At 69.5% G+C, this 115,343-nt stretch carries 91 protein-coding genes, 3 tRNA genes and 2 pseudogenes (2 of these 96 running past the window's edge); 48 read left to right on the forward strand and 48 right to left on the reverse strand.

Going from position 1 to position 115,343, the window contains the following annotated elements; translation table 11 throughout:
• Nucleotides 1-206: the start of an SDR family NAD(P)-dependent oxidoreductase gene (locus tag AC0QU1_RS07470; protein ID WP_483575587.1), read on the reverse strand. The gene continues 481 nt to the left of window position 1, outside the view; only the first 206 of its 687 coding nucleotides appear in the window; the start codon lies at nucleotides 204-206; the stop codon falls past the left edge of the window.
• A gap of 193 nt (nucleotides 207-399) precedes the next feature.
• On the opposite strand from AC0QU1_RS07470, the gene AC0QU1_RS07475 reads away from it, so the two are divergent.
• A complete protein-coding gene (locus AC0QU1_RS07475; RefSeq protein WP_483575589.1) occupies nucleotides 400-1,359 on the forward strand; it encodes a helix-turn-helix domain-containing protein in 960 nt (319 codons plus the stop codon).
• An 89-nt stretch (nucleotides 1,360-1,448) separates the two neighbouring features.
• Here AC0QU1_RS07475 and AC0QU1_RS07480 read toward each other — a convergent pair whose 3' ends face one another.
• The 6 genes from AC0QU1_RS07480 to AC0QU1_RS07505 all read right to left on the reverse strand — a co-directional run bounded on the left by AC0QU1_RS07480 (nucleotide 1,449) and on the right by AC0QU1_RS07505 (nucleotide 5,598).
• Nucleotides 1,449-2,339, reverse strand: a complete 891-nt coding sequence (locus AC0QU1_RS07480) for a VOC family protein (protein ID WP_483575591.1) — start codon at nucleotides 2,337-2,339, stop codon at nucleotides 1,449-1,451.
• A 320-nt stretch (nucleotides 2,340-2,659) separates the two neighbouring features.
• Complete coding sequence (locus AC0QU1_RS07485; protein WP_483575593.1) at nucleotides 2,660-3,028, reverse strand: helix-turn-helix domain-containing protein; 369 nt, start codon at nucleotides 3,026-3,028, stop codon at nucleotides 2,660-2,662.
• Entirely contained in the window at nucleotides 3,025-3,432 is a 408-nt protein-coding gene (locus AC0QU1_RS07490) for a hypothetical protein (protein ID WP_483575595.1), read from the reverse strand. Before AC0QU1_RS07490 ends, AC0QU1_RS07485 begins: the two co-directional genes overlap by 4 nt.
• Before the next feature lie 353 nt (nucleotides 3,433-3,785).
• Nucleotides 3,786-3,861, reverse strand: a tRNA-Asn gene (locus tag AC0QU1_RS07495).
• Between the two features lie 147 nt (nucleotides 3,862-4,008).
• Nucleotides 4,009-4,587 (reverse strand): DapH/DapD/GlmU-related protein, encoded by a 579-nt coding sequence (locus AC0QU1_RS07500; RefSeq protein ID WP_483575597.1) that lies wholly within the window; start codon nucleotides 4,585-4,587, stop codon nucleotides 4,009-4,011.
• 24 nt (nucleotides 4,588-4,611) lie between these two features.
• Entirely contained in the window at nucleotides 4,612-5,598 is a 987-nt protein-coding gene (locus tag AC0QU1_RS07505) for an aldo/keto reductase (protein ID WP_483575599.1), read from the reverse strand.
• Nucleotides 5,599-5,778: 180 nt separating this feature from the next.
• Here AC0QU1_RS07505 and AC0QU1_RS07510 point away from each other — a divergent pair, with 180 nt between their 5' ends.
• Entirely contained in the window at nucleotides 5,779-6,156 is a 378-nt protein-coding gene (locus AC0QU1_RS07510) for a DUF2255 family protein (RefSeq protein ID WP_483575601.1), read from the forward strand.
• Nucleotides 6,157-6,190: 34 nt separating this feature from the next.
• Here AC0QU1_RS07510 and AC0QU1_RS07515 read toward each other — a convergent pair whose 3' ends face one another.
• Nucleotides 6,191-6,760, reverse strand: coding sequence for a hypothetical protein (locus AC0QU1_RS07515; RefSeq protein ID WP_483575603.1), 570 nt, complete (start codon nucleotides 6,758-6,760; stop codon nucleotides 6,191-6,193).
• Nucleotides 6,761-6,842: 82 nt separating this feature from the next.
• Between AC0QU1_RS07515 and AC0QU1_RS07520 the strand changes: the two genes are divergently transcribed.
• Complete coding sequence (locus tag AC0QU1_RS07520) at nucleotides 6,843-7,967, forward strand: M15 family metallopeptidase (protein ID WP_483575605.1); 1,125 nt, start codon at nucleotides 6,843-6,845, stop codon at nucleotides 7,965-7,967.
• Between the two features lie 53 nt (nucleotides 7,968-8,020).
• Nucleotides 8,021-8,094: transfer RNA gene (locus AC0QU1_RS07525), tRNA-Ile, on the forward strand.
• Nucleotides 8,095-8,310: 216 nt separating this feature from the next.
• On the opposite strand, the gene AC0QU1_RS07530 is transcribed toward AC0QU1_RS07525, so the two are convergent.
• Nucleotides 8,311-10,986 (reverse strand): pectate lyase family protein, encoded by a 2,676-nt coding sequence (locus tag AC0QU1_RS07530; RefSeq protein ID WP_483575607.1) that lies wholly within the window; start codon nucleotides 10,984-10,986, stop codon nucleotides 8,311-8,313.
• Between the two features lie 229 nt (nucleotides 10,987-11,215).
• Between AC0QU1_RS07530 and AC0QU1_RS07535 the strand changes: the two are divergent.
• The 3 genes and pseudogenes from AC0QU1_RS07535 to AC0QU1_RS07545 form a co-directional block, all read left to right on the forward strand.
• A pseudogene (locus tag AC0QU1_RS07535) lies at nucleotides 11,216-11,950 on the forward strand (RtcB family protein); the annotation flags it as partial.
• A gap of 121 nt (nucleotides 11,951-12,071) precedes the next feature.
• The gene (locus AC0QU1_RS07540; RefSeq protein ID WP_483575609.1) at nucleotides 12,072-13,031 is read left to right on the forward strand and encodes a DUF5819 family protein; all 960 of its coding nucleotides are present in this window, start codon (nucleotides 12,072-12,074) and stop codon (nucleotides 13,029-13,031) included.
• Nucleotides 13,028-13,987 carry an HTTM domain-containing protein gene (locus AC0QU1_RS07545; protein WP_483575611.1) on the forward strand — a complete coding sequence of 320 codons (960 nt, stop codon included), beginning with the start codon at nucleotides 13,028-13,030 and terminating at the stop codon, nucleotides 13,985-13,987. The genes AC0QU1_RS07540 and AC0QU1_RS07545 overlap by 4 nt, the downstream gene beginning before the upstream one ends.
• A 20-nt stretch (nucleotides 13,988-14,007) precedes the next feature.
• On the opposite strand, the gene AC0QU1_RS07550 is transcribed toward AC0QU1_RS07545, so the two are convergent.
• The 7 genes from AC0QU1_RS07550 to AC0QU1_RS07580 form a co-directional block, all read right to left on the reverse strand.
• Nucleotides 14,008-14,505 (reverse strand): DUF3145 domain-containing protein, encoded by a 498-nt coding sequence (locus tag AC0QU1_RS07550; protein ID WP_470404019.1) that lies wholly within the window; start codon nucleotides 14,503-14,505, stop codon nucleotides 14,008-14,010.
• A gap of 277 nt (nucleotides 14,506-14,782) precedes the next feature.
• Entirely contained in the window at nucleotides 14,783-15,268 is a 486-nt protein-coding gene (gene def, locus AC0QU1_RS07555; protein ID WP_483575614.1) for a peptide deformylase, read from the reverse strand.
• A 73-nt stretch (nucleotides 15,269-15,341) separates the two neighbouring features.
• Nucleotides 15,342-16,586 (reverse strand): beta-ketoacyl-ACP synthase II, encoded by a 1,245-nt coding sequence (gene fabF / locus AC0QU1_RS07560; protein ID WP_483575616.1) that lies wholly within the window; start codon nucleotides 16,584-16,586, stop codon nucleotides 15,342-15,344.
• Nucleotides 16,587-16,716: 130 nt separating this feature from the next.
• Nucleotides 16,717-16,965, reverse strand: a complete 249-nt coding sequence (locus AC0QU1_RS07565) for an acyl carrier protein (RefSeq protein ID WP_020014121.1) — start codon at nucleotides 16,963-16,965, stop codon at nucleotides 16,717-16,719.
• 127 nt (nucleotides 16,966-17,092) lie between these two features.
• On the reverse strand, nucleotides 17,093-18,094 hold the full coding sequence (locus AC0QU1_RS07570) for a beta-ketoacyl-ACP synthase III (protein ID WP_483575618.1): 1,002 nt from the start codon (nucleotides 18,092-18,094) through the stop codon (nucleotides 17,093-17,095).
• Complete coding sequence (locus tag AC0QU1_RS07575; protein ID WP_483575619.1) at nucleotides 18,091-19,077, reverse strand: ACP S-malonyltransferase; 987 nt, start codon at nucleotides 19,075-19,077, stop codon at nucleotides 18,091-18,093. Before AC0QU1_RS07575 ends, AC0QU1_RS07570 begins: the two co-directional genes overlap by 4 nt.
• Before the next feature lie 119 nt (nucleotides 19,078-19,196).
• The gene (locus tag AC0QU1_RS07580; protein ID WP_483576647.1) at nucleotides 19,197-20,330 is read right to left on the reverse strand and encodes a PucR family transcriptional regulator; all 1,134 of its coding nucleotides are present in this window, start codon (nucleotides 20,328-20,330) and stop codon (nucleotides 19,197-19,199) included.
• 345 nt (nucleotides 20,331-20,675) lie between these two features.
• Between AC0QU1_RS07580 and AC0QU1_RS07585 the strand changes: the two genes are divergently transcribed.
• Nucleotides 20,676-21,263 carry a hypothetical protein gene (locus tag AC0QU1_RS07585; protein WP_483575620.1) on the forward strand — a complete coding sequence of 196 codons (588 nt, stop codon included), beginning with the start codon at nucleotides 20,676-20,678 and terminating at the stop codon, nucleotides 21,261-21,263.
• Nucleotides 21,264-21,288: 25 nt separating this feature from the next.
• On the opposite strand, the gene aceE is transcribed toward AC0QU1_RS07585, so the two are convergent.
• Nucleotides 21,289-24,039, reverse strand: coding sequence for a pyruvate dehydrogenase (acetyl-transferring), homodimeric type (aceE, locus tag AC0QU1_RS07590; protein ID WP_483575621.1), 2,751 nt, complete (start codon nucleotides 24,037-24,039; stop codon nucleotides 21,289-21,291).
• A gap of 435 nt (nucleotides 24,040-24,474) precedes the next feature.
• Here aceE and AC0QU1_RS07595 point away from each other — a divergent pair, with 435 nt between their 5' ends.
• The 4 genes from AC0QU1_RS07595 (at nucleotide 24,475) to AC0QU1_RS07610 (ending at nucleotide 25,996) form a co-directional block, all read left to right on the forward strand.
• Nucleotides 24,475-24,882 carry a DUF3052 domain-containing protein gene (locus AC0QU1_RS07595; RefSeq protein WP_483575622.1) on the forward strand — a complete coding sequence of 136 codons (408 nt, stop codon included), beginning with the start codon at nucleotides 24,475-24,477 and terminating at the stop codon, nucleotides 24,880-24,882.
• 4 nt (nucleotides 24,883-24,886) lie between these two features.
• Nucleotides 24,887-25,360, forward strand: coding sequence for a peroxiredoxin (locus tag AC0QU1_RS07600; RefSeq protein WP_483616428.1), 474 nt, complete (start codon nucleotides 24,887-24,889; stop codon nucleotides 25,358-25,360).
• A 116-nt stretch (nucleotides 25,361-25,476) separates the two neighbouring features.
• Nucleotides 25,477-25,550, forward strand: a tRNA-Val gene (locus AC0QU1_RS07605).
• A gap of 155 nt (nucleotides 25,551-25,705) precedes the next feature.
• Nucleotides 25,706-25,996 (forward strand): hypothetical protein, encoded by a 291-nt coding sequence (locus tag AC0QU1_RS07610; RefSeq protein ID WP_483576648.1) that lies wholly within the window; start codon nucleotides 25,706-25,708, stop codon nucleotides 25,994-25,996.
• Nucleotides 25,997-26,026: 30 nt separating this feature from the next.
• On the opposite strand, the gene AC0QU1_RS07615 is transcribed toward AC0QU1_RS07610, so the two are convergent.
• Nucleotides 26,027-27,046 carry a LacI family DNA-binding transcriptional regulator gene (locus AC0QU1_RS07615; RefSeq protein ID WP_483575624.1) on the reverse strand — a complete coding sequence of 340 codons (1,020 nt, stop codon included), beginning with the start codon at nucleotides 27,044-27,046 and terminating at the stop codon, nucleotides 26,027-26,029.
• A gap of 480 nt (nucleotides 27,047-27,526) precedes the next feature.
• Here AC0QU1_RS07615 and AC0QU1_RS07620 point away from each other — a divergent pair.
• Nucleotides 27,527-27,913, forward strand: a pseudogene (locus tag AC0QU1_RS07620) (ABC transporter substrate-binding protein); the annotation flags it as partial.
• Nucleotides 27,914-27,989: 76 nt separating this feature from the next.
• On the opposite strand, the gene AC0QU1_RS07625 reads toward AC0QU1_RS07620, so the two are convergent.
• The 4 genes from AC0QU1_RS07625 to AC0QU1_RS07640 all read right to left on the reverse strand — a co-directional run bounded on the left by AC0QU1_RS07625 (nucleotide 27,990) and on the right by AC0QU1_RS07640 (nucleotide 34,720).
• Nucleotides 27,990-29,432, reverse strand: a complete 1,443-nt coding sequence (locus AC0QU1_RS07625; protein ID WP_483575625.1) for a sulfatase family protein — start codon at nucleotides 29,430-29,432, stop codon at nucleotides 27,990-27,992.
• On the reverse strand, nucleotides 29,429-32,020 hold the full coding sequence (locus AC0QU1_RS07630; RefSeq protein WP_483575626.1) for a beta-glucosidase family protein: 2,592 nt from the start codon (nucleotides 32,018-32,020) through the stop codon (nucleotides 29,429-29,431). Before AC0QU1_RS07630 ends, AC0QU1_RS07625 begins: the two co-directional genes overlap by 4 nt.
• Before the next feature lie 47 nt (nucleotides 32,021-32,067).
• Complete coding sequence (locus tag AC0QU1_RS07635; RefSeq protein WP_483575628.1) at nucleotides 32,068-33,480, reverse strand: MFS transporter; 1,413 nt, start codon at nucleotides 33,478-33,480, stop codon at nucleotides 32,068-32,070.
• 97 nt (nucleotides 33,481-33,577) lie between these two features.
• Nucleotides 33,578-34,720, reverse strand: coding sequence for an ROK family transcriptional regulator (locus AC0QU1_RS07640; protein WP_483575630.1), 1,143 nt, complete (start codon nucleotides 34,718-34,720; stop codon nucleotides 33,578-33,580).
• Nucleotides 34,721-35,477: 757 nt separating this feature from the next.
• Between AC0QU1_RS07640 and AC0QU1_RS07645 the strand changes: the two genes are divergently transcribed.
• Nucleotides 35,478-37,166, forward strand: a complete 1,689-nt coding sequence (locus tag AC0QU1_RS07645; protein ID WP_483575632.1) for a glycoside hydrolase family 27 protein — start codon at nucleotides 35,478-35,480, stop codon at nucleotides 37,164-37,166.
• Between the two features lie 123 nt (nucleotides 37,167-37,289).
• On the opposite strand, the gene AC0QU1_RS07650 is transcribed toward AC0QU1_RS07645, so the two are convergent.
• The 7 genes from AC0QU1_RS07650 to AC0QU1_RS07680 all read right to left on the reverse strand — a co-directional run bounded on the left by AC0QU1_RS07650 (nucleotide 37,290) and on the right by AC0QU1_RS07680 (nucleotide 43,697).
• Nucleotides 37,290-38,159 carry a TIGR02452 family protein gene (locus tag AC0QU1_RS07650; protein WP_483575634.1) on the reverse strand — a complete coding sequence of 290 codons (870 nt, stop codon included), beginning with the start codon at nucleotides 38,157-38,159 and terminating at the stop codon, nucleotides 37,290-37,292.
• 48 nt (nucleotides 38,160-38,207) lie between these two features.
• Nucleotides 38,208-39,509: a plasmid pRiA4b ORF-3 family protein gene (locus AC0QU1_RS07655; protein ID WP_483616430.1), complete on the reverse strand. Its 1,302-nt coding sequence runs from the start codon at nucleotides 39,507-39,509 to the stop codon at nucleotides 38,208-38,210.
• Nucleotides 39,510-39,551: 42 nt separating this feature from the next.
• Nucleotides 39,552-40,208, reverse strand: coding sequence for a hypothetical protein (locus AC0QU1_RS07660; RefSeq protein ID WP_483575638.1), 657 nt, complete (start codon nucleotides 40,206-40,208; stop codon nucleotides 39,552-39,554).
• A 33-nt stretch (nucleotides 40,209-40,241) separates the two neighbouring features.
• Complete coding sequence (locus AC0QU1_RS07665) at nucleotides 40,242-40,601, reverse strand: hypothetical protein (RefSeq protein WP_483575640.1); 360 nt, start codon at nucleotides 40,599-40,601, stop codon at nucleotides 40,242-40,244.
• Between the two features lie 113 nt (nucleotides 40,602-40,714).
• Nucleotides 40,715-41,083 (reverse strand): hypothetical protein, encoded by a 369-nt coding sequence (locus tag AC0QU1_RS07670; protein WP_483575642.1) that lies wholly within the window; start codon nucleotides 41,081-41,083, stop codon nucleotides 40,715-40,717.
• 434 nt (nucleotides 41,084-41,517) lie between these two features.
• The gene (locus tag AC0QU1_RS07675) at nucleotides 41,518-42,396 is read right to left on the reverse strand and encodes an aminoglycoside phosphotransferase family protein (protein WP_483575644.1); all 879 of its coding nucleotides are present in this window, start codon (nucleotides 42,394-42,396) and stop codon (nucleotides 41,518-41,520) included.
• Complete coding sequence (locus AC0QU1_RS07680) at nucleotides 42,393-43,697, reverse strand: helix-turn-helix transcriptional regulator (protein ID WP_483616432.1); 1,305 nt, start codon at nucleotides 43,695-43,697, stop codon at nucleotides 42,393-42,395. Before AC0QU1_RS07680 ends, AC0QU1_RS07675 begins: the two co-directional genes overlap by 4 nt.
• Before the next feature lie 350 nt (nucleotides 43,698-44,047).
• Between AC0QU1_RS07680 and AC0QU1_RS07685 the strand changes: the two genes are divergently transcribed.
• The 8 genes from AC0QU1_RS07685 (at nucleotide 44,048) to AC0QU1_RS07720 (ending at nucleotide 54,583) form a co-directional block, all read left to right on the forward strand.
• Nucleotides 44,048-45,256 (forward strand): NUDIX hydrolase, encoded by a 1,209-nt coding sequence (locus AC0QU1_RS07685; RefSeq protein WP_483616434.1) that lies wholly within the window; start codon nucleotides 44,048-44,050, stop codon nucleotides 45,254-45,256.
• Nucleotides 45,257-45,327: 71 nt separating this feature from the next.
• Entirely contained in the window at nucleotides 45,328-46,539 is a 1,212-nt protein-coding gene (locus tag AC0QU1_RS07690) for a hypothetical protein (RefSeq protein WP_483575650.1), read from the forward strand.
• Nucleotides 46,540-46,544: 5 nt separating this feature from the next.
• Nucleotides 46,545-47,510 (forward strand): Gfo/Idh/MocA family protein, encoded by a 966-nt coding sequence (locus AC0QU1_RS07695; RefSeq protein ID WP_483575652.1) that lies wholly within the window; start codon nucleotides 46,545-46,547, stop codon nucleotides 47,508-47,510.
• A gap of 434 nt (nucleotides 47,511-47,944) precedes the next feature.
• Nucleotides 47,945-50,518: a valine--tRNA ligase gene (gene valS, locus AC0QU1_RS07700; protein WP_483575654.1), complete on the forward strand. Its 2,574-nt coding sequence runs from the start codon at nucleotides 47,945-47,947 to the stop codon at nucleotides 50,516-50,518.
• Between the two features lie 92 nt (nucleotides 50,519-50,610).
• Nucleotides 50,611-51,648, forward strand: coding sequence for a 3-phosphoserine/phosphohydroxythreonine transaminase (gene serC / locus AC0QU1_RS07705; RefSeq protein WP_483616436.1), 1,038 nt, complete (start codon nucleotides 50,611-50,613; stop codon nucleotides 51,646-51,648).
• A gap of 185 nt (nucleotides 51,649-51,833) precedes the next feature.
• Nucleotides 51,834-52,844, forward strand: coding sequence for a hypothetical protein (locus AC0QU1_RS07710; protein WP_483575656.1), 1,011 nt, complete (start codon nucleotides 51,834-51,836; stop codon nucleotides 52,842-52,844).
• A gap of 142 nt (nucleotides 52,845-52,986) precedes the next feature.
• A complete protein-coding gene (locus AC0QU1_RS07715; protein WP_483616539.1) occupies nucleotides 52,987-53,700 on the forward strand; it encodes a sulfotransferase in 714 nt (237 codons plus the stop codon).
• Between the two features lie 139 nt (nucleotides 53,701-53,839).
• Nucleotides 53,840-54,583, forward strand: coding sequence for a class I SAM-dependent methyltransferase (locus AC0QU1_RS07720; RefSeq protein WP_483575660.1), 744 nt, complete (start codon nucleotides 53,840-53,842; stop codon nucleotides 54,581-54,583).
• Between the two features lie 152 nt (nucleotides 54,584-54,735).
• Here AC0QU1_RS07720 and AC0QU1_RS07725 read toward each other — a convergent pair whose 3' ends face one another.
• Together AC0QU1_RS07725 and AC0QU1_RS07730 are read right to left on the reverse strand one after the other, a co-directional pair.
• Nucleotides 54,736-54,981 (reverse strand): hypothetical protein, encoded by a 246-nt coding sequence (locus AC0QU1_RS07725; protein WP_483575662.1) that lies wholly within the window; start codon nucleotides 54,979-54,981, stop codon nucleotides 54,736-54,738.
• A gap of 53 nt (nucleotides 54,982-55,034) precedes the next feature.
• Nucleotides 55,035-55,310: a hypothetical protein gene (locus AC0QU1_RS07730; protein WP_483575664.1), complete on the reverse strand. Its 276-nt coding sequence runs from the start codon at nucleotides 55,308-55,310 to the stop codon at nucleotides 55,035-55,037.
• Between the two features lie 290 nt (nucleotides 55,311-55,600).
• On the opposite strand from AC0QU1_RS07730, the gene AC0QU1_RS07735 reads away from it, so the two are divergent.
• Together AC0QU1_RS07735 and AC0QU1_RS07740 are read left to right on the forward strand one after the other, a co-directional pair.
• On the forward strand, nucleotides 55,601-56,887 hold the full coding sequence (locus AC0QU1_RS07735) for an NsdA family TPR-like regulatory protein (protein WP_483575666.1): 1,287 nt from the start codon (nucleotides 55,601-55,603) through the stop codon (nucleotides 56,885-56,887).
• Nucleotides 56,888-56,892: 5 nt separating this feature from the next.
• Nucleotides 56,893-57,819 (forward strand): phosphotransferase enzyme family protein, encoded by a 927-nt coding sequence (locus tag AC0QU1_RS07740; protein ID WP_483575668.1) that lies wholly within the window; start codon nucleotides 56,893-56,895, stop codon nucleotides 57,817-57,819.
• Between the two features lie 249 nt (nucleotides 57,820-58,068).
• On the opposite strand, the gene AC0QU1_RS07745 is transcribed toward AC0QU1_RS07740, so the two are convergent.
• Entirely contained in the window at nucleotides 58,069-58,437 is a 369-nt protein-coding gene (locus tag AC0QU1_RS07745) for a hypothetical protein (protein ID WP_483575670.1), read from the reverse strand.
• Nucleotides 58,438-58,548: 111 nt separating this feature from the next.
• On the opposite strand from AC0QU1_RS07745, the gene AC0QU1_RS07750 reads away from it, so the two are divergent.
• The 4 genes from AC0QU1_RS07750 (at nucleotide 58,549) to AC0QU1_RS07765 (ending at nucleotide 61,113) form a co-directional block, all read left to right on the forward strand.
• Nucleotides 58,549-58,776: an HAD hydrolase-like protein gene (locus AC0QU1_RS07750; RefSeq protein WP_483616541.1), complete on the forward strand. Its 228-nt coding sequence runs from the start codon at nucleotides 58,549-58,551 to the stop codon at nucleotides 58,774-58,776.
• Nucleotides 58,773-59,561 (forward strand): class I SAM-dependent methyltransferase, encoded by a 789-nt coding sequence (locus AC0QU1_RS07755; RefSeq protein ID WP_483575674.1) that lies wholly within the window; start codon nucleotides 58,773-58,775, stop codon nucleotides 59,559-59,561. The genes AC0QU1_RS07750 and AC0QU1_RS07755 overlap by 4 nt, the downstream gene beginning before the upstream one ends.
• Nucleotides 59,562-59,653: 92 nt before the next feature.
• Nucleotides 59,654-60,082, forward strand: a complete 429-nt coding sequence (locus tag AC0QU1_RS07760) for an NUDIX domain-containing protein (protein ID WP_483575676.1) — start codon at nucleotides 59,654-59,656, stop codon at nucleotides 60,080-60,082.
• A 287-nt stretch (nucleotides 60,083-60,369) separates the two neighbouring features.
• Nucleotides 60,370-61,113 (forward strand): class I SAM-dependent methyltransferase, encoded by a 744-nt coding sequence (locus AC0QU1_RS07765; protein ID WP_483575678.1) that lies wholly within the window; start codon nucleotides 60,370-60,372, stop codon nucleotides 61,111-61,113.
• A 147-nt stretch (nucleotides 61,114-61,260) separates the two neighbouring features.
• On the opposite strand, the gene AC0QU1_RS07770 is transcribed toward AC0QU1_RS07765, so the two are convergent.
• From AC0QU1_RS07770 to AC0QU1_RS07780, 3 genes are read right to left on the reverse strand one after another with little or no spacing between them, the layout of a single operon-like run.
• Complete coding sequence (locus AC0QU1_RS07770) at nucleotides 61,261-64,527, reverse strand: type I restriction endonuclease subunit R (protein WP_483575679.1); 3,267 nt, start codon at nucleotides 64,525-64,527, stop codon at nucleotides 61,261-61,263.
• A gap of 4 nt (nucleotides 64,528-64,531) precedes the next feature.
• The gene (locus tag AC0QU1_RS07775; RefSeq protein ID WP_483575680.1) at nucleotides 64,532-65,824 is read right to left on the reverse strand and encodes a restriction endonuclease subunit S; all 1,293 of its coding nucleotides are present in this window, start codon (nucleotides 65,822-65,824) and stop codon (nucleotides 64,532-64,534) included.
• A complete protein-coding gene (locus AC0QU1_RS07780) occupies nucleotides 65,821-67,836 on the reverse strand; it encodes a type I restriction-modification system subunit M (protein WP_483575681.1) in 2,016 nt (671 codons plus the stop codon). The genes AC0QU1_RS07775 and AC0QU1_RS07780 overlap by 4 nt, the downstream gene beginning before the upstream one ends.
• A gap of 450 nt (nucleotides 67,837-68,286) precedes the next feature.
• Between AC0QU1_RS07780 and AC0QU1_RS07785 the strand changes: the two genes are divergently transcribed.
• Together AC0QU1_RS07785 and AC0QU1_RS07790 are read left to right on the forward strand one after the other, a co-directional pair.
• Nucleotides 68,287-70,446, forward strand: a complete 2,160-nt coding sequence (locus AC0QU1_RS07785) for an AIPR family protein (RefSeq protein ID WP_483575682.1) — start codon at nucleotides 68,287-68,289, stop codon at nucleotides 70,444-70,446.
• 179 nt (nucleotides 70,447-70,625) lie between these two features.
• The gene (locus AC0QU1_RS07790; protein ID WP_483575684.1) at nucleotides 70,626-71,273 is read left to right on the forward strand and encodes a LysE family translocator; all 648 of its coding nucleotides are present in this window, start codon (nucleotides 70,626-70,628) and stop codon (nucleotides 71,271-71,273) included.
• 219 nt (nucleotides 71,274-71,492) lie between these two features.
• Here AC0QU1_RS07790 and AC0QU1_RS07795 read toward each other — a convergent pair whose 3' ends face one another.
• Both AC0QU1_RS07795 and AC0QU1_RS07800 read right to left on the reverse strand, forming a co-directional pair.
• Entirely contained in the window at nucleotides 71,493-71,801 is a 309-nt protein-coding gene (locus AC0QU1_RS07795) for a hypothetical protein (RefSeq protein WP_483575686.1), read from the reverse strand.
• A 136-nt stretch (nucleotides 71,802-71,937) separates the two neighbouring features.
• Nucleotides 71,938-72,852 (reverse strand): NADP-dependent oxidoreductase, encoded by a 915-nt coding sequence (locus tag AC0QU1_RS07800; protein ID WP_483576650.1) that lies wholly within the window; start codon nucleotides 72,850-72,852, stop codon nucleotides 71,938-71,940.
• A gap of 164 nt (nucleotides 72,853-73,016) precedes the next feature.
• On the opposite strand from AC0QU1_RS07800, the gene AC0QU1_RS07805 reads away from it, so the two are divergent.
• Both AC0QU1_RS07805 and AC0QU1_RS07810 read left to right on the forward strand, forming a co-directional pair.
• On the forward strand, nucleotides 73,017-74,258 hold the full coding sequence (locus AC0QU1_RS07805; RefSeq protein WP_483575688.1) for a winged helix DNA-binding domain-containing protein: 1,242 nt from the start codon (nucleotides 73,017-73,019) through the stop codon (nucleotides 74,256-74,258).
• The gene (locus AC0QU1_RS07810; protein ID WP_483575690.1) at nucleotides 74,258-74,893 is read left to right on the forward strand and encodes a uracil-DNA glycosylase family protein; all 636 of its coding nucleotides are present in this window, start codon (nucleotides 74,258-74,260) and stop codon (nucleotides 74,891-74,893) included. Before AC0QU1_RS07805 ends, AC0QU1_RS07810 begins: the two co-directional genes overlap by 1 nt.
• Here AC0QU1_RS07810 and AC0QU1_RS07815 read toward each other — a convergent pair.
• Both AC0QU1_RS07815 and AC0QU1_RS07820 read right to left on the reverse strand, forming a co-directional pair.
• Nucleotides 74,844-75,461: a glyoxalase gene (locus AC0QU1_RS07815; protein ID WP_483575691.1), complete on the reverse strand. Its 618-nt coding sequence runs from the start codon at nucleotides 75,459-75,461 to the stop codon at nucleotides 74,844-74,846. The genes AC0QU1_RS07810 and AC0QU1_RS07815 overlap by 50 nt on opposite strands.
• 73 nt (nucleotides 75,462-75,534) lie before the next feature.
• Complete coding sequence (locus tag AC0QU1_RS07820; protein WP_483575693.1) at nucleotides 75,535-76,155, reverse strand: TMEM175 family protein; 621 nt, start codon at nucleotides 76,153-76,155, stop codon at nucleotides 75,535-75,537.
• A 169-nt stretch (nucleotides 76,156-76,324) separates the two neighbouring features.
• Here AC0QU1_RS07820 and AC0QU1_RS07825 point away from each other — a divergent pair, with 169 nt between their 5' ends.
• Genes AC0QU1_RS07825 through AC0QU1_RS07840 form a run of 4 tightly spaced genes read left to right on the forward strand, consistent with a single transcriptional unit; the run spans nucleotide 76,325 to nucleotide 81,858 of the window.
• Entirely contained in the window at nucleotides 76,325-77,587 is a 1,263-nt protein-coding gene (locus AC0QU1_RS07825) for an ABC transporter substrate-binding protein (protein ID WP_483575695.1), read from the forward strand.
• 52 nt (nucleotides 77,588-77,639) lie between these two features.
• Nucleotides 77,640-78,572: a carbohydrate ABC transporter permease gene (locus AC0QU1_RS07830; RefSeq protein WP_483575697.1), complete on the forward strand. Its 933-nt coding sequence runs from the start codon at nucleotides 77,640-77,642 to the stop codon at nucleotides 78,570-78,572.
• A complete protein-coding gene (locus AC0QU1_RS07835; RefSeq protein WP_483575699.1) occupies nucleotides 78,569-79,420 on the forward strand; it encodes a carbohydrate ABC transporter permease in 852 nt (283 codons plus the stop codon). Before AC0QU1_RS07830 ends, AC0QU1_RS07835 begins: the two co-directional genes overlap by 4 nt.
• Before the next feature lie 35 nt (nucleotides 79,421-79,455).
• Nucleotides 79,456-81,858: a glycoside hydrolase family 31 protein gene (locus AC0QU1_RS07840; RefSeq protein WP_483575701.1), complete on the forward strand. Its 2,403-nt coding sequence runs from the start codon at nucleotides 79,456-79,458 to the stop codon at nucleotides 81,856-81,858.
• Between the two features lie 279 nt (nucleotides 81,859-82,137).
• Here the strand turns inward: AC0QU1_RS07840 and AC0QU1_RS07845 are convergent, their stop codons facing one another.
• The 5 genes from AC0QU1_RS07845 to AC0QU1_RS07865 form a co-directional block, all read right to left on the reverse strand.
• Entirely contained in the window at nucleotides 82,138-83,154 is a 1,017-nt protein-coding gene (locus tag AC0QU1_RS07845; RefSeq protein WP_483575703.1) for a LacI family DNA-binding transcriptional regulator, read from the reverse strand.
• Between the two features lie 465 nt (nucleotides 83,155-83,619).
• Complete coding sequence (locus AC0QU1_RS07850; RefSeq protein ID WP_483575705.1) at nucleotides 83,620-85,782, reverse strand: glycogen debranching N-terminal domain-containing protein; 2,163 nt, start codon at nucleotides 85,780-85,782, stop codon at nucleotides 83,620-83,622.
• Complete coding sequence (locus AC0QU1_RS07855; protein WP_483575707.1) at nucleotides 85,779-86,633, reverse strand: carbohydrate ABC transporter permease; 855 nt, start codon at nucleotides 86,631-86,633, stop codon at nucleotides 85,779-85,781. Before AC0QU1_RS07855 ends, AC0QU1_RS07850 begins: the two co-directional genes overlap by 4 nt.
• The gene (locus tag AC0QU1_RS07860) at nucleotides 86,630-87,691 is read right to left on the reverse strand and encodes a carbohydrate ABC transporter permease (RefSeq protein ID WP_483575709.1); all 1,062 of its coding nucleotides are present in this window, start codon (nucleotides 87,689-87,691) and stop codon (nucleotides 86,630-86,632) included. The genes AC0QU1_RS07855 and AC0QU1_RS07860 overlap by 4 nt, the downstream gene beginning before the upstream one ends.
• Before the next feature lie 54 nt (nucleotides 87,692-87,745).
• Nucleotides 87,746-89,005, reverse strand: a complete 1,260-nt coding sequence (locus AC0QU1_RS07865; RefSeq protein ID WP_483575711.1) for a sugar ABC transporter substrate-binding protein — start codon at nucleotides 89,003-89,005, stop codon at nucleotides 87,746-87,748.
• Between the two features lie 241 nt (nucleotides 89,006-89,246).
• On the opposite strand from AC0QU1_RS07865, the gene AC0QU1_RS07870 reads away from it, so the two are divergent.
• Nucleotides 89,247-90,254 carry a LacI family DNA-binding transcriptional regulator gene (locus AC0QU1_RS07870; RefSeq protein WP_483575713.1) on the forward strand — a complete coding sequence of 336 codons (1,008 nt, stop codon included), beginning with the start codon at nucleotides 89,247-89,249 and terminating at the stop codon, nucleotides 90,252-90,254.
• A 9-nt stretch (nucleotides 90,255-90,263) separates the two neighbouring features.
• Here the strand turns inward: AC0QU1_RS07870 and AC0QU1_RS07875 are convergent, their stop codons facing one another.
• Nucleotides 90,264-91,994: an L-aspartate oxidase gene (locus tag AC0QU1_RS07875; protein WP_483575715.1), complete on the reverse strand. Its 1,731-nt coding sequence runs from the start codon at nucleotides 91,992-91,994 to the stop codon at nucleotides 90,264-90,266.
• A 216-nt stretch (nucleotides 91,995-92,210) separates the two neighbouring features.
• Between AC0QU1_RS07875 and AC0QU1_RS07880 the strand changes: the two genes are divergently transcribed.
• On the forward strand, nucleotides 92,211-93,392 hold the full coding sequence (locus tag AC0QU1_RS07880) for a sensor histidine kinase (protein WP_483575717.1): 1,182 nt from the start codon (nucleotides 92,211-92,213) through the stop codon (nucleotides 93,390-93,392).
• Nucleotides 93,389-94,051, forward strand: a complete 663-nt coding sequence (locus AC0QU1_RS07885; protein ID WP_483575719.1) for a response regulator — start codon at nucleotides 93,389-93,391, stop codon at nucleotides 94,049-94,051. Before AC0QU1_RS07880 ends, AC0QU1_RS07885 begins: the two co-directional genes overlap by 4 nt.
• A 14-nt stretch (nucleotides 94,052-94,065) precedes the next feature.
• Here AC0QU1_RS07885 and AC0QU1_RS07890 read toward each other — a convergent pair whose 3' ends face one another.
• Both AC0QU1_RS07890 and AC0QU1_RS07895 read right to left on the reverse strand, forming a co-directional pair.
• Nucleotides 94,066-94,515 carry a DUF6223 family protein gene (locus AC0QU1_RS07890; RefSeq protein WP_483575721.1) on the reverse strand — a complete coding sequence of 150 codons (450 nt, stop codon included), beginning with the start codon at nucleotides 94,513-94,515 and terminating at the stop codon, nucleotides 94,066-94,068.
• Between the two features lie 197 nt (nucleotides 94,516-94,712).
• Nucleotides 94,713-95,363: a biliverdin-producing heme oxygenase gene (locus tag AC0QU1_RS07895; RefSeq protein WP_483575723.1), complete on the reverse strand. Its 651-nt coding sequence runs from the start codon at nucleotides 95,361-95,363 to the stop codon at nucleotides 94,713-94,715.
• A gap of 246 nt (nucleotides 95,364-95,609) precedes the next feature.
• On the opposite strand from AC0QU1_RS07895, the gene AC0QU1_RS07900 reads away from it, so the two are divergent.
• Nucleotides 95,610-96,488 carry an alpha/beta fold hydrolase gene (locus tag AC0QU1_RS07900; protein ID WP_483575725.1) on the forward strand — a complete coding sequence of 293 codons (879 nt, stop codon included), beginning with the start codon at nucleotides 95,610-95,612 and terminating at the stop codon, nucleotides 96,486-96,488.
• Nucleotides 96,489-96,825: 337 nt separating this feature from the next.
• Complete coding sequence (aspS, locus tag AC0QU1_RS07905; protein WP_483575727.1) at nucleotides 96,826-98,202, forward strand: aspartate--tRNA(Asn) ligase; 1,377 nt, start codon at nucleotides 96,826-96,828, stop codon at nucleotides 98,200-98,202.
• A gap of 56 nt (nucleotides 98,203-98,258) precedes the next feature.
• Here the strand turns inward: aspS and AC0QU1_RS07910 are convergent, their stop codons facing one another.
• Nucleotides 98,259-99,458, reverse strand: coding sequence for an IS110 family RNA-guided transposase (locus AC0QU1_RS07910; protein ID WP_483572058.1), 1,200 nt, complete (start codon nucleotides 99,456-99,458; stop codon nucleotides 98,259-98,261).
• 289 nt (nucleotides 99,459-99,747) lie between these two features.
• On the opposite strand from AC0QU1_RS07910, the gene AC0QU1_RS07915 reads away from it, so the two are divergent.
• The 7 genes from AC0QU1_RS07915 to AC0QU1_RS07945 form a co-directional block, all read left to right on the forward strand.
• Nucleotides 99,748-103,614 carry a DUF4132 domain-containing protein gene (locus tag AC0QU1_RS07915; protein ID WP_483575729.1) on the forward strand — a complete coding sequence of 1,289 codons (3,867 nt, stop codon included), beginning with the start codon at nucleotides 99,748-99,750 and terminating at the stop codon, nucleotides 103,612-103,614.
• 105 nt (nucleotides 103,615-103,719) lie between these two features.
• Entirely contained in the window at nucleotides 103,720-107,427 is a 3,708-nt protein-coding gene (locus AC0QU1_RS07920) for a DUF4132 domain-containing protein (RefSeq protein ID WP_483575731.1), read from the forward strand.
• Between the two features lie 283 nt (nucleotides 107,428-107,710).
• A complete protein-coding gene (locus AC0QU1_RS07925) occupies nucleotides 107,711-108,856 on the forward strand; it encodes an ATP-binding protein (protein ID WP_483575733.1) in 1,146 nt (381 codons plus the stop codon).
• The gene (locus tag AC0QU1_RS07930) at nucleotides 108,847-111,774 is read left to right on the forward strand and encodes a DUF5682 family protein (RefSeq protein WP_483575735.1); all 2,928 of its coding nucleotides are present in this window, start codon (nucleotides 108,847-108,849) and stop codon (nucleotides 111,772-111,774) included. Before AC0QU1_RS07925 ends, AC0QU1_RS07930 begins: the two co-directional genes overlap by 10 nt.
• Nucleotides 111,771-112,982 carry a VWA domain-containing protein gene (locus AC0QU1_RS07935; protein ID WP_483575736.1) on the forward strand — a complete coding sequence of 404 codons (1,212 nt, stop codon included), beginning with the start codon at nucleotides 111,771-111,773 and terminating at the stop codon, nucleotides 112,980-112,982. The genes AC0QU1_RS07930 and AC0QU1_RS07935 overlap by 4 nt, the downstream gene beginning before the upstream one ends.
• On the forward strand, nucleotides 112,979-115,015 hold the full coding sequence (locus tag AC0QU1_RS07940) for a hypothetical protein (RefSeq protein WP_483575738.1): 2,037 nt from the start codon (nucleotides 112,979-112,981) through the stop codon (nucleotides 115,013-115,015). Before AC0QU1_RS07935 ends, AC0QU1_RS07940 begins: the two co-directional genes overlap by 4 nt.
• Nucleotides 115,016-115,075: 60 nt before the next feature.
• Nucleotides 115,076-115,343, forward strand: partial view of a bifunctional 3'-5' exonuclease/DNA polymerase gene (locus AC0QU1_RS07945; RefSeq protein WP_483575740.1) — the 5' end (the start) only. It continues 1,610 nt past the right edge of the window; 268 of the gene's 1,878 nt are visible here — the first part of the coding sequence; its start codon is at nucleotides 115,076-115,078; its stop codon lies beyond the right edge, outside the window.

Raw genomic sequence — 115,343 nt, forward strand, 5'->3', positions numbered from 1 at the left:
GAGCCGATCGTCGCGAGCGCCCCGGTGACCGACACGTCGTCGGTCACGTCGAGCTGCACGAACCGTGCGCCGAGGGCCGCGGCGGCCTGCTCGCCTCGTCCGACGTCGCGCGCGCCGACGTAGACGGTGTGCCCCAGCTCCTGAAGCTGCTTCGCCGTCTCGAAGCCGATGCCCTTGTTGGCCCCGGTGATCAGTGTGACGGTCATGTGTCTCCCCTCGAAATATGCGGCCCGGGCGGACCGTTAGGCACGCTATGCACAGTGATTCGCCCGAGGCAGAGCCCCCTGGAGACCGGGGTGTGACAGGGCCCCCTCTGTGGGCCGTGCGGAGTCGGAGGGTCGTGCCGAATCGGAGGGTGGCCGCGCCCCTTCTGTCCGTGCCGAATCCCGAGGTGGCCTCGTGAGTGGGGCGACAAATGCCCTGGGCGCTTTCCTGCGTGCTCGGCGGGAATTGGTGACGCCCGAGCAGGCGGGCATCCCCGACGTCGGCGTGCGGCGGGTGCCCGGGCTGCGGCGCGAGGAGGTCGCGATGCTCGCCGGCATCAGCGCCGACTACTACCTGCGGCTGGAGCGGGGGCGCGACCGCAACCCGTCGGTGCAGGTGCTCGAGTCGATCGCCCGCGTGCTGCGCCTCGACGACGAGCACTTCGCCCACCTGCTGACGCTGGTCGCCGAGGTGCCCCGGCAGCGCAGGCCTCGGCCGCGCGAGGAGACCGTACCGGCGGGCGCGCTCAAGCTCCTGGACTCCCTCGTCCAGCCGGCCTTCATCGAGGGCCGGTACTTCGACATCCTGGCCTCGAACCGGCTCGCCCGCGCGCTCGACCCCGGCCTCGCCGTCGGCGGGAACCAGTTCCGGGACATGTTCCTGGACCCGGCCGCGCAGGCGCTGCACCCGGACTGGAAGGACGTCACGGAGTGCTTCGTCGCCAACCTGCGCCAGACGGTGGGCAACAACATCGACGACCCGCGCTTCATCGAGCTCACCGGCGAGCTCTCGCTGGCGAGCGCCCGGTTTCGCGAGCTCTGGGCCCGGCACGAGGTACGCGGGCAGAGCGGGTCGCTTCTCCGGTTCGACCACCCGCAGGTCGGCAAGCTGACTCTCAACCGGGAACGGCTGAGCATCGGCGGGGCCGATGGCCTGATGCTCGTCGTGTACCACCCGGACGCCGGGTCCAGCGACGCGGACAAGCTGGCGCTGCTGGCTTCGGCTGACCTGCCGGCGTCGGGTCAGGGTTCTGGGGCGGGGGTGCGTGGCTCGGGTGCGCCGGCGGGTGGTTCCGGTGCGGCTGTGCGTGGCTCGGGTGCGCCTGCACGCTCCGGCGTGTCCGCACGTGCGACAGACGGCGCTGCGGTCCGGTGAGCTGGTCGAAGCGCGGTGCCTCGCGGGTTGAACTCGTCGGAGGGCGACGCCTCACGGGTTGAACCCGTCGAGGCGCGACGCCCCGCCGGTCAGCTTTTCCCGGCCTTTGCCTCAGCCTCCAGGAACTCCTCGGGCGGGTCGAACTGCGCCAGCACGAGCTCGGCGCCGAACGGGTCGCGGATCGTCGCGTCCTTCGCCCACTCGCTGTCCTCGGTCGCCAGCACCGTCGCGCCCGCCCGCTCCGCCGTCGTCGCGGCCCCGTCCCGGTCGGCGACGGCGAAGGTCACCGACCAGCGCGCCGGTCCGGCGGCCTGCAGCACCCCGGCGACGACGTCGGCGAAGCCGGGCGGCACGAACTCCTGACGCTCGTGGATGCCAGGGTCCGTGGTGCGGGCCAGGTGGTCGCCGTACCCCGGCACGCGGGCCATCCCGGCCCCGAGGTCGTCGCTCCGTACCCAGCCGAGCAGCGGGCCGTAGAACTCCAGCGCGCGGTCGACGTCCGGCGTGAGCAGGTTGCTGAAGTTCCACGTGCCCGGCGCGTTGACGGCCTGGGCGCCGGGCCGCGAACCCGCCTGCCACAGCCGGCTGGGCGCGCCCTGCGGGTCGACGATCCGCGCCATCCGTCCTGCCGGCTGCCCCGGTGGTCCCACGGGCTCGGGCGGCGAGCTCACCACGCCGCCGAGCTCGGTGACCCGGCGCGCCGTCGTCACGATGTCGTCGACGGCGAGGTAGGTGTGCCACGCCACCTCGCCGTTGAAGCCCTCGTCCGGTGTGCCGATCGCCGCGACCGTCGTCGCCTCCGTGCCGTCCTGGGACGCGACGACGTAGCGTCCCGGCGCACCGGGCGGCAGCTTCTCGTTGAAGCTCCAGCCGAACAGGCCGCCGTAGAAGGCGAGCGCCGCGTCGACGTCGTGCGTCTCCAGGTCGACCCAGCTCGGCACGCCGTGCGGGTAGGTCCGGATGATGTGGGTGTCGGCCATGACGTCCTCCCGATCGGGTTCTGATACCCCGATGCTGCCGTGGACCACTGACATTCGCAGTCGGCCTGGGCACGCCCGCTGACCGCGCGTGGCTGGCGATGCCCGCCGTGGTCGGCAGTTTGCCCCGCAGAGTCGGCAGTTGGCATCGAGATCGCGACAGGCCTGAGCCGATCTCGATGCCAAGTCACGACTTCACGGGAGACTGCCGAACTCGCCGTGAACGCGTCGGGCCGGCGCCAGGTGACAGAGGCAGCGGGGCCTAAGTCCTAAGGATTGGGCCTTGTGGCTCCCGCGGCTGAACTTGGTGAGGGGGTGCGAGGTCAGGCTGCGGGTGTCTCGTTCTCGGCGGCGGTCGCCAGGTCGATCTCGATGCGCTTGCCGTGCATCGTGACCACGAGCGTCGGGTTCTCGGCGCCCGCCGCTCGTAGGTAGGACAGGAGTGTGCTGTAGAGCATGTCACCACGCTTCTCAGCGCGAGAGACCGCGCTCTGGCTCATACCCAGGCGCTGCGCGATCTCCTCCTGCGTGAAGTGAGCCGCCGAGCGGAGAGCCGCGAGATTCATCCGGTAGGCGCGATCCGTGTCGTCCATCTCGGCCCGGATCTCTGCGACGGCAGCGGCTCGCTCAGGGGTGGCGTTGATGATCTCGTCGAGCTCGTCGTTGAACGGGGTGTAGGCGTCGTCACTCATCGGTCATCCTCCTTCTGGAATGCGGGCCGGTTGCGCAGCCATTCGTCGATCGCTAGGTCGGCGCGGCTACCGACAGAGTCGTAGAAGACGTCGCCCATCTGGGCCTTGTCCGAGAAGAACAGCATCAAGACTGCCTCGCCTTCCGGGGTGAACCAGACGATCGTACGGACAGCAAACCCTTCCCGGAATGGGTGCGAGAGCCGCCAGACGGGAAACTCGCCCGACTGCACAACCCTCCGTACCGTCGGAGTCTCCTCGGCAGGCTCCCCGTCGAGGTCGCGCAGGACCGCGACCTGAGCTGCCACGAGCCGCAGTGTTGTCTCAGCACGTTCATCACCCGCAGCCGCCTTTGCCTTCAGCGCGTCGACCGCGATCCGGAACGGTCGCGCGGGGAAGATCTTCACTCGGCAATTATGCGCCAGATGCATATGCGTCGCAAGCATAGTGTCGCTGTGATCGGAACTCCGAGCGGTCGTACTCGAGGGATCGCTGGCGTCGATCCCTGGTAGGTGGAATGGGAGCCCATGCCAGTTGGGAGCGTGGTGGTCGTCGACCCGACGTACCCCGCTCAGCGGCACGCGATCAGTGTCTACAAGCTTGCGGGAGTCGAGCCTCCTGCCTTCTTCGGAGCGGGGGAGTTCTCGAACGCTGTTTGGGGCTTTTACGAGCCTACGGAGTCGATGCGGAACTTCCTGTTGACTCGCATCGGTTGAGCACGAAACAGCAAGGCCCGGAACCGTGGAGATTCCGGGCCTCATGGCTCCCGCGGTTGGACTTGAACCAACGACCGTCCGATTAACAGTCGGATGCTCTGCCAGCTGAGCTACGCGGGATCGCGCTCGCCCTTCCCGTGCACCGGGTGGGCGACCGGTGAAAACTCTAACAGGTTCCGGCGGGTAGTCCTGCCTCATATCCGACCAGCCCGGCAGCGGTGTCGATCACACCTCCGCGAGGCTCGTCCCCAGCCCGGGCATCCGGCCCTACCAGCGCCGTCGCACAGTGCCCTTCGGCCCCGCGACCAGGCTCGCCGCCGGCACGTCGTCGGCCACGACCGCGCCCGCCGCGACGACGGCGTCGCGGCCGATGCTGACACCGGGCAGGATCGTGGCGCCGGCGCCGATCCACACGTTCTCCGCCACGTCGATGGGCGCGCCGCTCAGCCATACCCGCCGCTCCTCGGGGTCCACCGGGTGGCCCATCGTGATGAACGTGACCTTCGGGCCGATCATCACGCCTCGGCCCAGCCGGATGCCTGCGTAGTCGAGGAACGTGCAGCCCTGGTTGACGAAGACCCGCTCCGCCAGGTCCAGGCGCAGGCCGTGGTCCGTGTAGAACGGCGGGTAGATGGTCACCCCGGCGGGGAGCGGGCCGCCCAGGATCTGCTCGAACAGCGCGGCCTTGCCGGCCTCGTCGTCGAACGGCAGGACGTTCAGGCGCGAGGTCAGCGCCGTGACCTCCATGACTCTCTTGTGCATGGCGGTGAACTCGGGCCCCAGCACGCGTTCACCCCTGGCCAGGAGCTCCGGATCGTGGATGGGCATGAAGCGGTCGTCGGTCACCGGACGATTGTTGCTCATCCGGGGTCAGCGTCCCACCATCCCCATGCCGGCCTCGTTGTACCGGTTGCCCTGGACGCCCACCCGCGCGGCCAGCCCGTTCAGGTCGGCGACGTCGTCGGCGGACAGGGCCACCCGCGCCGCGCCCACGTTCTCCTCGACGCGTTCGATGCGCCGGGTGCCGGGGATCGGCACGATCCACGGTCGCTGGGCGAGCAGCCAGGCGAGCGCGACCTGCCCCGGCGTCGCGCCCTGGGCCTCGGCGAGCGAGCGCACGTGGTCCACCAGCGCCTGGTTGGCGGTCCGGTTCGACGCCGCGAACCGGGGAATCGTGGTGCGGATGTCGTCGTCGCTGAACGACGTCGCCGCGTCGAGCGCACCCGTGAGGAAGCCCCGGCCCAGCGGGCTGAACGGGACGAACCCGATCCCGAGCTCCGCGAGGGTCGGCAGCACCTCCGGCTCGGGGTCGCGCGTCCACAGCGAGTACTCGCTCTGCACCGCCGTGACCGGGTGCACCGCGTGCGCCCGCCGGATCGTGGCCGGACCCGCCTCGGACAGCCCGAAGTGGCGCACCTTCCCGGCCCGCACCAGCTCGCCGACGGCGCCCGCGACGTCCTCGATCGGCACGTCGGGGTCCACGCGGTGCTGGTAGAACAGGTCGATCACGTCGGTGCGCAGGCGGCGCAGGGCGGCGTCGGCGACGTCGCGGATGTGCTCGGGCCGGCTGTCCAGGCCCACCGAGGTGCCGCCCTCGATGCGCCAGCCGAACTTCGTGGCGATCACCACCTGGTCGCGCAGCGGCTCGAGCGCCTCGCCGACCAGCTCCTCGTTGACGTACGGGCCGTAGACCTCGGCGGTGTCGAAGAACGTGACGCCGCGCTCCGCGGCGCCGCGCAGCACGGCGATCATCTCCTCGCGCGTGCCGGGGTTGGGACCGTAGCCCTGCGACATGCCCATGGCGCCGAGGCCGACGGCGGAGACCTCCAGGCCCTGGCCGAGCGTGCGGGTGTGCATCGTGACAGTCTCCTCGTGTCGGGTCAGGGGGTCGTGCTCCACGCTAGCCCCGGCGGCCTGGCACTGAGGGGTTCCGCCGGTACCCGTCACGACAGGGACTCCCGGACGCCGTCCGCGTGTTGCACCGTGAGGTGGCGGCCACGCCACCGACACCAAGAACGGCGCCCGGAAGGAGCACACATGAGCACCTGGACCGAGCAGGAGCTGGAGCAGGTCGACAGCACGGACGAGCTGCAGGTCTCGTCGTACCGGCGCGACGGCACGCTGCGCCCGTACGTGACGATCTGGACCGCCCGGCTGGGCGACGCCGTGTACGTCCGTTCGGCGTACGGCCCGCAGAACGGGTGGTTCCGCCGCGCCAAGACGTCGGGTACGGGCCGCGTCCGCGTGGGCGGTATCGAGCGGGACGTCCGCTTCGAAGTCCCGGAGGACGACGTCCACCCCGGCCTCGACGACGCCTACCGCGCCAAGTACGGCCGGTACAGCAAGCGCATCGTGGACACCGTGGTGGGTCCGAACCTCGTGACGTCGACGCTCCGCGCCGTCCCGCAGGACTGAGCCGCGGTCCCGCCGGACCGAGCCGGGCGCGAGGTCAGGCGGGCAGCCCCGCCGCGTTGCGGACCCGCGCCTCGGCGGCGTCGATCATGCCTGCCGTGTCCGGGTCGGCGAGGTCCACGCCCCGTCCGCCGATCACCTGGGAGAACAGCTCGCCGTCCGACCGGCGTCGGACCGCCACGCGGGCGGAACGCCCGCCCGGCAGCTTGACCGGCTCGGCCAGGACCACCGACCATTGCACCCGCTCGCGCAGCACCTGCGGCAGCACGGAGCTCCGGCCGTCGAGCGTCAGCGGCGTCGGCTCGTCGCCGTCGACCCAGTGCACCCGGATCACGTTGGACTCCGTGTCGTAGGTGGCGCGGTCGACGTCGGACCACTCGCGGTGCACGACGACGGAGGGCGCACCCCGCGACGCGTCGTCGCCCTGGCCGTTCGCGCCCTCGGGCGCGGAGACCAGCAAGAGCTCCGCGCGGGTGGCGAACGCCCACGCCTCACCCGCCGACGTGACCAGCGCGGCCTGCGCCAGCACGGAGTCGGTGCGGTGCGACCGCACCGTACGACGGATCGCCTTCTGCGGGCGCCGCCCGAACCACGATCGGATCCCCATGGGCTCCACCGTAGTGCCATGGGCCCAGTTCACCCGCCGACTGGTCAGCGGGCATGTCTTGGGTGCCGTAGGTTCTGGGTTCGTGACCTTGACGAGCGCCGTGCCTCCTGCCGATCCCTCGGACACGAAGGTCGGCGAGACGGCGAGGGACCGCCGCGAGGCGAAGGGCCGCCGTCGGCGCAACGTCCGGGTCTTCGTCGTCACCACGCTCGTGGTCACCCTCGCGCTCGCCGGTGGCGGCTTCGCCTGGTACGTCGTGTCGGACGCCGAGGAGCTCGCCGGGCAGACCGCCGCGGCCAGGAACCTGCTGGCGGAGTCGGACGGGCGGGTGGCCGAGGCGACGACCCGCAGCGAGCTGTCGGCGCAGATCCGGAAGGCCGACACCCTGCTGGCCGAGCCGCTCCTCACGCGCCTGGCCACCGGGACGGCGGACGTCCTGCGGTCCATGGGAGCTGCGTCGGACGCCGTCCGCGCCTCGATGGTGGAGCTGGCCCGCACCGACGTCACCACGGAGCGCCGAAGCCTCGCGACGGTCAAGAGCCGGGGCGAGAAGGTCTACGCGGCCACGGAGGGCAAAGGGGCCGACGACGCCGCCCGGGCCCGCCTGCGGTCCGCCCTGGACACGGCGACCACCATCGACGCCGTCGCGAACACCGCCCTCGGCAGCGCGGGCCTGGAGGGTCTGGAGAAGGCGGCGTTCGACCTGAGCACGAACCGCTCGGTGGTCACCGTGGCGACGCAGGCGCTGACCGCGGCGCAGGACGCCGTCACCTGCCCAGCGCCCGACCAGGTGTGGGAGCCCGACAGCGGCGTGGTGCCGAGCTCGGACCTTGCCCCCATCCCGTGGTCGCCCACGCACTTCGTGCGCGCCGACGTGCTGGACGGGCTGGTCGCGCTCGACGCCGCGTACCACAAGAAGTTCGGCGCGCACCTGACCATCAACTCCGCCTACCGCACGTACGACGAGCAGAAGGCGCTGTACGACCCGTCATCGCCGATCGCGGCCCCGCCCGGCTGCTCCAACCACGGTCTCGGGCTCGCGGTCGACCTCGGCGGCGGCGTGGAGACGTTCGGCACCGAGCAGTACAACTGGCTCAAGGCCAACGCCGAGCGCTTCGGCTGGGTGCACCCGGCGTTCGCCGAGCCGGACGGGCGCGTGCCGGAGCCGTGGCACTGGCAGTCGGTGCTCGCGCGCGAGAGCCTCTGACGCCGTCACACGGTCCGCAGGCAGTAAGATCCTTCAGCGGCTTGCTGCCGTGCGCCCCGTTAGCTCAGTTGGTCAGAGCAGGAGACTCATAATCTCTCGGTCACAGGTTCAAGTCCTGTACGGGGCACCGTTCTGAACTGGTCATTTGACTGGTTCTTGAAATCAGTGCGGCACGGAATGGCGCAGGAATGGCGCCGTGGGTCTCCAAGCGAGGCGCCATCGCCAGCACATCCGACGCTGAGCGGACTGACCATGCGGCAGAGCCGCCGCGAGCCGTCCTTGGAAAGCGCGCTCTGCACTCCCCAAGGACGCCCCGCGTCAACTGTCCGCTCCTTCAGACCGACTACAGGTTGACGGTGTTACCCCCGATGGTCACAACGAGGCGGCCGTCGCTCGCGAACGACCAGCCCAAGGACCCCGAGTACTGCCCGCACCGCGACCCGTTCGAGCCGGACCACCACTGGTTGCCGCCCGCGTCGTTGCCGATGACGCGGTCGTTCGACCCGCCGTCGCAGGACGTGTTGTCGCGGAACGTCGACGAGCCGCCGTCGAAGTTGAAGTTGCGCTCCGCGCTGCCGATGCTCAGGTTGTTCGAGATCGTCAGCGACCCGAGGTTCCGGTTGTAGCCGAACCCGTGCTTGCCGTTGTCGTAGGCGATGCTGCGCCGTACGACGTGGTTGACCGCGATGTCCTCGCCGCCGAGCTTGTAGCCGTTGCGGTCTCCGTTGCCGGCCTGCGAGCCGTCGGACAGAGTCCCGTTCTCGTAGGAGAGCGAGTCCTCGATCGTCACCGGTCCGATCGGGCCGGTGTCGCCCTTGGTGTACAGGTCCCAGCCGTCGTCGATGTTGTTGTGGGACACGGTGTACCGGAAGACGTTCCCGGTGCCGACGGTCAGCTTGGGCGCGAACCCGTCGGCGTCCTCGCCGTCGGAGTCGGCGTTGTCGTGCGACTCCGAGGAGACGACGAGGTTGTTGGACGGCCACTCGCTGCTCGGCGCCCCGGCGGTGTACCGGGAGAGCTGGAGCCCCGAGTCGCGGTTGAACCGGGTCACCACCCGCTCGATGACGTTGTTGTCCCCGCCGAGCAGGATCCCGTTGTCGCCGGCGTGCTCGACGACGATGCCGCGCAGGTGCCACCAGTCCCCGCCGATCGCGATGCCCCGGTTGGCGGAGTTCTCGCTCTGGGCCGAGAAGTTCAGCACCGGCCGCTCACCGGGGTAGGCGAACAGCTCGGTGCGGTTGCCCGAGAGACCGTTCCTGCCGGGCGCGATGCTGATCGTCTGCGAGTAGTTGTAGGTGCCACCGCGCAGGTAGATCGTGCCACCGGGGTTGATCCGGCTGATCGCGGACGTGAGGGTGGTCGGGTTCGCCTCGGTGCCCGCCGCGCCGTCGGTGCCACCGGGCGCCACGTACAGCGCGTCCGCGCTGGGCTGCTCGGCGGAACCGCCGTCGTCCGGTTCTTCCGTGGATCCGCCGCCCGACGACGCGGCGGCGTAGGTCTCGAACTCGGCCACCCGCGGCGTGCCGCTGGAGCTGGTGATCTCGAAGTTGATCTTGCTCAGCGAGGTGGCCGCGAAGCTGATGACGCCGGCTCCGCTGCCCGTGGCCAGCACGGCCCCGTTGTCGTTGTTCACCACCCGCCACGAACCGATGTTCCCGACGGCGCCGGAGGCCTCGCGGAGGTTGATCGAAGACACGGTCGTCGCGGAGCCCCACTTGACCGAGACCCGTCCCGTCGAGCCCGCCGGCGACCAGTAGGTGCTCGGGTTGCCGTCGAGCACGTTGCCGTAGCTCGTGCCGCTCGCCTTGCTCGAACCGTCGGCGCCGGCGCCGAGGCTCAGGTTGGTCCCGGTCGGCGGCTCCGTCGGGTCGGTCGGGTCCGTGGGGTCCGTGGGGTCGGTCGGGTCCGTCGGCGTGCAGCTCCCGTCCGACACCCGGTTGCCCTTGTTCGCCCCCGCCGTCTGGCTGACGACGGCCGGCACGCAGCTCGCCGCGTCCAGCGGGTAGGAGTACGGGATGCTGACCGAGGTGTTCGACATCGGGTTGGGTCCGGCGGGGTTGTTGTCCTCACCCGGGCTCGACCAGGTCACGTTGTCGAAGACGTTGCCGGCGACCTGCCAGTAGCCGGCCTGGTCGGTGTAGAACGTGCCGAGCACGTCCTTGGAGTCCTCGAAGTAGTTGTTGTCGACCTTCGCCCTGGCCCCGGCCCGCGAGTTGATGCCCGACTCGACCAGGCCCACGTAGTGGTTGTTGTACATGTGCGCGATGCCGCCGCGGAGCAGGGGCGTGCGGGAGTTGAGGTTCTGGTACAGATTGTGGTGGAACGTGACGAAGCCGTTGGACAGGTCGCTCTCGCTGGACCCGATGAGGCCGCCGCGCTCGGAGTTGCGCAGGGTGCTGTAGGACAGGGTCACGTACTTGGTGTCGTTCTTCAGGTCGAAGAGGCCGTCGTACCCCTCCGACTCGCCACCCGAGGCGAGCAGGCTGACGTGGTCGACCCACACGTTGCGGACGCCGCTCTCCATGCCGATCGCGTCGCCGCCGTTGGACGTCGGCGAGCCCGACTTCTTGACGTTCTGGACGGTCACGTTCTGGATGATGATGTTGCTGGACTCGCGGATGTGGATGCCGATCTGGTCGAAGACGGCACCGCTGCCGACACCCACGATCGTGACGTTGCTGATCTGCTTCAGCTCGATCACGTCGTCGGCCGTGCTGCAGCTTCCCCCGGACACCTGGCTGGTGTTGCCGTGGTTGATGGTCCCGGTCACCTCGATGATGATCGGGGTGCTGCTGCTCGCCCGGGTGCACAGGGCCGTGTGGATGGCGGTGCCCGTGCTCGCCCGCACCGTCTGCCCGCCCGCGCCGCCGGTGGTGCCGCCGTTCTGGGTGGCGTAGCCCGTGGCAGGGCCGGTGGCCGCCGCAGCGGAGGGCGCGGGCTGGGCGGTCACGCCGATCGTGACCGCGAGGGTCACCGCCGCCACCGCCGAGAGGATCTGTACTGCTCGTGGTCGTCTCATGTCGCTGCCTCACGTTCGTCGTTGAATGCGGGACATTGCTGTGCTGAGCCCAGCGAGTCGTTGCCGGGTCACCTGAGGCGCCCGCTCTGACGTCGGAGCGCGGCACCGGGTGAGATCCCCACTCGCGGGTAACCGGTTTCTCGGATCCTAGTAACCGGTTTCTCAGAAGGCAACCCACAGCGGGACGACGACGGATTTCCCCTGGCGCGCACCCGGCGTCGGCGCATAGCAGCTCGGCTCGCTGGGCGGTGGCAACCACTTCGTGGAGGTCTGCCTCGACCAGGACGACCAGGTCTGGCTCCAGCTCCACTCCGGCTCACGCAACATCGGCAAGGAGCTCGCCGAGCACCACGTCCGCATCGCCAAGGACCTGGAGCACAACCAGGGCCTCGTCGACCGCGAGCTCGCCGTGTTCCTCGCTGGCACGCCCCAGATGGACTCCTACCTCAACGACCTGTGGTGGGCGCAGGAGTACGCCGCCCGGTCGCGTGCGGTCATGATGGCCCTCGCCGTCCAGGCGGTCCGGGACGAGTTCGGAGACCGGGACATCACCTTCGACGAGGGCGTGAACGTGCACCACAACTACGTGGCGCGCGAGCAGATCGACGGCGCGGAGCTGATCGTCACCCGCGAGGGCGCGATCCGGGCGGGCTCCGGCGACCTGGGCCTCATCCCCGGTTCGATGGGGACGGGCTCGTACGTCGTCCGTGGCCTCGGTAACCCGGAGTCCTACTGGTCGGCGTCGCACGGCGCGGGCCGCCGGATGTCCCGGACCCGGGCCAAGAAGGAGTTCACGGTCGACGACCTCGCCGCCCAGACGGCGGGCGTCGAGTGCCGCAAGGACCAGGGGGTGCTCGACGAGATCCCCGGCGCCTACAAGGACCTCGACGCGGTGATCGCCGCCCAGTCCGACCTGGTCGAGGTCGTGGCCCGGCTCCGGACCGTGCTCTGCGTCAAGGGCTGAACTCCAGCGGCGGCCACCGCGACCCTTCCCGGGATCGTGGTGGCCGCCGTCGGCCTCCTGGGCTCCACAGCCCAGGCGGCGGGCTGGAATCGGACCCGGTGCCTCTGGCACCCTGTGCGCGGTGAGCAGCGCACCGGGTGAAAGATACGCCCGCCCCCTGGAGCGGCCGGACGGGGCACCGGCGGTCTCCTGGCGCGTCCGCGGCCTGGTCGTCGCGGTCTGGATGTTCCTGCTGGCGCACTTCGCGGCGACGTTCCTCTGGGCGGCTCCCGGCTACGTGGCGGGCCGGCCCGGCGACGCCGAGGCCGCCTCCGCCACGCCCGACAGCGCCGTGCACCGCGTGCTTGAGCCCTACATGACCTCGGCCTTCGCCCAGAGCTGGTCGATCTTCGCGCCCTCGCCCCTGCACGTCGAGTACACCCTGCGGGTCCGGGGGATCTACGCGGCATCCGGCTCCGGGACGATGCCTGGCCCCTGGATCGACACGACGGCGGTCGAGGTGCGCGCGCTGACCGGGCGCCTGCTGCCCGCGGCGATCGAGCGCCCGTCGCGCCGGCTGGCGGGGGACACACGCGCCGCGTACCTGGCGCTGCCCGACGCGGCCCGGGCGATCGTCCTGGCGCCTCCCGCGAGCGACGGCTCGGTCGCCGGCCTGCCCGTGGGCGACGGCGACCCGCCCGCGAACGACCAGGAGGACGCCGCCTCCGCCGTCTGGCAGCGCCTGCGTGCCGCGCTGCTCGACGCCGGGGCCGCGCCGGACGCCGTCGACCTGTACCTCGCCAAGGACCGGGCCCTTGCCGCTTACGCGACGCAGGTGCTGCGCGCGTCCGGGACTGCGCCGGGAGCTGCCGGGACTGCGCCGAAGGGAGCGGCGGCAGTCGGTCGCGGTCCCCTGTACGTCCAGGTGAGCATCGAGCGCCACGCCGTCACCCCGTACGGGACGACGGAGCGGCCCCAGCCGACGGAGCTGGTCCTCGGGGCCCGCCCGCCCGTGGTGCTCCCCGGCCAGGACGGCGCCGCGTTCCGCGCCACCTGGGACGCGCTGCGCGACGATGCCCCTCCCGCCGGGAGCGCCCCATGATCCGCCTGCTCGACGCCGGCGTCCGCTGGATGACCGCCTCCGCCCACGCGACCTACGGCGTAGCGCTGATGCGGATCGCGTTCGGCGTGGGCATCGGCGGGTACGTCGCGGTGAACTTCTCCGCGCGCCAGGCCCTCTGGGGCCCCGGAGCCCGCTGGACGCTGCCGCTCGGCGGGAGCGCGCTCGCGAGCGACCTGCTGGTCACGGCGGGCTGCGTCGCGCTCATCGCCGTGGCCGTGCTGGTCGCGGTGGGCTGGCGGGCCCGCTGGACGGTGCCGCTGCTGCTGATCGGCTGGAGCAGCCTGACGCTCGTCAACCCGCTGATCGCCGACCAGGGCGACAGCATCTCCCGGATCCTGCTGGTCTACCTCTGCTTCGCGGACACCTCGGCCCGCTGGTCGCTGGACGCTCGACGCCGGTCGCTGGATGCCCGACGCCGGGGGAGCGGGGCGGGCCTCGCGCCGTCGGAACCGTCCGGGCTCAGGTGGCGGCAGCTTCGCCACCTGGCCCACAACGCGGCGGTGCTGGCCATCGCCGCCCAGATCTGCCTGGCGTACGTCCTGTCGGGGCTGTTCAAGCTGCAGGGCGCCGAGTGGCGCGACGGGTCGGCCGTCTACTACCCGCTGATGCTGCCGCAGTTCCGGCCGTGGCCCCCGCTCGCCGATCTCGTCGCGGGCAGCGAGTGGCTCGTGACGACGGCGACGTGGGGCACCCTCGCGCTGCAGCTCGCCTTCCCGCTCCTGCTGCTGCAGCGCCACCTCCGGACGGTCGGTGTCGCGGGGGCGCTCGTCATGCACGCCGGGATCGGCGTGGTGATGGGCCTTCCGTTCTTCTCGCTCTTCATGATGGCCGGCGACTGCGTGTTCCTCCGCGACTCGACCATCGACCGCTGGACCACCCGCCTGTACCCAGCGATCGTGCCCAGAACCGACGGGAGTTCTGGGCACGATCGCTGAGCAGGAGGCCGGCCGCCGGGTCAGCCCACCTGGTGCAGCCAGCGGACCGGCGCGCCCAGGCCGGCGTAGCGGAACGGCTCGAGCTCGTCGTCCCAGGCGGCGCCCAGGGCGAGGTCGAGGGCGTCCCGCATGGCGCGCGGGTCGGCGAGCTCCAGGGCGGCGCGGACCCGGTCCTCCGGGACCACGACGTTGCCGTGCACGTCCGTCATGGCGTGGAAGATGCCGAGGTCCGGGGTGTGCGACCAGCGTGCGCCGTCGGCCCCGTTGCTCGCGTCCTCCGTGACCTCGTACCGCAGGTGCGACCAGCCGCGCAGGGCGGACGCCAGCTTGGCGCCCGTGCCCTGCGGACCCTGCCACGAGTACTCGGCGCGGTAGAGACCGCGGCCCGCTGGCTGCGCGGTCCAGTCCATGGAAACGCGCACGCCAAGGACGTTCCCCGCTGCCCACTCGATGTGGGGGCACAGGGCACGAGGCGCGGAATGCACAAAAAGCACACCCCGCGTGATGACACCGGCCATGTCTTCCTCCCTGGGTCGAGGTACGTCTTCCCCTACGTCCTCACCCGGGCGGTGACGCTGTGGTCGGTGGCACAGCGGTGCTTCGGACCACATACTGCCCGATTCGCCGACGACATGCGAGGCGAAACGGTGCGCAGGCGTCGAAAGATTCACTGCGTACGACGAGTTCGTTCGGCACATTCTCGCCTAAAAGGGCGTACTACCACTAGTGCCTCAAAGGAATTTCTGGAGATTCATCCCACATACACGGTATGTACGAAACTCGTCTCCAGCGCCCTCACAGACGCGCGCGCAGCTCCCGCATCGCCGCGCGGCGCGCCTCCTTCTGGAGACGGTCGAGGTAGACCATGCCGTCGAGGTGGTCGCACTCGTGCTGGAGGCAGCGGGCCATGATCCCGGTGCCCTCGACGGTGATGGGCTCGCCGTCCAGGTTGATGCCCTCGACCCGCGCGTAGTTCGCGCGCACGGTCGGGTACCAGAGGCCGGGCACGGACAGGCAGCCCTCGCCGCCGTCCTGCAGCTCCTCGCCCAGCTCGACGATGCGTGGGTTGATCACGTAGCCGATCTCGCCCTCGATGTTCCACGAGAAGGCCCGCAGGGAGACGCCGATCTGGTTCGCGGCCAGTCCGGCGCGCCCCTCGTCGTCCACCGTCTCGACCAGGTCGGCGACGAGGCCGCGCACGCGGTCGTCGATCGTCGCCACGGTGTCGCACGGGGTGCGCAGCACGGGGTCGGGAACTATCCGGATCTCACGCATTGCCATACAGACATTCTCCCATGTCAGAACCTGGGGCCGTTGGAACGACAGGCCCGGCCGCCGGCATGGGCGTGCGCGCCTAGCTGTTCTGGATCACCAGCGCGACGTTGTGCCCGCCGAAGCCGAACGAGTTGTTGATGGCGGCGATGTCGCCGCCCGGCAGCTTCGCCGGCTCGTCGCGCACCAGCGGCACCTGCAGCTCGGGGTCCGGGTTGTCCACGTTGATGGTGGGCGGGGCGAGCCGCTCGGCGACCGCCTTGACCGCGAACAGCGACTCGATGGCGCCGGCGCCGCCCAGCAGGTGGCCGGTCATCGACTTGGTCGCCGAGAGCTGCACGTGGTCGGCGTCGGACCCGAAGAGCGTCCGGATGGAGTTCGTCTCGGTGAGGTCGCCCACCTTGGTGGAGGTGGCGTGCGCGTTGACGTGCACGACGTCGGCGGGGGTCACGCCGGCGTCCTGGATGGCGAACCGCATGGCGGCCACCTGGCCGGTGCCCTCGGGGTCGGGGGAGGTGATGTGGTACGCGTCGGACGAGAGGCCGACGCCGGTGATCTTCGCGTAGACGCGCGCGCCGCGGGCGGCCGCGTGCTCGGCGCTCTCCAGCACGAGGATCGCGGAGCCCTCGCCGAGCACGAAGCCGTCGCGGTCGACGTCGTAGGGCCGCGAGGCGCGCTGCGGGTCGTCGTTGCGCAGCGACAGCGTGCGCGACGCAGCGAACGCGCCGAGCGGCATCGGGTGGATGGCGGCCTCGGTACCGCCGGCGACGACGACGTCGGCGCGGCCCGAGCGGATCATGTCGACGGCGTAGCCGACGGCCTCTGCGCCCGAGGCGCACGCGGACACGAGGGCGTGCGTGCCGGCCCGCGCGCCGAACTCCATGGACACGTATGCCGACGGCGAGTTCGGCATGAGCATCGGCACGGTCATGGGCAGCATGCGCCGGGCGCCGCGCTCCTTGAGCGTGTCCCAGCCGTCGAGGATGGTCTGGATGCCGCCGATGCCGGAGGACACCACGGCGCCGAGCCGGTCGCCGTCGACCTCCGGGCTGCCGGCGTCGGCCCAGGCCTCGCGCGCCGCGACGATCGCGTACTGCGCGGACGGGTCCATGCGCTTGGTCTCGGGGCGGGACAGCACCTCCGCCGGGTCCACCTTGATGGTGGCGGCGAAGGTGACGGGCAGCCCGTACTTCTCCGCCCAGTCGTTCTCGAGGGTGCGCGCCCCCGATTCGCCGGCGAGGGCGGCCTCCCACGTGGATGCCACGTCCCCGCCGAGGGGTGTGGTGGCGCCGAGGCCGGTGACGACGACTTCGCGTGCGGAGGTCATGATGATGCTCCCGGGGGTGGTGGGACGAAGGGGGCAGGGTACTAACTGTGCCGCGTGTGGGCGGCGTGTGCCCGACGGCGGCGCGGGCCCGTGGATCAGGAGGGCCGCGCGGCCGCCGTCGGGGGGCGGCTCAGTCCTGGGCGCCCTTGATGAAGCTCACGGCGTCGCCCACGGTGGCGAGGTTCTTGACCTCCTCGTCCGGGATACGCACCCCGAACTTGTCCTCCGCGTGCGTGACGATGGTCATCATCGACAGGGAGTCGATGTCGAGGTCGTCCGTGAAGGACTTCTCGAGCAGGACGTCGGCCGTGTCGAGGCCGGTCTCCTCGGCGACGATCTCGGCGAGGCCCTCCAGGATCTCCTGGTCCGTGTTGGCCATGGGGCTTCCTTATCTTTCGTGACGGTCACCGGCGCCGTCGGGCACCGGAGTCTTGCTGGTCAGATCTTGACGCATCCCGCGACCGGAATGCACAACGGGCCGCCCTGCGGCCCGGTCGCGCACCGGGCTACGGCAGCACCACGACCTGTGCGGCGTAGACGAGGCCCGCGCCGAACCCGATCTGCAGGGCGAGGTCGCCGGACTTCGCCTGCCCCTCGGACAGGAGCCGCTCGGCGGCCAGCGGGATCGACGCGGCGGACGTGTTGCCGGTCTCGGCGATGTCGCGCGCGACCACTACCGACTCGGGCAGGCCGAGCTGCTTGATCATCTGGTCGATGATGCGCATGTTGGCCTGGTGCGGGATGAAGACCTGGATGTCGCCGGCGGTCACGCCGGCCTCCGCCATGGCCTTCTCCGCGACGGGAGCCATCTGGAAGCTCGCCCACTTGAACACGGTGGGGCCGTCCTGGCGCAGCGTGGGCCAGCCGAGCGAGGCGTCCTCGCGCCACTCCTGCCAGCTGTGCGTCTGGCGGATGGCGGTGGCCTTCGAGCCGTCCGAGCCCCACACCGTTGGCCCGATGCCCGGCGTGTCCGACGGGCCGACGATCGCGGCGCCCGCGCCGTCGCCCAGCAGGAAGGAGATGGAGCGGTCGGTCGGGTCGATGATCTCGCTGAGCTTCTCCGCGCCGACGACCAGCACGTGCCGGGCCAGGCCCGAGCGGACCAGGGCGTCCGCCTGGCCGATGCCGTACGCGTAGCCCGCGCAGGCGGCCGACACGTCGTAGGCGGCGGCCGGCGTCGCGCCGATGCGCTCGGCCAGGATCGCGGCGCCCGACGGCGTCATGTGCATGTGGGTGATCGTCGAGAGGATGATCGCGTCGATGTCGGCGCCGGTCAGGCCCGCGGCGTCCAGCGCCTTGTGCGTGGCGGCCTCGGCCAGGTCGAGCACGTCCTTGTCCGCGCCGGCCCGACGGCGGGTGACGATGCCGGTGCGCTGGCGGATCCACTCGTCGGAGGAGTCGATGGGGCCCGCGATGTCGTCGTTCGTGACGACGAGCTCGCCGCGCTCCGCGCCGATCGCGAGGATCCGCGAGAACTGGGTGGGCTGGGCCTGCTGCAGGGTGGTCACTGGTCTGCTCCGGTCGCGCTCGTGCCGCTGGACAGGACGGTGCTGTGGGCCGCGATCAGCGCCCGGGCCGCGTCGAGGTCGGCGGGGGACTTCACCGCTACCGTCTCGACGCCCTTGAGGCCGCGCTTGGCCAGGCCGGTCAGGACGCCGCCCGGCGCCAGCTCCAGCAGGCCGGTCACGCCGCGCTCGGCGAGCTCGGTCATGATCAGGTCCCAGCGCACCGGGGCCGTGACCTGGCCCGCGATGTTCCGCAGCACGTCAGCCGCCGTGCCGTGGCCGCTGGCGCCGCCGGTGTAGGCGGTCCCGTCCAGGTCGGCGAGGAACGGCAGCGTCGGGTCGGCGGCCGTCCAGCCCAGGGCCACCGACCCGAACTCGGCGCGCGCCGTCTCCATGAACGGGGTGTGGAACGCGCCCGCCACCTGCAGCGGGATCACGCGGGCGCGGGCCGGCGGGTTCTCGGCCAGCTTGGCGAGCCCGTCCAGCGAGCCGGCCGCCACCGTCTGGCCGGCGCCGTTGACGTTGGCGGGCCACAGGCCCGCGGCCTCGATCGCGGCCAGCACGTCGTCCGGCTCGCCGCCCACCACGGCGCTCATGCCCGACGGCGCCGCGGCTGCCGCCGTGGCCATCGCCCGGGCGCGGTGCGCGACCAGGCCGGCCGCGCCGTCGTCGGACAGGGTGCCCGCCACCGCGGCGGCCGCCAGCTCGCCGACCGAGTGGCCGGCGGTGACGTCGACGACCTCCGGCGCCTCGCGCCCGTCCAGGACGGCGCGCAGCGCGAGCAGGGAGGTGGCGACGATCAGCGGCTGGGCCACGGCGGTGTCGCGGATGGTGTCGGCGTCCGACGTCGTGCCGTGCGCCACGAGGTCCAGGTTCGCGGCCTCGGAGGCTGCCGCGAGGCGTTGTTCGGTACCGGGCAGCTCGAGCCAGTCGCTGAGCATCCCGGGGGTCTGAGAGCCCTGTCCAGGGCAGACGACGGCGAGCACGCGTCCACTCTGCCAACCTCTGCGGCCGCCAGGACGTCGCGACCCGTACGAACCTGGTCGGGGGGCCTTGTGCGGAACCTACAAGGCGCCCGCCCGGGTGAAGAGTTAGGGCGGACGGCTCAGCCGCGGCCGAGCTGGCCCAGCGCCAGCGCCACCTGCAGCACGAACGACTCGCGGGCGTCGAGCGGGTCCCAGCCGGTGATCTCCGACACCTTGCGCAGGCGGTAGCGCACCGTGTTGGGGTGAACGTACAGATGACGCGCGGCGGCCTCCAGCGAGCGCCCAGTGCCGAGGTAGGCCGAGAGGGTCTCCAGCACGGCGCCGCCGGCGTCCTGCAGCGGGGTGAACGCCTGGGCGATCAGCGTGCCGCGGGCCGTGTAGTCGCCGGTCAGGACGCGTTCCGGCAGCAGGTCGTCGGCCATGACCGGCCGAGGGGCCTGCGGCCACGCAGGGGCCGCCGTCAGGCCGGCGAGCGCCGACCGGGCCGACCGGGCGGCGTCGGACAGGCTGGGCACCTGGGTGCCGATCACCACCGGGCCGCTGCCGAAGCGGGCCAGGAGCGAGGTGGCGGCGGCCACGAGGTCGCCCTCGCCGCCCAGCACGAGCACGAGGCGGTCGCCGTGGATCCCCACGAGGGCGTCGCCGGCGGCCCGGCGCGCGACGCGGCGGATCTCGGCGGTGCGGATCTCGTCGAGCTGTTCGGTCGCGTGCCCCACCACGACCAGCGCGTTGCCGCGGCCGCTCCAGCCCAGCGCCGAGATGCGCGAGCGCAGCGAGTCGTCGCCGTCGCCGCGCACGAGGGCGTCGACCACGAGGGCTTCGAGGCGGGCGTCCCACGCGCCGCGCCACTCCGCGGCGCGGGCGTAGACCTCGGCCGCGGAGAACGCGACCTCGCGGGAGTAGCGCAGCACGGCCTCGCGCAGGTCGCGCTCGCCGCCGGGCGCGGCGATGCGGTCGGAGTGCGTCTCGACGACGTCGACCACGACGCGCACGAGCTGCAGGGTGTGCTGCAGCGAGATGGAGCGGGTCAGCTCGGTGGGCGCGGCGGCGAAGATCTCGCTGACGCCGTGCGGCGGCCGGTCGGGGTCGGTGAACCACGAGGTGAACGCGTTGATGCCGGCCTGGGCGACGAGGCCGACGTACGAGCGGTCCTCCGCGGGGAGCTCGCGGTACCAGGCGAGGTCCTCGTCGAGCCGCCGCATCGCCGCGGCGGTGAGGAGGCCGCTGGCCTCGCGGACCCGCTGGAGGTTCATGGGAAAGCCGGCGCCCTCTGCTGGATCCGAGGCCGCCGGATCCGCGGCTGCCTGGTCGGAGGCTGCCGCGTCCGGGGCCGCCGGTCCGGCCGACAGGTCGGTCTGGGGGGTGCTGGCTCGAGCGGCCCGTCGTGGTGCTGGCACCCGGGCAGCATACGAGCCGGAGTTGTGGGGAGTCCACAAACGGACTTTCGAGACAGCATCAGCCCATCGCCGCTTGGCGGAAAACTGTAGGGTCGAGGCATGGCCCTGATGCAACGGCTCCGCCGCCTCATCCGTCGGCCCCTGTCTGCGTCCACGGTCGGTGTACGCCGTCCGTCGCCGTCGGCGCCCCGACGTGGGGACGTGGGACACGAAGACGCGCTACGCGCCCAGCTCACCGACGATCCCAACAACGAGGAGGCGTTCGCCGCCCTGGCGGAGATCGTCCGCCGCCGGGCCGCCGAAGACCCGACGCTGGAGGACCCCCTGCGGGACTCCGACGAGATCCCCGAGTCCAAGCAGCACGACGCCGACCTGGCGGTCTGGGCGCTCGCCGAGGAGCTGGCCGGACACCCGCGGGGCTGGTACCCGCTGATCGAGCTGGGCCGGCTGTCGCTGGCCGACGACCCGGAGGGCGCCGTCCGCCGGTTCGTCACGGCGGCCGAGCGGGACCCGGACGGCAACGCGCTGGCCGAGGGGCTCGCGATCCTGCGCGAGGCGGGGATGCCGGTGGAGGCGCTGGGACTGGGCGTCGGGCACTGGCGGGTGCGCGAGCACGCGCCGGTTGTGGGCAAGCATCTGGTGCTGGCCGCGCTGGAGGCCGACCGGGTGCTGGAGGCCCGGCAGCACCTGCGCGCCCTGGAGATGCACCCGGACGCGAGGGCGGTCCGGGAGCTGCGGGACGAGCTGGAGAAGGCGATCGAGGCGGCCGAGCAGGCCGGGCCGAGGTAGCAAGGCCACCCCGGCCCGGCCGGGCTCAGCTCTCGCCGCCCGCGTTGCCGGACGCGCCGGCGGTGACGTCGAGCAGGCGGTACTTCTCGATCGCCTTCGAGACGACGTCGGCGGGGACCTCACCGCGGCGGGCGAGCACCTGCAGGGTCCGGACCACCATCGACGGGCCGTCGATGAGGAAGTGCCGCCGCGCGGCGGCCCGGGTGTCGGAGAAGCCGAAGCCGTCGGCGCCGAGCACCGCGTAGTCGCCGGGGACCCACGCGCGGATCTGGTCGGGCACCAGGTGGTCGTAGTCGCTGGTGGCGACGAACGGGCCCTGCGCGCCCGACAGCTTCTCGGTGACGTACGGCGTGCGCACCGGCGCGGACGGGTCCACGAAGGCGTCGTGCTCCGCGGCGAGGGCGTCGCGGCGCAGCTCGTTCCAGCTCGTCACGGACCAGACGTCGGCCGACACGCCCCAGTCCTCGCGGAGGAGCTGCTGCGCCTCGAGCGCCCACGGCACGCCGACGCCGGAGGCCAGGAGCTGGGCCTTGGGGCCGTCGGCGTCCGACACCGAGATGCGGTGGATGCCGCGCTTGATGCCCTCGACGTCGACGTCGTCCGGCTCGACCGGCTGGACCATCGGCTCGTTGTACACCGTGAGGTAGTACATGACGTCCTGGTCGCGGCCGTCGGAGCCGTCGCCGTACATGCGCTCGATGCCGTCGCGCACGATGTGCCGGATCTCGTACCCGTAGGCTGGGTCGTACTGCACGATCGCGGTGTTGGTGCCGGCGATGAGCGGGCTGTGCCCGTCGGCGTGCTGCAGGCCCTCGCCCGTCAGCGTGGTGCGGCCCGCGGTCGCGCCGATGATGAAGCCGCGCGTCATCTGGTCGCCGGCCGCCCAGAACTGGTCGCCCGTGCGCTGGAAGCCGAACATCGAGTAGAAGATGTAGACCGGGATCATCGGTTCGCCGTGCGTGGCGTACGACGTGCCCACCGCCTGAAACGCGGCGGCCGAACCGGCCTCGTTGATGCCGGTGTGCATGATCTGGCCGGACTCGGACTCCTTGTAGCTCAGCATGAGCTCGCGGTCCACGGCGAGGTAGTTCTGGCCGAGCGTGTTGAAGATCTTGGCGCTCGGGAAGATCGAGTCCAGGCCGAAGGTGCGGGCCTCGTCCGGGATGATCGGCACGATGCGGTGGCCGAAGTCCTTGGCCTTGAACAGGTCCTTGAGCAGCCGCACGAACGCCATGGTCGAGGCGACCTGCTGCGTGCCGGAGCCCTTCTTCAGCAGCTCGTACGACTTGTCGCCCGGCAGCGTGAGCGTCGTCTTCGCCGTCGTGCGGCGCTCCGGGACGAAACCGCCGAGCTGACGGCGGCGCTCCAGCATGTACTGGATCTCCGGCGCGTCGGGGCCCGGGTGGTAGTACGGCGGCAGGTACGGGTCGGCCTCGAGCTCGGCGTCCGAGATCGGGATGCGCAGCGAGTCGCGCAGCGTCTTGAGGTCGTCGCCCTTGAGCTTCTTCATCTGGTGCGTCGCGTTGCGGCCCGCGAAGCCCGCGCCCAGGCCGTAGCCCTTGACGGTGTGCGCAAGGATGATGGTCGGCTGGCCGGTGTGCGCCCGCGCCGCGGAGTAGGCCGCGTAGAGCTTGCGGTAGTCGTGGCCGCCGCGCTTCATGTTCCAGATGTCGTCGTCGGTCATGTTCTCCACGAGCGCCTTGGTACGCGGGTCGCGCCCGAAGAAGTGCTCGCGGATGAACGCGCCCGACTCGGCGCGGTAGGTCTGGTAGTCACCGTCGGGGGTGACGTTCATCAGGTTGACCAGCGCGCGGTCCTTGTCGGCGTTGAGCAGGGCGTCCCACTCGCGGCCCCAGACGACCTTGATGACGTTCCAGCCGGCGCCCTTGAACTGGGCCTCCAGCTCCTGGATGATCTTGCCGTTCCCGCGCACGGGCCCGTCGAGGCGCTGCAGGTTGCAGTTGACGACGAAGGTCAGGTTGTCGAGCTGCTGCTGGGCCGCGAGCTGGATCATGCCGCGCGACTCGGGCTCGTCCATCTCGCCGTCGCCGAGGAACGCCCAGACGTCCTGCTGGCTGGTGTCCTTGATCCCGCGGTTGTGCAGGTACTTGTTGGTCCAGGCCTGGTAGATCGCCGACGCCGGCCCGAGGCCCATGCTGACGGTCGGGAACTCCCAGAAGTCCTGCATGAGGCGCGGGTGCGGGTAGGACGGCAGGCCGCCGCCCGGGTGCGACATCTCCTGGCGGAAGCCGTCGAGCTGCTCAGCCGTCAGCCGGCCCTCGAGGTACCCACGGGCGTAGACGCCGGGGGAGGCGTGGCCCTGGAAGTAGATCTGGTCGCCGCCGCCCGGGTGGTCCTTGCCGCGGAAGAAGTGGTTGAGCCCCACCTCGTAGAGCGTCGCCACCGACGCGTAGGAGGAGATGTGGCCGCCGACGCCGAGGCCCTCGCGCTGCGCGCGGGTCACCATCACTGCCGCGTTCCAGCGGATCCACGAGCGGTAGCGGCGTTCCATGGCCTCGTCGCCCGGGAAGTACGGCTCCTCGTGCACACCGATGGTGTTCACGTAGGGGGTCGCCATGGTCGCCGGGATGCTCACGTTCCGTTCCCGTGCCCGCCGCAACAGGTTGAGCATGACGTACCGGGCGCGGGGTCCGCCCTTCTCGTCGATCAGCCCGTCGAACGACTCGACCCACTCCTCGGTCTCGCCCGGGTCGATGTCGGGTACGGCGCTGAGCAGACCGTTGATCAGCGGTCCGGTCTCGTCAAACGAAGCCACCAGCAACCTCTCTCGGTGTCGCGCGGCGCGGTCGCGGTTCGCGCTCCCCGCCGCCTCGTCAGGACCCGTCGCGTCGGCAGCGTCACCACAGCTGGGGTTGCGGCTGTGCACGCCCACGCACAGGTGGTCATAGCCATTCTGTCCCCTCCGAGCGTGCGCTCACACCATAGGGCGGTCAAGAGCCCGTGATCTGCGTTACGTCTGTGTCGGTTCGCACCAAAATTGATACCGGGTACCTTCCTGGTGAGACTGAGTGCGCGGCACGTTGTGTTGCCCGTGGCTCGGCGAATTCCCAAAAGGACACCACGCGTGGTGGTTGCGAGGCATGGCCGGGGTGCGTGCACTACCTTTGGCGACGGAGGGCCCGAAGCGGGGCCGACAGTACAGTTGCGCAACACGGCCGCAGGCCAGACAGAGAGAGGGACGATCAACCAAGTGAGCACGGACACCCAGGGCGCCGGGCGCCTCGGTTTCGAGGCCGGCCAGGTGGTGCAGGAGTTCGGCTGGGGCGACGACGTCGACGAGGAGCTCCGGGCCGACATCGAGGAGATCATCGGTGGCGAGCTGGAGGACGAGGACTACGGCGACGTCACCGACGGCGTCGTCCTCTGGTGGCGTGAGGACGACGGCGACCTCACCGACGCGCTGGTCGACGTGCTGACCGTCCTGGACGACGGCGGCATCATCTGGATCTTCACGCCCAAGCCCGGCCGCGACGGCGAGGTGGGCCACAGCGACATCCAGGAGGCTGCGACCACCGCCGGGCTGCAGCCCACGAGCACGTTCGCGATCGCGGAGGACTGGTCGGCGACGCGGCTGGCCTACCGGGGGCGTGGGCGCTGAGGTCATGGTGTCGCCTCTTGAGGTGTTGCTGAAGCCGGGGGATCCGGCGCCCGACTTCACGCTGCCCGATACCCACGGGACGCCGACCACGCTGTCCGACCTGCGTGGGGCGCCGGTGCTGGTGGTGTTCGTGCCGTTCGCCTTCTCGGGCATCTGCACGAACGAGCTGTGCGAGCTGCGGGACAACATCGAGGACTTCGAGACCGCCGGCGTGCGGTTGCTGGTGATCTCGACCGACGCCGTGTTCACGCTCAAGGCCTGGCAGGCCGCCGAGGGGTATCAGTTCGACCTGCTGTCGGACTTCTGGCCGCACGGTGAGGTGGCGCAGAGCTACGGGGTGTTCGACGCGTCGTCGGGGATCGCGGTGCGGGGGTCGTTCCTGATCGATGCCGACGGGATCGTGCGGTGGTGCGTGGTGAACCCTCGGGGGAAGGCTCGGGATCTGGAGGAGTATCGGCGGGCCGTTGCCGAGATCTGAGGCTGTCGGTGGGTGTGGCGCGGGATCTGTGGATCTGCTCGGATCGGGGATCCGATGCTCGCCAGGCGGAAAACAGGCCTGGTCTGGGGTGTGGGCCAGGTATCGTGGTCCGCTGCGGGCTCGTAGCTCAGTTGGTTAGAGCGCCACGTTTACACCGTGGATGTCGGGGGTTCGAATCCCTCCGGGCCCACTGACTGCAGATATGCGGTCTGACCTGCGTCGACGCTCTCCTTTCATCTGGACAGGAACGGGCACTCCGGACTCCCGTGGGCATCGGAATGCCCACCTCATGCCCACGGACGCCGGCGCTCATCCCTCACCTCACAGGGCGAGGGGGTGGTTTCCATGGCCGGTAGGTCGAACCACCGCGCATTCGGCAACGTCGAGACGCGTCGCAACGTCCGGACCAAGAAAGTCTCGGGCTACCGGGCGCGCTATGTCGGCCCGGATGGCCAGACGCATCCCCGGTCCTTCAGCGACAAGCAAGTCGCCGAAGCTTGGCTCACTGAAGAGAAAAGGCTCATCGACCGTGACGAGTGCAGCCCGCCGAAGCTGCGTGACGCGGCGGTTGGGCGCCTGACGCTCAGCGTGTGGGCGGCCTCGCGGCGCCCGGGAATCGTGGACCGGCCTCGGTAACCGTGCTGCGGAGCGTGGCGCACCGCAGAATCAGGAGACCGGCGGGGCTGTGGAGGCGCGCTGTATGAGTTCGGTGATGAGAGGTTCGGTGCGGTCCGCTGCGGAGGGCTGCTGCCGGATGAGCCGAAGGAATGCCAGTTCACCCAGCCGGTGCAGAGGGCTGCGGATCGTGGTGAGAGCGGGGGTGGTGAAGTCAGCGCCGAAGCTATCGTCGAATCCGACGATGCTCAGGCGTCCTGGCACATCCACCCCACGCTCGTGGCTCTCCTGCAGGAGCCCGATGGCCATGAGGTCGTTGTAGGTGAGGACGGCGGTGACTCCGCTGGCCAGCACGCGGTCGAACAGTTCACGGCCACCCGAGCGGTCGGGAGCAGCGGGCCCGATATCAACGACGGTCATGCCTCGCGCCACGCACTCATCGAAAACCCCCTCCCACCGAAGCCGGTTCATGAACGAGGAGGGGGGACCGGAGAGGTACGCGATCGAGCGGTGACCCTGGGCATGCAGGTGCAGCAGAGCCGCCGTAATGCCTGGGCGCGGGTCTGGGACGATACTGGCCACCCCGTCGACAGCACGGTTCACCACCACCAGCGGCTTGCGGTCGGCAAGGGCCCTGATGTTCTCGTCGCTCATTCGAGTCGACACAAGCACAATCCCATCGGTGGCGGGGATGAGTCGCTGCGCGGTGTCGAACTCGCGGTCGCCGGACTCCTGCGACTCGGCAATGATGGTCAAATAGCCCTCCTCGGACGCCGCGCTCTCCGCGCCGCGCACCAGCGTTGCGAAAACCGGGTTGGTGATATCGGCGAGGATGAGCCCGACGGTGCGAGTCTGCCCAGTCAGCAACGCGCGCGCCATCGGGTTGAGCTGGTAACCGAGCGACTGGGCGGCCGCGCGCACCTTCGCCTCTGTCGCAGCATTCAACCGGCCGGGCTTGTTCAGGGCCCGCGACACCGTTGACGCGCTCACGCCAGCGAGCCGCGCGACATCGTAGATCGTCGCCGGCGAGGTCTTCCCGTCCGTGGCAACCGTTTGCCGAGCATCGGTCATCGCGCACCCCCCACGTCATCCTACGCGATGGCTGACCGCTGTCCTGACTGCAATCCGAGGCGAGGCACGAAGTTGGCAATGGGTTGCCATCCCGACGCGCCCGTCGTACGGTGAAGTCCAGGCGCTTCCGAGGAGTTGCACCTGCGCCTGTGATCACTCGACGAAGAGATTGAGGAACGGACAATGACGTTCAAGAAGTCCTCCCTGCGAATGACTGCGGTCCTCGCTGCGGGAGCGCTCCTCTTGGCCGGTTGCTCTGGCGGGGAGACCTCACAGCCAGGCGGGGAGAGCCGCACCGGCGAAACGCTCACCCTGGGGGTGATCGGCGATCAGACGTCATGGGATCCCGCCCAGGCGCACGTCGGGCACTCGCTGCAGCTCTACCAGCCCGTCTATGACGCACTGCTGCTGCGCGAGCCGGACGGCAAGCTCAGCCCGATGCTCGCCACCGAGTGGAGTTACGACGACACGCAGACCGACATGACCGTGGATCTGCGTACCGATGTCACTTTCAGTGATGGCGCCGCCTTCAACGCTGAGGCAGTGAAGGCGAACATGGAGCACTTCCAGGGGGCGAACGGCCGGCAGGCGGCTCAGCTGGCTGCGCTCGAAGAGGTCGAAGTCGTTGATGATGACACGGTTGTTCTGCACCTGTCTCAGCCGGACCCGGCGTTCGAGTATTACCTCAGTCAGGCGGCTGGGCTCATGGCTAGCCCCGATGCGCTGGGTGAGGAATCGCTGACGACGACTCCGGTGGGCTCCGGCCCGTACACGCTGAGCGAATCCGAGACGGTCGCCGGCTCGCAGATGGTGTTCGAGAAGCGAGACGACTACTGGAACGCCGATCTGCAGAAGTACGACAGGATCGTATACAAGATCCTCGCCGACGTTACGGCTCGGCTGAACGCGATCGTGTCCGGGCAGGTGTTGCCGGCGTTGTTGATCACGGCTGGAAAGCAGCGAGACGTTCCGGGACGGCTTGAGAGGGGTGAGGGGTGTCGCCGAGGCGCTGCTGCTCGCTCCACAGGGCGACTTTCAGATCCTCTCGGATGCTCCGGTACTGCTCTTGCTCGTACACATTGACGAGCTCGCGCGGATCGGCTTCCAGGTCGTAGAGCTCCCACTCGCCCGGGTAGACAAAGGCGCCCGTGCCTGGAAGTCCCATGCCGTCGTTGTAGTAGTAGATGAGCTTGTAGCGGTCGGTTCGGTACCCGTAGTGAGCCGGCGCGTGGTGGAAGGTGTCGTCGTGCTCCCAGTAGCGGTAGTAGATGCCGTCGACGTCCGGTTGGCGCGAGTTGCCGGTCAGATCGCCGAGGAAGCTGCGTCCCTGCATGCGGGGGTGCGGTGCGACCCCTGCCGCTTCGAGGATCGTCTGAGCGAAATCGGCGTTGGTGATGAGCCCGTCGTGCGTCTTCTCACCGCCGAAGGCGGCCGGGTAGGACATCAGCAGAGGCATCCGCAGAGATTCCTCGAACATGAGGCGCTTGTCGAACCATCCGTGCTCGCCGAGGAAGAAGCCCTGGTCGGAGGCATACATCAGGAGGGTGTCGTCGAAGTCACCGCGCTCGCGCAGCCAGTCGATGACCCGCCCGACGTTCTCGTCGACGCTGTGCACGCACGCGAGGTAGTCCTCCAGGAGCCGCTGATATTTCCACCGCGCCATCTCGTCGTAGCTGAGTCCCTTCGGAACCGGCATCTTGAGGTCGTCGACGTTCAGGTTGTCGGCCAGCCGCATGAGAGCCCGGCGTACGGAGCTGGAGCGCGTCGCGTAATCGTCGTCGAATGTCTCGGGCAGGGGAAGCGTGTGGCGGTACAGGTCGGCGTGCTCGGGCTTCGGCTGCCACGGGCGGTGAGGCGCCTTGTGGTAGATGAGGACGCACCACGGATCGTCGCCTTCCAGCGAGTCCACCCAGTCGAGGGAGAGATCGGTGATGATGTCGGTCGCGTAGCCCTCGACGTGACGTTCCCCCTGTGCCGAGAGGAAGAGGGGGTTCCAGTACTCTCCCTGACCTTCGGACCCGATCAGGACGTCCCAGTAGTCGAAGTTCTGAGGGTTGTGTCCCTCGCCCTCTCCCATGTGCCACTTGCCGACCATGGCCGTGCGGTACCCCGCGGCCTTGAGCTGCGAGACAAACGTCGGCTGGCTGGCGTCGATCGGGGTGACGAGGGTGGTGACGCCGTTCACGTGGCTGTGCGTGCCGGTGAGGATGGTGGCGCGGCTGGGTGAGCAGAGGGCGTTCGTGACGAAGCACTTCTCGAACAGGGCGCCCGCCTGTGCGATCTCGTCGATGCGCGGCGTGACGTTCAGGATGGATCCGTAGGCTCCGATGGTCTGCCAACCGTGGTCGTCGGTCAGGATCATCACGATATTGGGGCGCTTGGTCATAGGACCTTCACCTCCACAGTCGCCGTAAGGGCGAGGTCACTCGCATCGAGACCCACGACGAGCTCGTAGCCGCCTTCGTCGATGGACCATGCGCCGTTCTTGTATGACGCGAGGTCTGCCCAGGCGACGCTCAGATCCACGGTCTGTGTGGCTCCAGCCGCGACCGAGACCGACCGGAACGAGGTCAGCCGGCGTACGTCGTCACCTGGAGCCCGCACGTACAGCTGGGGGACGCACACGCCGTCGCGCTCGCCGGTGTTGGTCACCGCGACCGTCACGGGGATGCGCTCCTCGCGATGCGCCGTCTTGGCAGCGGATGCGGGGATACTGACCTCTGCTGGTGCCTCGATATCCTTGAGGCGCCAGGCGGTGTAGGACAGGCCGAACCCGAAGGGGAAGGCCGGCCGAGGCGCCGACGGTCGGCCGTGGTAGCGGTAGCCGGTGTGCTCCTCGTCGACGAGCACGACACGATCCACTCCGGGGAACCTGGTCGGGTCGAAGGTCGGCAGGTCCTCGTCCCGCTCAGGGAACGTCACCGGAAGCCGCCCGCCCGCGTCGCGGTCACCGGCGAGAACGGCGACGATGCCCGCGTTGCCGCGGCTTCCGCCGTACCAGCCCTGCACGACGGCGGCGACGTCGTGCCGCCAGGGTGTCAGGACGGCGCTGGCCGTCTGCAGCACCACGACGGTGCGCGGGTTCGCCGCGGCGACGGCGGTGATGAGAGCCTCCTGCTGGCCTGGCAGGCGCAGCGTCAGCCGGTCGGAGCCCTCGCTCGCGAGGTCCCGTACGACGACGATCGCGATGTCCGCCGCACGCGCAGCCGCCTGCGCGTCCCGGATACCCGGCGACGGCGAGGCGACCGGAACGCGCAGGCCGACCTTCATCGGAGCGGACGACGAGTCGACGAATGCTCGTTGCGACTCGTCGGGGGCGATGTACTCCGCCCGCAGCGTGTGCAAGCCTTCCGGGAGCTGTATCCGGGACTGGCTCGCAGCGGTGCGACGCGCGGAGCCGTCGTGCTCCAGCACGAGGTTGTCGTCGACGTGCAGCGTGAACGCGCCTCCGGTGACGACGTCGAGTTCGTGCTCGCCCGCGTCGGTCTGCCACATCCCCGACCACACCGCCCGGGCCGTTCCTTGCGGCACATGGTCCTCTTGCCCGATCTGGCCCATCGCCCAGTCCGCTACCTCGACGCTCAACGAGGCCCCGAGCCGGCGCCCGATGAGCGCTCCCTCCTCGTCGTAGAAGGCTGCTTCCAGGCCTGTTCCCTCTGTCGTTGAGAGCGCGCTCGTCGGAAGCCGATCGAAACCGGGCAGCTGATCGTTGAAACCGATGCGGTCGATCGCCTGGACAACCTCGACGGTCGCGTCGGGGAATCGCTGCGCGAACGCGGCGGCGAAGGTATCGCGATCGTCGAGCACACGGGTCGGACCGCCAGCGATGCTCTGGTCGGTCGCGGCCGAGCCGATGATCGCGATCTTCGTGCCGGCGACCGGTGCGAGGGGGAGGACGTCCCCGACGTTGCGCATGAGCACCACACCGGCGGCGGCGGCGTCACGAGCGGCGTTGGTCTCCCCGGCGGTGGGGCCCTCCCACGTTGCAGGGGTGGCGGGGCGGTCGAAGAGTCCGCTGCGCATCATGGTGGAGAGGATGCGGTTGACGGTCCGGTCGACGTCCGCCTCATCGATCCTGCCGGCTTCCACCGCCGCGATCAGCTCGCTGCCGAAGTGGAGTTCGTCCCGGAACTCCTGGTCGAGCCCGAGCGTCAGCGATTCGAGCGAGTGGCCGGCCATCGCGTCGTTTCGCACGATCCCGTCGAAGCCCCACTCCTCGCGGAGTTGGTGGAACCACGTTGCGACGTCGTTGACGTGGTGGCCGTTGATCTTCGCGTAGGACGTCATCACCATGTGGATGTCCATGTTCTGCAGCACCGTGCGGAACGGGGCCAGGTAATGGCCGACCACCCGCTCCTCGTCCACGATGCAATCGGTCACGAGGCGATCGGTCTCCACGGTGTTAAGCCCGAAGTGCTTCAGGTCGGCCACCACATCCTCGTCCTGGATGCCGCGCGCGTACGCCTCGCCCATGATCGACGACAGGAAGCCGTCCTCGCCGAAGGTCTCGTGCGAGCGTCCGTGTCGCGGATCGCGGACGACGTCGAGCGTCGGCGCGTGCCACACGCCGTAGCCGAGCCGGCGCACCTGCGCTCCCACGATCCGGGCGGCGCGCCGGGCGGTGTTCGGATCGAAACTCGCGGCGAGTGCATGCTCGGACGGGATCTGGCTGACGTTCGCGGGGCCCACCAGGGGCGCCGCCGGGCTGTCGCCCTGCATGACGTCGGGGATGCCGAGACGATCATTGCCCTTCACCCAGGCTTGCCAGACGTGGCTCGGGTGCGAGATGCGGAACCCGCGACCGTAGAGCAGCTCGGTCTTCTCCTGGAGCGTGAGCTTCGCCAGAAGGCTCTCGACGCGTTCACTGATGGGCCGCTCGGTGTCGGCCCACACGGCGCCTTCAGGTGCCGCCGGCGGTTCGATCGGGCGGATCGCACTGGTCGGCAGCGCGGCGAACAGCGGGGAATCATCCATGGTGGATCCTTCGTTCGGGCGGGAGGAGATCGAGCGGTGGGGAGCGGTCAGTCGGCGCTGTCTGCCGCGCGGCGGGCATTGAGCTCGGCGACGTTGCGCTCGACGCGGGTCCGCGTCAGCGGGAAGGCGAAGAACAGGAATGCCGCAAATGTCAGCAGGAGCAGACCCGGGACCAGGGTGGAGACGAGGTAGATCCCGTTCACGGTCTCGGCGCTCTGGGAGGCTTGGCCGGCCTGGAATCCGATCGCAGCGAGCACGAGTCCCGCCAGCCCGCCCACCGCCGCCTGCCCGAGCTTGCGAACCCAGGTGGTCACGGAGTACACGGTGCCGTCGTCGCGGCTGCCGGCGCGCACTTCCACGTCGTCGATGACGTCGGTGATGAATGCCCAGACCAGCAGGTTGTAGGCCGCGATGCCGATGCCGCCGAGTGCGGAGATGGCGAGGAAGACGAAGGGGTTCTCGACGTGCAGGAAGAACGCGAGGAGGTACGTGATTCCGCCGACAGCGGCCAGGAAGACGGTGACCTCCTTCTTGCCGAACCGTCGGCCCAGTCGCGCGACGGCGGGGGCGAGCAGCAGCATCGGGAGGATGGTCGTGAGGCTCGCCAGGGCGGAGAGCTGTCCGTTGTTGAAGTAGTTCAACCAGAGGTATGGGCCCATCGACTGCTGCATGAACAGCGCGAGGACCATGACGAGGTTGCCAACGACGAGCGCGAGCAGTGCGCGGTTGGTGGCCAGGGAGCGGACGACTTGTCCGAAGCTGCGACGTTCGGCGTGGGCGGGGGCAATCACGCGCTCGGTGGTCAGCCGGTAGCAGGTGGCCAGGCATGCCAGAGCACCCAGGCTGAAGATGATCGCCGTGAAGAAGAGGTTCATGGGCAGCAGCTGCGACTGGCCCTCGATCGTGGCGTAGATGAACAGCGGCGGAACGACGCCGACGAAGATTGCAGCGAAGGCCGCGCCGACGCTGCGCCACACCGACAGAGATGTCCGCTCGACGGGGTCCGCGGACAGCACCGACGCCATGGACCCGTAGGAGATGTTCACCATCGTGTAGAAGACGGACCCGAAGAGGATGTAGGTGGCTGTCGCGTACGCCAGCTTCAGCCCATACTCCCAGTCACCGATCGCCGGGACGTAGAGCAGGGCGCTGATGAGGACCAGCGGGACGGCCGCCCGGATGATCCACACGCGGAAGCGACCGGCCTTGGAAGCACGGTGGGAGTCGAGGAAGCGCCCCCAGATGAGATCCGTAAACGCATCCAGCACCCGCGCCCCGAGGAACAGCAGCCCCACGTGAACGGGGTTGAGTGCCGCGACATTCGTGTAGAAGAGCATCAGGTAGGAGGAGGCGAAGATGAAGACGAAATCGCTGCCGAAGTCTCCGAAGAGATAGCCGATCTTGTCTCGGATCCCGAACGGGCGGGTCGCTGTCTGCGGGATAGCTGCTGCTGTGGACATGGTTCCTCGACTTCATTGTCTGCGCGCATCATCGAGCGCCGGTTCGCGCTGTGGGACGCAGCCTGACGCCTGGAACCGATTCTGTCAAGTTCTCGGATTAAATCCCGGCGCCCGGGGGTGGCGGAGGCGACGTCGCCGCATCGGTGTCCAGGCCAAGTGCGATGGCGCCTCGTGCGGAGCCCAGGGCGCCCAGCATCGCGACCCGCACGTCGAGCTGTGCGGCGATCCGGGAGGGCACAAGCTGTCGCAGGTCGCTGAGGACCGAATCCGCCACACCGTCGACGTGGGCCACGGCACCTCCGAGAACGACCGTGCGCAGATCGAGGGCGGTGAGAACACCGGCGAGGGTGCGAGCCAGAAGCGTCATGCGCGGTCGCATCGCCGCGAACCGCCTCGCGTCAGCGAGGGCGTCGACGTCGTCGGCGCCGACTGTCCGGAGCAGCTCGGGGAGGGCGACGTAGCGCTCCAGGCATCCTCTGCTCCCACACCAGCACGGCGGACCGTCGAGGTCCTGCGAGACGTGGCCGATCTCGCCGGCGTTCCCTGTCGGGCCGGCGAGGAGTCGGCGGTCCATGATCAGGGCGCCGCCGACGCCGCTGTCGAGGTGCGCGTACAGAAAGTCCGAAACGCCCTGAGCGGCTCCCCACCTGCTTTCGGCCAGTGCCACGAGCCGCGCGTTGTTCTCGAAGATCGGGCCCACGCCGTACTCGCTGTGGAACGCACTGTCGATGTGCGTGCGTAACGACGCCTGATCATCGCCGACCGCGAGGGACAGCGGCAGACCGATGACCGCAGCGGCCAACCGGGCGTCGGTGAGCCTGCGTTCGTGGAGCGCATCCCTGACGACCATCGTTGCGAAACGCGCGATCTCTGCGCTCGTCATCGGTCCCGGCATCACCACGTCGCGTTCATGAACGACGTGGTGGGAGAGGTTGGAGATCACGAGACCGAGGTGACGGCGCCCGATCTCCAGCCCGATCAGATGCGCAGTCGCCTTCTGGAGGACAAGAACGGAGCTCGGGCGGCCTTTCCCGCCGCTGCTGACTCGCTCATCAGCGACGGCGCCTTCGGAGCGGAGTCGGACGATAATGTCGTGCAGCGTGGTTCGAGACAGGCCCGTCTCCTCCTGCAGCTGCCGGCGGGTGAGAGGGCCGCGCGAGCGCAGAGCTTCCAGAACGTCGCGCTCGTGCGCGATGCGGAACCGGCTCAGTGGTCCTGGTCTCGTTTCGATGGCGTCCATGGCTCCCATTCTGCTCGCCGGCCTGACCCTCGCCGACGTCGAGCTCCGGCCCGGTGGCACGGTGCTGACCGTGCGCCGATCCAAGGGCGACCAGGACGGCGAAGGACGTGACGGCCGGGGAGCACTCCGCCACCGATCCGATTGCCGTTCTCCTCGCGTGGATCGCCAGGCGGAACCGTCCGGGAAGCGTGTTCACGCGTATGCGCTGCGGGCGCGTACTCCACGCAGCCGGTGGCCTGACGCGCGATCGGCGCGCCGCCCGCCATGCGGTGGCAGAGCAGCAGGGCCGTGCCAGCAAGCACGAGCGCCAGCGCCGTCCAGACCGGCCACATACCCGAGAACCCGGTAACGGAGGCGGAGCACTGCTACGCCTCCGTTACCTCTCCGGCTTTGACTGCTTTCCCCCGCGGCACAACGTCTACGGGAGCAAGTTCGCACAGGAGTTCATCGCTTAGTTCCTCGTCGGGGACCATTGCCCTCCGGGTAAGCGCCTGTCAGTATCGCCCTTGATGTTAGCGCTCACGCAGGCTTCCGGATCGGACCTGACGCGGCCTCGCGCCCGGCATTGACTTCCCGGATCCCGTGTCTCGCGCTCTGCGCAAGTGCCGCCCGTCGACGCAAGTGCTCGTCCATCGATGAGAGGAAGTCAAGGATGTCTTCCCGAAGCGCGGTGAGGTCACCGCCCAGCGGTTCGACCTGACCACCCCGTAGAGAGCACCACTCACCGCCCACCTCACCGCCGCACAAAGGAGTGCTCGTGAAAGACCTGTCTCGTCGTCGCCGGCTCTCGTTGCTCGCCGCGACCGCACTGACCACGTCCCTGCTCGCCGTCGGACCGGCGTCAGTTGCGGCCGTTCCGGCCGCTGACGCCGCTCCGGCGGCCGCCGCTCCCGGCCCGACCGTCGAGGAGCCGGCGCCGTTGCCTCCCCTGGGCTGGAACAGCTGGAACACCTTCTACTGCAACATCAACGAGCAGATGGTGCGCGAGACGGCGGACGCCATGGTGAGCTCCGGCATGGCCGCCGCCGGGTACCAGTACGTCGTCGTCGACGACTGCTGGATGGAGAACACCCGCGACGCGAACGGGAACCTGCGCGCCAGGACGGACCGCTTCCCGTCGGGCATGAAGGCCCTGGGCGACTACATCCACGCCCGTGGGCTGAAGTTCGGGATCTACCACGCGCCGCGCGAGAAGACCTGCAACCAGTACTTCTCGAACCTCCCGGGGACGTCGTCCAACGGATTCGAGACCCAGGACGCGAACCTGTTCGCCTCGTGGGGCGTCGACTACGTCAAGCACGACTGGTGCGACCCGCGCGGCACCGTGCAGGAGCAGGCGGCGCTGTTCAAGAAGTTTGGCGACGCGCTGAAGGCCACCGGCCGCCCGATCGTCTACTCGATCAACCCGAACAGCGCGCATTCGAACACCGCCCCGACCTACCCTGGCTGGGGCGACTTCGCGGACATGTGGCGCACCTCCGAGGACCTGGACGACGCCTGGTCGACGGGCTGCTCGCCGTCGGCCGACTGCTTCGTCGGGATCACGGAGGCCCTCGACATCATCGAGCCGATGCGCGAGTGGACCAGGCCGGGCGCGTACAACGACCCCGACATGCTCATGGTCGGCGTGCGGAACACGCTGACGCTCACGGAGAACCGCGCGCACCAGAGCATGTGGGCGATGCTCAGCGCCCCGCTCATCGCGGGCAACGACCTGCGGAACATGAGCGCCGACGTGCGGGCTGTCCTCACCAACCGGGACGTCCTCGCGATCGACCAGGACCCGCTGGTGCGGCAGGCGGACCGGGTGCGCGACGACGGCGACGCCGAGGTCTGGGCCAAGCCCCTCGCCGACGGCTCCGTGGCGGTCGCCCTGCTCAACCGCGGCTCCGGCAGCCGGCAGATCTCGACCACGCTCGGCCAGGTCGGGCTGGGCTCCGGCACGCACTCGTACCGCGAGCTGTGGACGGGCGCCACGGGCACGACGACGGGGCAGATCACCGCGAGCGTCGCCCAGCACGGCGTCGCGCTGTTCAAGGTGACCCCCGGTGGCACGTCCCAGCCTCCGACGAGCACGACGCTCGTCAGCTCGTCGTCGGGCCGCTGCCTCGACGTGCCGAACAGCGCCACGGCGAACGGCACCGGCCTGGTGATCTGGGACTGCCACTCGGCCCCGAACCAGACGTGGACCGCCACGGACGGCACGCTGCGGTCGCTGGGCAAGTGCCTCGACGCGCCGTCCGGCGCCACGGCGGGCGCCCGGGCCCAGCTCTGGGACTGCCACGGCGGCGGCAACCAGCAGTGGACGTTCCAGGGCGACGGCACGATCCGCAATGTGCAGTCCGGCCTGTGCCTGGACGTCGACCGCAACCTCACCGCCAACAACACCGCGGTGCTGCTCTGGACGTGCACCGGCGCGGCGAACCAGCTCTGGACGCGTCGGTAGCCCGGTCGTCCGGCCTGCCGGGTGCGAAGCACTGCACCCGGCAGGCCGGTGCGCCGTGGTTACCGCGGGGGGTGCCGTCCACCATGTCCGTCGATCAGCGCCACGACGGACCGTACGCGTGGGCTACGGCTTGGTTCTTACCGGGCTCGTTGAGATCTCGGTCGCGCGAGGACGGCGGCCCTGGAGCAGGCGGCTTTCGAAGGCCGTAAGCACCGGCTGTCCGGGGCGGGGGTCGAGGATCGCGAAGGTGACGTGCTCGAATCTCAGTGGGCCGGCGAGTGCTTCGGCGAACGCGGTCGCGACCTCTGCCGGGTCGTTGCCGAACACTCCGCAGCCCCAGGCACCGAGGACGAGACGGCGGTTGCCGTGGGCGGCGGCCACGTCGAGCACGCGGGCGGCACGTCGGACCAGTGTGGCGGCGATCTCGCGCGAGGCGGCCGGCTGGCTGCGCTCGATCGCGGCCCGGTTGGGAGCTGCCGCCGTCAGGAACGTGACCGGGTAGGGATCGGCGAGCAGGGCGCCGTCGTCGTGCCGGAAGACCGGAACCTCTGGCGAGACGATCACCCGGTCGCTGTAGAGCAACGACGACTCCCGTCGGTGATGCTCGTAGAACTCGGGTACGGCGGTCTGGGTCGCGTACAACGCTGAGCTGCGCGCGATCGCCTCCTCCTGGGCCTGGGCGCCGTTGAGGAACCCGCCGCCCGGGTTGCGGGCCGACGCGAAGACCAGGCAGGCGGTGCCGGGGCCGAGTCGGCGCGCCGCCGCCAGGCTGGACTCTTCCCGCACCTCGACCGTGGTCGGGCTGGACCACGTGGCGCCCTTGCTCAGTTCTGCGTCCGGGAGGATCAAGCGGGTCCCGGCGACCGCGGTGGCGACCTGCGCTGCGATGTCGACATGTCGGTCGCCTACGCGGTAGCCGCCTTCCCGGACGACGGCGACGGTCTCGGCTGCCAGGGTGCGGAACCGGTCGCGGCTGCTGGTCGACGGCGTCATGGGCGCAATATATGGCCTACGTCGAACAGAACCCGACGCCGATAGGCGTCAGCAATGAAGGGTCCTCCTGGCCAGGGACGCCGCGACCGTGCTGATCTGGCTCCGCGCTCGACGTCCTGCTGGCGGGGCGGCGATGTTGACGAGGATGTCGTGGACGTTGGCCTCGTACTGGTGGAGGTCGTGCGCGGCGATCGGCCGGCCGTCGTCGTGTTGGTAGCCGAGATCGGTCAGGTGGGCCGCGATCTGGTCCAGGGGCAGCTCGCCGTCGGGCGTGACGGCCGCGTGGGCGAGGACGAGCAGGTCGGCGTCGATGACGAACCGTCCGCGCTCGTGGGGTGGGGTGATCGACGTGGCGAGGTGGTCGAACAGCACTGCTGGCTTGTCGCGGGCGGCGGCGCCGGCGCGGGTGAGGTGCAGTGCTCCCTTGTACTTGCGCAGCAGTCCGAGGTGTTTGACCAGTGTCTCGCGGAAGTCCGCTACCGGGTAGGTGAGGTCCTCGCGGTTCGCCTTGCCGATCCAGTTCGCCATCGCGGGGATCAGGGCGGCTGCTCCTTCCACGACCGCCGGGCGGAGGTAGCCCGCTGCAGTGAGCGGAATGCCGCCGTCGTGGGCCTGGTCGAGGAACCACAGGTGGGCGGTGAAGGCGGTCCTGAGGGCGTCGTCGGACGGCCTGGCCGGTGGGTCCGGGAGGGCGGCGAGTCGGGTTCCGAGTTTGGCGCCGTCGCTGGTGATCGAGAGCATGTTCACCAGCTCCAGGAGGCGGGGGTGCGCGCCGCGGGCGCGTAGTAGGTACCAGGGTCGATCGAGCGCCTCGTTCACTTCGGAGGGCTCGAACCGGTCCGGGTCTCCGACGAGCGCGGCGAGGCCCTCGTTCAGGTACTCGAACCTGGAGTCCTCTGGCGGTGCTGCCCTTTGTCCGTCCACGCACAACGCTGGGGGAGTGGCTGGCTCTGCCGGCTGGATCTTCTCCAGCCGGAGCGTGAGCTGCCAGTCGTCGCCGTAGTCGTAGACGTAGCGCAGGACGTCACCGGGCTCGGTCAGCACCTGGTCGAGGCGGATCTGTTCCTCCGGGGTTCCTTCGTCTTCGCCTTCGGCGACGTCGTACGGGCACAGGAAGAGCTGCGCGTCGTGGTCCCACACGTTGCTGCCGAGTGCGAACCGGTGCAGGTGCGAGTCCTCCCATCCGAACGCGTCCTGGATGACCTGGTGCACGACGTCGAGCATGAGATCAGATCGCAGGTTCAGGCGACGCCAGATCGGTGGTTGGGCGTCGTCGAGATCGATCCGCAACTGAAGCACTGTTGGCGGTGTTGTCCGGGAGCGTGGTGTGGTGTCGTGGTCGGTGCTCACTCGGCCACCGTATCGATCGCAATGCTCGCCGCTGCGGGCACGTCAGCCCATCTCGGCGGACGCCGGTTGGCGGGGTTCTGCTTCGAGCGCGCGGGTGACGACGTCCAACAGCGGGCCGGCGTGCTCTGGAGCGTGCGCCATGGCCCAAGCGGTGACTCGGTCGCGGAACCCGTCGAGATCGGCCTCGGCCCGAGCAAGGGAGGCACGAACCTCCTCCGGGGCGAACCGCAAGATGGGGCGGGTCAGATCCTCGGCATCCTGCACAATCTCGACGAGTCCGTCGCGCAAGGTGATCCCGGCATCGGGGCTGTGCCCGAGCCAGCACCCCAGCTGGTTTCCATCGAGCACATCGAGGATCTCGAAGCGCTCGTCGATCGAGTAGCAGCACCCGGGCAGGACCGCGGTCCCGGTGCTCGTGTCGATGAACCGCAGGCCGCCCATCGCAGGCGGTTGGGTGCCATCTGGGTCGTGCGGACCCAGAGCTCGGCGGAGGTAGACCGCCAGGATTGGGGCCTCATCGCCCTTCTCGTCGGTGTGGAACCAGCGCAAGATCTGATGGATTGCCGTTCCGACGTCGGCGTCGGACATGTCGCCGTGCAAGGCCTGGTACCAGAAGCCGCCACGCCCGACGACGGGCCACAGGTCGAACGCGTCGTCACCAAGGACCTCGATCACGGGCTCGACCCGTAGGGCTGTCATGTGCGCAACCGTGCCAGCGACGCGTTGTCACGGTCAACGAGAAACGTTGCCGGTCTGCGCGCCGCCCTGTCGCACGTCGAGGAAGTAGGACTTGAGGCCGTGCTGGTCGATGGCAACACGCCAGTCCCCGAGGCCAGTTCCGTACTCGGAAGCCGGGAACTCGAGCTTCAGGCTGCGCAGCTCGCGCTCCAGCTCGTGGAGCGTGGTCCCTGCGGCGATCGGGACGAAGGCACGCAGTTCTCGTGTGGTCTCGCCGGCGAAGCCGCCCCACACCTCGCAACCACCGAGTGTGAGACCGCCATCCGGGACGAACCAGATTCGCAACGCCGCCGCTCTTGGCGCGGTTGCCCAGGGGCCGATCGCGTCGCGTAGTGCACTGGTGTGCGGCGGCACGGCTTCGTTGTGTGGCGGCTGCGGCCGAGGCGTCGACGGCGGGCTCGCGGCGCTCGGTGTTCGGGGCGCCACGTGGCGCGGCTGCGGCCGGGCTGCTCGGCGGCGCAGGAAACTCACGAGCCGTCGCCTGGCCGCCGCTCCCACTGCGTAGCGGGCTTGGAGGTCGTTCCAGTACTGGTGATCTGCGCGGTGGTGACCCGGAGCGACAGGAGCACGTCGTCCCGTCCCAGATCGACCCAACCCACCCATGTCCGCCAGACCACGACGCCCGCGTCCTCGGCGGAGTCACCGACAAGCCGCGTGGTTCGTGCGAGCCGAGCTGCGCCGTCCAGCCCGGATACGAGTACGTGGACCTGCACGACGTCCAGGACGTGCCCGTTCAGGTGCAGGGGCTCGGTCCGGGCCGTGACGTCGATGACGTCGGCGTCGCACAGGTACGCCAGGAGCCGGGTCGTGTCGACGACCTCGGCCAGGCGGGTCACTGGTCTGTCCTTTGCGTCGGCACAGCAGCCGAGTGGAGGTTCTGCTTCGTCGTCAGTCTCATCGCTCATCCGTTCCGTCGTTCGCAACTGGCGGTGTGGTTGCGACTCTGCGATCCATCGAACGCGCGACGGACGGCGGCTCCCAGAGCAAACTTGTGGCTGCCCTGTGTCATGACTGGCGCATCATCGTGGTCGACGGAGGGCGGGCGCGGGGCGCGCCTTCAGGGCGAGATCGTCGACGCGGTCATCGACGCGTTGGAGCGTGCGGCAGGCGAGGTCGACGTGTAAGAGCGCTTCCCCAGATGCGACGGCTGTTCACAGGGGCGCGCCACGACCGGTCACCGTGGTCGAGGTCAGCGGCACGCGCCATCGGCGTCGAGGTCGGCGAGCGCGATCAGTTCGACATCGTCGAGCAACTGACTGGACCGGTCCGGTCAAGAAGCGGTCCAGCGTGCGTCCTGATCGTCCTGCCTCAGTGTGGCCAGCCGGTGGGCAAGCGCCCTTGCGGCCTCGGCATCGCCCACATCAGCGCGCCGGATGAAGGAGCCGAGTGTGTGGAGGTCGCGAAGGCTGGTCAGGACCTTCAGGCCCGGCCAGTCGGACAGATCGTGGCCGTAGGCGCGTGAGAACGCTCGCAACTGCTCGGTCGTGCGTCCGAAGCGCACCCCTTGGAACGTGTTGGCGAGGTCGATCTCGCGCTGCCCCGTGGCGGCCTCGTCCCAGTCGCCGAGCCGTGCTTGCTTGCCGTCCCACAGCAGGTTGCCGGGGTAGGCGTCGCCGTGAATCATCCCGCGGCCGAGCGGTGAGTCGAGCTCGTGGAAAGCCGCCAGAAGAGCGTCCGAACGTGCCAGGAGCCAGTTGCGGTCCGGTTGAGACAGGGCCGTGGATGCCACGATAGTGCAGCGCAGCGAGGCATGCGGCTGGTAGTCGGGTAGGGGGATGTGCGGTGATGGAAGGGCGTGCAGGTGACGCAGAATCTCGCCCAGGTACTCGGGGCCGGGCTGGTGGCGGTCCGGCTGCGGGTAATGCCGCCAGAGCGTGACGATGCGGCCGCCGGACTCCACGGGCTGTGCGACGTCGAACGGCACTGTCACTGGCAGATCGTTCTGTGACAGCCAACGGGTGATCTCGACCGCACGCACGAGCGCGTCGTGGTCCTCAAGGCGACTGACTCGAAGGATGGCCTTCGCTCGCGGCACCACGAAGACGGCGGTGGCATGGGACCGCAGGGGGGCGATGTCCCTGGCGTCCAAATCCCAGGTCCGGCAGGCCTGCAGAGCGGAGGCCTGTGGTGAGGTGGCGATCGTGGTCATCGCAGTTCGGGGGTTGCAGCAGCGCTGTCGATCACTCGGTAGTCGCGGATGAGGTGTGAGAGCTGTCCGATGGTTCGATTCCCTCGGTGTTCGGGGCTGCGCATCAGGGCGCTGACGCGGTTCATCGCATTGCCGAGCTGGCGGATGCGCATGTGTGCGGGCAGGTCAAGGACGTGTCGGAGCGCGCCCTCGGCGTCGTCGTCGAAGCTGCCTTCCAGGATCCCGATGGTGACCAGGTCGATGTGCGCCAGTGCCTCGTCGCCGTAGGAGCGCTCCTCGGGCGGCCCGTCGCGGTAGGCGGCGATCGCGGCCGAGGCGTGTCGGTGGGCGGCCTCGTGGTCGCCCAGGAGGGTGTAGGTGCCGCCGAGGTAGTAGTCCTGTTTCGCGGCGGGAAACGTCAGCAGGCCACCGAACTGCTCGACCTCGTCATGCACCGGGGACTCCTGCCGGGCGTCCTGCATTCGGTTCAGTGCTTGCCGAGCGAGCGCGTGGTCTCCGATACGGGCCGCCGTGCGCGCCTCGATAGCCGCGATGCGGATACGCGCCTCACCGGCAGGAGCGAGGCCGGCAGCATGCTGGGCGAGTTTCAGCGACATCCGGCTCTGCGGGGACCACTCAGCGATCAGCGCGCTCGTGCCCGCGGTCCACGCCTGCAGCCCGGTGTGGCCGGCGCGCTCGGCGCAGAGTCGAGCGGCACGGACCTGAGCCATCGAGGACGCCGTCTCGCCCAGGTTCTGTGAGGCGTGCGCCAACAGCAGGCAGGCGGTCCCGGCCAGCAGAAAGAGGTCGCGGCTCTGCTGCGGGCTCTGCCGCCCGTGCAGTAGGGCGAACAGGTTGTCCCGGACGGCGACCAGCTCGGTGAACAACGGCAGCAGCGGGGCGTGCACGTAAGCGGTCGCGATCCGCGACAGGGTCAGGCCGAACTGCTCCAGGATGTCCTCGCTCACGTTGCTTGAGGAGAACAGTTCCGTGAACGCGGTCGAGGACTGCGCAGCGGTCGTCGCCAGCACCCGCAGGCCGTCGGTGTCGCTGCCTGCGGGCCACTCGTCGGTCCATGTCGCATGATCGACGCTGGCGCTCAGGGAGCTGACCTGTCCAGAAGCGAGCAGATCCCCGAGCTGATCGAGTGGGATGTGGAGAACCCCGGCCAAGCGGCGGCGCGCCCACAGACCCGGAGTGTTCGCGCCGGTCTCCCACCGGGCGACCGTCGTGCGCTCGACCTGGAGCGCTTCGGCCAAGCCCTCCTGGGTCAGCCCGAGCTCCTTGCGGCGCTCGGCGAGCCGAGTTCGTCGTTCTCGCATCCTGCCCCCATCGATGGACGCTCCTGCGCCCGGCCGGGCCTGCACTTCATCGTGGCCCACCGTACGACGCTCGCAGACGAGTAAGCCATGCCCGACCCAGGTCAGGCATCAGATGCCACAAACTTGCTACAGGGTTCTCGAAGAGACGAGCGCACGGCCGTGACGTTCTTGTGGTGGGCCCGGAGCGTGACACGCAGCGATGTCCCAGAGCAGTTTGCGAGGCCCTGCCGTCGCATTGAAGCCGTGGGTGCTACACGGATGCTACAGAGAAGCGTCATCGATGCCCTGTCGAGTGTTCCTACGGGTCGGTTCCATGGTGACCAACAAATCCCACGTCGAAAGACATCGCCATGACACTTGGTCTCAGGCTCAGTCCAGCGCTCGCAGAGTCAAGGCTGCCACGTCTGCGGAGTGGATTCCTTGCGTCGCTTCCCGACGTTGACGCCTTGGGGTGGTTGCCCGCCTTCGGCGAAGCCGACCGCGAGCCACTTGGGTCGCTCATTCTGAGCATCCGCCCAGGATTTCCGGTCAGTGATGACACCAGGCACGCTATCCGTCAAGAGGTGGCTCTGCTCTCAAGCGAGACGGGACGAGCTGTCAACGTTCTTGTGCTGGACGGCGCAGTCGCCACGCGTACCGCTGCAGCACGCTCGCTCGTCCCACGCGCTGATGGGTCCGCGCTTGAGGATCTGTGGCTGACTACGGTCATGGTCCAGGTGGGGGGAGAGCTGCCGTTCGAACACCTTCCTGCTCCCGGCAGCAGAACTGCTAGAGCAGAGGCGATCGCGGTTGGGCGGCGGCTCGTCGCTCTAGCCAGCGGCGCTGCTGTGACGACATCGAGCATCGCGCCAAACTTCGCACAGGAAGCTGTCGCGGCGATCAGGAGACTTGCCCTCTTTCACGGAGTGCTGGCAGCAAACGTGCGTGACGCCCTTGACCTGCTTAGAAGCAGCGATGAAATCTCCACGGACGAGGCAGCGTGTCTTCAAGTGCTGGCCCGTGGACAAGTGCTTGGCACGGAACTTGACTCTGCACGTGCTGCCGCTGCTGTCAGTGACGTATGGGAGCGGGCAGCGGCAGTGTTCTCACGCAGAGGTATTGGCGAGGTGCGCTGGGACGGAGAAGCCAACACGCCAAACTGGGACTTGAGCCTGCCGCAATCCTCAGCGATGACGGTGACCGAGATCGGGGGCAAAGTCCTGCTGCTCCGCCGTCCTCCCTCGGATTATCTGTACCCAGGCATGTGGACGATTCCGGGCGGGTACCTGGAGCCGGGAGAACAGCCCTGGGACGCGGCACCGAGAGAGGTGCTGGAGGAGTCCGGACTCGCGTGTGAAGTCCAGCCCATTGGCAACGGTCGGCCGCTCCTCTCCGACCGTCTTGCTGCGTTTCCATTCGTCAGCAGCATCAGCCGGGGTGAAGTTGTGAGCCTGTCTGAGCACACCAACTACGCGCTCGAGCCACTGGACACGGCACTTCGAACGAACCTGACACCCGAGGCGCGCCTAGTCCTCGAGCACTATGCGCACCACTCCGCCGGGATCTCCACGCGACGATGAACGGCGACGTCCGGATATTCATGAGTCCTGCCACGGCGCCGACAGCGTTGCACATCGGCACGATACGGTCGATGGTCCTGGCCGATGCCTTGGCTCGGACGCACTCGGCTGCCGGCGGTCGAGGCCACCGAGCGGAGGCATGGAATCTCGCTGGACGAAAGTTCGAGGCCGACTATTCGGTCTCCGGGCTTTCACGTGAAGAGTTCATCGAGCAGGCGGTTCAGAGCGGTCGGGACGGCACCGAGATCTGGCGGATCGCACCCACCTCACTTCCGACACTCCGCTATGACGATCCCCAATTACTCGAAGCTCTGCAGTCCCAGATCATTGAGCTCGCCGAACTGGGAAGGATACGGCACCTTGCGCGTCGACAGGACCGTTGTGGTGGATGTGACCTCATCCTGCCTCAAAGTCAGCACGAAGTGTGCTTCCGTTGCGGCGGTCCTTTGCTGCCGGACACGACTCCAGCGTGGTACCTGCACATTGATCGAAACGAGATCATCGGTCGTGTTGACGAATGGAGGTGGTCGTCGACTAGCGCGAGATCCCGTTTCATTGCCTTGCGTGACGGCTACGAGTGGCTTCGGGTCTCGCATGCAGGACTTGCGATCGGCCCCACATCACCACTTGACTCGAGTGAAACGCTCGACGCGCGACTCGTGGCAGCAGGTTACCCACTGGTCCTGAATCGGCTGGGTATCGACGCCCCGATAACCCTCGTGAGCGGGATCGATATTCTTCGCAAGTTCCATTTCCCACTCTGGGCTATGACGATCAAAAGGTCGCCGGTAGATGAAGTCATCGCCCACAGCTTGATCCTGACGCAAGGGCGGAAGATCTCACGCCGAGCCGGAGCGACGCTGCCAGTGGTCGGAGATCCGATCGAAAGTGCGGCAATCCGGTGCGCACTTCTTACTGCACATGAGACGCGCGACGTTGACCAGACCTCGCTCAGAGTTTCGGAGGCACGGAGGCTTGTCATCAAGGCGGTCCACGTAGACCGATACCTCCGACAACACTGCCGTCCGGGAAGTACCGACGTCGGAGAAATGACGAGCGAGCATCGCCTGCGCGTGAACGAAGCGATCATAGATACGAAGCCCGGTCGACTATTCACGGCGCTGAGGAACTTAGTGACACAGATCTCACGTCGGATAATCCCTCGGTGTCAAGAAGACGGTGGCCACAACAAGGAGGAAGTTCTCGACGTGATCTCTACTTCGTTGAAGATTCTGACTGGCACAACACCAGACACAATCAGCGCAAGGGTGGTCCCATCATGAGGCGGATGTCTGTCGCAATTCTTGGGTTCGGGTACTGGGGGCGCAATCTCGCGCGTGCGGTCGATCGGTCCAATAACGCTGTGCTTTCGGCAGTTGTCGATCCCGACGGTAGGAACCGAAAGGACGCCGCGACAACCTACAAACGCGCCGTGATGTTCGAAGACGTGTCCGGACTAAGTCGGATGGCCGACGACGTCGACGCCGTTATCGTTGCCGCACCACCTGCGGCCCATGGTGAACTCGCGATCTCCGCCCTCGAGATGGGGTTCGACATCCTGGTCGAGAAACCCCTTGCGTTGAGCCTCGCTGAGGCACGCAGGGTCATGGACAGAGCCGAAGCGCTCGGGCGAGTCGTGATGGTGGACCATACGTTCCTTCACAGCGACCTGACCGCCGTAGCGAGAGACCTTTCGCGATCAGGTGCTGTGGGTAAGGTCAGGCAGATCACCTCTCGGCGGTTGGCGCCTGGTAGGCGCCGCGCTGATGTTGACGCGCTTTGGAATCTCGCGCCACACGACGTGGCGCTCATCCTGGACCTGGCGGGTGGCGTCGCCGTGGGGTACGAGGGTGTTCCGTCGTTCGTCCCCGGCGAGGCGAACGCCGTCGAGTACCAGGGGAAAGTGGTCCTGGATACGGGCGTGCTGGGGCAGTTCCATGTGAGCTGTAACTCACCGGAACGGGTGCGAGATATTTACCTCGAAGGCGAGGCCGGATCGATCGAGATCGATTATGTCACGCGAACCGTCGTCGTGAAGAATAGTGGTTCTCAGATCAGTTGGCGTGGTGAAGAGCGGGAACCTCTTATGTGCATGCTCGACACATTTATCGACCGCGTCGCGCATCGGCGGCTCGAAGAGAAGAACCCGGGGATCGAAGTCGTGAGAGTCCTCGAACTGTTGACGAATCACAATGGTCCTACGAGTAGAGCCATGGATTCCGCAAATGGCGTCGGAGTGGGCACGATGACTTAATGGTCCCGGGCGCTTTCTCTGGTGTGGGATCCGATTTGGTCTCGCGGCCTGGCATACCGGCCCTGTGTCGTCGTCCGATTGGCGATGTTGGCTCGAGTGTGCGGCTGCTTGCGATGCGCAATGCACATGCAAGAGCATCGGCGCACGAACGTGCAGGTCAAGAACTGTCTGGGTTTCGACAAGTCGGTCGGGTCCGGGCCTGGATGACGGTCGACTGGGAAGCTTGCTGGCGCCTGTCGCCAGCGTTCTCGACCAGCATGCAGACAAGTGCTCACTCAGTTGCGCTCTAGGGCTTCGCCGAGCGACTACGGCTTCCCTCGGTGAGTACATCATGCTAGCCTTTCTCCGATCATCTGTCAGAGCGAATTGTTTCCGTGCCGACTTACCTGATTGGCCGAAATATTTCGCATCACTAACGAGAGATTGAAATCATCGTGGAAGAATTGGGCCAGATCCCCGATCGACCTACCCTTGAGGGGCTTGAGTCGAAGTGGGCGAACCGGTGGCAGGAAGAGGGTACGTACGCTTTTCGCACTGGCTCGGAGCGTGGCGAGGTATTCTCGATCGACACGCCCCCGCCAACGGTATCTGGCTCGCTTCACGTTGGTCACATCTTTAGCTACACGCACACCGATCTGATCGCGCGGTTCCAGCGTATGCGCGGAAAGAACGTGTTCTACCCGATCGGTTGGGACGACAACGGCCTTCCGACCGAACGGCGCGTCCAGAATTACTACGGCGTGCGGTGTGATCCCTCGATACCGTACGACCCTGCCTTTGTTCCGCCGGCCAAGCCTGACCGGAAGAGGCAAGTGCCGATCAGTAGGCAGAACTTCATCGAGTTGTGCGAAAAACTGACAGCCATCGATGAGAAGGCGTTCGAAGACCTGTGGAAGCAAGTCGGGCTGAGCGTCGACTGGTCGTACCTGTACACAACTATCTCGGACGAGTCGCGGCGCGTCTCGCAGCTCGCATTCCTCCGCAATCTTGCCCGTGGTGAGGCATACCTTGCGGAGGCCCCGTCCCTCTGGGACGTCACGTTCCAGACCGCGGTCGCACAGGCTGAGGTAGAGCCTCGCCCGTACCCAGGGACCTTCTACGGAATCCGCTTCCGCGGCCAAGATGGCGTTCAGGACGTCACCATCGAGACCACACGACCAGAACTTCTTCCCGCCTGCGTGGCTCTCGTGGTGAACCCGGACGACGCACGTTTCGGCCATCTCGTCGGAAGCAAGGTTGTTTCGCCACTGTTTGGAGTCGAGATCCCGATCGTCGAACATGCCAGTGTCGACATGGACAAGGGAGCCGGCATCGCGATGTGCTGCACGTTCGGTGACATGACCGACGTGCAGTGGTGGCGTGAGCTCGATCTGCCGACTCGAACAATCGTTGGACGGGACGGCCGACTCTCGCGGGACGTTCCGGAGTGGATCCCTGAAGCGGGACGCGACAACTTCGCCCGGCTCGCTGGCATGACGGTCCATTCCGCGCGGGAGGCGATCGTCTCACTCCTGACCGAGGACGAGAGCCTGGTCGGAACCCCGCAGAGCACTGAACGAATGGCGAACTTCTTCGAGAAGGGCGAGAAGCCCCTTGAGATCGTTTCGTCAAGGCAGTGGTACCTGCGCAACGGCGGAACCGATCCGGAGCTGCGCAAGAAGTACATCAATCTTGGCGCAGAGATGGAATGGTCGCCGCCCTTCATGCAGCAGCGATACGCGAACTGGATCGAGGGACTTCATGGGGACTGGTTGGTTTCTCGGCAGCGCTATTTCGGTGTTCCTTTCCCGATCTGGTACGCCATCGACGAGTTCGGTGAGCTCAGGTATGACCGAGTCCTGACGCCCAGCGAGGACCGGCTGCCGATCGATCCCACCATCAGCGTGCCGGAGGGCTACACCGCCGACCAGCGAGGTAAGGCTGGAGGTTTCAGTGCCGATCCTGACGTGATGGACACGTGGGCCACCTCGGCACTGACACCGCAGATCGCCTGTGGCTGGGAGCGTGACCCCGCATTGTTCGCGAGCACCTTCCCCATGGACCTGAACACTCACGCCCACGACATCATCCGGACGTGGCTCTTCGGACGGGTCGTCCGCTCGGTGGCGGAGAACGGCGTCCTGCCGTGGAAGCATCACATGATTTCAGGGTTCGTTGTGGACCCGGACCGCAAGAAGATGGCAAAGTCCGTCGGCAACGTCGTCGTGCCGTCCGAGGCGCTCGATAAGTTCGGTGCGGACGCTGTCCGGTGGCGCGCAGCGATGGCACGTCCCGGCTTGGACTCGCCCTTCGACGAATCGCAGATGAAGGTCGGCAGGCGACTCGCGATCAAGATCCTGAACGCGGCAAAGTTCGCGCTCACGCTGAGTGCGGGCGCAAGCGGCAACGTCACTGAGCCCGTCGACCGTTCGATGCTCGCCGGCCTTCGGACGACAATCGGAGAAGCGACGGCGGCATTCGACGCGTACGACTACACGACAGCCCTCGAGCGCACCGAACGCTTCTTCTGGACCTTCTGCGACGACTATCTCGAACTGGTGAAGGAGCGCGCATACAGCTCACGCCCGGACGCGGACTCTGCACGGAGCGCTTTGGCGACCGCGATCGATGTCCTCGTTCGGCTTCTCGCTCCCTTCATGCCGTACGCGACCGAAGAAGTGTGGTCCTGGTCGCATAGTTCCTCCGTGCACCTTGCCTCTTGGCCGACAGCAGACGAGGCCGGAGTGGCTGGGGAGAGGGCCGAGCTCTTCAATGCCGCCTGCGCCGTGCTCAGTGGAATCCGAGGCCTCAAGTCACGATCCAAAGTGTCTATGAAGACCGAGCTTGTCGATGTGCGAGTCCAAGGCCCTGCAGAGACGCTTACTCTCGCCAAGGGCGCAGCAAGTGATCTCGAAGAGGTCGGTCGCGTACGCGGAGGCATCGAGTGGGTCGAGACCGAGTCCCCCGAGGTTGACGTCCATGGCTCCCCGGCGCTGCACGACGAGCATGCACCCGGCGGTGTGGCATAGGCGCGCGGTTCGCGGTTCATAACGAACCGGCATCGGGCAACAGAACCGCGATCGTATCGTTCGCGCCCGGCCCAGCCATGCTTCCGACACCAGTGAAGGAGCAGTTCGCGGAGTCGGTGTTCAGCTTCCGAGGATCGGACGTGGGAGTACTTGAAATACCCCACCGATCGGAAGCCTTTCTGGACGAGATGGCCGCCGTACGGGAATTGCTGAAGCGCCTTCTGGCGATCCCATCGAGCCACGAAGTGCTGATGCTCCACGGTGGCGCGCGGCGGCAGTTCGCGATGATCCCTCAGTACTTCCTACCCGGGAACGAGGGAGTCGCAAGTTACATTTGCAGCGGCTATTTCTCCGAGTATGCGATTGCCGAAGCGCGAGCGTACGGCAGTGTCGACGTCCCTGCCTCGAGCGCCTCAGAGGGATACAGAACACTGCCGGATGTGAGCAATCTCGACTTCGCCGCTAATGCTCGGTATGTGCATTACACCTCGAACAACACCGAATTCGGAACACAGTTCTCCACTGTTCCAGCGCGGCCTGAGGGCGTCTGGCTGATCAGTGATTCCTCCAGTGACCTCCTCACGCGCCAGGTGGACTGGCGCTCACACGATCTTGTATATGCGACCACCCATAAGAACCTAGGCACGCCAGGACTTGCGGTCGTCGTTGTTCGCCGGGACCTTCCCGATCCAGTCCGGCCCCTGCCTGAGGTTGACGACTACCGAGTCCACCTTGCTGCGGAGTCTCGGCACAACACACCGCCGCTGGCGACTGTGCATGTGCTGCGGTTGATGCTGGAGTGGAGTGCCGCTGAGGGTGGGCTTGGCGCTCTTGCCCAACGCTCGGCGCAGAGGGCGGCGGCGTTATATGACGTGATCGATAGCTCGGATGGGTTCTACCGCGGCCTGGTGGCCCCAGGAGCCCGATCACTAGTGAATGTCACTTTCGCGCTCACCAAACCAGAGCTGGAACGACGCTTCGTGGCGGAGGCACAGGCGCTCGATATGGTCGGCCTGCTGGGCTATCGGAAAGTAGGGCATCTGCGAGCCTCGCTCTTCAATTCCGTTCCCCAAGCCGGCGTCGACCGCCTCGTTGAATTCATGGGACAGTTCTACCGAAACCATCGATAGGATGTCAGGGGGCACAATTGGCTGCTGTAGGACTCCAAGTATCGGAGCTGCTCAATACGCGGACCGTTGACGCGGAAATGGTGCGGGAGTTGACGCACGAATTTTCGGCGGCCCCGGCCGTTGCAGGGGCAGTGCTCATGGGCAGCCGGTCGCGCGGATATGCTCACCGGAACAGCAATGCAGACGTGGTTCTTGTCGTCAACGAGCTGACCGAGTATGCTGCGAACGCCATCCAGAGGGCGCGCGATCATGCCCAACAGGTCCTCGGCTATCCCATCAGCGTTAACTGCCATACGCTTCGCGATGCCGATCCGTCTCTGGCGCTCGACGGCCTTTTCATGCACAAGAATCGTGCCGCTCTTTACATCCTGCAGGCCAGTCGGACCGCAGTACCGCTCTTCGGGCGAAATGTATTCGCAGAGTTCGCTGCGCCGACTCCGCGCGACGTGCGCAGCGAAGCGGTGAGGGTAATCGGTTCCTTTCTATACCTCATGCGCAAGTTCCTCTTCGATGAGAAGCTTGCACCGCATGGCCGGGCAGAGTTCGTTCGCGGACCACTGATCTGCATGGAGTATGTTGCAGCCTTTTACGGGTTCCTCGCACTTGGGTGGAGGGACGCCCTGGATTATCTCGCGGATCGAACATATCTGCCTCGCGAAACTATTGCGTTTCTCGAACAACTTGGTCAGCGCAAGGCCGGATCGATGTATGACGACCTGACGACAGCGGACATTGTTCGCGGGATCGGATTGATGGAGGCGATCCACCAGCAGCTCGTCGACGAGTATCGAAGTTCCGGTCGAACTGACGTCAGGTGGGTTGATGAGCGCGTTGTCATGCACTGGGATCTGGCCGCTCCTCGTGTCGGCATGATCCTTAGGCATGGTGGAAAGATTGTTCTTAATCGCGATGATTCGCATGAGAGCGTCAGGATCGCCAGGTCATTTATCGAGTCGGACGACCTTGCCGTTGGTGCCGCGAAGTTTGCCGCAGAGTACGGTGTGAGCGGTCGGGTTGCGGAGCCGACACTCGGGCCGGTCACACTTCGGAGTGGCGCATACTTCATCTGCGAAGCGGAAAGCGGGCCGTCGAATGGCCTCGAGTGTCTCGAGCCACAAGGCATCCTGGACCGGTCTGATTTGGACTTGGAGAGCAGGGAGATAGTCGAGCGCCTGATTTCCCAGAATCGGTCCTGATCTCGGCATGACGTAACGATTCTCGGATCAACGGCGCTGCGCGTCTTTCTCTGGACGAGCGCCCCGGGAGTGTCGGGAGGTATAAATGCAATCGTCTACACCGATCTTCGTCCTTGGAAGCCCACGGTCTGGCACGTCCATGATGGGGGCCGTGCTGGAGAGCTCTCCGGAGGTTCATCATCTTGGTGAACTGGCCGGCATCTATCTAGTGTGGAGGAAGTTGCGGTGGGGCCGTGCGCTTGCACCGCACAAAACGGACTACCAGAGGTTCCTGGCTCGGGCAACCGGAGATTACTACCGGACGGCGCACCCGGCTCGTTTCTGCTGCGATTCTGACCCCTGGAATCTTCTCGTAGTCGAAGAAATATTGGACGTTTTGCCTGAGGCGCGATTTCTGCTGTGCTTTCGACAACTATCCGGCGTATGTGCCAGTCTCGAGAGATCGTACGAGCAAGGATTCGCATGGGCGGGTAGTAACGTTTCAGAGCGTGTCGATCTGTGGCTTAGGTTTTATCGCAACATTGCACAGTTGCCAGCCGAGAACACGTATGTATTCCGGTATGACGAATTTGCATCCGATCCTTCACGTGGGTGGCCGGCGTTGGTAGCATCACTCGAGTCCCTTGGGATCTCGGCGGTGAATCCGGCCGTCCTCGCCGTCTCCCACGCGACCGGAGCCTCGACTCGACCCACCTTCGCGGAGCAGAGCGCCTCTGGTGACCTGAGATTCCAGGTAGGATCCCGCGCCCCCGCGCAAGTGCCAAACTTGCGAGAGGACCAGGGGAGCGCCGTTTCGGACGTATTCGCGATGCTGACGACACTCAAGGCGGGCGGTGCGGTGGATCTGTGCGGCTAGCGCTCGATGGGTACTCATGGATCGCGAAGCAGGTATCGCGTACGCACTTGTCTCTCGTCTGGTATCAGCCTTTGAGTCCTGCCGGTCGCGAGCTAGCAAATGACTGTGCCGACAGTTGCGGGGCTGGCATGGTTGCGGCATGGATGTTGCGGGGGATGAGACGCGGGCTGCGTGGGCGGTCGCGTCGCGCAAGTACGAGCGTGAGTACGCCGAGCACCTTGAGTTGGCTCGGACCGCTGAGCTGCTGCCCGTGGAGGTCGAGGCGCTGGGCGGGCTCGTCGAGGGTGCCGAGGTGGTGCATCCGATGAGCGGGCATGGTCTGGACGACATCGCGCTGGCACGGCTGGGCGCGCGGTCGGTGCATGGTCTGGACTACAGCGAGGCGGCGGTGGCCAGTGCGCAGCGTCGCGCCGACGAGCTCGGCATGCCGTGCCGGTACACGCAGGCGATCATGCCTGACAGCGGGCTCACGAGCGGGTGTGCCGACCTGGTCTACACCGGCAAGGGCGCCCTGATTTGGGTGCCTGACCTGTCGGCGTTCTTCGCGGAGGTGCGTCGTCTGCTGCGTGAGGGCGGCTGGTTCTACGTCTACGAGGCGCATCCGCTGGTGCCGTTGTGGGACTGGGATATCGACGAGATCCGAGTCCGCCCTGATCGCGGCTACTTCGCGACCTCGCACGTCAATGACTCCTACCCGGGCAACGGCGCCGTGGAACGGCAGCACACGCTCGCGGCGATCGTCATGGCCTGCCAGCGGGCGGGCTTCCGGATCGAGCACCTGGACGAGCATCCTGAGCCGTTCTGGCGCCCTGGGGACGTGAAGGCTGCCGCTTGGGACGGGCGTGTCCCCAACACGTTCAGCCTGCTCGCACAACGCAACTGAAGTGATGGAGGGCTGGTTGTGGGGCCGAATTCAGGAGCAACGTAGGGGTCGGTCTTCTCATGTGCATAGTCACCCGACGGCTGGGTCATGAAGCAATCTCCGATTCGGCTGACATTGGCGGCTTTGTGATCTGGCCGGGCACCAGTGGGCGGTCAGGGGGCCGGCGTGCCGATCAGCACGCACCGGATTCCGTGTTGTTCGAGCTCGTAGGCGAGGCGTGCGTAGGCGCTGGCGAGCCGCGACTGTCCGGGCACGATGACAGCGGTGGCGCCGCGCTGGCGGGCGGTGTCTGCGATCTGGCTGATCGTGAGCCCGTCACGGTGGTCGTCCAGAACGTCCGCCAGGGCGAGCCCTTCGGTAGACGCGTAGGTGGTCACGAGGGCGTGCTGGTCGGCCATGTCCGTGGCGGCCCTTGCGGCGACGTAGCCCAACGCGACTGGCCGCTGCCGGTTCACAGCGCAGCTCCGGCCAGTGCGCGGACGTGGCATTCCAGCCCGCCGACGGTTCCGGACCAGTCGGTGACCGCGGGAATCGCCATGGGCTGGTCGAGGCGCGAGGCGAGGCCCAGCTCACGGGCGATCGTTGTGCCGTCGGCCAGAGCGGACGGCTCGATCCGCAGGCTGCCGCGCATGAGCGTGAGGCCGGCGACCCGGTCTTCGCCGAGGCCATCGAGTATCTCGGTGAGCACCGTGACGACGTCACGCAACGATGGGGTGGTGGTCTGCATGATTCGCTCCTGGTTCGACGCATGAGCCCACGTCGGTGAAAGGGCTCCTGGCCCTTCCCATCGAATCGGCATACCGAGCCTGTCCGTAGGGCGTAGCGGCGGCGATCGTGTAGCGGGTGCGTAGCGTGCATGCCACCGCGGAGCTTGGGAGTTGCGAGGCTGTAGCGGCTTTGTAGCGTCTCGTGCGCGACCCTGCCGGGCCGTAGATCCAAGAGCCCGCTGCCGATACCGTGGACGGGCCAGACGATCGACCACGAGCGGCGCACCGGCGCCGCGTTACTGGGGGCGCCATGGGGAACCGCCGCAGTAGGCTCGCTCAGCGCCGCCGCGCTCTTGGCCTGACCCAAGAGGCCCTTGCCGCTCGGTGCGGCGTCGAACGCACCACCGTTGCTCGCTGGGAGACCGGCTTCATGGAGCCTGGCCTGTGGGTGCGGGCAAGCCTGGCCGAAGCACTTCAGGTCACGCTGAAAGACCTCGACGAACTGCTGACTCTCGGACCTGGCAACGACGTTGTGGTCGTCGAGGTGCTGCCTGACGGTCAGGAACGCAACGAAGCCCGCCTGCTCCTGGGCCAGCTCGCCTCGATTGCCATGGCACCGGACCAGGGTGCCGATCCGGCGTGGGCCGAGCCGGTCGATCGGGTTACGGCATCGGCTCCCGCACGAATCGGGATGGTCGACGTCGAACACGTGCAGGCCCTGACTGCCGCGATGCGTGCCGTCGACTACGCCCACGGCGGAGGCGCCTGCAGGGATGCGATTGCAGCCCAGGTGCGCTGGTCCCAGCAACTCCTGGCGGCCGACGCGACCGACGAGACACGACGGCACCTGCTGGTGGCGCTGGCCGATCTGCACAATCTTGCGGGCTGGGCGTCGTTCGACGTCGGGATGTTCTCCACCGCTCGCCGGCATTTCGCCCGAGCGCTGGAGCAGGCACGTCACGCTGGGGACGACTCGCTGGCGGCGAACATCCTCTACCGGCTGGGACGCCTGCACCTGCACCGTGGGCTGAGCAAAGAGGCGTTGCGGTTCTTCCAGCTCGGGCAGCTCGTCGCCCAGGACACCTGTGGCGTCACAGACGCGATGCTGTGGGTCAACATGGCATGGGCGTATGCCTACCTTGGAGATCGGCCCAAGATGGAACACGCCGTCTCGGCGGCCGGCGAGGCGTTCGGTGCCGCAGACCACGATCAGGCGGCCTCGTGGGTGCGGTTCTTCGGCGAGATGGACCTGCATGCCGTGACTGGTGCGGCTCTCACGTCCTTGCCGGACCCTCAAGACCACGAGATGGAGCGCGCCATCGACCTTGTCACCGCGACGGTCGGGCTCCGGGGCCTGGAGATGGCGCGCAGCAGGACCTTCGAGCACATCTCACTGGCCGTCGCTCACCTACGCATCGGTGCTCACGACGAGGGAATCGCTTATGGTCACCAGGCGATCGACGGCGCCGCCTCGGTTCGGTCGGTGCGTACCATCGACCGGCTCGAACCGCTGCGGGTCGAAGCCGACACGCAGCCATTGCGCGTCGGGGCAGATGATCTCTCCCAACGCATCAAAGAACTGCAACCCGCCGTCTGAGGACAATGACCACGAACACCACCGGCACCCCCCGTTCCAAGCCGGAGCAAGTCGACGACGTCGACTGGCCGTACCAAGTACTGCGCAGCACCTGTGAGTACATCGGCGCCGATCCAACCAAGGCGCGCCTGATCAAGTTCACCAACAACGCGGTCTTCGCGCTGTCTCGCGACCCGTATGTGATCCGCATTGCCGGCTCCGACGCCATCGCGAGTCGCGCCGCGAAGGTCGTGACCGTCGCCGAATGGCTGGCCAAGCACGACATGCCGACCGTCCGCCTCCTCGAAGGCGTCGCACAGCCACTCGACGTGGACGGTCACGCCGTCACCGTGTGGTATCAGGTTCCCGACGTCGGGCCTCGCCCCACCGGGTACGACCTGGGCCGCATCGCCCGACGCTTCCACGCCCTGCCCGACGCACCTGATGGTCTGCCTGCCTGGGATCAGCTCGGCTCAGTCCGTACCCGGTTGGCGGCTCAGGATGTCCTGACCGACGACGAACGGCGATACCTCGCAGAGGTCACCGATGAACTCGAAGCGGACCTCGCCGACGTCGACTTCCTCCTTGAGCCCGGCCCGATTCACGGCGACGTGTTCGCGGGCAACCTCATCGCCGGCCCGGACGGCCCAGTGCTGTGCGACTTCGACTCCACCTGCACCGGACCGCGTGAATGGGATCTGACGCCAGCCGCCGTCGGACGACTGCGATTCCACTACCCGATCGACTACCACGGCCAGCTCGCCGAAGGGTACGGCCTAGACATCCTCGACTGGCCAAACTTCCCCGTCTTCCGCCGCGTCCGCGAGCTCCAACTCGTCACCAGCGTGCTGCCTGCACTTCGGTCCAGCCCGCGGATCCGAGAGCAATGGCGCTACCGGTTCGACACCTTCCGCGCGAGCGACATGGACGCGGTCTGGACCACGTACACCTGACCCGGGTTGTCCACTGGTTCCATCCTGTCGTGAACCAGACACCGTCCGTCATGGTGCTAAACAGGGGACACAGCCGCGTCGCGGCCAGCGATCTCATACGCGGACGGACCAGACCGCGCCAGCCCTGTCCAATCGCCGAACGCGGGGAGATCAAGCCAGTGCGCAGCGACGGACGCGCCGTCGAACTCGGAGGAGAGCTCACGACCCGTCGCGAAGTCGATGACGGTGAACTCGCCGCCGCCCTCAGGCTCAACCGAGGCCTCGGCGCTCTGCCGGGCCTGGTTGAGCCGGTAGAACTGGCCGGCGTCCCGCGTATTCGTAGTCGACGGTGATCCAGCGCCATAGGCGTCCGTCGATGATCTTGTAGTCGACGTGGCGCGTTTCGGTGCCGTGCTCGTTGAAGAACCGCACTCGTGGGCCCGCGCCTACCCAACCGATGGCCCACCTCGCGAGCGGCCGGCCTTCGGGATCGACGTGGCTGGCGTCAACGATGTCTAGGCCGTCACCGTCTGCCGACTCGAACTCGGCTTGAGCGTCGTTGTCGGTCAGCCACTGATCCCCTGGCACGGGTTCACGTGTCCAGCTGTTCCAATCGGCTGTGTACCAGACGGCAGTCATCGATCTTCTCCGTAGGTCGGGGACACGTCGTACGGGCATATCTCGATCTCCCTCTCCGCAGAGTACTTCTTGAGCCACGGCGGGAAGCCCGACCCATGCGCCTTCACTGCCGTGGCCGCGTTGTGCGGGTTCGAAACCGCCGAGATGGTCCACGTCGGTGACGACTGGGACTGTGACGTCGTCGGGGCCGTGAACGCGGGCGCGCGGGCGATCTGGATCTCCGGTGGCCGTATCACGCCCGACCCTGCCCTGGCCGATTCGGACCGGGTACAGATTGTGCGCGATCTGGGCCAGGTCGCACCTGCCATCACCAACGAACCACCACGGAGCACTCCATGAGCCTGTTCACCGGCACCACCGACTACTACCGCCAGTTCCGCCCGGGCATCCCGCAGGAGGTCGCCGACATCCTCGACTCCACCGCACCGCACCAGACACCCCGTCGGCTCCTCGACGTCGGGACCGGCACCGGCCTGGTGGTCGAGGCCCTTCTCGGGCGGTTCGACGACATCATCGCCAACGACAACGACCCCCAGATGCTCCAGACCGCCGACGCAGCACTACGTCCGCACCTGCCCGCCGGCACGTCGCTCGTCCTGGCGGAGAGCGAGGCCGAGCGATACGAGCCGCCGACCGGCTGGCAGCCTGCGCTCGTCACGGTCTGCCGGGCGTTCCACTGGCTCGACCAGGAGCTGATCTTGCGCCGTCTCGACCAGCAGGTCGCTCCGGGCGGTGTCGTCGCGATCTTCGGTGACAACAGCTTCTGGGCGGCCGGCAGCGACTGGAAGGTCGCGGTGAAGTCCGTGATCAAGGACTTCCTCGGCGAACAGCGGCGTGCCGGATCCGGGACCTTCAAGCACCACGACCGCCCCTACAGCGAGATCCTCCAGGAGTCGCCGTTCAACCTGGTCGAGGAGGCACGCGTGCCGGTGACCAGGACGTGGACCCGCGAGAGCATCCTGGGATACCTGTACTCGACCACCTTCGCCGCGCCGCACCTGTTCGGCGAAAGGCTCGATGCCTTCGAGGATGCCGTCAGCGCCACCCTGAAGCAGTTCAGCGATAACGACACCTTCCTGGAGGAGAACGAGTTCCTCATCCGCCTCGGCCGGCGAAGCTCATGAGCCGCCTCCTGGCGCACCTCACCAGCCCGGACGTCGGACGCCTGGTCTCCAGCACCTCGATCGTCCTGATCGCTGACTAGAAGAGAGAACACATGAACGCCGTAGCCACCGAGCTGATCGCCCGAGCCATCATCCGCAGCGACGACAAGGTCCTGGTCGTCCGTCAGCGAGGAAAGGCGTGGTCCTTCCTTCCCGGGGGACATGTCGAACCCGGCGAGCCGGTCGAGACCGCACTCCTACGGGAGCTTGTCGAGGAGATCGGTGTCGAGGGCAAGGTGACTCGGTTCGCCGGGGTGATCGAGCACGGCTATGCCGAAGACGGGACCGTGCATCACGAGATCAACCTAGTATTCGAAGTGCAGATCGCGTCGACCGACGTGGAGAGCCGGGAGGAGCACCTCGAGTTCGAGTGGCTGCCGGTGGAGGGCCTAGCGGACAGCGATGTTCGTCCGCGGGCGCTGAAGGATGCGCTCCTGGACGGCGCGTTCACGACACCCGTCTGGCGTTCCTGGGTCCGGTGACCGTACTGCCTCGCCAGCCGCCTCCATGAGCTCAGCGAGGCGTTGCGTGCGCCTGGTCGATTGGCGGACAAGCGACTCGGCTGGAGGTGAGTTCTCGGCACGTTCGTTGACGAGCCCGGCTTGCTCCTTCGGCGAGAGGTCGGGCAGATCGAGCGTCGTGTTGTCGGCGGCCGTCGGGATCCTCCGGTAGCCCAGCGTGCGCCCGGTCGGGTTCAGCCGTTGCGCCCCGCTGGTCGCGAGCCGACAAATGGGTGTGTCGGCGGTTGCGGGGGTGGCATGGTTGCGGCATGGATGTTGCAGGGGACGAGACGCGGGCTGCCTGGGCGATCGCGTCACGCAAGTACGAGAAGGAGTACGCCGAGCATCTTGAGCTGGCTCGGACCGCTGAGCTGCTGCCGGTCGAGGTCGAGGCGCTGGGCGGGCTCGTCGAGGGTGCCGAAGTGGTGCATCCGATGAGCGGGCACGGCCTGGACGACATCGCGCTGGCACGGCTGGGGGCGCGGACCGTGCACGGTCTGGACTACAGCGAGGCGGCCGTAGCCAGCGCGCAGCGACGTGCCGACGAACTCGGGATGCCGTGCCGGTACACACAGGCGATCATGCCTGACAGCGGGCTCGAGAGCGGGAGCGCCGACCTGGTCTACACCGGCGAGGGCGCCCTGATCTGGGTGCCCGACCTGTCGGTGTTCTTCGCGGAAGTGCGTCGTCTGCTGCGTGAGGGTGGCTGGTTCTACGTCTACGAGGCGCATCCGCTGGTGCCGTTGTGGGACTGGGATGCCGAGGAGATCCGCGTTCGCCCCGACCGCGGTTACTTCGCGGGCTCGCACGTCAATGACTCCTACCCCGGCAATGGCGCCGTAGAGCGGCAGTACACGTTCGCTGCGATTGTCATGGCCTGTCAGCGGGCGGGCTTCCAGATCGAGCACCTGGACGAGCATCCCGAGCCGTTCTGGCGGCCCGGAGGCGTTACCGCTGCGGCATGGGACGGGCGTGTCCCGAACACGTTCAGCCTGCTCGCACGGCGCAACTGACGTTGACCCATCCGCGCGATGACACTGCTATCGATAAGGGCTGCGCTGTCGCCAATGCGTCCGTCGAAGGCCGGCCTGATATCGGTGTACCGGCCGAGGCTGGCGCCCACGGGTCGACGTCGCCGATCATCCATAAGCACGCCGAGCTCACCCCTCTGGGAGCGACGCGCCCGCCCGACCGTGGCGCTCTCGACGAGTCTCCCAGATGTACTCGCCGATGATCCGTACCAGCGTGGCCGCGCGCTGGTCGTCGCCCATGGCGACTCCGGCAAGTTTCCCCTTGGCGACATCCGCCGCGAATATCGCATCGAGGATCGACTCGGTGAGCAGCCGCGAGTCGAGGAACTGGTCCAGCGCGTTGTTGTCGATTTGCTCGGCCACGCCAGGTGCCGCCTCCGCCTTGGACGCGACGGGCTTGACGAAGCCCTCGATATCCTCGGGCCCCAACTCGCCCCCAAACAGGTCGTTGATCCGCGCCACGACGTCGGACAAGCGCACCAGTTCGGGATCCTGCCGAACTGTCCCCGAGCTTGCCCCGCTGATCGCGGGTAGCGCGGCATCTGTCCCACCGCTACCGAGTGTTAGTGACACCTTGCCTCGGTCGATCTGCTTGACCTTGGCCAGCACTAGGTCGGACAGGTCTACCTCGGAGGAGGCCCGGTCGACGTCAACGATCCGAACGAGCTGGCGTAGGTAGGCGCAGAGCTTCTCCAGGTCCGTGTCCCCGTAGTCGATGACTTGGGACATGAAGTCGTACATCCGCACGAATGTGCCGGCGTCCTTGCGGAACAGCTCCAACCGCTCGATCGCATCACGGTCGTCAGCGTTCCTCGCGGCCGAATATTGCTCGGTAAACCGGTCCTTGGCAGGCTTGACCGCAGCCGAGAGCGCGGCATGCCGCTGTTCCTCGCTCGGTGACGCACCGTCGTCGTACCTGAACCAGGCACGCGCGAATTGCTCAACCTCGTCGGGGAGGTAGATGTCCTCCTCGGCGAGCTTGGCCGCTATTCCATGGACGATGTTCGGATCGGTCTCCCGTTCGATCCGTGCCTGGCGGTAGTAAGGCTCGAACGCCGCCTGGATGTCGGCGGGGTCGTTAACAAAGTCCAGCACGAACGTGGCGTCCTTCACCTGCCCGGCCGGGGTGCGGTAGGTCCGGTTCAACCGGGAGAGCGTCTGTACGGCGTGGACGTCCGGCAGCCTCTTGTCGACGTACATCGCGCACAGAAGGGGCTGGTCAAACCCAGTCTGGAACTTGTCGGCCACGATCATCACCTGGAACTCAGCCCGCTGGAACTCCGCAGCGAGATCCGTCCCGAGATGCTTCCCGGCAGCATCTTGATTCTGGGAGTGCTCGGTCGCATCCGTCAGTCCGTACCTTTCGTCGTTTACCTTCCCGGAGAACGCGACGATCGTGCCGAGCGAGTAACCCTTGTTCCTGATGTACTCGTCAATCGCTCGCTTGTATCGCACCGCCGCGATCCGGGAGTCAGTCACGACCATCGCCTTGGCATGTCCCTCCAGTAGGTGGGCCACGTTGGCGCGGAAATGCTCGACGATGATCTCGATCTTCTGCCCGATGTTTGCCTCGTGCAGCTTGACGAACCGCATGATCCCGCGCGCCGCGGCCTTGGAGTCCACTAGCTCGGCGTCCACTAAGAGATCACCGGGCTGGCCGACGCCGTCCTCGGCGCGTACTGCTCGCGCCACAACCCTGTACTCGTCGCCGCTGCCCGTCCGCACCCCCTGGGCGGCGCGCTGCTCGATCTGGAATGCCGTCGAATACGATTGGTACCCGCGCAACACGTCCAGGATGAACCCCTCCTCGATCGCCTGATGCATCGAGTACAGGTGGAAAGGCTCGGGCAGCCCGCTCGCCCCGGGTCGGCCGAAAAGGCTCAGGGTCTTGCTCTTCGGCGTGGCGGTGAATGCCAGGTAAGACACGTTCGGATGATTCGCCTTTGCGGCCGCCGAAGCGGAAATACGCGCATTCATCACATCCTCGGCCGAGATATCCGCACCTTCGGGGACATCCACGCCGCTGTCGGCCAGGATCCGGCGCAGCTCAGAGGCTGTCGCGCCGGACTGGGATGTATGTGCCTCATCCACGATCACGGCGAAGTTCCGATCGGAGAGGTCGGTCGCCATCTGCTTGGCGAGGAACGGGAACGTCTGGATCGTCACGATCACGATCAACGACTTTCCGCTCAGCGCGCTTGCCAGCGCGCTCGACTTCGATCCGCCCGCCCGCCGCATCTCGGTCGCGTCGATCGTGGTTACCAGATCGGCAGTGTTGTCCACTTGGCGTACCGCGTCCTGCAACTGCCGGTCCAGGACCCGGCGGTCGCTGATCACCAGCACCTTGTCGAACACCTTGCGGTTCGACTCATCGTGCAACCGGGCCAGCCGATGCGCGGTCCAGGCGATCGTGTTTGTCTTGCCCGACCCTGCCGAGTGCTGCACGAGGTAACGCTGACCCGGGCCCTCCGCCGCGACCGTCTCGGTCAACCGGGTCACGGCTTCCCACTGGTGGAACCGCGGAAACATCAGCGCGGTCCTCCTCTTGGTGCGGCCGGTGATCTGGTCCCTCTCGGATTCGGTGCGCAGGAACATCAGCGCGCCCAGGATGTTCAGCCACGAGTCGCGCTGCCACACCCGCTCCCAAAGGTACGACGTGGCAGGCCCGGCTGGGTTCGGCGGATTCCCCTTCCCAGCGTCCGGGGTGCCCTGGTTGAACGGCAGGAAGTGCGTCTTTGGACCGGCGAGCTTCGTGGTCATCCACACCTCGTCGTCGTCCACGGCGAAGTGGACGAGTGCCCGCCCGAATGTCAGCAGCGGCTGCCCCTTCGGATCGCGGTCCTTGCGATACTGCTCGACCGCGGACCGCCACTTCTGCTTGAAGAACGACTTCAGCTCCACGGTCGCCACTGGGATCCCGTTGACGAAGAACACCAGGTCCAGCCGGCCTGACGGCGACGTGTCGCTCTCGCTGGGTGAGTACGTCACCTGCCGCATGACGCGGAGGCGCACCGCCTCGTAGGCCGCTTGCGTGTCCGGATTCAGGGCATTCGCCGGCCGGAACTGGCACATGCGGAACTTTGCGTTGATGTGCGACAATGGGCGCCGGAGAACGTTCAGCGTGCCGCCACCGGAAGACATCGGTGCATCCAGGCGCTTGACCAGCGTGTCCAGGAGATGTGTGCGCTGCTTCGCTTCCGCCGTCGAACCTGCAGTGACGACCTTCGCCAGTTCGTCCGGCTGCGTTGCCTCAAGCCATCCGAACACGTCCTGTGGGAACAGAGCGCGCGCACGGTCGTAGCCCTCCGCTGTTGGGGAGTACAGCCAGCCGTGATCGGCCAGGTACTCGGTGATCTCGGCCTCGAATGCGTCCTCGCGCGTCGCGTCGCCAGCCATTCGTCTACGCCTCCCCGCGCCGTTTTCCCGTGGACACATCGATCTGACCGGTCACCGCCGCCGTGATCAACGCTGAACGACGCTCACGTGCGAGGGCGATGAATTCTTGGGCTTTGGCTATGAGTCGATCGATCTGTGTCGTCCTGATCTCAAGGTCGACAAGAATTCGACGCTGGTCAGCAATCGCTGGCAACTCCATAGGAAGGTTCATTATGTCCGCTTGAGTGATATTCTGCATCGACGGGCTTGCCCCGACGGCTCTCAGCTCGATCAGGTCACGCAACCTGCGTGTACCAAGCACGCTTGCGACGAATCTTGGCTCAGCGACATGCTCATCTAGCGTGAGCGCATACAATTTATCGGAGAGCATAAGACGGGGATAGTTGCCCTCGACAACTGCCGCACTGCCAAGGAGTTCGCGCGTATTGGCGCGGGACATTACAAGCTGGCCTCGACGGACGACGATTTCGGGCCGAGGAACCTCATGGTCTGGAAGCTCCTTGTTCTGCTCCGGACGAAATATCCCACGGTTAACTGCCCCAACCTTGAGAACGGCCCACTTCTCGATTCCATCGGCTGACCAGGGATAACACTGCGGACTCCATCCCTGTACAACGCTTGAGATCACGTGCTTGAATCTCACACCGGACCTGCGACTCGGCGTTGACTCGACTGAGTTAGCGATAACTGATGCTCGCCGTTCATGCAGGCGGTCGATCAATTGTGTCTGCTTAGCAATCAGTGCATCGATCTGGGCTGTCTCCTGGTCCAAGAAGGCTGCGATACGCTTCTGCCCATCCAGTGGCGGGATTGGGACGGGCAGTGTCTTCAACCTCCCGGCGCTGATGTGGACGACGGTGAACCCAGTCGCCCGGACGGCCTTCAGTGCCTTTAAAGGCCGTGACTCGAGGGCATAGGCGAGGAACAACGGGTTGATGTCGTTGAGGTGAGGTGTGAAAAGAACCGTGTCACCGCCAACCACTACCCTTCCTTCTAAGAGTGACAGAGCCGACTTGCCGATGTCTTCAGGATCTTCACCCGAGCTAGCGAAAACGATACTTCCTGCCGGGAGAGGCGTGTACCGCGGTATATCGTCCTCACTAATGAAGGAATGCGTGTCCGTGATGACAGTATCGAACCGCGTATACAGCTCGCCATAGCGCACGACGGGGACACCCTCGTGGCGATTATCCTCCTTCGATCCACCACTGCCCTTGCTGAGTGTCCCGAGTGCGCCGAGACGCTTGACCTCCCAGGACGGCGGGAGAGAACCGAACCACGACTCACGTGCTGTCACTTCTCTACCTCGCGAAGGAGCTCAAGGATCTCGCCGACCACCTTGTCCAAGTCGGCGTCAATCTCTTCGAGTGGTCGGGGCGGCACGTACTGGTAAAAGTGCCGGGTGAAGGGGATTTCGTAGCCGACCTTGGTCTTGGTGTGGTCGACCCAGGCGTCAGGGAAGTTGGGCCTGACCTCAGCGTTGAAGTATGCGGCGATGGTCATGCCTGCGGCGTCGTGCACCTTGGCATGGCCGCCCCAGCCGAACGGCACGATCTCGGTGTCACGCAGACCGGTGTCCGGTTCCGGATTGCCGTCCTTGTCGGTGCATATGTCGGCACTATCGTCGCGCTCGCCGAGTGTCTGCCACAGGGCTTTGCGCTGAGGCGTGGTCAGTGAGACGCCGTCGGCCCGCAGGTGCGGGTTAAGCGCCTTGAGGAACTTCTCGCGGTTCCGGTAGAGGCCCGGATGGTCGCCGGGCCCGTCGGACGCGTCGCCGAATCTCAGCAGCGAATCTGCCAGGCCGTCGATCTTGCCAAGTTTGTTGTGCGTGCGGATGGTCTCGACTCGATCAGGCGTGCATGCGAAGTTCAGCCGCAGCGGGCGCTCAACCGTGACGGACCAGTAGGCGAAGTCGTAGGTGGCGAAGACCTTGGAGATGTCCGATGTCGTCATCGACGCGTAGGCTTCCAGGACCTTGCCACGGTCGGCCTCGCTGATTTCGACGCGTTTGTTGCCCAGGGACTTGCGCATCTTGCTAGCGAACTTTGTGGCGTCGATGAGCTGGACCTTGCCCTTCCGCTCAGGAGCCTTGGTGTTGTCCAGGATCCACAGGTAGGTCGCGATGCCGGTGTTGTAGAACATGTCGTTCGGCAGGGCGACGATCGTGTCGATCAGGTCGTTCTCCAGCAGGTGGCCACGGATTTCGGACGGGCCAGAGCCCGCTCCTCCGTTGAATAACGGCGACCCGTTTAGCACGATCCCGGCCCGGCCGCCACGGCCGTGCTCGTCGACGTCGCGCATCTTGGAGGCGACGTGCAGCAAGAACAGCATCGCGCCATCGCCGATTGCCGGCAGACCGGGCTCGAAGCGGGACCCGGCATGTTCGGCCTCGTCCCGCACGGCTGCTTCGGCTGCCTTCCAGTCCTGCCCGAACGGCGGATTGGACAGGATAAAGTCGAACCCGCGGCCGGCGAATTTGTCGTCAGCGAGCGTGTCTCCCTGTGCGATGTTCGATACGTCCTGGCCCTTGATGAGTAGGTCGGACTTGCAGATCGCATAGGAGTGCTTGTTGATCTCCTGGGCGAACAGCGACAGGTTCGCCTTCGAGTTCATCGACAATAGATGCTCCTCGGCCACTGACAGCATGCCGCCGGTACCCGCGGTCGGGTCGTACACGCTGCGGGATACGCCGGGCGCGCGCAGAGCATCAGGGTCTTCGGCGAAGACGAGGTCCACCAGGAGCCGGATTGCGTCGCGCGGGGTGTAAAAGTCACCAGCCTGCTCGTTGGACGCCTCCGCGAACCGGTAGATCAGGTTCTCGAAGATGTCCCCCATGCCTGCGTTGTCAACCTCAGATGGGTGTAGGTCGACGTCGGCGAAAGCGCGTGTGACGAGCCCGAGCCGGCCGTGCTCGTCAAGTTCCTTGAGTTGGGCCTCGAACCCGAAGTTCTTGAACACGTCGATGTCGGCGGAGAAGCCGTTGACGTAGTTGATCAGGTTGGCCGCGAGGTTGTCTGGGTCTTGCAGTGCCCGCTCGAGGGTGTAGGCGCTGGTGTTCCAGAACTGCAGGCCAGGGGAGCTGTCGGTGCGGGTCCGGCGGCGGAGCTGCGACTGGATCCATGCGGTGCCGTACTCGTTGGTATTGGCCTCGGAGACCACCTGCATCATGACTTCGCGGTGCGGCTCCATCACGCATTCCAACCGGCGCAGGATCGTGAACGGCAGGATCACGTTCCCGTACTGGTTCGGCTTGTAGGGACCGCGCAGGACATCAGCGATGCCCCACACGAAATTGCTCAGCTGACTCACGGGTGCGTGGCTCCACGGTTCGGTTGTGCGGTCTGGCCTGCGGCGACAGCGGCGCCGCTCGCGCAGGCGCGGAGCATTGAGCGTACCTGGCTGCGCTCCTGGTGGCACAGGTTTGGTTGACGTCGGGACTGGGTGACTCTTCGCCGATGACGCCGGTGCTGCTTGCTGACATCCCGACTCCGATGAGCGAGTGATTCGTCGACAGATTTTCGAGGGACAGAGGTTCAAAACAGCCGTGGTGTCGTAGGCCTTCGCACCGTGGCGTTGCGCCGGATGCGGGCAGATGATTCGGGACGAGGACCAACGACGTGTCGGATCGTCGATTGAGGAGCGTACGTCGCGAGACACACCCTGATGACCAGGGCGACGACCGATCTGTCTGGGTATGGTCTCCATGGCGTGTAAGAGGTGATCGCGACGTGGCCGATGTGGCTGCTAAGGAGATGAAAAGTGGCCCAGGACTCCCGCGGGCGGCGCGACGACGTGCAGACGCAAGTCCGTGTCGCAAGGAAGTGGCTGCGTGAGATCTACCTGGACTCGGATCTGATTGACGTCAGCGACATCGACGACGTCGCTCCAGGCCAGCAACGGGATCAGCGGCTGTTGTCACGTGCTCTGACTGCTCAGGCGGTTCGGATCGTCACCAACTTCACTGCCGAGGAGGCTGCGAAGACGGTCATCGACGGGCTCGGAGACCAGGGTATCGACGCAATCGCCGTCGTCGAGGACCCCGAGCCGCACGTGTTTGTCGTCCAGGGCAAGTGGAGCGACGATGGGAACGCCCGTGGTGACAAGGGGGCCGTGCGGGACATGATCGCCGGGCTCCGGATGATCGATCGAGGGAGCTTTGAGCCCTTCAACGAGCGTGGACGGCCGCTCGCGGAACATGCGAGGCGCGTGATGACTTCGGGGCCTGTGCCAGTGACGCAGGTGTATGCGCTGATGCGGCGTGAGGATCCTGGCGAGGGGTTTGCGTACGCGATCAGCAACGAGGAGGACGACTTCAACCGGGCGGGTGACGTCCTGGATCATCGCATCCTCGTTGCACGCGACATCTATGAATCGTTCCGTGAGGACCTTGCTCCGCCGCCTATCGATCTCGACGCGCGGCTGTTTCCCTGGTATCAGATCGGTCTTCCTACGTCGTACCACGGGCGTGTCAGCGCCGAGCAGGTTGCAGCGTGGGCACAGAACGGCTCGAATCTCTACCGGGACAACATTCGAGACCCGCTCGGGCGCACGCTTATCAACAACTCCATGATTGAGACGCTTCACTCCGAGCCCGCCAAGTTCGAGTACCTGAACAACGGCGTGACGATCCTGTGCGATCGGATCACATCGAATCGTCCCGCTGTCGTGAGCCCACAGGACGAGCCGTTGGTGCTCCGTCTGCACAACGCCAGTGTGGTTAACGGTGCGCAGACTGTCCGGACTATCGCTGATGCTGTTGCCGAGAAACCCGAGGCGGCACGTGCTCGTGTCAACGTGCGCATCATCGAGACTGAAGGTTCCGCCGAGTTCGCGAAGCAGGTGACGCTTGCCACGAACCGACAGAACCATGTCGAGGCGCGCGACCTGGTCACCTTGGACCCTGTGCAGCGCGCAATCGCTGAGGACATGCGAACTGAACTCGGGCTTGAATATGCCGTTCGTCGGAGCGAGTTGCCGCCGCCACCCGGCTCCGGTTGCTCGGTTGTCGAGGCCGCCACTGCCCTAGCCTGTGCTAGGCCGGACAGCCAGTTCGCCGCAAAGATCACGACCGATCCGACAGTGCTCTGGAGCCGGGGAACGTCCGGAATCTACGACACGCTGTTCCGACAGCAGCCGCGAACGCAACTGCTGTGGAACGCCGTTCGGGTACTTCGTGACGCGCGGCTTGAGCTGTCACGCCTCAGTCCGCATTACACCGGCCGAGGACGCCAGGTCATTGACCATGGCGCCTACCTCCTCGTCCACCTGGTCTTCCAGAAGCTGGACCCAGAGGGAATCGACGACCCCGATGTCGACTGGTATGGGCAGGCATCAGAGCAGGTTCCCGGACTGGTCAAGCGGCTTGTTCCTGCAGTCGCAGCCGCGATCGACGAGATCTACGGCGAGACCTCGCAGATCCGCGCCACCTGCTCCGACGTCGGACGATGTCGAATAATTGCAGCGCGCGTCGTTTCGGGTCCAGGGCAGGACGGGAAAGCGCAGGATAAATATCGCCGTGCTCGGCCAGACAAGAAGCGGCCGCCGGCTGTGAAGGTCCTCATTGAGCGGTCGGCGTTGGAGGAGGGAGCGCCCCTCTTGCTGACGGCGGGCTCAGGACCCGAGAACGTGGCGATGGCAGAGTGGCTTGCGTCCGATCCGAGTCGCCGCCGAGCGACATGGGTTCGGCATCGGACGCGACCGATTCTCTGGGCGGCCGACGGCAAGCAGTACTCACCGACGCGACTTGTCGAGCATATGTGGGACCTCGCTGGCTGGGATCGTCGGCCCAAGGCGGTTCAGGGGACCAAACGGTGGGAGACCCCGTCCGGCGAAGTTCTATCTGACTTGGCTTGGCGCATTCTGCGCGAGCTGGACGAAGGCGGCGAAGAACCGGAGGGCGTCGTGCCCGACATTCGTTGAAGGAGGACCCATGCGGATCGTCGCCGAGATGCCGTCAGGCCAACTTGCCCACTTCGGCCAGTGGGTACCAGGCGGTACCAGGACAGGATGAGCCAGACAGCCCGGATTTCGTTCCGGGCCACCGCCCGTCCCCATCAGGCCATTGATCCACCCCCACCACCAGTGCAGACTCCCATCCCGTGACCATCGACTGGCCAGCCTTCATCCTGGCGTCCTTCGGCATCTCCGTCATCCCAGGTGCCAACCAGCTCCTAGGCCTCCGGAACGCCTACCGAGAGGGCATGCTCGTAGCGATGCTCGCCGTCGTCGGCAGGCTGGCGGCGTTCGCCGTGATGGTCGTTCTGGTCAGCCTGGGTCTCGGCGCGGCGCTCCTGCAGTCCGAGCGGCTGTTCACGGTCATCAAGTGGATCGGCGTCGCCTACCTCCTGTACCTCGGAGCCCAGGCCCTCTGGTCCTCGTGGCGCACTGTCCCCGGGTCCGTCGACGCTGACACCGCGCGCCCCGGCGTGCGCTCCCGTGGCGTATGGGCGTTGAGCCGCGAGGAGTTCGTGGTGGCGGGCACCAATCCCAAGGCCGTGCTGCTGTTCGCCGCCCTGCTGCCGCAGTTCGTGTCCGGCCCCGGACCGGTGACCGTTGGCCTCCTGCTCGTGGGCGTCGCCTACCTGCTGGTGGAGCTCGTCGTGGCGGCCGGCTACGCCGTGGTCGGCAGTCGACTGCGGCAGGCGTCCGTCTCGGTGCGGGTCGACCGGTGGATCCAGCGGGTCACCGGCCTCTGCCTGATCGGGTTCGCGGCGTACTTCGGGTTCAGCAGCCAGCGAACCGCCTGACCCGCTGCCGAACCACCCGGCGGCGTCGGACCTCGCGACGATCGCCGAACCACCCAGCGATCCGCCCACCCGTATGAGCAGCCACGACGTCCAAGAACCCGGACAGCGCCGTCAGCGAGGATCGGCACGACCAGCGATGACGCGGGACACCCTCCACAGACGCCCCGCGCCATCACCCCGCACCCAGACAGGCAGCCACCCTCCCGCCGTCGGCCAGCCCTACTCCTCAAACCCAACGTTCCCGCGGCAAGCCTCCCCAGGACTCGGCACCACCGCCTTGAGCCCATGGCTCACGAACTTCCCGTAGCTCTGGACGTGCCCGCCCGTGACGAAGTCGTCGTCGAACTCGGGCGGCTGGACCTCCTGGTCGTCGGGCAGGTCCCTGCCCGAGAACGCGCACGCCGAGCTGGCGTTGGCCGCACCAGGGACCGGAGCGCCGGTCCCGCTGGTCTCGCCCGCATGTGCCGACATCGCACCACCCAGGCTCAGCCCCGCCGCGACGACGCACGTCAGGATCACGCGCTTCATGTCACCACCTCCTTGTGGTGGAGGGCGTCCGGGTAGGTCGGGCAAACCCGGTCCGCCCCCGCAGCCTCCAACGTAGGTCGAGGGCGGCGCGGCGACAGGTCGAGGCGCAGAGATCACCCGCCCGCAGCGGAGTCGATCACCCGCCCACGGCGCCGTCGACCACCAGCACGAGCTTGCCGCGCACGCGACCCTCCTCGCCCACACGGTGCGCCTTGGCGACGTCGGCGAGCGGGAAGGTCTGGGCGACGGGGAGCGCGAAGCGCCCGGACTCGATCAGCCCGCCGATCTCCGCCAGCGCGTGCACCGCGCGCCCGTCCTCCCCGCTGCTGAACCGCACTCCGTGCTCCCGTGCGCCGAGGAAGTCGGCGATCGTCACCACGCGCTCCGGCCCGCCGGCGAGCCCGATGAGCTCGGGCAGCACGCCGCTGCCCGCGACGTCGAGCGCGGCGTCGACGCCGTCCGGCGCGAGGGCGCGGACCCGCTCGACCAGGCCCTCGCCGTAGGCGACGGGCTCGGCCCCCAGTGAGCGCAGGTACTCGTGGTTCGCCGGGCCGGCGGTGCCGATCACGCGCGCACCGCGCGCCACGGCGAGCTGGACCGCGGCGCCGCCGACACTTCCCGAGGCGCCGTTGACGAGCAGCGTGTCGCCACCCGCGACGCCGAGCTGGTCCAGCGCGCGTGTCGCCGTCTCGACGGCGGCGGGCAGCGCCGCGGCCTCGGGGAAGCCGAGCGACGGCGGGATCGGCGCGTAGAAAGCGAGCACCGCCAGCTCGGCCTGGGCGCCTTCCAGGGACAGGCCGAACACTCGGTCGCCCACGGCCACGTCCGTGACGCCGTCGCCCACCTCGTCGACGACGCCGGCCGCCTCGTGGCCCATCGTCTGCGGCAGCTCCTGGTCCATCAGACCCTGGCGCTTCTTCCAGTCGCTCGGGTTGACGCCGGCCGCACGCACCGCGATCCGGACCTCGCCCGGACCGGGATGCGGGTCGGGAAGATCCACGAGCTCGAGGACCTCCGGGCCCCCGAACCGGCTGAACCGGACTGCCTTCATCATTCGCTCCGATCCTCGTGGGCACACGGTCCCGGCGGACGGTCCGGTCGTGCCGGACTCGCGCGCACACAGGATTGCCCTGTGCGGTACCGATCGCAACACGGCCCAGGGGCCGCCGACATGGCGGCGGGCGCCCGAGCGCCGGACGGCGATAACGTGGGCGAATGGCCGACAAGGTGTCGAACGACGACGTCATCGCGTTCCGCCTGGGCGCCCACCACCTCACCGAACGCTTGAGCAGCACCAGCGGCGCCAGCACCAGCGGCGCAACCAGCACCAAGCAGTCCGACGACGGCGGCCTGCTCACCGCCGCCGGCCGCTGCGGCATCCAGAACAGCCCACCCGGCTCGGCCCTGCTCGCGCTGCACGCCAGGGTCCGCGACCTCACACAGGACCGGCTCGCGGCCGCCGTCGCCGAGGACAAGAGCCTGCTGCAGACCTGGTCCCTGCGCGGGTCGCCGTTCTACTTCCCGACGTCGGACGCGCCGGTGTTCACCACCGGCGTGCTGCCGCCGACCGAAAAGGCGATGCGGCACTTCATCGCCGGCGTGGAGCCGGCCGTGGACAAGGTCGGCCTGAGCCTGACCGAGGCCGTCGAGCTCACCCACGCCGCGATCGGCCCGGTGCTCTCCGGGCGCCGGCTCGCCATCAACGAGCTGGGCGCCGAGGTGGCCGAGCGAGTCGCCAAGGAGCTGCCCAAGAAACAGCGCGACCTCTGGCAGGAGGAGGGCCCCTACGCCGAGGGGCAGCCGCTCGGCGAGGGCATCGTGCACTTCTGCGTCCGGATCCTCACGCTCCAGCGCGTCGTCTGCTTCGCGCCGCGAGAGGGGAACAAGGCGCCGTTCGTGCTGGTCGACGAGTGGCTGGACCAGCCGATCCCGGACACCGACCCGGACGTCGCGCGCGCCGAGCTGGTCCGCCGGTACCTGCGCAGCTACGGGCCCTCGACCAGGGCCGACTTCGCGGCATGGGTGGGGATCCAGGCCGGGGACGCCGACCCCTGGTGGAGCCAGGTCGAGGACGAGCTGACCCGGGTCGACTTCGGCGGCCCGTCGTGGATGCTCACCGAGGACCGCAACGCCCTCGGTGAGGGGGCCATGCCGGACGGCGTGCGCCTGCTCCCGCCGCGCGACCCGTACACCCAGATGCGGGACCGTGCGACGATCGTCGACAAGAAGTACCACCGGGACGTCTGGAAGACGGTCGGGGAGCCGGGCACGGTCCTCGCCCACGGCAGGATCGTCGGCACCTGGCGCCCGCGCAAGAGCGGCCGGAGGCTGACCCTCACCCTCAAGACGTTCGGCTCCCTGTCGGCCCGGGACAAGAAAGCGCTGCGGGACGAGGCCGAGCAGGTCGCGCCCCTGCGCGGCGCGTCGTCGGTCGACGTCGAGCTCGAGACCTTCTGATGACGGCCGTGGAGAGGACTCTCGACCGGATCCGGGCCGAGATCGTCGCCCACCCGTCCAACGCCTGGGCGCAGGAACTCGGTTACGAGCCGCTCTACGCCGCGGCGCCGGGCGCCCGGATCGCCGTCGTCGGCCAGGCGCCCGGCCGCAAGGCGCAGGAGAGCGGGGTTCCGTGGAACGACGCCAGCGGCGTCAAGCTGCGGACCTGGCTCGGCGTCGACGACGAGCAGTTCTACGATCCGGGCCTGTTCGCCCTCGTCCCGATGGACTTCTACTACCCGGGCAAGGGCGCCTCGGGCGACCTGCCGCCGCGCAAGGACTTCGCGGGACTGTGGCACGAGCGGATCCTCGCCGAGCTGCCGGAGCTCCGGCTCACCGTGCTGGTGGGCGGGTACGCCCAGAAGCACTACCTGGGCGGCCGGGCCAAGGCGAACCTGACCGAGACCGTGCGGGCCTACGCCGAGTACCTGCCGTCGACGATCCCGCTCGTGCACCCGTCGCCGCTCAACTTCCGCTGGCAGTCGAAGAACCCCTGGTTCGAGTCCGACGTCCTGCCCGTGCTGCGGAAGCTGGTGGCCGAGAGCCTCAGTGCGCCACCCGCACCGGCTCCCACGCGAACCCGTCGGGATCGGTGAACTCCCCGAGGTCGCTGCCGACGGCGAGGCGGTGCGAGCCGGAGCCCTCGGGCGGCACGCCGGCGTCCTTGGCGAGTGCGGCCCGCTTGTACAGGCCGAACCCGATCGGGCTGGACCCCATCTTGAAGTCGACGTACGAACCGAAGCTCTTGCCCACGGTCAGCCCGCGCTCCACGTAGAACTTCTTGCTCGCCGACACGCCCGCCGCGCCGATGAGGAGCACCATCTCGTCGATCTCCCGCGCGGCGGGTCCGGAGTCCTTCTTGGCCGACGTCGCGACCTTCCAGATGGTGCCGTCGGGGGCCTGGACCACGCCGCCGTGGCCCCACAGGGACTTGGCGACGGGCTTGAGAACGGTGGCGCCGGCGTCGACCGCGGCGTCGAACAGGGCGTGGACGTTGGCCGGCTGGGACGCGATGACGGACAGGTGGAAGCCGCGGAACCCGCTGGTGGGGGCATCGGTCTCGCGGAGGTGGAGCCTGTCGCCCAGGTCGAAGGCGGCGTCGTAGAAGGAACGTGCGGTGCTGAGGTCGGTCACCTCGAGGGTGACGGAGTCGATGTGTGCCATGCCCTCAACGTTATGGAGCGGCGTGCGGGCGGCGCTTCTCGATTCCTGACCGCCTTCCCGGGTGGCCGTCTCGTCACCGCTGTCGCCCCACGACGCCGACCCGCACGAGGAGCGTCCGCAGCGGGGTCACCAGCGCCATGACGAACAGCCAGAGGTATGACGGCACCAACAGCCCGAGCAGCAGGGCGAGCGTGAACAGCAGGGCCAGGGACAGTGGCATCGCGGCGATCGTGGCCGCAACGGGCAGCCCGGCTGCCGTGCGGGTGCGCCGCTCGACGACGGCGATCGAGAACAGCAGCCAGGCGCTCACCGCGAGCGTGCCGACGTAGCACGCCACGACCTCCCGGTCGGTGTCCAGGCCGCCGGTCAGCGCCGTGACCACGGGCATCATCGTGATGGTGAACAGCCACGCGAACTGCAGGGTCGTCCGCCGTCGGCCCGCGGGGGTGTCCGCACGCAGGATGCCGTGGTGCAGGCGCCAGAACATCGCGATGATCACGAAGCTGAGCGTGAAGGCGACCAGCTGCCAGGAGTGCTCCCGGACGTACTCGGCGACGGTCCGCTGCTCGGTGACCGCGTCCGAGACGCTCTCCATCAGTGGCAGGATCAGCAGCGTCATCGAGATGGCGATGGCGGCGTCAAGGAAGGCGATGAGGCGCTCGCTGGTGCGCTCCGGCGGCTGTGCTGTGTTCATCAGGACCTCCGTGTGCGATCCTGCCACGCGCGGGTCCCCGCCGGGCGCCCGGGAGTGCCGGACGTTTGACGGGTTGTTTACAGCGCTGTAAATTCCGACGGCGCAGCGAGCAACGGAGTTCGAGCAGGGGAGATGCAGTGTGAGTCCAGGTTCTGGCCGTTCCGTCCCGGTGAGCCGGCGTTCCTTCCTGGCCGGCTCGGCAGCTCTTGTCGCGCTCGGCGCCGCCGGGTGCGCCTCAGCCTCTGGCGGCGCCGGCGGGGGCGTCACCCTGCGCTTCTACGAGCAGAAGCAGGAGGTGATCGCGTACTTCGACGAGCTGCTGCGCCGCTTCGAGCAGGAGCGCCCCGGCATCACCGTCGTGCACGACTCCACGGTGGCCATCGCGCCGCAGTTCGTGCGCAACGAGCCCGCCGACGTCGGCTGCTTCAACGACAACCTGGAGCTCGCCCGGTACATCAAGCGCGGCGTGCTCGGGGACCTGTCCGACCTGCCGTCCGCGCGGACGGTGCGGACCGACATCGGCGAGCTGACCGACCAGTACGCCACCTACCCCGGCCGCACGAGCGTGCTGCCGTACTCGCTGGCGGCCGCCGGCGTCATCTACAACAAGCGGATCTTCGCCGACCACGACCTGCCCGTCCCGGAGACCTGGTCGCAGTTCGTCGACGTCTGCGACGAGCTCACCCGGGCCGGCGTCACCCCGGTCTACGCCACCGACCGCGACACCTGGACGCTCTGGCAGGGCCTGTTCGACTACTCCGTGGGCAGCCTGGTGGCGCCGGGGGAGTTCTTCGCCCGGATGAAGGAGCTCGGCACCGACGTCGGCCCGGACGCCGACGTCTCGTTCGAGAAGGACTTCGCCGTGCCCATGGAACGCGCGAAGACCGTCTCGTCGTACTTCAACCCCGACCACGCCGTGCGCGCCTACGCCGACGGCAACCTCGCCTTCGGCCAGGGCGAGGCCGCCATGTACCTCCAGGGGCCGTGGGCGCTCAGCCAGATCGCACTGGTGGACCCCGACCTGGAGATCGGCACGTTCCCGCTGCCCGTCTCCGAGAACCCCGACGAGCGGCAGGCCCGCGTCAACATCGACCTGGGCCTCTGGATCCCGACCGCGTCGCGGTACCAGGACGAGGCGCGCGAGCTGGTCGAGTTCCTCATGCGGCCCGACATCATCAACGCCTACAACAGCGACAACCTCGCCTACTCGACGCTCAAGGACGCCCCGCCCCAGCAGGACGAGCGACTGGCCGGGCTGCAGGACTACGTGGACCGCGCGGCGTTCTACCAGGGTGCAGGCACGTTCGTGCCGACGTCGATCCCGCTGGGCAACTACCTGCAGTCCGCCATCCGCAGCGGCAACTTCGAGGGCATGCTGCGCCAGCTCGACGCCGACTGGCGCCGCCTGGCCGGAAGGGGCGCGACCGTATGACTGGCACAACGTTGTATCGCCCGGAACCGGCCCGGCTCGACGAGGAGCGACGATGACAGCACAAGCCACACTGCCCCTACCGACGGCGGAGGGAGGGCGACCGCAGCGACCCGGGGCCGGCGGCGGACGGCGCGTCGAGCCGGTGTACTACCTGTTCCTGGTCCCGACGCTGCTCGTGTTCACGGCGTTCGTCGTCGTCCCCGCGCTGATCGGCATCTTCTACAGCCTCACCGACTACGTCGGGTTCGGGAGCTGGTCGTTCCTGGGCCTGCGCAACTACGCGGCGCTGTTCAGCGACCCGCGGATCCTGGAGGCCTACGGGTTCACCCTCGGGTTCTCCGTGGTGACCGTCGTCGTCGCGCAGGTGATCGCCCTGGCGCTCGCGGTCGGCCTGTCCCGCCGCATCCGGTTCGCGACCACGCTGCGCACCGTGTTCGTCATCCCGATGGTGGTCTCCGGGATCGTCGTGGCCTACGTGTTCAACTTCCTGTTCTCCAACTCGCTGCCCGCGATCGCCACCGCCGTCGGCTTCGGGCCGCTGGAGGAGAGCATCCTCGGCAACCCCGACCTGGCCTGGCTGTCCATCGTGATCGTGTCGGCCTGGCAGACCATCCCGGGCGCGCTGCTGGTCTACACGGCCGGGCTGACCTCGATCCCGAACGAGCTGTACGAGGCGAGCGCGCTGGACGGCGCCTCCCCGTGGCGGCAGTTCCGGTCCATCACCGTGCCGCTCATCGCGGGCTTCATCCTGATCAACACGATCCTCGGGGTGAAGGGCTACCTCGGGGTCTACGACATCATCGTCGGCCTGACCGGCGGCGGACCCGGCACGGCGACGAGCAGCGTGGCCATGACGATCTTCGGCGGCTTCACCGGCGGCGACTACGCCTACCAGATGGCCAACGCGACGATCTTCCTGATCGTCACCGCGCTGATCTCCGTGGCCCAGATCGTCGCCACCCGCGGAAGGACGGTCCGGCTGTGACTGCTGTTGATGCTTCCGCCGGGCGCGTGCACCGCACGAACTGGCCCCTCACGATCGTGCTCGCCCTCGCGTCGCTCACCGTGCTCGTGCCGCTGTACGTCACGCTGTCGATGGCATTCAAGACCAGCGAACAGTCCGCCGACGGCGACGCGTTCTCTCTGCCGGCCCCGCTCAACCCCGGCAGCTTCGCCGAGGCGTGGCAGCTCACCCGGTTCCCGGTCTCGTTCGGCATCTCCCTGGCGGTCGCTGCCATCGCCGTCGTACTGACGCTGTTCCTCAGCTCGCTGGCCGCCTACGCGATCGCGCGGAACTGGGAGCGGCGGTTCTTCCGCTGGTCCATGGTGTACCTGCTGGTCGCGCTGTTCCTGCCGTTCCCGGTGGTCGCGCTGCCGCAGATCCAGCTCACCGCGCTCACGAGCCTCGACAACCCGGTGGGCGTGGGGATCCTGCACGCGATGTTCCAGCTCTCGTTCAGCGTGCTGCTCTACTCGGCGTACCTGCGGTCCATCCCGGTCGAGCTGGAGGAGAGCGCCCGGATCGACGGCGCGAGCACCTGGCAGATCTTCTGGCGGATCATCCTGCCGCTGCTCGGCCCCATGAACGCGACGGTCGGTATCTTTGCCTTCCTGGCGTCCTGGAACGACTTCATGATGCCGTCGCTCATCACGTCCGACCCGGCGTTGCAGACCCTGCCCGTGGTGCAGAACATCTTCCAGAGCCAGTTCGGCACCAACTACAACGTCGCCTTCGCGTCGTACCTGATGGCGATGGCGCCGACGATCATCGCCTACCTGTTCGCGCAGCGCTGGGTGATCAGCGGCGTGACGCAGGGCGCCGTCAAGCACTGACGCTGTTGCGCACTGAACGTCCACGAGGGGGAACCGTGTCCGAGATCGTCGACCGCCGTACGGCCGGCCTGCCCGTCATCCGGCCGCTGCCGGAGGCGGCGCCGCGCGCCCGCGATGCGCAGCAGGTGCACGGCGCCGGCTGGCGCATCACCGTCCTGTCCGACGGCGTCTTCCGCATCGAGCGTTCGGCGGACGGCGGGTTCGAGGACCGCGCCTCGACGTTCGCGATCCGGCGCGACCTGCCGCCGGCCGACTTCGCCGTCGAACGCGTGGGGGACGGCGTGGTGATCACCACGCGGCGCGCCCGGCTGCGCTACGACGGGGCGGAGTTCTCGCCGAGCGGGCTGATGGTCGAGATCCTCGGGAACGACTCGGGGCGCTGGCGGTACGGCGAGCCGACGCGCGACCTCGGCGGCACCGCCCGGACGCTCGACGACGTCGACGGCCGCATCGAGCTGGAGCCCGGCGTCGTGGCGCCCGGCGGGATCGGGGTCGTCGACGACTCGACGTCGTTCCTGTTCGACGACGACGACGGCTGGCTCGGCGTCCGCGTTCCGGGCCGGCGGGACCTGTACGTGTTCGCCCACGGCCGCGACTACGCCGACGCCGTCCGTGACCTCTACCAGGTCTCCGGGCACCCGATGCGGCTGCCGCGCTGGGCCCTCGGCAACTGGTGGAGCCGCTACCACCCGTACAGCGACGAGTCCTACCTGGCGCTGATGGACCGGTTCAAGGACGAGGGGATCCCGTTCTCGGTGGCCGTGATCGACATGGACTGGCACCGGGTCGAGTCGGTGCCCGCGCACTTCGGCAGCGGCTGGACGGGCTACTCGTGGGAACCCTCGCTGTTCCCGGACCCGGCCGCATTTCTCCGTGCGCTGCACGAGCGCGGGCTGCGCACCACCCTGAACCTGCACCCGGCCGACGGCGTCCGCGCCTTCGAGGACGCCTACCCCGCGATGGCCCGCGCCATGGGTGTGGATCCGGACAGCGGTGATGCGATTCCGTTCGACCCGATCGACCCGGTGTTTCTGCAGGCGTACTTCAGCGAGCTGCACCACCCGCTGGAAGCGCAGGGCGTCGACTTCTGGTGGATCGACTGGCAGCAGGGCCGCAGCTCGGGCCTGCCCGGCGTGGACCCGCTGTGGGTGCTGAACCACTTCCACCACATCGACGCCGCCCGGGACGGCGGGCCGGGTATGACCTTCTCGCGGTACGCGGGGCCGGGCAGCCACCGCTACGCGGTCGGGTTCTCGGGCGACGCCGTGGTCTCGTGGGCGTCGCTGGCGTTCCAGCCCGAGTTCACCGCGACGGCGGCCAACATCGGCTACGGCTGGTGGAGCCACGACATCGGCGGCCACACGCGCGGCGTGCGCGACGACGAGCTGGCCACCCGGTGGGTGCAGTTCGGCGTCTTCTCGCCGATCATGCGGCTGCACTCGGCGAACAACCCGTTCATCCGCAAGGAGCCGTGGGTGTTCCCGCCCGAGCACCGGGCCGCCATGGCGGACGCGCTGCGGTTCCGGCACCGGATGGTGCCCTACCTGCACACGATGAACCACCGGGCCGCCGCCGGGACCCCGCTGGTGCGGCCGATGTACCACCTGGAGCCGCGGCGCCGGGAGGCGTACGAGGTGCCCAACCAGTACGCCTTCGGCAGCGAGCTGCTGGTCGCGCCGATCACGACGCCGCGGGACGCCGTGTCGCTGCGGGGGAGCGTGCGGGTCTGGCTGCCCGAGGGGCTGTGGACCGACATCTTCACCGGCACGGTCTACCGGGGCGGGCGGACTGTTGAGATGCACCGGACGCTGGGGTCGGTCCCGGTGCTGCTGCGGGCGGGCGGGATCCTGCCGCTTGATGCCGGGGCTGACCTCGATGCCACGCGGAATCCTTCCGTGCTTGAGGTGCTGGTGGCGCCGGGGGCATCGGGGGAGCTGGTGCTTGCGGAGGACGGGGAGGACGGCGACGGCGCCGCCAGTCCCGCCGCGCGGACGCCGCTGCGCTGGGACCGCGAGCGCGGCGAGCTCAGGATCGAGCCGGCGCAGGGAGAGGTTACGGTACTGCCCGAGCGCCGGGAGTGGACGGTGACGTTCCTGGCCGGGCTCCCGGAGGGGCCGGTGACGGTGGACGGTGCCGTCGTAGCGGTCGACGGCATCGACGGGCGGTGGAGCATCAGCGCGTCCGCGCCGCCGTCGGCGGAGATCGTGGTGCGCGTGGGCGGCGGGCCGCTCCGGGTCGGCTCGGACCGGCGCGCGGCTGCGCGCGAGGTGCTGGAGGCCGCGCAGATGGGGAACCCGGAGAAGCTGGAGGCGTGGGACGTCGTCAGCAGCGACCGGAGCGTGCCCGAGAAGCTGGCGGAGCTGGCCGCCGTCGACCTGCCGGAGTCGGTGCGTGCGGCGCTGGTGGAGCAGCTTGCTGCCGCAGACCTGGGCGACTGAGGTCCTGCCGCGACTCGGCGCCTGGAGCGGGACCGAGGTCGGCACTCCGAAGTCGGCACCTTCCTTTGAGGTCGTGACTTTGCATCGAGATCGGCACAGGCCTGGACCGATCTCGATGCAAAGTCACGACTTGACGGAGCGAAGTGCCGACCTGGCGGTGCGAGGTGCCGACTTTGCGGTGTGCGGTCACGACCTCGTCGCGCAAGGTGCCGATTCTGCGTTACCAAGTGCCAACCGTCCGAGGAAGGTGCCTGACCGGGGTCCGCGTCTGCGGGGTCGTTAGCGGCGCAGGGCCGGGGCGCTCTCGCGGAACAGGAGGTCGTGGCCCACGGTGACGTGCCGGCCCGGGTCGGTGCGGCCGCTGAGGCGGTCGAGCAGGAGGTCGAGTGCGCGCTCGGCGAGCGCCCGGGTGTCCGGCGCGACCGAGGTCAGGCTCGGCGCGGTGCTCGCGCCGAGCTCGATGGCGTCCCAGCCGATGACGGCGACGTCGGCGGGCACGTCCAGGCCGCGCCGGCGGAGGGCGCGGAGTGCGCCGATGGCGGCGAGGTCGTCGCGGCACAGCAGGCCGTCCAGGTCCAGGCCGGCGCCGAGCGCGGCGTCGAGGGCCCGTTCGGCGCCCCTCGCGTCGCCCTCGTCCCGGGGCACGAGCAGCGACGGCTCGAACGGCAGTCCCGCCGCCGCGAGCGCGTTGCGGTACCCCTCGATCCGGAGCGTGGACGTCCAAGAGAGCTGGTCCACCTCGTGGCCGAGGAAGCCGATCCGCGTGCGCCCCATCGCCACGAGGTGGGCCACGGCGTCGCCGGCGGCGGAGACGTTGTCGATGGCGACCTGGTCGGCCGCCGGCGGCTGCGGGTCCTCGCCGAGGAACACGACCGGCAGGCCGTGGCGCAGCTCGTCGAGGTCCGTGGCGGTCAGCACCAGCGGGTGGATGACCAGCCCGTCCATGATCCCGGCCTCGCGGTCGCGCAGCACCGAGCGCTCGCCGTCCGCCGTCCCGCCGGTCTCCGCGAGCAGGAGGCGGTAGCCGCGGGACTCGGCGACCCGCGCGAACACGTGCGCGAGCTCGGCGAAGTACGGCCGCCGGAGGTCCGGGAAGGCCAGCCCGAGCATGCTCGACCGGCCCGTCGCCAGGCTGCGGCCGCTGCGGTTCGGCCGGTACCCGAGCTCGTCGATGGCGGCCTGCACGCGCTCGCGCATCCCCGGGCTGACGTGGCGGTACCCCCGCACGACGTTGGACACGGTCTTCATCGAGACACCCGCGTGGTCCGCGACGTCCTGCAGGGTGACCCGTTCCATGACGGAAGATTACTCGCGGCGTTTCGACGTCCCGGAGAAGTCCGCCGCCACCATGTGATTACGCACGGTTTTCCACCCGGAACCAGGCCTGAGGCCGTGCTGGAAGCGGACTTTCGCCGGAGCCCCGCGAAGCCCGCTTCCAGCCGACGGCGGCGCGGGTCCCGTGAACGTTGGTCCGGTTCGACGGCGCGGCACCGCGGGGCTCGGTCCTAGGCGCCGCTGGGGCCGATCCGCAAGTTGCTGGGCGTCGTCAGGGCGTCGAACCGCAAGCTGCTGGTCGCCGTCGGCGTCGAACCGAAGGTTGCTGGGCGATGCCGACGCCGAGCCGAAAGGTGCATGTCGATCTGGGCGCCGATCGACGCGCAACGTTCGGTTCGGCGACGGCGACTGCACCTGGGTCGACAGCGCGACCCTGCCAACTCGCTCCTAGCTGACGGCGGCGTGCGTCATCCCGCCGACCCGTTCCTAGCCGACGGCGGCCGGTGCGGTCCGGCGGGACACCGCAAGGCAGGTGATCGCCGCGGCGGCCGACCAGGCTTGTGGCCGGCAGGCCGCCGGGTACGGCGTCGGCACGGTGGAGCGGGTGGCGGGGTCGCCCGAGTGGAGCTCGGGGACGCGGTAGGCGAAGCCCTCGGCCGCGGCGAGCAGCCCGTCGACGGCGCGGCGCGCGTGCTCGTCGAGCCCGGCCCGGTGCATGCCGTGCACCACGATGGCGGTGTCGTGCGTCCACACGCTGCCGCCGTGGTACGACAGCGTCCAGTACCCGGCGGCGCCGGTGGACATCGTGCGGATGCCGAACCCGGTCGACATCGCAGGGTCGAGCAGGAGGTCGGCGACGTGCCGCTCGTCAGCGGCGTCGAGGATGCCGGTGCCGAGGAGGTGCCCGATGTTGCTGGTCAGCGTGTCGACGGGCCGCTTGTCCCGGTCCAGCGCGACGGCGGGGTACCGGCCCTCGGGGGTCTCGACCCAGTACGACCGCGCGAACCGGGCCCGCAGGTCGGCGGCCCAGGCGCGGAGGGACGCGGGGTGCAGGGCGCCTGACGTCGCTGGGTCGGACGCCGTTGGGCCGGCGCCCGAGCCGGATGCGGCCGCTGCGTCAGGGTTGGCCGCTGCCGGGTCGAACGCTTCGAGGAGGTCCGCCCCCGCGAGCGCCGCCTCGTAGGCGTAGCCCTGGACCTCGCACAGGGCGATCGGCCCCTCGGCGAGGGTTCCGTCGCGCCACTGGATGGAGTCGCCGGAGTCCTTCCAGCCCTGGTTGGCCAGCCCGCGTCCCGAGCGGTCGATGTAGTCGATGAACCCGTCGCCGTCGCTGTCGCCGTGCTCCAGCAGCCAGGTGAGGGCGCCGCGCAGTGCCGGCAGGAGGGCGGCCACCTCGGCGTCGGGCATGCCGGCACGCCAGGCGTCCGCCAGCAGGCAGACCCAGAGCGGCGTGGAGTCGACGCTGCCGTAGTACAGCGGCGGCAGGACGACGTCGTCGCCCGGGATCTCGAGCGGTGTCGCGCGCAGCTCGTGCAGGATCTTGCCCGGTTCCTGCGCCGTCTCGACGTCGGTGGTCGTGCCCTGGAGCCGGGCCAGGACGCGCAGGGTGGAGGCAGCGATCCGGGTGTCGACCGGGAGCGCGAGCCGGGCCGCCCAGAGGGCGTCCCGCCCGAACAGCGTGAAGAACCAGGGTGCGCCGGCGGCGAAGAAGTCGTCGGCCGGGTCGTCCGGGAGGGTGAGCCGCAGGGCGTCGAGGTCGTCGAGCGCCCGGGTGAGCCAGCGGCCGAGGCGGGGATCGGCGCCGGCCGGGACGTCCGAGGAGGCGCCGGGCCACGCACCGTCGGCGCCGCGCACCACCATGGCGTCGTCGTGCAGGGCGAGCGACCAGGCGGCCACAGCCTCACCCCGGGCCGGGATGTCGAGCGGCCAGGACGCCTCGATCGTGCCGTCCGCGCCGGTCGTCACGGTCGCACCGGCGGCCGACAGGGTGAACGACCGGGTCCCGGAGCGTGCAGTCGCCGAGCCAGACGTCACGGTCACTTCGACAGCGGCACCCTCGCCCGCCTGAGACCCGGCGAGACCGGCGGCACCGGCACCCGAGCCGTCGACGTCGGCTTGAAGGCCAGCAGGACCAACGGCACCCCCGCCGCCATCGGCCCAAGAGCCAGGACCCGCGGCGCCCCCGCCGTCGTCCGCGAACCCCGTACCGCCGGCCGCGAGGCCCGCCTTGATGTCGTGCATCACCGCGAAGTCGGGGGCCAGCCGGAGGCGGAGTGTCACGCGCGTCGCCTCGGGCAGGTGCGAGCGCACCGTCCAGATCTCGGCGAGCGAGCCGTCAGCGACGCGGCGGTCGCGCAGGAGGCGGACCTTGGGGTCGGGCTGGGCGTCGTCGACGCCGCGCAGGAGGCCGCCGAACACGACGTGCGAGGCACTGTTCGGCGCGACCGAGACGTACTCGACGTCCGACTCGGCGCACTCCAGGGTGAGCCGGTGCACGTGCCGGACATCGCCGTGGTAGACGCCGTCGATCGGGTTGCCGCCCAGGTCGCCGTCGTGGCCGGACCAGACCTGGGTCGGTGCGCGCAGGGCGATGACGGCGTCGCTGAGCAGGGGCTGCAGCGGGACGGTGCGTTCGGGGGAGGGGGTCACTCTTTGACGGCTCCTTCGCTGGTGTTCATGATGCGGCGCTGGAACACGAAGAACACGACCGCGACGGGGATGGTCATGATCGCCGCGGCCGCGAGCTTGATCGGGTACTGGCTGCCCTGGCTGAGCTGGCCGCTCGCCAGGGACGCGACGCCCTTGGTGAGGGTGGTCAGCTCGGGGGACTGGGCCGAGACGATGAAGTGGCTCAGCTCGTTCCACGAGCCCTGGAACGAGAGGATCACGATGGTGACAAGGGCCGGACGGGCCATCGGCAGCACCACGGACCAGAAGATCCGGAACGTGCTGGCGCCGTCGATGCGCGCCTGCTCTTCGACCGAGGCGGGGATCGACTCGAAGAAGTTCTTCATGATGAACACGCCCGCCGCGTCCACCAGCAGCGGCAGCACCATGCCCGCGTACGAGTCGTAGATGCCGAGCTGGTTGATGACGAGGAACTTGGGGATGAGCAGCACGACGGGCGGCACCGCCATGACCGCCACCAGCGCCGCGTAGACCACGGTGCGCCCGCGAAACTGCAGGCGGGCCAGCGCGTAGCCCGCCAGCGCGTCGAAGAACACCCGGCCGGTGGTGACCAGGACCGTCACGACGGCGGAGTTGGTGAACCAGACGGGAAAGTCCGACCGGAGGAACAGGCGGGTGTAGGCGGCCCAGGTCAGCGGGTCCGGGAACAGCGAGACCGGGTCGGCAGCGGCGTCGGCCTCGGTCTTGACGGACGTCGCGAGCTGGACGAGGAACGGGTAGACGTAGGCGAGCGCCAGGAGGACCAGCAGCACGTAGAGCGCGGCCTGCGAGGCGAGCGCCTTGCGCGGCAGGCGGTGGGTCGTGCGGGTCATGAGGCGTGCCTCCGTCGGCGTGGGACGTCGGGCCGCTCGCGCAGGAGCCAGCGCTGCAGGATCGTCAGGAGCACGATGATGACGAACAGGATGAACGCGATGGCCGCACCCTGCCCCCACTCCTGGGACAGGAACGCCGACTGGTAGCTGAGATAGGCCGGCGTCAGCGTCGTCTTGCCCGGACCGCCCTGCGTGCCCGTGTAGATCTGGTCGAAGACCTGCCAGCAGCCGATCAGGCCCAGGGTGAGGACCGTGAACAGCGTGGGCCGGAGCTGGGGGAGCGTGACCCGCCAGAAGCGCTGCCAGGAGTTCGCGCCGTCCACCATGGCCGCCTCCTCGACCTCCGGGCCGATGTTCTGCAGGCCGGCGAGGAACAGCAGCATGAAGGTGCCGCTCGTGGTGAACACCGCCATGACCACGAACGCGGACATCGCCACCGACGGCCCGGCCAGCCAGTCCCACCACGACACGCCGAGAAAGCCGTGGTCGGTCAGGGCCTGCGGCCCGGACCCGACGCCGAGCGCGCCCAGCAGGTTGTGCAGCACACCGCTCGGGTCGTTGAACCAGTTCGGCCCGGCGATGCCCACGCGCGCCAGGACCGCGTTGACCACGCCCGACGTCGAGAACAGGAACAGCCACAGCACCGTGATCGCCACCGAGCTGGTGACCGACGGGAAGTAGAACGCCGTGCGGAACACGCCGCGGCCGCGCAGCACCGCACGGTTCACGAGCACGGCGAGGAACAGCGCGAGGGCCGTCTGCAGCGGGACGACCAGCAGCACGTACCACGTGTTGTTCCGCAGCGCGATGCCGAAGTTGCGCTCGGCGAGCGCGCCGCCGCTGGTGACCGCCGCGTAGTTGTCGAGCCCCACGAAGGCGACGCCGGACGACAGGGGGCTGCCGCGTCCCGACCAGTCCGAGAAGCTGACCCACAGGGCCATCAGCACCGGGACCAGCATGAACACGCCGAGGATCACGAGCACGGGGAGCGTGAAGACCCAGCCGGCGACCGCCTCGCCGCGCCGGATCCCGCGCGGGGACCCGGAACGGCGAGGCATCGTCGTCAGGACGGACGGTGCCCGCCCCGACGGTGTCCGCTGTGACATCGCGGGTTACTCGGCGATCGCTTCGAGGTTCGACTGCACCGTGCCGAGGATCGCCTGCGGGTCACCGGACTGGAGCGACTCGAGCTGGGAGTTGAAGTCCGAGATGACGTCGGTGGCGCCGGCCCACGTGGGCGGGAACTGCGCGTAGGCTGCCCCGTCCAGGAACGCGGCGAGCTCGGGGTTCGCGCTGGTCCAGTCGGCGGAGGCCGACTCGATGGACGGCATCGGGCCGAACGCCTCCGAGAACGCGAGCTGCTGCTCGGTGCTCGTCAGGTGCTCCACCAGGCTCAGCGCGGCCTCCTGGTTGGGGCTGTCGGCCGCCATGCCCCAGCAGTTGGTGAACTGGAGGGTGCCCTGGCCGGCCGGGCCCGCGGGCAGCTCGACGATCCGGTACCCGACGTCGGGGAAGTCCGTGCTCATGGCCCCGGTGATCCAGTTGCCCTCGATCGCCATCGCGGCCAGCTCCCTGCCGAACGCCTCGCCGCCCCAGCCTGCTCCGAGGTCGGTCGCGTACGCGAACGTGCCGTCCTCCAGGTGGCTCTGCACGTAGTCGAGGCCCTCGACGCTGCCCTCGCTGTCGGCGACGGCCTCGCCGTCGACCACCAGGCCGCCGCCGGCCTGGGCCATGAAGGTGCCCACCCGCTGGTACTCCGCGCCGAACGCGAGGCCCACCCGGTCGCCCGTCGTCAGGGTCTCCGCCACCGCGGCCAGGTCGTCCCAGGTGGTGGGGATGTCGTCGTCGGTGAGGCCCGCGTCCTCCCAGAGCTGCGTGTTGATCACCAGGGCGAGCGTGGAGAAGTCCTTGGGCGCGCAGTAGAACGTGTCGTCGACCGTGAAGTTCTCCACGAGCGACGGGTAGAAGTCGTCCCGGTTCGCCAGCAGGTCGCCGTACGGCTGCAGCGACCCGTTCTCCGCGTACCCGGCGATGGCCTCCGGCGCGAGGTAGAACAGGTCCGGCGGTGTGCTGGCCGCGAAGCCCTGCGAGAGCTGCTGGGGCAGGTCGCTGGCGACCTGGACCTCCGCCTCCACGCCGGAGTCCTCCGACCAGGCGGCGACGGCCTCGGTGACCGCGTCGGTCTCGGCGTCGCCGGACGAGCCGATGAGCAGCGTGAGCGAGTCGTCGGAGCTGGTCAGCTCGGCGGCGTCGGCCGGTGGGTTCTCCTCGGCCGGCTCGTCGAAGCCCGATCCGCCGCAGGCGGTGAGGGCGAGCGCACCGGCGAGGAGGATCCCCGTGCCGGCGAGCGCCCGCGAGGTGTGCCGTGTCATGTGTCTCTTCTCCTTTGATGAGCACGTGTGGTGGGACAGCATGTGGGTGGTGCCCGGTCCGGGCCCGGGCTAGTCTGGCGTCGGACGGGTTTGAACGATCAAAACTTTGAACGATCAAATCCGTCCCTGCCCAGGAGGTTATGGAGCGCCGGGTGCGGTGTCAAGGCGTGGCGCCGCCCTAAGATGCAGCTTCGACGTCCGGACAGCAGACAGGTTCACGCGGCAGGCGGGAGGGGTCACCATGACGAAGGCGCCCACCGTGGAGGACGTCGCCCGCGCCGCCGGCGTCTCCCGGCAGACGGTCTCGAACGTCCTGAACTCCCCGGACATCGTGCGTGCGCCCACCCGCGAACGCGTCGAGCTGGCGATCGCAGAGCTCGGCTACCGCCCGCACGCGGCCGCGCGCCGGCTGCGCACCCGGCGCAGCTCGACCATCGGCGTGCGCCTCGACCCGTACGCGGGCGGGATCTCCGGCGTGGTGCTCGACCGCTTCGTCCACGCCCTCACCGAGCGTGCCAGCGAGCGGGGCATGCGCGTGCTGCTCTACGCGGCACGCACGCCCGCCGAGGAGGTCGACCGCATGGGCGACCTCGTCGACGGCGGCGAGATCGACGCCATCGTGCTGACGGGAACCTCCCACGAGGACACCCGCACCACCTGGCTGCGGGCACGGAACGTGCCCTTCGTCTCGTTCGGCCGCCCCTGGCGGCCCGACGACGTCGAGCCCGCGCACCCGTGGGCCGACGTCGACGGCGCGGCGGGCACCCGCGCGGCCACCCAGCACCTGCTCGACCACGCCGGCCGCCGGATCGCCTTCCTGGGCTGGCCGGAGGGGTCGGGAACGGGGGACGACCGCGCCCGCGGCTGGCACGAGGCGATGTCCCGGGCCGGGCTCACCGGTCCCCGGTGGCACACGGAGGACAGCGTCAGCCTGGCCCGGGAGGTGGCGGGCGCCGCCCTGGCGGCCGACCCGGCGGTCGACGCCGTCGTGTGCGTGAGCGACTCGCTCGCGATCGGCGCCCACCTCGCGGCGACGGCGCTCGGGCGGCCGGAGCTGCCGGTCGTCGGGTTCGACAACACCCCGGCCGCCGAGGCGCTCGGCATCAGCAGCGTCGAGCAGCTTCCCGAGCGGGTCGCCGCGGGGGTGCTGAACCTGCTGATGGGGCCGACAGGCAACGCCGTCCTGCACCGGAGCCCCGAGGAGGAGGGCACCTACGTGCTGGTGGAGCCCCGGCTCGTGGTGCGCTGACGGCGGGGGTCACTCGACCAGCTTGCCTGCCGTGGAGACGTCCCGGATCAGGGCGCCGATCTCGTCGGGGACGGGCGGGACCGCCTCGCGCTCGATCCCCGTGCTCGGGGACCAGACCAGGTTCATCTGGAGGGCCGGGTCGAGGTCGGGGTAGTCCGAGCGGTTGTGGCACCCGCGGGTCTCGCGCCGTTCGAGGGCGGCCTCCAGCGTGGCCCGCGCGGCGATGAGGGAGGCCTTGAGGTCGAACGCGTGCGCGAGGTCCTGGAACCCGGCGATGTCGGGGTGCACGCCCACGCGCGTGGCGCGCTCGGTGATCTCGTCCAGGTCGCGCAGGCCCGCGAGCAGGCCCTGCTCGTCGCGCACCACGCCGGCGTGCTCGGTCATCGTGTTGCGCACGGCACGCTGCAGCGCGCGCACGTTCTCGTGCCCGTCGGCGACCAGCAGGTCGGCGACCTCGGCGCGGGCCTGCGCCTCGGCGTCGTGCGAGCGGCGCTGCGCCTCCAGGCCCGCGGAGTAGGCCGCGGCCGCGCGGCCGACGATGCGGCCGAACACCAGCAGCTCGATGAGCGAGTTTCCGCCCAGCCGGTTGGCGCCGTGCAGGCCGCTGGAGGCCTCGCCGATCGCGTACAGCCCGTCGACGTCGGTGCTGTGGTCCTCCGGCCGCACCCAGACCCCGCCCATGGAGTAGTGGGCGGTGGGGGCGATCTCGATCGGGTCGGTGGTGATGTCGAGCATCTGCAGCTCGAGCATCGTCTGGTAGACGCGCGGCAGGCGCGTCATGATCGTCTCCCGCGGCAGGTGCGAGACGTCGAGCCAGACGCCGCCCTCCTCGGTGCCGCGCCCCTCCTTGATCTCGGTGTACGCGGCCAGGGCCACCCGGTCGCGGGTCGACAGCTCCATCCGCTCGGGGTCGTACTTCGCCATGAACCGCTCGCCGAGCGCGTTGCGCAGGATGCCGCCCTCGCCGCGCGCCGCCTCCGAGATCAGCGTGCCCGCCGCGTTCTCGGGCTCCAGGATGCCCGACGGGTGGAACTGGACCAGCTCCGGGTCGCGCAGGCGCGCGCCCGCCTCGACGGCCAGCCGGAACGAGTCGCCCGTGTTCTCGTCGCGCCGGGACGACGTGCGCCGCCAGATGCGGTTGTGGCCGCCCGCGGCGAGGATCACGGCGTCGGCGTGGATCAGGTACGGCGTGCCGTCGGTGAGGTCGAAACCGTAGGCGCCGAACACGGCGCCATCGCGGGTGAGGATCCGGGTGACGTAGACCGAGTCCAGGATCGGGATGCCGAGCTGGGTGGTCCGGCCGACCAGGGCCCGCTGGATCTCCAGGCCCGTGTAGTCCCCGGCGAACGCGGTGCGGCGGTAGGTGTGCGCGCCGAAGAACCGCTGGGAGATGCGCCCGTCCGCCTCCCGCGCGAAGGTCATGCCGTACCGCTCGAGGTCGGCGATGCCCTGCGCGGCGCCCCGAGCCACGATCTCCGCCGTGTGCGGGTTGGCCAGGAAGTAGCTCTCCTTGATCGTGTCGGCGGCGTGCTGCTGCCAGGTGTCCTGCGCGTCCATGGTGCCCAGCGCCGCGTTGATGCCGCCGGCGGCGAGCGAGGTGTGGGCGTCCATGCGGGGCCGCTTGCCGAGCGCGAGGACGTCCACCCCCTGCTCGGCCAGCTCGATCGCGGCGCGCAGGCCGGACCCGCCGGTCCCGATGACGAGCGCTGTGGTGGAGATACGACGTTCGGTGCTGCTCATCCTGTGATCACTGCCTCACGTGTCCTTGCAGGTCGGCGTAGCCGCGGCCACCCTGCCGGTGGCTCTTTTCCCATCCGACCACCGGGCCCCGCGATTCGTGACAGGGTTCCGCTGTGAACAATCTCATCAGGTGAGATTGGTCATCCGGCGCGTTGCGTGGCGCCGTCGGACGGCGGGACCTTCACCTGCCTGCTGCTGCGGCCGTAGGCTCGGCTCATGTCGAGGTGGCGATGGCGTGGCCGGACGGCGCAGGCGGGCCTCGCGCTCGGCGTCGGCCTGGTCGCGGTCGCCGGGCTCGTGGCGCAGACGGGCGCCATCGACTCGGGCGCCGACTGGGCGGCGCTGCTGCTCGTGCTGGCCTCGTCCGGCGCGCTGTACCTGCGCCGCCGCTACCCCGTGTCGGTGGGGGTGGCGGCGCTGGTCGCCGTCGCGGCGTACGGGGCGCTGCTGCAGCAGCCCGGGCCGATCATGCTGGTGTTCGTCGTGGCGCTCTACACGGTGGTCGACGAGGGATACCTCGCGGTGGCCATCGGGCTCGGGCTCGCCTCGGTGGTCGCCTTCGCCGTCGCGGACGGCTATGACCGGGACACGTCCAACGGCGCGACGCTGCTGCACGCCGGCTGGCTCGTCGCCGTCATCGTGGGGGTGACCCGCAACCGCCGGGCCTATCTCGCCGAGGCGCGGGCCCGGGCGCTCGCCGCCGAGCAGCGGGTCGAGGAGGAGGCGCGGCGCCGGGCCACCGAGGAGCGGCTGCGCATCGCCCGCGAGGTGCACGACGTGCTCGGCCACCACCTCTCGCTGATCAACGTGCAGGCCAGCGCCGCGCTGCACCGCCCGGACCCGGCCAGGTCCGAGCAGGCGCTGACCACCATCAAGCAGGCCAGCAAGGAGACCTTGCAGGAGCTGCGGACGACGCTGGGCGTGCTCCGTCAGGAGCTCTCGGAGGCGGCGCCGCCCGGACTGGACCGTCTCGGCGAGCTGGCGGCAACGGCCCAGGCGCCAGGGCTGGTGGTCCGCACCGAGCTGGCCGAGACCCGGCGGCTCGCGCCGGAGGTCGACCTGGCTGCGTACCGGATCGTCCAGGAGGCGCTCACCAACGTGACCCGGCACGCCGGCGCGACGGTTGCGGTGGTCCGGGTCCGGCCCGCCGGCGACGACGCGCTGGACGACGTGCTGGTCGAGGTGGAGGACGACGGCGGCGGCAAGCCTGGGGCGCCGGGGAACGGGATCCTCGGCATGGACGAACGGGCCAGGGCGCTCGGCGGTTCGCTCGTCACGGGCCCGCGGCCCGACGGCGGCTTCCGGGTGGCGGCCCGCCTGCCCGTGCGGCCCGACGTCACGGCGGACCCCGCCGCGCGCTCGGCCGCGCGTCCCGCCGCACCCGGGAGCCGCGCATGATCCGGGTGCTGCTCGCCGACGACCAGGCCCTGGTCCGCGCAGGGTTCCGCTCGATCCTGGACGGCGAGGACGGCATCGAGGTGGTCGGGGAGGCGTCCGACGGCGGCGAGGCGGCCCGGCTCGCGCGGCGCCTGCGGCCCGACGTCGTGCTCATGGACGTCCGGATGCCCGGCGTCGACGGCCTGGCGGCCACCCGGGAGATCGCCGCGAGCACCGACGCCCGGGTGATCATGCTGACCACATTCGACCTCGACGAGTACGTCTACGGCGCGCTGCGCGCGGGCGCGAGCGGGTTTCTGGTCAAGGACAGCGAGCCGGCCGAGCTGATCCACGCGCTGCGCGTGGTGGCCCGCGGCGACGCGCTCATCGCGCCGGCGATCACCCGCCGGCTGATCGCCGAGTTCGCCGCGCGGGCCACCCACCCGGACCCCGCGCCGCGGCTGAGCGCGCTGACCGACCGCGAGCGCGAGGTGATGGCGCTGGTCGCCGCCGGCCTGTCCAACACGGAGATCGCGGAACGGCTGGTGCTGAGCCCGGCCACCGCAAAGACGCACGTCAGCCGGATCATGACCAAGGCGCAGGTCCGGGACCGCTCGCAGCTCGTGATCCTCGCGTACGAGTCGGGGCTGACGGTGCCGGGCTGGGTCGCCGGGCCCTGACCTCCGCCGTCGGATCAGGTGGTGCGGCGGGCGCGGGCCAGCGCCAGCCAGCCGACGACGACGCCGGCCAGGCCGAGCGCCACGCCGATGACGCCGCCCGCCAGCCCGCCGCCGGTGCCGAGGCTGCCGCCGGAGGTGGCGACGACCAGTACGCCGACGACGGCGCCGAGCAGCCCGCCGACCAGGGCCAGCAGGCCCCCGAGCCGTCCGGTGTCCGTGCCGATCCGGCTCGTGGGCCGGGCCAGCGCGACCCCGCCGACGACGATGCCGAGGAGGCCGAATCCGATGGCGACGAAGCTCCAGAGGCGGCCGGGGGTCAGGGTGTAGGAGCTCACGGCCTGCTGGGCCGCCGCGTGCGACTCCGCCGGGAGGGCGGCGACGATGCCTGGAAGTTCGGCGACGGCGGCCGGGAGCGCGGCGGCCGCGGCGGGAAGCGCTGCGGCAAGCAGGTGCTGGACGGACATGGTGGATCCCTTCGCTCGCGTGACGGGTACACGCCGCACGCTAGGCACCGGGATGGTCGCGGGTCGTCCCGCCGGGGTTGTGAAGGGGGTGCCCACCCGAGTGGTACGTGCCCGGGGCGTCGTACGCCGGGAGTTGTCCGTCCGGCGCGCCGGTGGGTCAGACGCTCGGGGCACCCGGGCGTCTGACCCACCGGGGCTCAGCAGTGGATCTCGGCGAGCTCCGTGAACACCGCGCGGTTCAGGTGGAACGCGTGATGCGTCTCCGCGACGGTGGCGGCCACCTCGTCCTGGTCGAGGCCGAGCTGGTCGAGCTCGTGGCGGTAGGCGTCCTTGAACACCTTGACCTTCGGGATGTCGGGGAACGTGTAGAAGGCGAGCCCGTCGTCGTCCAGGCCGTAGTGCTGCCTCATCAGGCGCTTCACGATCTGGCCGCCCGACAGGTCGCCGAGGTAGCGCGTGTAGGAGTGCGCCGCGTAGTGCGGCAGGCTGCCGCCGACCTCGCGCACGCGGTCGGCGTACCGGTGCGTCGCGGGCAGGATCTGGATCTCCGCGCGCCACGCCGGCCCGTACAGGAAGGCCAGGTCGCGCTCGATGGCCGGGACGCGCGTGAGCTCGTTGAAGACGAGGCCGGCGCCGCGCTCGTCGTCGCGCACGGCGGCGCTCGCCTCTTCCAGCGCCTCGTAGACCACGAGGAGCTGGGCCGAGAGGTCGGCGTAGGCGGCCCTGGTCAGTGCGCCCTCCATGAGTCGTTCGATGAACTCCTCGGAGTTGGCCGCATCGTGCTCGGTGCGGGTGCTGGAACGCAGCAGGGCGGACAGGGGGACATCTTCCTCGACGGGCAGGCTCATCCGGGTCTCCTCCGACGCGACGCCGACATGCTGACAAAGTGTCAGCACCTGGCGATCATAGCAGCGAAAGTAAGGGCAGCCTAACCTTTGGTGGAAAGTGCGGTCGGTCGGTCAGCGGACGGGCATCGCCTCCAGCTCCCCGGCCGTCCAGCAGCCCGATGATGTTGCCCGCCGGGGCGGTGCGACGCCGCGGCGGGCGGCCGAAGGACGTGGACCGCGGCCGGTGCGACGTTCTACGGTCCTCGCATGGCCGCCGCCGACCCCTCCGCCCCGCAGGCTCCCGTCCTTCCCGCGCCGGTCTTCGTCGACGTCGACGGCGCCCGCGTGGCGACCTACGTGCTCGAACCCGTGGACCGGCCGCCGCGCGCCGACGTCGTGCTCTGCCACGGCACGCCGTGGTCGGTGCGGGTCTGGGCGCCCGTGGCGCGGGCGCTGAGCCGCGACCACCGCGTGTTCCTGTGGGACATGCCCGGGTACGGCCAGTCGTCGAAGGAGGCGGGGTTCGCCGTCGACCTCGTCGCCCAACGCGAGCGGTTCGCGACGCTGCTGCGGCACTGGTCGCTGGACCGGCCCCACGTGGTGGCGCACGACATCGGCGGCGCGGTCGCGCTGGGTGCCCACCTCCTGGAGGACGTCGAGCCGGCGAGCCTGTTCCTGCTCGACATCGTGACCCTGGACCCCTGGGGGTCGCCGCTCTTCCGGCTCGTGGCCCAGCACGAGTCCGTCTTCGCGGCGGTGCCCGGGCCGTTGCACGCCGCCCTGGTCAGGGAGTACATCGCCGGGGCCGCCAACCATGGCCTGCCCGCCGACGTCGTGGACCTGCTCGCCGAGCCTTGGCTCGACGCCGTGGGGCAGGCCGCGTTCTACCGCCAGATCGCCCAGCTCTCGCCCGTCCACACCGAGCCGATCGTGCGCCGGCTCGGGGCGGTGCGCTGCCCGGTCCGGGTGGGCTGGGCCACCGAGGACCCGTGGATCCCGTTCGAGCAGGCCGCCCGGCTGCGGGCAGCGCTGCCGGGCGACCCGGAGGTGGTGGAGTTCCCCGGGCGCGGCCACCTGGTCCCCCTGGAGGATGCCGCTGCGGTCGAGGACGCCGTCCGCGGTTGGCTCGGCGAGGTACTGCTCTGACCCGCCCCGCTCCCGGCCGGTTCGGAAGATCCGCTTCGAGAATGCGATCAGGCAAGGATCTGGCCGCTGAAGCATGCCTGATCGCGTTCTCGAAGCGGACCGTCCGGGGGCGCATCGGGAACGGACCGGAATCGGGTGGCGGGGGGTTCGCCGTCGGGCATAGCGTTTGCGGTGGCGAGCGTGAGGCGTGACGAACCTCGGTCCGGGTGACCCGGGCGAGCGCTCCGCCCGCGCGTGCGGCGTACCGACGAGAGGCCGGGTCTCCCGGCGAAGGAGTGGTGGCACCGCGACCTGGCCCCCGCCCGCTCCTCCAGGGCTTTCGCTCACTGGAGGAACGATGAGACCACCTTTGCCGACCCCGAGCACGTCCGCGGCTGTGCCCCAAGGCCCGCCCACCCGCATCCTCGCGCGCGACCTGCCCGCCGTCCTGCCGGGCACGGTCGTGCGGCTGCAGGGCTGGGTGCACCGCCGTCGTGAGCTCGCCACCGTGACGTTCCTGGTGCTGCGCGACCGCACCGGCCTCGCCCAGGTGGTGGTGCGCCCCGCCGTCGGGCCGACGGCGGAGGTGCCGCCCGAGGAGACGACCGTCGAGGTGACCGGGACGGTCACCGCCAACCCGCAGGCGCCCGGCGGCGTGGAGCTCACCGAGCCTGCGATCACGTCGCTCACGGACGCCGCCGAGACGCCGGCCGTCGAGCTGTGGCGGCCGGCCCTGACAGCCGCGCTGCCGACGATGCTGGACCATGCGGCGGTCGCCTGGCGGCATCCCGCGCAGAAGGCGCGCTGGGAGATCGCGGCGGCGAGCCTGCGCGGGTTCCGTGCGACGCTCGACGCGGCGGGCTTCACCGAGGTCTGCACGCCCAAGCTCGTCGGTACGGCCACCGAGTCGGGGGCGAACGTGTTCGCCGTCGACTACTTCGGCAGCCCCGCCTACCTGGCGCAGTCGCCGCAGTTCTACAAGCAGCAGCTCGTCGGCGTCTTCGAGCGGGTCTACGAGGTCGGGCCGGTGTTCCGGGCCGAGCCGCACGACACGGTGCGCCATCTCGCGGAGTACCGCTCGCTCGACGTCGAGCTCGGGTTCGTGCGCGACCACCGTGACGTGCTCGCGGTGCTGCGCGAGGTGGTCGCGGGGATGGCGGACGCCGTCCGCGGCTCGGGGGCCGCCGAACGGCTGGGCGTCGCGGTGCCGGAGGTTCCGGACGAGATCCCGGTGCTGCACTTCGCCGACGCCTTGGCGCTGGTGGGAGCGTCCGCCGACGAGCCGGACCTGGCCCCGGAGCATGAGCGGGCGCTGGGGGAGTGGGCGCTGGCCGAGCACGGGTCGGACTTCGTGGCCGTCGAGGGTTACCCCATGGCCAAGCGGCCGTTCTACACCCACCCGGAACCGGGTTCGGGGTCGGGTGCGGGTTCGACCGCTGCCGGGATCACCGGGGACGAACGGTGGAGCAACAGCTTCGACCTGCTGTTCCGCGGGCTCGAGCTGGTCACGGGCGGACAGCGGCTGCACAGGTACGCCGACTACGTGCGGGCGATCGAGGCGCGGGGCGAGGACCCGGCGTCGTACGCCTCCTACCTGGCGGCGTTCCGGCACGGGATGCCGCCGCACGGCGGGTTCGCGATCGGGCTGGAGCGCTGGGTGGCGCGCCTGGTGGGGGCGGCCAACGTGCGCGAGGTGACGCCGTTCCCGCGCGACCTGCACCGGCTGGTGCCGTAGCGCCGACCGCCCTGGTCGGGGCGGTGCCGGTACCCGCGTGATGCTCCTATCCGCTGTCAAGTGGTGAGGAGCCAGTGGCGGTAGGCGGTGGCGAGGTCGTCGTTGCGGGTGAGGCCTCGTTCGAGGCGGGAGATGGCGGCTGGCCAGAGGCCGAAGTGGTTCGCGGCGGTGGTGATGGTGATGGTCTTGGACTGGCGCAGGGGCCGTAGGTCGGTGATGTCGGGCAGGGTGATGTGACCGGTCAGGCAGTGGAAGATCTCTCGGGCGATGGCGCGTTTGAGCTTGCGCTGGATGTCCTTGTCGGTCTTGCCGGCCTGGCGTTGCCGGTCGGCGTAGGCCTTGGTGGCGGGTTGGTCCTGCACTCGTCGTAGGGCGATGCGGTGCAGCGCGTTGTTTGCCTGCCGGTCGCCGCCGCGTGAGAGGCGGTAGCGGGTGGTCTTGCCGGACGAGGCGGGCACGGGCGCCGCGCCGCACAGGGCGGCGAAGGATGCCTCGGTGCGTAGCCGTTCCGGGTTGCCTCCCGCGGTGATCAGCAGCTGAGCGGCGGTGATCGGCCCGACGCCGTAGGCGGCACGCAGTGCTGGGTTGGCGGTCGTGACCAGCGGGTCGAGCGCGGCCTCGAGTTCGCGGGCGTCCTTGGTCAGGGCCTGGTGCCTGCGGGCGAGGGTCCGAAACGCTGTCAGGACCGCGCTGGTGACCGGGTCGCAGGCGGTGGGGCGCGTCCTGGCTAGGGCCGTGATCAGGGTGTCCTTGTCCAGGTCGCGATACGTGGCACGGACCGGGTCGGGGGCAGTGATCAGGAGCTGGTGGATCTGGTTCATCGTGGCGGTCGCGGCCTTGATCGCCGACCGGCGGGCGACCAGCAGCGCCCGTATCCCGGCGATCTGCTCGCCCTTGACGGGAGTTGCCGCCCGCCCGGTGGCGACCGCGCGGGCGGCGGCGTAGGCGTCTAGCGGGTCGGACTTGCCCCGACGGCGCCGCTCGGCACGGTCGGGGGTGTTGACCTCGGTCACGACCAGCCCGGCAGCAAGGGCCGCGCGGGCCAGTCCGGTTCCGTAGGAGCTGGTTCCCTCGATCCCGACCGCGCCCACCGCACCGTGCCCGGTCCAGAACTCGACCGCGGCAGCGTACCCGGCAGGAGTCGTGGGTAGCTCCCGATCTGCGACCGGGACCCCGGCCGGGTTCACGACCGCGACGTGGATCGTGTCGGCATGCGTGTCGGCCCCGCCGAACACCACAGTCGAGTCGGCTGACATGATGGACCTGCCTTCTGGTTGGAGGCGCAGGACCGGCCGGGTGGGCAGACAGGACAGTGATCAGGCGCTTCTAGCCAAGCTCCTATGAAGTCATGTCCGCCCGGCCGGGCCCGTCAATGACGGGCCCCGGAAGCCGGGCAGATCACGTAGCAAGACAGTCCACCAGGACGTCAGTCAGTGGCCGAGCCACGACTCCCGAGAGCCGCGAACATCATCACTGTCAGTGGTCACCGCTAACTTGTGGCGCGCGCTGCGATGGCGGCGCGTCCCAGGGGCGAGGTGCGCCCTGGTGACCGACGGCCGGACGAGGGACGAGATGCTGCAGGAACTGGTGGACCGGGTCAAGGGCGGCGACACGACGGTGCGGGTGGTGCGGGACGCGCTCGCGCCGCTGAAGCTGCTGGGCCCCGGCCTGTACGACGACGCCGTCGGGTACGTGCTGGAGGGCACGACACCCGAGGTGCTCACCCGCCTGCGGGCGTCCGCGACGGGCGACGTCGAGGCCCTGCTCGGCTCGCCGGGCCAGCTCTACGAGCGGTGGGTGTCGCCCGACCTGGTCAAGCAGGTGGTGGCGGTGCACAAGGGCTGGAGCGTGCAGTCCGGCACCGCGGCGCGCGGCCGCGTGTACGCGACGGCCGACGTCCCCGTCGTGGCCCGGCTGGGACGCCTGCTCTCGCAGGCGTGCGAGGCCGCCGAGGCGCCCGGCGAGAACGTCGGGGTACCGGAGTGGTTCTACCTCCTGGTGTACGACGGCGCCCGGCGGGGCAGCTCCGGCGGGCACCGGTCCGGCCGGCCGGTCGCCGGTGTCGCCAACCGGTTGACGCCCTCGGTCCTGGAACAGGTCGCCGTCCAGGGCGGGGTGCCAGACGACGCGGCCGTGCGCACCGTGCTCGCGGCGGTCCTGTACCGGGGGACCAGCGAGCGGTCCTGGTACTCGGACCCGCGCGAGTCCCTGGCCAAGCGTCCGGAGTTCGACGAGTACGTGGCCCGGAACGTCGACGCGCTCGCCGCCGTCGTCCCCGTGCTCGGCGCGCACGGCAAGCAGGAGGTGCTGCACCGCATCGGGGCCCGCACGGCCTCCGGCGGCCTCGTCGCGATCGTGGCGACGCTCGCCGTCGACCAGGCGAAGGGCGTACGGATGAGCGCCCTCAACCACCTCGCGGCGCTCGACGACGCCGTGCAGGTCGCGCTGCTGGCGCCGCACCTGGCCAAGGTGCCGACCGGGCGGCTGGGCGAGGTGGTGACGCGGCTCGTCGGCCTGGAGGGCGGCCTCGGCGCGCTGGACGAGGCGCTCGCCGCGATCCGGGACGGGAGCGGGAAGGTAGCGGCCGGGCAGGGCGCGCGAGTGCGGCTCCTGGAACAGACCGTCGAGCGGTCCCGCGCCCTGGAGGACTCCACGACGGGCCCGGCTGCGGACGTCGTCATCGAGATCCCGGGCTACGAGCCGCTGCCCGACCCGGCCGTGGAGCCGGGCTGGGCAGCGGGTGCACGCAAGCGGCTGGACAAGCACATCGCCGCGGCGCGGGAGCAGCTCGAGTCCGCGAGGCACGGCGACAACGCGAACAAGTACTGGGCCCAGCGCGCGCAGCGCCACCTGAAGGACCTCCTCTCGATCACGGACCAGGACCTCGCGGCCGTCCCCGACCTGGTGGCCGGGGCGGTCGCCGTCACGAACCGGACCCGCCGGCAGTACGCGGCCCTCGTCCAGTGGCTGGCCAACGGGCTGCCCGCGGCGTTCGCCGAACCCGGGTTCGTGCTGGCGATCCGGGTCCACGCGCTGCGGGTGTCCGGGCGGCACAACCTCCTGTGGACCCTGCGCGACCACGTCGACGAGGTCACCGACCTGCGCCAGGTGCGTGACGCGCTCGTGCGGGCCGGCGTCCCGGACGCGGACGACCAGATCCGCGACCTGGTGTTCGAGAGCTGGTGGGCCGCCGACCTCGTGTCGCCGTCGGTGAGCTGGCCCTACTTCGCCGAACGGCCGGACGTCCTGGACCGCTACCTCGGACGCGACGAGAAGGCGCGCACGGGGACCGGTGCCGCGCTGAGGATCCTGCGGGAGTTCCCCGCCCTGCCGCCGGCGCTGCTGCCCCAGCTCACGGCGCTCGCCCTCGGCACGGGCAAGACCCACCGCCGCGCCGCGCAGGAGGTCCTGGAGGCGCACACGGGGGCGCGTCCCCTGGCCGAGCACGCGCTCGCGGACGCCAAGGCGGAGGTGCGTGCGTCGGCCGCCGCCTGGCTCGCGCGGATCGGCGATCCCGCCGCGGTGCCCGCGCTGCGCGCCGCCCTGACGAAGGAGCGTCGCGAGGCCGCACGGGCCGCGCTGCTCTCGGCGCTGGAGGCGCTGGGCGACGACATCTCGGCCGACCTCGCCCCCGGGACGCTGCGGGCCGAGGCTGCGAAGGGTCTGGCGGGCAAGCTGCCGGCGAGCCTCGGCTGGTTCCCGTTCGACCAGGTGCCCGACGTCCGGTGGGCCGACGGCGCCGGCGGACAGGGCGACGTCGTGCCGCGGGAGGTGGTGCGCTGGTGGCTGGTCCTGGCCGCGAAGCTGAAGTCGCCCAGCGGCGAGGGGCTGATCGCCCGGTACGTCGGGCTGCTGGACGCCGCCTCCCAGGCCGCGCTCGGCTCGTTCGTGCTGCGTGCCTGGGTTGCCCAGGACACGCGCGGGCCCTCCGTCGAGAGCTCGCGCGCGCACGCCGACCAGTACGCGCAGACCCGGTGGAACGACCTGCAGTCCGCGATCAAGCGGTACCCCGAGTACTACGCCGACCAGGCGGGGCAGACCGTCGAGGACTTCTGGAAGCAGCTCTACCGGGAGCACCAGGCCACCTACCTCGGCTCGGCGACGCAGGAGAAGGGGCTGCTCGCCCTGACCGTCGGGATGCCAGGGGCCGAGCTCGCGACGACTGCTCAGCACTACTTCGCCGCCCACAAGGGCCGACGTGCCCAGGCCGAGTACCTGGTGCGAGCGCTTGCCGCGAACGGGGACCGGGCGGCGGTGCAGCAGCTCCTGGCCGTGTCGCGCCGGTTCAAGCAGCGCAGCGTCCAGGAGATCGCCTCGGAGCTCGCGCAGGGTATCGCCGACCGCAACGGCTGGGACGCGGACCAGCTCGCCGACCGCACCGTCCAGACCGCCGGGTTCGACGACGACGGCATCCTGCGCCTGGACCTGGGCTCGCCCGTGACGCCGGACGACGGCGGCTCCGGCGCCGGGGCCGGGGAGCGGGTGGTCACGGGGCGGATCACCGAGGCGTTCACGCTCGAGCTGCGCAACCCGGCCGGCAAGGTGGTCAAGGCCCTGCCCGCCAAGCGGGCGTCCGACGACGACGAGGTGTACGCCGAGGCCAAGCGGCAGCTCAAGGAGTCGCGCGCCGAGCTGAAGGCGGTGGTGGCGCTCCAGACGCAGCGCTTCGCCGAGGCCATGGTGACGGGCCGTACCTGGAGCGTCGCGGACTGGCGCGAGTTCGTGCTCGGGCACCCGCTGATGTCGCGCCTCGCCGCGCGCCTGGTGTGGGCGGCCGCGCTGCCGGGTGCTTCCGGTCCGGTCACGTTCCGGCCGGGCGACGGCGGCGCGCTCATCGGTGTCGACGACGAGGACGTCACCCTCCCGGACGATGCGGTGGTGTCGCTGGTGCACGCCGCGACCCTCGGGGACGACGACGAGACCGGCGCGCCCGCCTGGCGCGGCCACCTCGCCGACTACGAGATCACGCCGCTCTTCGACCAGGGGCTGGGCGCCGACGGGCAGGACGCTCAGGCGGGCGCGCTGCCGGACCTGCCGGACGACGCGACGGCCATCGAGACCCGCAAGGGCTGGCTCAGCGACTCGTTCACGATCCGCGGCCGCGCCACGAAGCTCGGGTACACGCGGTCGCAGGCCGAGGACGCCGGCTGGTTCAGCGCCTACTGCAAGGAGTACCCGACGCTCGGCCTCACCGTCGACATCGAGTTCACCGGAGCGTTCCTGCCCGAGGAGAACATCACCGCCGCCGTCGAGCGGCTCGTGTTCCGCCGGACCGGCACGTGGGGCGACCGGGGCCGGCTCGCCGTCAAGGACGTGCCGAAGGTGCTGCTCGCCGTGTCCTACCGCGACTACCTGACGGTGGCCGACGGCGGGGTGTTCGACGCCGACTGGGAGAAGAAGAGCCAGTACTGAGACGGCGGCCGGTGCCGGCCGGCGCGGACGCGGCAGGCCGGGTCGGGTCGGCCGGGTCGGCCGACAAGATGACAGCAGGACGATGCGAGGGGGCAAGCGCACGAGATGACGCAGGACACGCAGGACAAGGCGGGCATGAGGCCGCGGACGGCCGAGGCGTTCGCGGAAGCCGGGGCGTTGGCGGCAGCAGAGGCGTTGGAGGCGGCCTACCGCAACGCCCTGGCGCCGCTGAGGCTCCGGGGCGAGGAACTGTTCGAGCGGGCGGTCGGGTTCGTGCGGGACGGCACGACGCCTCAGGTGCCGACGATGCTCCGCGAGGTGCGGACGCGCGACGTCGACCGGCTGATGAACAAGCCGGCAGACCGGCCCTTCGAGATCACGGTGGGCGGCAACCTGGTCCGGCAGGTCGCCGACCTGCACCCGGGCTGGGACGTCGCGGCGGGGGTGGCGGCGCGCCGGACGATCTATGCGATCGCGCCGGTGGCCAGCGTCGTCCGGCTCGGCCAGGTGCTCGCCGCGGTGGTGAGCGAGCAGGTGGCGCCCGAGGACGCGCCCCAGTGGCTCTGCCTGCTGATGTACGACGGGCTGGCCCCGTGGGACGCCGACGAGCGCTGGACCTCCGAGCTCCTGGTCGAGGCCGCGCGCGAGGGCGGTGTACCCGACGGCGAGGCCACGCCGCTGGTGCTACGCATCCTGCTGGAGCAGGCGACCTCAGGGACCGATACCCTGCGCGCGGCGCTCACGGCGCACGCGGACGTGCTGCACCAGGTGCTGGGATCCCTCAGCGCCTGGGGAGCGAGGACACTCGTGGAGCGGGCGGGGCGCGACGTGCCAGGGCACGGTGAGCTGGTCGCGACGTACGTCGCCGACGCCCGGGAGCGGGTGCGGACCGCTGCACGTGACCACCTGGCGAGCCTGGACGGCGCCGAGGAGCTACGCCTGCTCGCCCCGTACCTGATCACCGCCCCGCCCGACCGGGTCGGCGGGCTCATCGCGCGGGCCGCACTGCTCCCGGGTGGGCTGGACGCGGTCCGCGAGGCGCTCGCGGTGGTCGACGGCGTCCGGGGCCAGGCGGTTCGCACGCGGCTGCTGCGCCAGACGCTGGAGCGCGCCGAGGCGCTCCTGGCCGAGGACCTCGCCGTGGACGCGGAGGTCCCGCGGTTCGTGTCGGGGCCGGAGACCCCGATCGGTGACGACTTTGTCGCGGCTGCCCGTACGCTCCTGGACGACCAGGTGCGGAGGGCCGCCGAGCGGGCGCGCACGGCCACGGTCGACCACGAGGCCCGCGAGGCGGACAGGGGCCTGGCGTACCTCGGCGGGATCACGGATGCGGAGCTGTGGGCCGCCGTCCGGCTGATGAACGACGACGGGTACCGCGCCGGGACACGGGCGGACGGCAAGGACGGGCGGCCGGCCGACGACGTCGCGAGCTGGCTCGTCCGGAACGTCGTGCGGCTGCCGTCGACGCCGCTCGTGTCCCGGGTACGGCTGGTGCTCGCCTACCTCGGCCGGCGGCAGGTGACCTGGTGGCTGGACACCGTGGCGCCGGAGCTCGGCGACCTGAGGTCCCTGGAACAGGCGCTCGACCGGTGCGGGGTCGCCGATACCCAGCAGGTGATCGAGGAGCTCGTCTTCGAGCGGAACGATGAGTCCGGCTGGCCGGCGGCGTCCGACATCTGGCCGTACTTCGCCGAACATCCCGACCTGCTCGTGTCCCGCCTCACCCCTGCCGACGACGACACCACCTGGGACTTCGCCTTCGGCCGCACGCTGGAGATCCTGCGGGAGTTCCCGGTGGCTCCGACCGCCGTCCTGCCGCGCCTGGGGGAGCTCGCCCTGGGTGGGGGAAAGGTGCACCGGGCGGCCGCGCAGGAGATCCTGGCGTCCCACCCGGGTGCGCGACGTCTCGCCGAGCAGGGCCTGGCCGAGAAGAAGGCCGAGATCCGGGCGTCGGCCGCTGCCTGGCTCGCGCGGATCGGCGACCCGGCGGCGGTGCCGGCGCTGCGCGCCCTGTTGACGAAGGAGCGCAAGGAGGCCGTGCGGGCGGCGCTGCTGTCGGCGCTGGAGGCGCTGGGCGACGACATCTCGGCCGACATCGCGCCCGAGGTGCTGCTCGCCGAGGCCACCAAGGGCCTGGCAGGGCAGGTTCCGCATGACCTGGAGCGCTGGTTCCCGTTCGGGCAGTTGCCCGAGGCGCGCTGGGCCGACGCCGTCGCCGGCCATGACGGCGCCGTCGTGCCGCCGGACTTGCTGCGCTGGTGGGTGGTCCTGGCCACGAAGCTGAAGGACCCCAGCGGCGAGGGCCTGTTCGCCCGGTACCTCTCGATGCTGGAGCCCGGGTCCCGCGGAAGGCTCGGGTCGTTCGTGCTGAGCGCGTGGGTCGCACAGGACACGGTCCACCCCACGGTCGAGGAGTCGAGGGCGCATGCGGATGCCAGCGCGCAGGGCCGGTACGACACCTACCAACGCATGGCGCAGCAGTATCCGGGGTACTACACGTCGCTGGCCGAGCTGTCGGTCGAGGAGCACCACGCCGCGCTGTACCGGGAGCACCAGGCGCAGTACCTCACCTCGGCGGTGCGGGAGAAGGGGCTGCTGGCGCTGACGGTCGGGATGCCCGGTAGTGACCTGGCCACCGCCGCGCAGCACTACTTCCGCACCAACAAGGGTCGCCGCGCGCAGGCCGAGGCCCTCGTGCGGGCGCTCGCCGCCAACGGGGAGCACCCGGCGGTGCAGTTCCTGCTGTCGGTGTCGCGCCGGTTCAGGCAGCGCAGCGTCCAGGACGTGGCCACCGGGCTCGCCCAGGACCTGGCCGACCGACGAGGCTGGTCCCCGGACCAGCTCGCGGACCGCACGGTGCAGACCGCCGGGTTCGACGACGACGGGATCCTGCGTCTCGACCTCGGGCTGTCGCCAGAAGAGGGCCGCGTGTTCACGGGCCGGATCACCGAGACGTTCACCCTGGAACTGCGTGATCCGGCCGGCAAGGTGGTCAAGGCGCTGCCCGCCAGGCGTCCCTCGGACGGCGATGCCTACGCCGAGGCGAAGAAGCAGCTCACGGCGAGCCGCAAGGAGCTCAAGACAGTGATCGCGCTGCAGACGCAGCGGTTCGCCGAGGCCATGTGTTCCGGCCGCACCTGGGACATCGGTGAGTGGCGCGAGTTCGTGCTGGGGCACCCCTTGATGTCGCGGCTCGCGGCACGCCTGATCTGGGTCGCCACGCTGCCTGACGGCGGTCGGGTCGCCTTCCGGCCCGGCGACGGCGGCGCGCTGATCGGCGCCGACGACGGCGACATCGTGCTGCCGGAGGAGGCGCAGGTGGCGGTCGCCCACGCCGTCCTGCTGTCAGACCCGGGGGCCTGGCAGGGACACCTGACCGACTACGACGTCACCTCGCTGTTCGACCAGGGACTCGGCCCGGACGCCGTCGAGCTGCCCGAGCTCGTGGCGGGCGCCACCGAGCTCGCGGACCGCAAGGGGTGGCTGTCCGACTCGTTCTCGATCCGCGGGCGGGCGACCCAGCGCGGGTACAGCCGCACCCAGTCTCGGGACAGCGGCTGGTTCGACGCCTACGTGAAGGAGTACCCGGGCCTCGGCGTCACCGCAGAGATCGGGTTCACGGGTGCGACCCTGCCGGAGGAGAACCTTCCGGCCGCGGTGACAGGGCTGAGTTTTCGTCGCGCCGGGCGGCCCGGCCGGGTTCCGGTCGCCGACCTGCCCGCGGTGCTGGTGGCGGTGTCCTACCAGGACTACGTCGCCGTGGCCGCGGCGGGGCAGTTCGACCCGGAGTGGGAGAGGCGGAGCCGGTACTGAGGGTGGGTACGGCGAGCGTCGCGATGCACCGCGACACCGCCGACCGGGGCCGGCACGAACAGCTCGGCTTCCACGACGGCTGGGGCACGGTCGTCCGGCAGCTCGCCGAGCTCGTCGAGTCCCGGGCGTAGGAGACGGGGGACGAGAGCGTCCTGTCGGGTTGTCAGTGGCTCCCGCTACCTTGATCGCACGCTGACCGGAGCGGCCGTGCCTCGCACGGCCCGGTACTCCGCCGTCCGCGCTGCCATCGCTCGGAACGCCATCACTTGCACCGAAGGACGTCATGACGACCACGGACACCATCACCACGGCAGGTACCGATCCCCGTGCCGAGATCCGGCCGCCCGCCGAGGTTCGCTACGCCGCCGAGCTGGCGACGCTCGACGCCTGGGACATCGAGCGCGGGCACGAGCGCCCGCCGGGCTGGCGGCTGAGCCCGCGGGCGGTGCGGGCCTTCGTCGTCGGTTCCGAGGAGCTCGGGGTGAGCCGCAAGTTCTACGGTGACGACCCGCTCGTGGACCGCGCCGTCGTCTCCCTGATGGGACGTCAGGGCCTGATGCTCGTGGGCGAGCCCGGCACGGCCAAGTCGATGCTGTCGGAGCTGCTGGCGGCGGCGGTGTCGGGCACGTCGACCCTCACCGTGCAGGGCACCGCGGGGACCACCGAGGACCACGTGCGGTACTCGTGGAACTACGCGCTCCTGGTGTCGGAGGGGCCGAGCGAGCGGTCGCTCGTGCCGTCGCCGATCTGCACGGGCATGCGCGAGGGCCGGGTCGTGCGCTTCGAGGAGATCACGCGCTGCGCGCCGGAGATCCAGGACACGCTCGTGTCGATCCTCTCGGAGAAGCAGCTCATGGTCCCGGAGCTCGGCCCGGACGCCCGGGTGGCGGCCCGGCCGGGCTTCACCGTGATCGCGACGGCGAACCTGAAGGACCGCGGCGTGCACGAGATGTCGGCGGCCCTCAAGCGCCGGTTCAGCTTCGAGACCGTGGCGCCCGTGCGCGACCGCGCGTTCGAGATCGAGCTGGTGCAGCGCCAGCTCGAGGCCGAGCTCGGCCCGGGGGCCGGCGCGTCCGGCGACCGGCCCGACGTGCCACGTGACGTGCTGGAGGTGCTGGTCACCGTGTTCCAGGACCTGCGCACCGGCAGCACGCGCGAGGGCGCGCCTGTGAAGCGGCCGGAGACGGTCATGTCGACGGCCGAGGCCGTCAACGTCGCGGTCGCCGCGTCCCTGGAGGCCCGCTACCTGGGTGACGGCACGGTGACCGCGGCCGAGGTGGCGCGGCAGATCGCCGGCGTCGCGCTCAAGGGCGAGGAGGAGGACGCACGGCGGCTGCGGCACTACGTAGACAACGTGGTGCGCGAGCGCGCCCGGAATGATGCGCGCTGGAAGGCGTTCTTCACGGCGGCGGAGCCGCTGTGGCGGTGAGCCGTGCGCGGGCGGAGGCGACGGGTGATGGCGTGGCGGTGGCCGGTGCGCTGGGCGAGGCGGTCGGTGACGGTGTGGCAGTGAACGGCGCGCCGACGGCGGTCGGGGCCGGTGCGGCGGCGAGCAGCGGAGTCCGGAGCCGGCGTGCGCGTGCCGTCTGGGAGCTGGCACCCGCCCGCCTGCGCGCGGCCGCGGACGCCGTCGGCCGGCTGCGTGCCGAGCGTGGGATCCACTTCGCACCGGTGCGGCACCACAGTCCCGCGTGTGCGGTGGCGGTGCGCGCGGCGATCGAGGAACTGCGTCCGTCCGCCGTCCTCATCGAAGGGCCGGAGGAGTTCACCCGGCTCATCCCCGACCTGCTGCACGAGGAGACCCGCCCGCCGGTCGCTGTGCTCAGCCTCGGCGGTTCTGGCACTGGCGCTCGCGCCAGTGAGGGCACGGACGGCGAGGGCGCGGGGTTCTATCCCCTCGCGTCCTTCTCCCCGGAGTGGGTGGCGCTGCGCGCGGGGCACGACGTCGGCGCGGAGCTCGCGTTCGTGGACCGGCCGTTCGGTGAGCGGTCGGCGGCGGAGCGTGCGCTGGCGGGGCCTGGGCGGTCCGAGTCCGGGCCGGGCGAGGCCGACCTGTCCGGTACCGGGCTGCTTGGAGCGGAGCCGCTCGGACCGGCTGGTTCCAGCCCGGGCGGCACCGCGCGGCCCGACCCGTTCGCGCGGACCCTCATGTCCGAGCGGTACCTGGCGCACTCCGAAGCGGTCGCCGCGCTCGCGCGGCGGCTCGGCTGCCGCGACCACGACGAGGTCTGGGACCACCTCTTCGAGGCACGGGGGAGCGCTGAGCTGGCCGACTGGCGCACCGTGTTCGACGACGTCTTCGCCTGGGCGGCGCTCGCCCGCCTCGACTACGAGGAGAGCGTCCTCGCCGGGGAGGGCTCGCTGGACCGGGAGGCGCGGATGGCGGCCCGGATCGCCGAGGCCGTCGACCGGCTCGACGGCGGCCCGGTGCTCGTGGTGACCGGGGCGTTCCACACGCTCGCCCTGGTGGAGGCGTTGTCGGGCGCGCCGGAGGGCGCGGTGGTCCGCGACCGGCAGCCCGCCGGCGGTTTCGGCCCGACGGCACAGGGCGAGGCCTGGCTGGTGCGCTACGACCACGAGCGGCTCGACGCGCTGCTCGGGTACGGCGCGGGCATGCCGTCGCCGGGCTACTACGAGCGGCTGCACGCGGCCCACCTGCGAGAGCTGAAGTCCGACGAGCCGGAGCCCACCGGCCCTGTCGGGGCACGCGCCCTCGCCGCGGAGATCCTGGTCGACGTCGCGCGCGGCGCGGCCGACCGGGGCCACGCGGTGAGCCTGCCGCAGGTGAGCGCGGCGGCCACGGCGGCGGCCCGGCTCGCCGACCTGCGCGAGCGCCCCTTCGCGGGGCGCACGGACCTGCTGGACGCGGTGCGTTCGTGCTACGTGCAGGACGACGGCGGCGTCGGCGGGCCGGGCGAGCCCGAACGGCCGCTCGGGCTGGCCGTCGCCGAGGTGTTCGGCGGCCGGTCGCTCGGGGACGTGCCGCCGGGCAGCGCCTCGCCGCCGCTCGTGCGGGATGTCCGGGAGCGGGTACGGGCGGTGCGGCTCGTCGTCGACGACTCGGTGCCGCGTACGGCCCGGCTGGACGCGCGGCGGACGGCGTCCCACCGGGCGAAGCGGCAGGTGCTGGCGCTGCTGGACTTCGTGGGGGCGGGCTTCGGGCAGCTCGTCTCGGGTCCGGACCACGTGGCGGGCCGCGGGCTCGGGCTGATCACGGAGGAGTGGCAGTACTGCTGGACGCCGCTCGTCGAGGCGCGGCTGGTGGAGATGGTCCACCTCGGGGCGACGCTGGAGGCGGTGGCGGTCGCGCGGCTGCACGAGGCGGAGCGCCGGCTGGCGGGTACCGGCACCGGTGCTGCGGCGGCCGGCGCTGGCTCAGGTCCCGCTCCCGCGGCCGGGACCGGTGCCGGACCGGCCGCCGCCCCTGCATCGGTCGACGCCCTGGCCCGGCTCGTGGCGCAGGCCCTGGTGATCGGGCTGGGTTCCCACCTGCCCCGGATCGTCTCCCTCCTGCGCACCACCCTGGACACCGACCGCGACCTGAACTCCGTGGTGTCCGGCGCCCGGCGCCTGCTCGGGCTGTGGAACGCGCGGGTCGAGCTCGGCGCCGAGGAGCACGCGGGCGAGCTGCTCGACCTGGTGAGCCAGTCGCTCGCCACGGCCGCGTACCTGGTCGGCGACCTGGGCAAGGTGCGAGCCGAGGACGAGGACGCGGCGATCGGCACGCTCGTGGACCTGCGCTCGCTGCTGCGCGATGCGGCAGCGGCGGCTGACAGTGCCTCGGTTGCTGTCGGGTCAGCCGGCGCCGACGCGGCCAACCGCACCGCCGTCGCGCGCGAGCTCGCGCGCCTCCGGGAGGAGCAAGGTACGGCGCCCGCCGTGGCGGGTGCCCTCCTCGCCCTGGGTTTCACCGACGGCGAGGTGCCCGACGACGTCCTGGTCACCCGGGTGCGCGGCGCCCTGACCGCGGGCGCGGACCCGGGCACGGCGGTGCGGTTCCTGGGCGGCGTGATGCGCGCGGCGCCCGACCTGATCCTGCACACACCGGAGATGTTCGACGCCGTCGACGAGGCCCTGCGCGCGCTGGAGGCCGACGCGTTCCTGGCGGTCCTGCCGGACCTGCGGCGCGCCTTCACCTGGTTGCGCCCCACCGAGACCCACCGGCTGGCGCGGCGGGTCGCGGAGCGGACCGGGGCGCGGGTCGAGCAGGTGGACGTCCGGGTAGCGCTCTCGGAGGAGGATCTCGCGGCGGGGCTTGCCCTGGACCACGAGCTGGCCGCGGTGCTGGAACGGGACGGGCTGGCCCACTGGGGCGGCGGAGCAGACCTGACAGGAGGACAAGCATGACCACGGTCGACCCGGCGCCGTCCGATTCCGCGCCGCCCGGGCGTGCGCCGTCGGTCTCGGACGAGGAAGCCGCCCGGCGCTGGCGGCTGGTGCTGGGCCGGTACGCGGCCGACCAGCTTGCCGTGGGGCAGCAGGACCAGGGCCTGGAGCGGTCCCTGCGGTACCTGTACGACCGCGAGTACACGGCGCGCGGGCATCGGATGGGCCAGGGCTCCGGCGGAGCGGAGGGTAGGTCGCGGGCGGGCGGCCTTGAAGGGTCCCAGCCGCACGGTGTCGACGTGACGGCGCTCGGCTGGCTCAACGAGGCGGGCAGCCTGTTCCCACGCGAGACGTTCGAGCGCATGCAGGTCGACGCGGTGAGCCGGTACGGGCTCACCGAGCTGCTGCAGGACGAGACCGCGCTCGAGACCCTCGAACCCTCGCGCGAGCTCGCCGTCGCGATGCTGCAGGTGCGGGGCGCGCTGAACGAGCGAGCGGCGGCGGGCCTGCGGCGGGTCATCCAGCGCGTCGTCGAGGACATCGTGCAGCGGCTGCGGCCCCGGTTCGCGACCGCCGTCAACGGCAGGATCGACCGGTCACGCCGGTCGATGCACCGGGTGGCGCGCAACTTCGACTGGAAGCGCACGCTGCGCGCCAACCTCGGCCACCTCGACGCCGAGGGCCGGATGACGGTCCAGGACGTCCGCTTCTCCGCCCGGGCGCGGCGGACCGTGACCTGGGACGTCGTCCTGCTGGTCGACCAGTCCGGGTCGATGGCGTCGTCGCTGCTGTACTCCGCGGTGTGCGCGGGCATCCTCTCGGGCCTGCCGGGCGTCAACGTGCAGCTCTACCTGTTCGACACGTCGGTCGTGGACATGACCCACGTGGCCGACGATCCGGTCACCGTGCTCATGACAGCGCAGCTCGGCGGCGGCACCGACATCGCGCGGGCCGTGCGGCACGCCGAGCAGCAGGTGCGCAACCCGTCGCGGACCGTGGTGGCGCTCGTCAGCGACTTCTACGAGGGCGGATCGGTGTCCAGCCTGCTGGCGACGGTGCGCCGGATGGCTTCGTCCGGTGTCACCATGCTCGGGCTGGCCGCCCTGGACGAGGCGGCGGAGCCCGTCTACGACCAGGGCACGGCGCGCCACCTCGCCGAGTGCGGCATGGAGGTCGCCGCGCTGACGCCGGAACGGTTCGCCGAGTGGCTGGGCGAGGTGCTCTCATGAGCGACGAAGCCGTTGAGGCCGGCGAGGCGGCGACCGGCCGGACGGTTCTCGCCTGGGCCGCCCCGTACGCGGGCCTGGACGACGATGCCCTCAAGGCCCTCGGCAACCCCGGCCTGCTGCGCCGCGCCCGCAAGGACCACGCCCGCGAGGGCGCGGTGACGGAGGTGTCCCTGGACGCCCAGGGTGCGGTGCTCGACGTGTCCGGGGCGACGGTGCGGGTGGACGGCCGCGGCCCGGCGGCCGTCTCGTGCGACTGTCCGACGGCGGGGGTGTGCCAGCACGTCCTGACCGCCTGCCTGTGGGCGATCGAGCGCGCGCCCGACGCGCCGCCGCCGGGCGCCGTGGTGGCGCAGGCGGTGCCCCGAGCCGGGGCGGGATCGGCCGGGGGCAAGGCCGGTAACCCGAGCAAGGCTGGCGGCGCAGGCGCAACCGAAGGCGGGGCCGCGGCCTATGGTGCCGCACCCGATGGCGCCGCCGGAGAACCCCGGGCGGCCGGGACCCTCCGGACGCCGGCGTCGCGTGGCACGTCCCCGGTGACACTGCGGCGCCGCCGGGAGGCGCTCGCCGAGGTGCGTGATGTCGTGGGGCGGCTCATGTCGGGCGGCCTGTCCCACCTCGGCCCCGACGATGCCGAGTCCCTGACGGCGCTGGCCGGCCGGGTACGGCTGGCCGGTTTCGAGCGCGTCGCGTTCGAGCAGGTCGGCCGCGTGCGGCTCGACGGGCTCCTGCGCGTGACCAGTGGCCTCGTCACGGGCCTCGCCGGACGGGACGACGCCGTCACGGAGTCCGACCTGCTGGACGCGTTCGCGGAGGTCTGGGCGCTCTCCGAGGTGCTGCAGCGCGCCTTGGACGCGGACGGGACGGCCGACGCCGCGCACGGCCTGGCACCGACGCCGGGTGCGAGTACCGGTGCCAGGGACGGTGCAGCCAAGGGGAGCGGCACGGCGTCCGGCGGTGGAACCGGCAAGAACGCGGCGGACGAGGACGAGGTGGATCTCGTCCGGTGGGTGCCGCTCGGCGCCCGGTGGTGGACCTCGCAGAGCGGGTCGCGCGGGCTGGCCTACCTGGGCTGGGACGCGGAGGCCGACGGCGGCTCCGCGTCCGGACCCGGCCGGGTGCGGCAGGTCGTGACGGGACGCCCGTCGGGTACCGACCCCCGCTTCCAGCGGAGCTGGACCAGCCCGCTACTCTGGGGCAGGTCGTTGAGCAACCTGTGCGAGGGCCCGTTCTCGCTCACGTCGGTCCGGATCAAGTCCGACGGCGCCCTGGGCGCGGGTGGGAGCCCCATGGTCGGGCGGTTGGACGGCGACGGTTTCGACCTCGACGAGCTCCGTCTGATCGCCGAGCGCACCGGCGCAGGGGTAGCCCCGCGCGACGTGGTCGGCTTCGGGCGGCGTCCGGCGAACGTCCGGCTGGTGCTGGTCCGTGAGGTCGGTGACGTCGGGATCGACGAGGTGCGGCAGGAGCTGACGCTCGCCGTCGTCACGTCGGACGGCGAGACGCGCGTGCTGCGCTTGCCGGTGGCGGGGGAGCAGGCGGTCGAGACGCTGCTGTCGGTCAGGTCGAAGCTCGTCGCGGTGACGATCGAGCGCCGGGAGGACCGGGACGAGCCGGTCGGCCTGTTCGTGCGGGACAAGGGCGCGATCAGGCTGGTGAGCCCCACGATCACACCGGCGTGGACGCTCGAGAGCAGCTACTGGGACTTCTGGCGGAAGCGGATGCGCAAGCTCAAGGCGCAGGCGTCGTCGGCGAAGACGGTTCGGCCGGCCGCCGCACCGCCGTCGCCGGTGCGCCGGGTGACGCTGCTGCTGGGCGACGTCCTGGTCGCCGCGGCGGCGACCGGGCGGCCGGCGCTCACGACGCGGCAGCGGTCCGACGTCGAGCAGGCGCGCGCCCTGGCGCGTGATCTCGGGCTCGCGACGCTGGAGCGGACGGCCGGCGGCCTGCTGGCCGGCGACCTGACCCCGCCGACGGTGCTGCACGCGGCCTTCGTGGTGGGCCGGGCCCGAGCGGTGGCGGACGTGGCCGGCTGACCTCCACCCGCGCCCAGTGTCAGAGGCCCAGTGTCAGAGGCTCACGGCAGACTGAGCCTCATGCACACGGTGGTCTCGCGGGAGGGCTCGGGCATCGGCCTACGGTCGGTGCCCGAGTCGGGTGCGCCCGCGGGCGAGCCACGGATCGTCGACGAGTCCCGCCTGGGTCGGGAGGTCGCCGCCGCCGAGACGTCCCACGTCCGCTGGACCTGGGACGACACCAACAACTGGTACCCGGCCGTCCTCGCCGAGGGGGTCAGGGTCGACCGCGCGCACGACCTCCGGCTGGCGCACGCCGTCCTGCGCACCTCGGTACTGGCCGCACAGA

The sequence above is a fragment of the Promicromonospora noduliphila genome (assembly GCF_056951025.1).

Bases quoted from the DNA above. Each gene is read 5' to 3' on its own strand.
- AC0QU1_RS07685 (WP_483616434.1), top strand. From the start codon at position 44,048: ATGACACTTGGTCTCAGGCTCAGTCCAGCGCTCGCAGAGTCAAGGCTG.
- AC0QU1_RS07865 (WP_483575711.1), bottom strand. From the start codon at position 89,005: ATGACACGGCACACCTCGCGGGCGCTCGCCGGCACGGGGATCCTCCTC.
- AC0QU1_RS07860 (WP_483575709.1), bottom strand. From the start codon at position 87,691: ATGCCTCGCCGTTCCGGGTCCCCGCGCGGGATCCGGCGCGGCGAGGCG.
- AC0QU1_RS07600 (WP_483616428.1), top strand. From the start codon at position 24,887: ATGGTGTCGCCTCTTGAGGTGTTGCTGAAGCCGGGGGATCCGGCGCCC.
- AC0QU1_RS07805 (WP_483575688.1), top strand. From the start codon at position 73,017: ATGGCCGACAAGGTGTCGAACGACGACGTCATCGCGTTCCGCCTGGGC.
- AC0QU1_RS07480 (WP_483575591.1), bottom strand. From the start codon at position 2,339: ATGGCCGACACCCACATCATCCGGACCTACCCGCACGGCGTGCCGAGC.
- AC0QU1_RS07755 (WP_483575674.1), top strand. From the start codon at position 58,773: ATGAGCCTGTTCACCGGCACCACCGACTACTACCGCCAGTTCCGCCCG.
- AC0QU1_RS07895 (WP_483575723.1), bottom strand. From the start codon at position 95,363: ATGAGCCTGCCCGTCGAGGAAGATGTCCCCCTGTCCGCCCTGCTGCGT.
- AC0QU1_RS07935 (WP_483575736.1), top strand. From the start codon at position 111,771: ATGACCACGGTCGACCCGGCGCCGTCCGATTCCGCGCCGCCCGGGCGT.
- AC0QU1_RS07880 (WP_483575717.1), top strand. From the start codon at position 92,211: ATGTCGAGGTGGCGATGGCGTGGCCGGACGGCGCAGGCGGGCCTCGCG.
- AC0QU1_RS07925 (WP_483575733.1), top strand. From the start codon at position 107,711: ATGACGACCACGGACACCATCACCACGGCAGGTACCGATCCCCGTGCC.
- AC0QU1_RS07635 (WP_483575628.1), bottom strand. From the start codon at position 33,480: ATGTCCACAGCAGCAGCTATCCCGCAGACAGCGACCCGCCCGTTCGGG.
- AC0QU1_RS07760 (WP_483575676.1), top strand. From the start codon at position 59,654: ATGAACGCCGTAGCCACCGAGCTGATCGCCCGAGCCATCATCCGCAGC.
- AC0QU1_RS07510 (WP_483575601.1), top strand. From the start codon at position 5,779: ATGAGCACCTGGACCGAGCAGGAGCTGGAGCAGGTCGACAGCACGGAC.
- AC0QU1_RS07820 (WP_483575693.1), bottom strand. From the start codon at position 76,155: ATGAACACAGCACAGCCGCCGGAGCGCACCAGCGAGCGCCTCATCGCC.
- AC0QU1_RS07875 (WP_483575715.1), bottom strand. From the start codon at position 91,994: ATGAGCAGCACCGAACGTCGTATCTCCACCACAGCGCTCGTCATCGGG.
- AC0QU1_RS07765 (WP_483575678.1), top strand. From the start codon at position 60,370: ATGGATGTTGCAGGGGACGAGACGCGGGCTGCCTGGGCGATCGCGTCA.
- AC0QU1_RS07725 (WP_483575662.1), bottom strand. From the start codon at position 54,981: ATGGCCGACCAGCACGCCCTCGTGACCACCTACGCGTCTACCGAAGGG.
- AC0QU1_RS07890 (WP_483575721.1), bottom strand. From the start codon at position 94,515: ATGTCCGTCCAGCACCTGCTTGCCGCAGCGCTTCCCGCCGCGGCCGCC.
- AC0QU1_RS07580 (WP_483576647.1), bottom strand. From the start codon at position 20,330: ATGAACCTCCAGCGGGTCCGCGAGGCCAGCGGCCTCCTCACCGCCGCG.
- AC0QU1_RS07505 (WP_483575599.1), bottom strand. From the start codon at position 5,598: ATGCACACCCGCACGCTCGGCCAGGGCCTGGAGGTCTCCGCCGTCGGC.
- AC0QU1_RS07855 (WP_483575707.1), bottom strand. From the start codon at position 86,633: ATGACCCGCACGACCCACCGCCTGCCGCGCAAGGCGCTCGCCTCGCAG.
- AC0QU1_RS07770 (WP_483575679.1), bottom strand. From the start codon at position 64,527: ATGGCTGGCGACGCGACGCGCGAGGACGCATTCGAGGCCGAGATCACC.
- AC0QU1_RS07610 (WP_483576648.1), top strand. From the start codon at position 25,706: ATGGCCGGTAGGTCGAACCACCGCGCATTCGGCAACGTCGAGACGCGT.
- AC0QU1_RS07530 (WP_483575607.1), bottom strand. From the start codon at position 10,986: ATGAGACGACCACGAGCAGTACAGATCCTCTCGGCGGTGGCGGCGGTG.
- AC0QU1_RS07625 (WP_483575625.1), bottom strand. From the start codon at position 29,432: ATGACCAAGCGCCCCAATATCGTGATGATCCTGACCGACGACCACGGT.
- AC0QU1_RS07740 (WP_483575668.1), top strand. From the start codon at position 56,893: ATGACCACGAACACCACCGGCACCCCCCGTTCCAAGCCGGAGCAAGTC.
- AC0QU1_RS07640 (WP_483575630.1), bottom strand. From the start codon at position 34,720: ATGGACGCCATCGAAACGAGACCAGGACCACTGAGCCGGTTCCGCATC.
- AC0QU1_RS07660 (WP_483575638.1), bottom strand. From the start codon at position 40,208: ATGACAGCCCTACGGGTCGAGCCCGTGATCGAGGTCCTTGGTGACGAC.
- AC0QU1_RS07885 (WP_483575719.1), top strand. From the start codon at position 93,389: ATGATCCGGGTGCTGCTCGCCGACGACCAGGCCCTGGTCCGCGCAGGG.
- AC0QU1_RS07515 (WP_483575603.1), bottom strand. From the start codon at position 6,760: ATGGGGATCCGATCGTGGTTCGGGCGGCGCCCGCAGAAGGCGATCCGT.
- AC0QU1_RS07680 (WP_483616432.1), bottom strand. From the start codon at position 43,697: ATGCGAGAACGACGAACTCGGCTCGCCGAGCGCCGCAAGGAGCTCGGG.
- AC0QU1_RS07615 (WP_483575624.1), bottom strand. From the start codon at position 27,046: ATGACCGATGCTCGGCAAACGGTTGCCACGGACGGGAAGACCTCGCCG.
- AC0QU1_RS07715 (WP_483616539.1), top strand. From the start codon at position 52,987: ATGGGGGCCGTGCTGGAGAGCTCTCCGGAGGTTCATCATCTTGGTGAA.
- AC0QU1_RS07795 (WP_483575686.1), bottom strand. From the start codon at position 71,801: ATGAAGCGCGTGATCCTGACGTGCGTCGTCGCGGCGGGGCTGAGCCTG.
- AC0QU1_RS07735 (WP_483575666.1), top strand. From the start codon at position 55,601: ATGGGGAACCGCCGCAGTAGGCTCGCTCAGCGCCGCCGCGCTCTTGGC.
- AC0QU1_RS07720 (WP_483575660.1), top strand. From the start codon at position 53,840: ATGGATGTTGCGGGGGATGAGACGCGGGCTGCGTGGGCGGTCGCGTCG.
- AC0QU1_RS07910 (WP_483572058.1), bottom strand. From the start codon at position 99,458: ATGTCAGCCGACTCGACTGTGGTGTTCGGCGGGGCCGACACGCATGCC.
- AC0QU1_RS07830 (WP_483575697.1), top strand. From the start codon at position 77,640: ATGACAGCACAAGCCACACTGCCCCTACCGACGGCGGAGGGAGGGCGA.
- aspS (WP_483575727.1), top strand. From the start codon at position 96,826: ATGAGACCACCTTTGCCGACCCCGAGCACGTCCGCGGCTGTGCCCCAA.
- AC0QU1_RS07920 (WP_483575731.1), top strand. From the start codon at position 103,720: ATGACGCAGGACACGCAGGACAAGGCGGGCATGAGGCCGCGGACGGCC.
- AC0QU1_RS07940 (WP_483575738.1), top strand. From the start codon at position 112,979: ATGAGCGACGAAGCCGTTGAGGCCGGCGAGGCGGCGACCGGCCGGACG.
- AC0QU1_RS07695 (WP_483575652.1), top strand. From the start codon at position 46,545: ATGTCTGTCGCAATTCTTGGGTTCGGGTACTGGGGGCGCAATCTCGCG.
- AC0QU1_RS07690 (WP_483575650.1), top strand. From the start codon at position 45,328: ATGGTCCTGGCCGATGCCTTGGCTCGGACGCACTCGGCTGCCGGCGGT.
- AC0QU1_RS07550 (WP_470404019.1), bottom strand. From the start codon at position 14,505: ATGGCCGGTGTCATCACGCGGGGTGTGCTTTTTGTGCATTCCGCGCCT.
- AC0QU1_RS07810 (WP_483575690.1), top strand. From the start codon at position 74,258: ATGACGGCCGTGGAGAGGACTCTCGACCGGATCCGGGCCGAGATCGTC.
- AC0QU1_RS07485 (WP_483575593.1), bottom strand. From the start codon at position 3,028: ATGAGTGACGACGCCTACACCCCGTTCAACGACGAGCTCGACGAGATC.
- AC0QU1_RS07675 (WP_483575644.1), bottom strand. From the start codon at position 42,396: ATGACCACGATCGCCACCTCACCACAGGCCTCCGCTCTGCAGGCCTGC.
- AC0QU1_RS07800 (WP_483576650.1), bottom strand. From the start codon at position 72,852: ATGAAGGCAGTCCGGTTCAGCCGGTTCGGGGGCCCGGAGGTCCTCGAG.
- AC0QU1_RS07870 (WP_483575713.1), top strand. From the start codon at position 89,247: ATGACGAAGGCGCCCACCGTGGAGGACGTCGCCCGCGCCGCCGGCGTC.
- AC0QU1_RS07900 (WP_483575725.1), top strand. From the start codon at position 95,610: ATGGCCGCCGCCGACCCCTCCGCCCCGCAGGCTCCCGTCCTTCCCGCG.
- AC0QU1_RS07845 (WP_483575703.1), bottom strand. From the start codon at position 83,154: ATGGAACGGGTCACCCTGCAGGACGTCGCGGACCACGCGGGTGTCTCG.
- AC0QU1_RS07565 (WP_020014121.1), bottom strand. From the start codon at position 16,965: ATGGCCAACACGGACCAGGAGATCCTGGAGGGCCTCGCCGAGATCGTC.
- AC0QU1_RS07730 (WP_483575664.1), bottom strand. From the start codon at position 55,310: ATGCAGACCACCACCCCATCGTTGCGTGACGTCGTCACGGTGCTCACC.
- def (WP_483575614.1), bottom strand. From the start codon at position 15,268: ATGGCAATGCGTGAGATCCGGATAGTTCCCGACCCCGTGCTGCGCACC.
- AC0QU1_RS07630 (WP_483575626.1), bottom strand. From the start codon at position 32,020: ATGGATGATTCCCCGCTGTTCGCCGCGCTGCCGACCAGTGCGATCCGC.
- fabF (WP_483575616.1), bottom strand. From the start codon at position 16,586: ATGACCTCCGCACGCGAAGTCGTCGTCACCGGCCTCGGCGCCACCACA.
- AC0QU1_RS07545 (WP_483575611.1), top strand. From the start codon at position 13,028: ATGATCCGCCTGCTCGACGCCGGCGTCCGCTGGATGACCGCCTCCGCC.
- AC0QU1_RS07745 (WP_483575670.1), bottom strand. From the start codon at position 58,437: ATGACTGCCGTCTGGTACACAGCCGATTGGAACAGCTGGACACGTGAA.
- AC0QU1_RS07650 (WP_483575634.1), bottom strand. From the start codon at position 38,159: ATGACGCCGTCGACCAGCAGCCGCGACCGGTTCCGCACCCTGGCAGCC.
- AC0QU1_RS07815 (WP_483575691.1), bottom strand. From the start codon at position 75,461: ATGGCACACATCGACTCCGTCACCCTCGAGGTGACCGACCTCAGCACC.